98 protein-coding genes and 5 pseudogenes (2 of these 103 running past the window's edge) are annotated in these 115343 nt (G+C 60.3%); 48 read left to right on the top strand and 55 right to left on the bottom strand.

Translation table 11 applies throughout. The features are described from left to right. Both zwf and AC3IX4_RS12430 read left to right on the top strand, forming a co-directional pair. Nucleotides 1-1205 carry the 3' portion of a glucose-6-phosphate dehydrogenase gene (zwf, locus tag AC3IX4_RS12425; protein WP_489260807.1) on the top strand. It extends 304 nt beyond the left edge of the window, so 1205 of the gene's 1509 nt are visible here — the last part of the coding sequence; its start codon lies off the left edge, out of view; its stop codon occupies nt 1203-1205. Nucleotides 1206-1225: 20 nt separating this feature from the next. Further along, complete coding sequence (locus tag AC3IX4_RS12430) at nt 1226-3025, top strand: glycoside hydrolase family 15 protein (RefSeq protein ID WP_489260808.1); 1800 nt, start codon at nt 1226-1228, stop codon at nt 3023-3025. Nucleotides 3026-3094: 69 nt separating this feature from the next. Here AC3IX4_RS12430 and AC3IX4_RS12435 read toward each other — a convergent pair whose 3' ends face one another. The 14 genes and pseudogenes from AC3IX4_RS12435 to nhaB all read right to left on the bottom strand — a co-directional run bounded on the left by AC3IX4_RS12435 (nt 3095) and on the right by nhaB (nt 21935). Then, nucleotides 3095-4546 carry a mannose-1-phosphate guanylyltransferase/mannose-6-phosphate isomerase gene (locus AC3IX4_RS12435; protein ID WP_489260809.1) on the bottom strand — a complete coding sequence of 484 codons (1452 nt, stop codon included), beginning with the start codon at nt 4544-4546 and terminating at the stop codon, nt 3095-3097. A 151-nt stretch (nt 4547-4697) separates the two neighbouring features. After that, the gene (locus AC3IX4_RS12440; protein WP_489260810.1) at nt 4698-5351 is read right to left on the bottom strand and encodes an alginate O-acetyltransferase AlgF; all 654 of its coding nucleotides are present in this window, start codon (nt 5349-5351) and stop codon (nt 4698-4700) included. A gap of 14 nt (nt 5352-5365) precedes the next feature. Continuing rightward, nucleotides 5366-6541, bottom strand: a complete 1176-nt coding sequence (locus tag AC3IX4_RS12445; RefSeq protein WP_489260811.1) for an alginate O-acetyltransferase — start codon at nt 6539-6541, stop codon at nt 5366-5368. Between the two features lie 11 nt (nt 6542-6552). Further along, nucleotides 6553-7998 (bottom strand): MBOAT family O-acyltransferase, encoded by a 1446-nt coding sequence (locus AC3IX4_RS12450; protein ID WP_489260812.1) that lies wholly within the window; start codon nt 7996-7998, stop codon nt 6553-6555. An 80-nt stretch (nt 7999-8078) separates the two neighbouring features. Further along, the gene (locus AC3IX4_RS12455) at nt 8079-9185 is read right to left on the bottom strand and encodes a mannuronate-specific alginate lyase (protein WP_489260813.1); all 1107 of its coding nucleotides are present in this window, start codon (nt 9183-9185) and stop codon (nt 8079-8081) included. A gap of 7 nt (nt 9186-9192) precedes the next feature. Beyond that, nucleotides 9193-10650, bottom strand: a complete 1458-nt coding sequence (locus tag AC3IX4_RS12460) for an alginate O-acetyltransferase (RefSeq protein WP_489260814.1) — start codon at nt 10648-10650, stop codon at nt 9193-9195. A 25-nt stretch (nt 10651-10675) separates the two neighbouring features. After that, complete coding sequence (gene algG / locus AC3IX4_RS12465; RefSeq protein WP_489260815.1) at nt 10676-12229, bottom strand: mannuronan 5-epimerase AlgG; 1554 nt, start codon at nt 12227-12229, stop codon at nt 10676-10678. Nucleotides 12230-12254: 25 nt separating this feature from the next. Beyond that, complete coding sequence (locus tag AC3IX4_RS12470; RefSeq protein WP_489260816.1) at nt 12255-13712, bottom strand: alginate export family protein; 1458 nt, start codon at nt 13710-13712, stop codon at nt 12255-12257. After that, nucleotides 13709-15205, bottom strand: coding sequence for an alginate biosynthesis TPR repeat lipoprotein AlgK (algK, locus tag AC3IX4_RS12475; protein WP_489260817.1), 1497 nt, complete (start codon nt 15203-15205; stop codon nt 13709-13711). Before algK ends, AC3IX4_RS12470 begins: the two co-directional genes overlap by 4 nt. Before the next feature lie 13 nt (nt 15206-15218). Continuing rightward, entirely contained in the window at nt 15219-16394 is a 1176-nt protein-coding gene (locus AC3IX4_RS12480; RefSeq protein ID WP_489260818.1) for a PilZ domain-containing protein, read from the bottom strand. Nucleotides 16395-16431: 37 nt separating this feature from the next. Continuing rightward, the gene (locus AC3IX4_RS12485; protein ID WP_489260819.1) at nt 16432-17910 is read right to left on the bottom strand and encodes a glycosyltransferase family 2 protein; all 1479 of its coding nucleotides are present in this window, start codon (nt 17908-17910) and stop codon (nt 16432-16434) included. Nucleotides 17911-17969: 59 nt separating this feature from the next. Then, on the bottom strand, nt 17970-19286 hold the full coding sequence (locus AC3IX4_RS12490) for a nucleotide sugar dehydrogenase (RefSeq protein ID WP_489260820.1): 1317 nt from the start codon (nt 19284-19286) through the stop codon (nt 17970-17972). A 707-nt stretch (nt 19287-19993) separates the two neighbouring features. Continuing rightward, nucleotides 19994-20358, bottom strand: a pseudogene (locus tag AC3IX4_RS12495) (transposase); the annotation flags it as partial. 74 nt (nt 20359-20432) lie between these two features. Beyond that, the gene (gene nhaB / locus AC3IX4_RS12500; RefSeq protein ID WP_489260821.1) at nt 20433-21935 is read right to left on the bottom strand and encodes a sodium/proton antiporter NhaB; all 1503 of its coding nucleotides are present in this window, start codon (nt 21933-21935) and stop codon (nt 20433-20435) included. A 182-nt stretch (nt 21936-22117) separates the two neighbouring features. Here nhaB and AC3IX4_RS12505 point away from each other — a divergent pair, with 182 nt between their 5' ends. Both AC3IX4_RS12505 and nudC read left to right on the top strand, forming a co-directional pair. Continuing rightward, a complete protein-coding gene (locus tag AC3IX4_RS12505) occupies nt 22118-22930 on the top strand; it encodes a crotonase/enoyl-CoA hydratase family protein (RefSeq protein WP_489260822.1) in 813 nt (270 codons plus the stop codon). 22 nt (nt 22931-22952) lie between these two features. Next, complete coding sequence (gene nudC, locus AC3IX4_RS12510; protein WP_489260823.1) at nt 22953-23786, top strand: NAD(+) diphosphatase; 834 nt, start codon at nt 22953-22955, stop codon at nt 23784-23786. Here the strand turns inward: nudC and AC3IX4_RS12515 are convergent. From AC3IX4_RS12515 to AC3IX4_RS12535, 5 genes are all read right to left on the bottom strand, one after another. Then, nucleotides 23754-24533 (bottom strand): TSUP family transporter, encoded by a 780-nt coding sequence (locus AC3IX4_RS12515; protein WP_489260824.1) that lies wholly within the window; start codon nt 24531-24533, stop codon nt 23754-23756. The two genes, nudC and AC3IX4_RS12515, sit on opposite strands and share 33 nt — an antisense overlap. A 54-nt stretch (nt 24534-24587) precedes the next feature. Further along, nucleotides 24588-25328 carry a GntR family transcriptional regulator gene (locus AC3IX4_RS12520; RefSeq protein WP_489260825.1) on the bottom strand — a complete coding sequence of 247 codons (741 nt, stop codon included), beginning with the start codon at nt 25326-25328 and terminating at the stop codon, nt 24588-24590. A gap of 29 nt (nt 25329-25357) precedes the next feature. Then, nucleotides 25358-26056 (bottom strand): FadR/GntR family transcriptional regulator, encoded by a 699-nt coding sequence (locus AC3IX4_RS12525; RefSeq protein ID WP_489260826.1) that lies wholly within the window; start codon nt 26054-26056, stop codon nt 25358-25360. Nucleotides 26057-26113: 57 nt separating this feature from the next. Then, nucleotides 26114-27430, bottom strand: a complete 1317-nt coding sequence (locus AC3IX4_RS12530; RefSeq protein ID WP_489260827.1) for a C4-dicarboxylate transporter DctA — start codon at nt 27428-27430, stop codon at nt 26114-26116. Between the two features lie 860 nt (nt 27431-28290). After that, complete coding sequence (locus AC3IX4_RS12535; protein ID WP_489260828.1) at nt 28291-30231, bottom strand: DNA topoisomerase III; 1941 nt, start codon at nt 30229-30231, stop codon at nt 28291-28293. Between the two features lie 236 nt (nt 30232-30467). Here AC3IX4_RS12535 and ahpC point away from each other — a divergent pair, with 236 nt between their 5' ends. Then, nucleotides 30468-31031: an alkyl hydroperoxide reductase subunit C gene (gene ahpC / locus AC3IX4_RS12540; RefSeq protein WP_489260829.1), complete on the top strand. Its 564-nt coding sequence runs from the start codon at nt 30468-30470 to the stop codon at nt 31029-31031. Between the two features lie 115 nt (nt 31032-31146). Next, nucleotides 31147-32709: an alkyl hydroperoxide reductase subunit F gene (gene ahpF, locus AC3IX4_RS12545; RefSeq protein WP_489260830.1), complete on the top strand. Its 1563-nt coding sequence runs from the start codon at nt 31147-31149 to the stop codon at nt 32707-32709. A gap of 120 nt (nt 32710-32829) precedes the next feature. Here ahpF and ppnN read toward each other — a convergent pair whose 3' ends face one another. The 7 genes from ppnN to AC3IX4_RS12580 all read right to left on the bottom strand — a co-directional run bounded on the left by ppnN (nt 32830) and on the right by AC3IX4_RS12580 (nt 41147). After that, the gene (ppnN, locus tag AC3IX4_RS12550) at nt 32830-34203 is read right to left on the bottom strand and encodes a nucleotide 5'-monophosphate nucleosidase PpnN (RefSeq protein ID WP_489260831.1); all 1374 of its coding nucleotides are present in this window, start codon (nt 34201-34203) and stop codon (nt 32830-32832) included. Between the two features lie 206 nt (nt 34204-34409). Then, nucleotides 34410-34934, bottom strand: coding sequence for a lactoylglutathione lyase (gene gloA, locus AC3IX4_RS12555; protein ID WP_489260832.1), 525 nt, complete (start codon nt 34932-34934; stop codon nt 34410-34412). A 242-nt stretch (nt 34935-35176) separates the two neighbouring features. Next, nucleotides 35177-35533, bottom strand: a complete 357-nt coding sequence (locus tag AC3IX4_RS12560; RefSeq protein WP_489260833.1) for a histone-like nucleoid-structuring protein, MvaT/MvaU family — start codon at nt 35531-35533, stop codon at nt 35177-35179. A gap of 285 nt (nt 35534-35818) precedes the next feature. Next, on the bottom strand, nt 35819-37108 hold the full coding sequence (locus tag AC3IX4_RS12565; RefSeq protein WP_489260834.1) for a glycosyltransferase: 1290 nt from the start codon (nt 37106-37108) through the stop codon (nt 35819-35821). A 68-nt stretch (nt 37109-37176) separates the two neighbouring features. After that, nucleotides 37177-38190, bottom strand: a complete 1014-nt coding sequence (locus tag AC3IX4_RS12570; protein WP_489260835.1) for an aldo/keto reductase — start codon at nt 38188-38190, stop codon at nt 37177-37179. Between the two features lie 53 nt (nt 38191-38243). Continuing rightward, entirely contained in the window at nt 38244-39797 is a 1554-nt protein-coding gene (locus tag AC3IX4_RS12575; RefSeq protein WP_489260836.1) for an FAD-dependent oxidoreductase, read from the bottom strand. Between the two features lie 99 nt (nt 39798-39896). Then, complete coding sequence (locus tag AC3IX4_RS12580) at nt 39897-41147, bottom strand: 2-aminoadipate transaminase (protein WP_489260837.1); 1251 nt, start codon at nt 41145-41147, stop codon at nt 39897-39899. A gap of 515 nt (nt 41148-41662) precedes the next feature. On the opposite strand from AC3IX4_RS12580, the gene AC3IX4_RS12585 reads away from it, so the two are divergent. After that, complete coding sequence (locus AC3IX4_RS12585) at nt 41663-43063, top strand: amino acid permease (RefSeq protein WP_489260838.1); 1401 nt, start codon at nt 41663-41665, stop codon at nt 43061-43063. Between the two features lie 9 nt (nt 43064-43072). On the opposite strand, the gene AC3IX4_RS12590 is transcribed toward AC3IX4_RS12585, so the two are convergent. Further along, nucleotides 43073-43651, bottom strand: a complete 579-nt coding sequence (locus AC3IX4_RS12590) for an eCIS core domain-containing protein (RefSeq protein ID WP_489260839.1) — start codon at nt 43649-43651, stop codon at nt 43073-43075. Nucleotides 43652-44101: 450 nt separating this feature from the next. Here AC3IX4_RS12590 and AC3IX4_RS12595 point away from each other — a divergent pair, with 450 nt between their 5' ends. After that, entirely contained in the window at nt 44102-44380 is a 279-nt protein-coding gene (locus AC3IX4_RS12595) for a DUF3303 domain-containing protein (protein WP_489260840.1), read from the top strand. Between the two features lie 615 nt (nt 44381-44995). On the opposite strand, the gene AC3IX4_RS12600 is transcribed toward AC3IX4_RS12595, so the two are convergent. The 5 genes from AC3IX4_RS12600 to ribBA form a co-directional block, all read right to left on the bottom strand. After that, nucleotides 44996-46147 carry an ABC transporter ATP-binding protein gene (locus AC3IX4_RS12600; RefSeq protein ID WP_489260841.1) on the bottom strand — a complete coding sequence of 384 codons (1152 nt, stop codon included), beginning with the start codon at nt 46145-46147 and terminating at the stop codon, nt 44996-44998. A gap of 17 nt (nt 46148-46164) precedes the next feature. Next, the gene (locus tag AC3IX4_RS12605) at nt 46165-46974 is read right to left on the bottom strand and encodes an ABC transporter permease (RefSeq protein WP_489260842.1); all 810 of its coding nucleotides are present in this window, start codon (nt 46972-46974) and stop codon (nt 46165-46167) included. 6 nt (nt 46975-46980) lie between these two features. Further along, nucleotides 46981-47919 (bottom strand): ABC transporter permease, encoded by a 939-nt coding sequence (locus tag AC3IX4_RS12610; RefSeq protein ID WP_489260843.1) that lies wholly within the window; start codon nt 47917-47919, stop codon nt 46981-46983. Next, on the bottom strand, nt 47904-48929 hold the full coding sequence (locus AC3IX4_RS12615; RefSeq protein WP_489260844.1) for an ABC transporter substrate-binding protein: 1026 nt from the start codon (nt 48927-48929) through the stop codon (nt 47904-47906). Before AC3IX4_RS12615 ends, AC3IX4_RS12610 begins: the two co-directional genes overlap by 16 nt. A 139-nt stretch (nt 48930-49068) precedes the next feature. Continuing rightward, entirely contained in the window at nt 49069-50178 is a 1110-nt protein-coding gene (ribBA, locus tag AC3IX4_RS12620) for a bifunctional 3,4-dihydroxy-2-butanone-4-phosphate synthase/GTP cyclohydrolase II (RefSeq protein WP_489260845.1), read from the bottom strand. A gap of 88 nt (nt 50179-50266) precedes the next feature. On the opposite strand from ribBA, the gene AC3IX4_RS12625 reads away from it, so the two are divergent. Next, nucleotides 50267-50557: a DUF1330 domain-containing protein gene (locus AC3IX4_RS12625; protein ID WP_489260846.1), complete on the top strand. Its 291-nt coding sequence runs from the start codon at nt 50267-50269 to the stop codon at nt 50555-50557. A 112-nt stretch (nt 50558-50669) separates the two neighbouring features. On the opposite strand, the gene AC3IX4_RS12630 is transcribed toward AC3IX4_RS12625, so the two are convergent. The 12 genes and pseudogenes from AC3IX4_RS12630 to AC3IX4_RS12685 all read right to left on the bottom strand — a co-directional run bounded on the left by AC3IX4_RS12630 (nt 50670) and on the right by AC3IX4_RS12685 (nt 60211). Then, the gene (locus tag AC3IX4_RS12630) at nt 50670-51233 is read right to left on the bottom strand and encodes an NUDIX hydrolase (RefSeq protein WP_489260847.1); all 564 of its coding nucleotides are present in this window, start codon (nt 51231-51233) and stop codon (nt 50670-50672) included. Between the two features lie 2 nt (nt 51234-51235). Further along, nucleotides 51236-51988, bottom strand: coding sequence for a GntR family transcriptional regulator (locus tag AC3IX4_RS12635; RefSeq protein WP_489260848.1), 753 nt, complete (start codon nt 51986-51988; stop codon nt 51236-51238). An 89-nt stretch (nt 51989-52077) separates the two neighbouring features. Then, on the bottom strand, nt 52078-52467 hold the full coding sequence (locus AC3IX4_RS12640; RefSeq protein ID WP_489260849.1) for a carboxymuconolactone decarboxylase family protein: 390 nt from the start codon (nt 52465-52467) through the stop codon (nt 52078-52080). A gap of 17 nt (nt 52468-52484) precedes the next feature. Beyond that, nucleotides 52485-53936 carry an NAD-dependent succinate-semialdehyde dehydrogenase gene (locus tag AC3IX4_RS12645; protein ID WP_489260850.1) on the bottom strand — a complete coding sequence of 484 codons (1452 nt, stop codon included), beginning with the start codon at nt 53934-53936 and terminating at the stop codon, nt 52485-52487. Between the two features lie 75 nt (nt 53937-54011). Further along, on the bottom strand, nt 54012-54497 hold the full coding sequence (locus tag AC3IX4_RS12650; protein WP_489260851.1) for a flavin reductase family protein: 486 nt from the start codon (nt 54495-54497) through the stop codon (nt 54012-54014). 12 nt (nt 54498-54509) lie between these two features. Then, on the bottom strand, nt 54510-55991 hold the full coding sequence (locus AC3IX4_RS12655) for an aldehyde dehydrogenase (RefSeq protein ID WP_489260852.1): 1482 nt from the start codon (nt 55989-55991) through the stop codon (nt 54510-54512). After that, nucleotides 55988-56821 carry an alpha/beta fold hydrolase gene (locus tag AC3IX4_RS12660; protein WP_489260853.1) on the bottom strand — a complete coding sequence of 278 codons (834 nt, stop codon included), beginning with the start codon at nt 56819-56821 and terminating at the stop codon, nt 55988-55990. The genes AC3IX4_RS12655 and AC3IX4_RS12660 overlap by 4 nt, the downstream gene beginning before the upstream one ends. Before the next feature lie 42 nt (nt 56822-56863). Further along, complete coding sequence (locus AC3IX4_RS12665; RefSeq protein ID WP_489260854.1) at nt 56864-57454, bottom strand: amino acid synthesis family protein; 591 nt, start codon at nt 57452-57454, stop codon at nt 56864-56866. A gap of 235 nt (nt 57455-57689) precedes the next feature. Then, entirely contained in the window at nt 57690-59276 is a 1587-nt protein-coding gene (locus AC3IX4_RS12670; RefSeq protein WP_489260855.1) for an ABC-F family ATPase, read from the bottom strand. A gap of 20 nt (nt 59277-59296) precedes the next feature. Then, a pseudogene (locus AC3IX4_RS12675) lies at nt 59297-59529 on the bottom strand (site-specific integrase); the annotation flags it as partial. Nucleotides 59530-59555: 26 nt separating this feature from the next. Next, nucleotides 59556-59858, bottom strand: coding sequence for a Fis family transcriptional regulator (locus AC3IX4_RS12680; protein WP_489260856.1), 303 nt, complete (start codon nt 59856-59858; stop codon nt 59556-59558). After that, complete coding sequence (locus AC3IX4_RS12685; protein ID WP_489260857.1) at nt 59855-60211, bottom strand: type II toxin-antitoxin system RelE/ParE family toxin; 357 nt, start codon at nt 60209-60211, stop codon at nt 59855-59857. Before AC3IX4_RS12685 ends, AC3IX4_RS12680 begins: the two co-directional genes overlap by 4 nt. Before the next feature lie 200 nt (nt 60212-60411). On the opposite strand from AC3IX4_RS12685, the gene AC3IX4_RS12690 reads away from it, so the two are divergent. Both AC3IX4_RS12690 and AC3IX4_RS12695 read left to right on the top strand, forming a co-directional pair. Further along, a complete protein-coding gene (locus AC3IX4_RS12690; RefSeq protein WP_489260858.1) occupies nt 60412-60849 on the top strand; it encodes a hypothetical protein in 438 nt (145 codons plus the stop codon). 183 nt (nt 60850-61032) lie between these two features. Continuing rightward, nucleotides 61033-61530 carry a peptidase associated/transthyretin-like domain-containing protein gene (locus AC3IX4_RS12695; RefSeq protein WP_489260859.1) on the top strand — a complete coding sequence of 166 codons (498 nt, stop codon included), beginning with the start codon at nt 61033-61035 and terminating at the stop codon, nt 61528-61530. A 69-nt stretch (nt 61531-61599) separates the two neighbouring features. On the opposite strand, the gene AC3IX4_RS12700 is transcribed toward AC3IX4_RS12695, so the two are convergent. The 4 genes from AC3IX4_RS12700 to AC3IX4_RS12715 form a co-directional block, all read right to left on the bottom strand. After that, a complete protein-coding gene (locus AC3IX4_RS12700) occupies nt 61600-62094 on the bottom strand; it encodes a hypothetical protein (RefSeq protein ID WP_489260860.1) in 495 nt (164 codons plus the stop codon). Then, nucleotides 62094-62393, bottom strand: a complete 300-nt coding sequence (locus AC3IX4_RS12705; protein WP_489260861.1) for a hypothetical protein — start codon at nt 62391-62393, stop codon at nt 62094-62096. Before AC3IX4_RS12705 ends, AC3IX4_RS12700 begins: the two co-directional genes overlap by 1 nt. Nucleotides 62394-62562: 169 nt before the next feature. Beyond that, entirely contained in the window at nt 62563-62907 is a 345-nt protein-coding gene (locus AC3IX4_RS12710; protein ID WP_489260862.1) for a hypothetical protein, read from the bottom strand. Between the two features lie 14 nt (nt 62908-62921). Next, a complete protein-coding gene (locus AC3IX4_RS12715) occupies nt 62922-63128 on the bottom strand; it encodes a hypothetical protein (RefSeq protein ID WP_489260863.1) in 207 nt (68 codons plus the stop codon). Nucleotides 63129-63780: 652 nt separating this feature from the next. Between AC3IX4_RS12715 and AC3IX4_RS12720 the strand changes: the two genes are divergently transcribed. The 3 genes and pseudogenes from AC3IX4_RS12720 to AC3IX4_RS12730 form a co-directional block, all read left to right on the top strand. Next, nucleotides 63781-63930, top strand: coding sequence for a hypothetical protein (locus tag AC3IX4_RS12720; RefSeq protein ID WP_489260864.1), 150 nt, complete (start codon nt 63781-63783; stop codon nt 63928-63930). Between the two features lie 294 nt (nt 63931-64224). Further along, nucleotides 64225-64326, top strand: a pseudogene (locus AC3IX4_RS12725) (hypothetical protein); the annotation flags it as partial. A 16-nt stretch (nt 64327-64342) separates the two neighbouring features. After that, nucleotides 64343-64444: pseudogene (locus tag AC3IX4_RS12730) on the top strand (formate dehydrogenase accessory protein FdhE); the annotation flags it as partial. A gap of 91 nt (nt 64445-64535) precedes the next feature. Here the strand turns inward: AC3IX4_RS12730 and preA are convergent. Genes preA through hydA form a run of 3 tightly spaced genes read right to left on the bottom strand, consistent with a single transcriptional unit; the run spans nt 64536 to nt 68655 of the window. Continuing rightward, the gene (preA, locus tag AC3IX4_RS12735; protein ID WP_489260865.1) at nt 64536-65810 is read right to left on the bottom strand and encodes an NAD-dependent dihydropyrimidine dehydrogenase subunit PreA; all 1275 of its coding nucleotides are present in this window, start codon (nt 65808-65810) and stop codon (nt 64536-64538) included. Next, a complete protein-coding gene (locus AC3IX4_RS12740) occupies nt 65811-67178 on the bottom strand; it encodes an NAD(P)-dependent oxidoreductase (RefSeq protein WP_489260866.1) in 1368 nt (455 codons plus the stop codon). A gap of 22 nt (nt 67179-67200) precedes the next feature. Then, nucleotides 67201-68655, bottom strand: a complete 1455-nt coding sequence (hydA, locus tag AC3IX4_RS12745; protein ID WP_489260867.1) for a dihydropyrimidinase — start codon at nt 68653-68655, stop codon at nt 67201-67203. Between the two features lie 284 nt (nt 68656-68939). On the opposite strand from hydA, the gene AC3IX4_RS12750 reads away from it, so the two are divergent. From AC3IX4_RS12750 to AC3IX4_RS12770, 5 genes are all read left to right on the top strand, one after another. Beyond that, complete coding sequence (locus AC3IX4_RS12750; RefSeq protein ID WP_489260868.1) at nt 68940-70430, top strand: NCS1 family nucleobase:cation symporter-1; 1491 nt, start codon at nt 68940-68942, stop codon at nt 70428-70430. A 47-nt stretch (nt 70431-70477) separates the two neighbouring features. After that, the gene (locus AC3IX4_RS12755; RefSeq protein ID WP_489260869.1) at nt 70478-71758 is read left to right on the top strand and encodes a Zn-dependent hydrolase; all 1281 of its coding nucleotides are present in this window, start codon (nt 70478-70480) and stop codon (nt 71756-71758) included. Nucleotides 71759-72165: 407 nt separating this feature from the next. After that, nucleotides 72166-72435, top strand: a complete 270-nt coding sequence (locus tag AC3IX4_RS12760) for a hypothetical protein (RefSeq protein WP_489260870.1) — start codon at nt 72166-72168, stop codon at nt 72433-72435. Between the two features lie 275 nt (nt 72436-72710). Next, on the top strand, nt 72711-73517 hold the full coding sequence (locus tag AC3IX4_RS12765) for an RHS repeat-associated core domain-containing protein (RefSeq protein ID WP_489260871.1): 807 nt from the start codon (nt 72711-72713) through the stop codon (nt 73515-73517). A gap of 274 nt (nt 73518-73791) precedes the next feature. After that, nucleotides 73792-74319: an RHS repeat-associated core domain-containing protein gene (locus AC3IX4_RS12770; protein WP_489261279.1), complete on the top strand. Its 528-nt coding sequence runs from the start codon at nt 73792-73794 to the stop codon at nt 74317-74319. A 676-nt stretch (nt 74320-74995) separates the two neighbouring features. Here the strand turns inward: AC3IX4_RS12770 and AC3IX4_RS12775 are convergent. Both AC3IX4_RS12775 and gspG read right to left on the bottom strand, forming a co-directional pair. Then, entirely contained in the window at nt 74996-76183 is a 1188-nt protein-coding gene (locus tag AC3IX4_RS12775) for a type II secretion system F family protein (protein ID WP_489260872.1), read from the bottom strand. A 13-nt stretch (nt 76184-76196) separates the two neighbouring features. Then, nucleotides 76197-76631, bottom strand: a complete 435-nt coding sequence (gene gspG, locus AC3IX4_RS12780; RefSeq protein WP_489260873.1) for a type II secretion system major pseudopilin GspG — start codon at nt 76629-76631, stop codon at nt 76197-76199. 200 nt (nt 76632-76831) lie between these two features. Between gspG and AC3IX4_RS12785 the strand changes: the two genes are divergently transcribed. The 20 genes from AC3IX4_RS12785 (at nt 76832) to AC3IX4_RS12880 (ending at nt 98772) form a co-directional block, all read left to right on the top strand. Beyond that, nucleotides 76832-77449 (top strand): transglycosylase SLT domain-containing protein, encoded by a 618-nt coding sequence (locus AC3IX4_RS12785; RefSeq protein ID WP_489260874.1) that lies wholly within the window; start codon nt 76832-76834, stop codon nt 77447-77449. Between the two features lie 193 nt (nt 77450-77642). Next, nucleotides 77643-83432, top strand: coding sequence for a manganese-oxidizing multicopper oxidase MnxG (gene mnxG, locus AC3IX4_RS12790; protein WP_489260875.1), 5790 nt, complete (start codon nt 77643-77645; stop codon nt 83430-83432). 25 nt (nt 83433-83457) lie between these two features. Next, complete coding sequence (locus AC3IX4_RS12795; RefSeq protein ID WP_489260876.1) at nt 83458-85401, top strand: cytochrome D1 domain-containing protein; 1944 nt, start codon at nt 83458-83460, stop codon at nt 85399-85401. Between the two features lie 22 nt (nt 85402-85423). Further along, nucleotides 85424-86086 carry an SCO family protein gene (locus AC3IX4_RS12800; RefSeq protein WP_489260877.1) on the top strand — a complete coding sequence of 221 codons (663 nt, stop codon included), beginning with the start codon at nt 85424-85426 and terminating at the stop codon, nt 86084-86086. Further along, nucleotides 86083-86718: an SCO family protein gene (locus AC3IX4_RS12805; RefSeq protein ID WP_489260878.1), complete on the top strand. Its 636-nt coding sequence runs from the start codon at nt 86083-86085 to the stop codon at nt 86716-86718. Before AC3IX4_RS12800 ends, AC3IX4_RS12805 begins: the two co-directional genes overlap by 4 nt. Before the next feature lie 8 nt (nt 86719-86726). Then, nucleotides 86727-88271 carry an ABC transporter substrate-binding protein gene (locus AC3IX4_RS12810; protein WP_489260879.1) on the top strand — a complete coding sequence of 515 codons (1545 nt, stop codon included), beginning with the start codon at nt 86727-86729 and terminating at the stop codon, nt 88269-88271. A gap of 16 nt (nt 88272-88287) precedes the next feature. Further along, nucleotides 88288-88953, top strand: a complete 666-nt coding sequence (locus AC3IX4_RS12815; protein WP_489260880.1) for a SurA N-terminal domain-containing protein — start codon at nt 88288-88290, stop codon at nt 88951-88953. A 232-nt stretch (nt 88954-89185) separates the two neighbouring features. Beyond that, on the top strand, nt 89186-89713 hold the full coding sequence (locus AC3IX4_RS12820) for a response regulator (RefSeq protein ID WP_489260881.1): 528 nt from the start codon (nt 89186-89188) through the stop codon (nt 89711-89713). Nucleotides 89714-89796: 83 nt separating this feature from the next. Continuing rightward, nucleotides 89797-91503 (top strand): GspE/PulE family protein, encoded by a 1707-nt coding sequence (locus AC3IX4_RS12825; RefSeq protein WP_489260882.1) that lies wholly within the window; start codon nt 89797-89799, stop codon nt 91501-91503. Next, on the top strand, nt 91484-92284 hold the full coding sequence (locus AC3IX4_RS12830; RefSeq protein ID WP_489260883.1) for a hypothetical protein: 801 nt from the start codon (nt 91484-91486) through the stop codon (nt 92282-92284). The genes AC3IX4_RS12825 and AC3IX4_RS12830 overlap by 20 nt, the downstream gene beginning before the upstream one ends. Before the next feature lies 1 nt (nt 92285). Next, the gene (locus AC3IX4_RS12835; protein WP_489260884.1) at nt 92286-92831 is read left to right on the top strand and encodes a pilus assembly protein; all 546 of its coding nucleotides are present in this window, start codon (nt 92286-92288) and stop codon (nt 92829-92831) included. After that, nucleotides 92818-93366, top strand: coding sequence for a GspMb/PilO family protein (locus AC3IX4_RS12840; RefSeq protein WP_489260885.1), 549 nt, complete (start codon nt 92818-92820; stop codon nt 93364-93366). Before AC3IX4_RS12835 ends, AC3IX4_RS12840 begins: the two co-directional genes overlap by 14 nt. Next, a complete protein-coding gene (locus AC3IX4_RS12845; protein ID WP_489260886.1) occupies nt 93366-93869 on the top strand; it encodes a hypothetical protein in 504 nt (167 codons plus the stop codon). The genes AC3IX4_RS12840 and AC3IX4_RS12845 overlap by 1 nt, the downstream gene beginning before the upstream one ends. Continuing rightward, nucleotides 93866-95737 carry a secretin N-terminal domain-containing protein gene (locus tag AC3IX4_RS12850; RefSeq protein WP_489260887.1) on the top strand — a complete coding sequence of 624 codons (1872 nt, stop codon included), beginning with the start codon at nt 93866-93868 and terminating at the stop codon, nt 95735-95737. The genes AC3IX4_RS12845 and AC3IX4_RS12850 overlap by 4 nt, the downstream gene beginning before the upstream one ends. 3 nt (nt 95738-95740) lie before the next feature. Then, nucleotides 95741-96214 carry a type II secretion system protein gene (locus tag AC3IX4_RS12855; RefSeq protein ID WP_489260888.1) on the top strand — a complete coding sequence of 158 codons (474 nt, stop codon included), beginning with the start codon at nt 95741-95743 and terminating at the stop codon, nt 96212-96214. A 3-nt stretch (nt 96215-96217) separates the two neighbouring features. Then, the gene (locus AC3IX4_RS12860) at nt 96218-96592 is read left to right on the top strand and encodes a type II secretion system protein (protein WP_489260889.1); all 375 of its coding nucleotides are present in this window, start codon (nt 96218-96220) and stop codon (nt 96590-96592) included. After that, nucleotides 96567-97100 (top strand): type II secretion system protein, encoded by a 534-nt coding sequence (locus tag AC3IX4_RS12865; protein WP_489260890.1) that lies wholly within the window; start codon nt 96567-96569, stop codon nt 97098-97100. The genes AC3IX4_RS12860 and AC3IX4_RS12865 overlap by 26 nt, the downstream gene beginning before the upstream one ends. Then, the gene (gene csgE, locus AC3IX4_RS12870) at nt 97097-97492 is read left to right on the top strand and encodes a curli production assembly/transport protein CsgE (protein ID WP_489260891.1); all 396 of its coding nucleotides are present in this window, start codon (nt 97097-97099) and stop codon (nt 97490-97492) included. Before AC3IX4_RS12865 ends, csgE begins: the two co-directional genes overlap by 4 nt. Further along, nucleotides 97489-97908: a curli assembly protein CsgF gene (locus AC3IX4_RS12875; protein WP_489260892.1), complete on the top strand. Its 420-nt coding sequence runs from the start codon at nt 97489-97491 to the stop codon at nt 97906-97908. Before csgE ends, AC3IX4_RS12875 begins: the two co-directional genes overlap by 4 nt. 27 nt (nt 97909-97935) lie before the next feature. Next, nucleotides 97936-98772 carry a CsgG/HfaB family protein gene (locus AC3IX4_RS12880; RefSeq protein ID WP_489260893.1) on the top strand — a complete coding sequence of 279 codons (837 nt, stop codon included), beginning with the start codon at nt 97936-97938 and terminating at the stop codon, nt 98770-98772. A 143-nt stretch (nt 98773-98915) separates the two neighbouring features. Here AC3IX4_RS12880 and AC3IX4_RS12885 read toward each other — a convergent pair whose 3' ends face one another. Continuing rightward, nucleotides 98916-99476, bottom strand: a complete 561-nt coding sequence (locus AC3IX4_RS12885; protein WP_489260894.1) for a TVP38/TMEM64 family protein — start codon at nt 99474-99476, stop codon at nt 98916-98918. Nucleotides 99477-99705: 229 nt separating this feature from the next. Here AC3IX4_RS12885 and AC3IX4_RS12890 point away from each other — a divergent pair, with 229 nt between their 5' ends. Beyond that, nucleotides 99706-100773, top strand: coding sequence for an IS630 family transposase (locus tag AC3IX4_RS12890; RefSeq protein WP_489260895.1), 1068 nt, complete (start codon nt 99706-99708; stop codon nt 100771-100773). A 106-nt stretch (nt 100774-100879) separates the two neighbouring features. On the opposite strand, the pseudogene AC3IX4_RS12895 reads toward AC3IX4_RS12890, so the two are convergent. Further along, nucleotides 100880-101062 (bottom strand): annotated as a pseudogene (locus AC3IX4_RS12895) (IS5/IS1182 family transposase); the annotation flags it as partial. Nucleotides 101063-101669: 607 nt separating this feature from the next. Between AC3IX4_RS12895 and AC3IX4_RS12900 the strand changes: the two are divergent. The 8 genes from AC3IX4_RS12900 to AC3IX4_RS12935 all read left to right on the top strand — a co-directional run. Continuing rightward, a complete protein-coding gene (locus tag AC3IX4_RS12900) occupies nt 101670-103295 on the top strand; it encodes a fatty acyl-AMP ligase (protein ID WP_489260896.1) in 1626 nt (541 codons plus the stop codon). Nucleotides 103296-103344: 49 nt separating this feature from the next. Beyond that, complete coding sequence (locus AC3IX4_RS12905; RefSeq protein ID WP_489260897.1) at nt 103345-103599, top strand: acyl carrier protein; 255 nt, start codon at nt 103345-103347, stop codon at nt 103597-103599. Nucleotides 103600-103614: 15 nt separating this feature from the next. Then, complete coding sequence (locus tag AC3IX4_RS12910) at nt 103615-109791, top strand: amino acid adenylation domain-containing protein (RefSeq protein WP_489260898.1); 6177 nt, start codon at nt 103615-103617, stop codon at nt 109789-109791. A gap of 47 nt (nt 109792-109838) precedes the next feature. Continuing rightward, a complete protein-coding gene (locus tag AC3IX4_RS12915) occupies nt 109839-111515 on the top strand; it encodes a class I adenylate-forming enzyme family protein (RefSeq protein ID WP_489260899.1) in 1677 nt (558 codons plus the stop codon). 32 nt (nt 111516-111547) lie between these two features. Beyond that, nucleotides 111548-112252 carry a cupin domain-containing protein gene (locus tag AC3IX4_RS12920; protein WP_489260900.1) on the top strand — a complete coding sequence of 235 codons (705 nt, stop codon included), beginning with the start codon at nt 111548-111550 and terminating at the stop codon, nt 112250-112252. 72 nt (nt 112253-112324) lie between these two features. After that, entirely contained in the window at nt 112325-113260 is a 936-nt protein-coding gene (locus AC3IX4_RS12925) for a TauD/TfdA family dioxygenase (RefSeq protein ID WP_489260901.1), read from the top strand. 12 nt (nt 113261-113272) lie between these two features. Beyond that, a complete protein-coding gene (locus tag AC3IX4_RS12930) occupies nt 113273-113773 on the top strand; it encodes a GNAT family N-acetyltransferase (protein ID WP_489260902.1) in 501 nt (166 codons plus the stop codon). 76 nt (nt 113774-113849) lie between these two features. After that, on the top strand, nt 113850-115343 hold the 5' portion of the coding sequence (locus AC3IX4_RS12935; protein WP_489260903.1) for an amino acid adenylation domain-containing protein. 6807 nt of this gene lie beyond the right edge of the window; only the first 1494 of its 8301 coding nucleotides appear in the window; the start codon lies at nt 113850-113852; its stop codon lies beyond the right edge, outside the window.

A 115343-nucleotide genomic window follows, 5' to 3' on the forward strand; every position in this document is an offset into this window, starting at 1 on the left:
ACTTCCTCGACGAGGCCACCTACCAGAACATCAAGCGCACGATCGAAGCCCACCGCACCGGCAATGCCGTGTTTTACCTGGCGACCTCGCCGCGCTTTTTTGCCGATGTCGTGCGTCGCCTGGGGGCGGCGGGGTTGCTGTCGGAGGCTGACGGCTTTCGTCGCGTGGTGATCGAGAAACCCTTCGGCTCGGACCTGGCCACGGCCGAGGCACTCAACGCCTGCCTGCTCAAGGAAATGAGCGAGAAGCAGATCTATCGGATCGACCACTACCTGGGCAAGGAAACGGTCCAGAACATTCTGGTCAGTCGCTTCTCCAACGGGCTGTTCGAATCGTTCTGGAACAATCACTACATCGATCATGTGCAGATCACCGCCGCCGAAACCGTAGGCGTTGAAACGCGCGGCAGTTTCTATGACACCACCGGTGCCTTGCGCGACATGGTGCCCAATCACCTGTTCCAGTTGCTGGCCATGGTCGCGATGGAGCCACCGGCCGCCTTTGGCGCCGATGCGGTGCGCAGTGAAAAGGCCAAGGTGATTGGTGCCATCCGGCCCTGGTCGAAAAACATGGCGCTGAAAAACTCGGTGCGCGGCCAGTACGTCGAAGGCAAGCTCGGGCGCAAGAAGCTGGCCGGTTATCGCCAGGAGGACCGGGTCGATCCGCAAAGCCACACTGAAACCTACGTGGCACTGAAAGTCATGATCGACAACTGGCGATGGGTGGGTGTGCCGTTCTACCTGCGCACCGGCAAACGCATGAGCGTGCGCGATACCGAAATCGCCATCTGCTTCAAGCCCGCCCCCTACGCCCAATTTCGCGACACCGAAGTCGAGAAGCTCAAGCCCAACTACCTGAAGATCCAGATCCAACCCAATGAAGGCATGTGGTTCGACCTGCAAGCCAAGCGGCCCGGGCCCAAGCTTGAAATGCAAAACGTGGAGCTGGGCTTTGCCTACAAAGACTTCTTTGAAATGCAGCCCTCCACTGGCTACGAAACCTTGATCTATGACTGCCTGACGGGTGATCAGACCCTGTTCCAGCGCGCCGACAACATCGAAAACGGCTGGCGTGCGGTACAGCCATTCCTTGATGCCTGGCGCGAAGGCGGCGAGGTTCAGGAGTATTCCGCTGGCACCGATGGGCCGGCGGCGGCCGATGATTTGCTGGCCCGGGACAAGCGGGAGTGGCACTCGATTGGCTGATTTACCCCAAGGAGTAAAACATGCCTGCTTTGATCGAAGACTACGCCCTGTTGGGCAACTGCCGCACCGCCGCGCTGGTGGACAAAAGTGGCTCGCTCGATTGGTTGTGTGTGCCGCGCTTCGATTCCGACGCCTGTTTCGCGGCCCTGTTGGGCGACGTGGAAAACGGGCGCTGGCGCATCGGCCCAACCGATGAAGTGCTTGAGGCGTCTCGCCAGTACCGGCCGGGCACCTTGATTCTCGAAACCCGCTTTCGCACGGCCAAGGGCGAGGCATTGTTGATCGACTGCATGCCCCTGGCCGAGCACAACAGCGTGCTGCGCATTGTGGTCGGCTTGCAAGGGCAGGTGGACTTCGGGATGGACCTGGCCATGCGTTTTGACTACGGCAATACCGTGCCCTGGGTGGAGCGCGTCGAGCCCTTGACTTTGAGTGCCGTTGCCGGCCCCGCTAGACTGGTGTTGCGAAGTGCCACCGCCTTGCAGGCGCGCGATCTTCATACCGCCAGCCAGTTCAGTGTCAGTGCGGGGCATCGTCGGGTGTTTACCCTGTCTCACCAATCGTCCTCTTGCCCTGTCGAACCTGGCTTCGATCCCGAGCAAGCCTTGCAGGACACCGAGCGTCAGTGGCGAGCCTTTTCGGACCGTTGCCCGGATGTCGGCGACTGGACCGAGCAAGTCAAACGCTCGTTGATCACCCTCAAGGCCATGACCTATGCCCCCACGGGCGGGATTGTCGCCGCCGTGACCACCTCGTTGCCCGAGTTTCTGGGCGGCGAGCGCAATTGGGATTATCGCTTCTGCTGGCTGCGCGATGCGACCATGACCTTGCTGGCGTTCATGAGCCTGGGTTTTTATGACGAGGCCGATGCCTGGCGCCAATGGCTGCTACGGGCGGTCGCGGGCAACCCCGAGCAGATGCAGATCATGTATGGCCTGCAGGGTGAGCGCCGTATGCCCGAATACAGTTTGCCCTGGCTTGCGGGCTACGAAGGCTCCCGGCCCGTGCGGATCGGCAATGCCGCGGCGGTGCAACAGCAACTGGACATTTATGGTGAGTTGGCCGATGCCTTGAGCCAGGCCGTCAAGGGTGGCCTGCCGCGTCTGCCACGCAGTTCTGCGATTGCGCGAGTGATCATGCCGTACCTTGAAAAAACCTGGGAACAGACCGATGCCGGGCTCTGGGAGGTGCGGGGCGAGCCGCAGCATTTTGTGCATTCAAAAGTCATGGCCTGGGTGGCGTTCGATCGCGCAGCAGGGCTCAGTGACACCACTGAACAGGGGCGCGAGCAAGCGCGGCATTATCGCCAGGTCGCCGATCGCATTCATGCGCAAGTCTGCGAAAAGGGCTTGGATGCGCAGCTGGGGTGTTTCGTGCAAGCCTACGGTTCGCCACAGATGGACGCCAGCCTGCTACAGATCGCCCTGACCGGATTCCTTCCCGCCGATGATCCTCGCTTTGTGGCCACGGTGGCGCACATCGAACAGCGCCTGATGCATAACGGCTTGCTGCACCGTTATGACACCGTCAGCGGTTGCGACGGCCTGGAGCCGGGGGAGGGGACGTTTCTGGTGTGTTCGTTCTGGCTGGCGGATGTCTATGTGCTGATGGGGCGGCGGGACGATGCCGAATCGTTGTACCAGCGCTTGACGGGGTTGTGTAATGACGTGGGCCTGTTGGCCGAACAATATGACCCGAGCGGCAAACGCATGCTGGGCAACTTTCCCCAGGCCTTCAGCCATATCGGCATCATCAACACGGCCCTGAACCTGCATCGCGCCCAGTGCCCGGCTACCGACCGGGCGCAATGCAGTGCCTAGTGTGTTGGTGTCCAAAAACATTAGGCCACTTCAGCTTGCCAGCGATAAGGCCCAAAGGGCCTTCAGCGCTCACTGCGCAATAGTCTTGATCGACACCTGCGGCGCAATCGGCGCAGTCCGCCCATAGATATCCTCGAACCGCTCGATATCGTCCTCACCCAGGTAGCTGCCCGACTGCACTTCGATGATTTCCAGCGGGATCTTGCCCGGGTTGCGAAGGCGGTGCACCGAGGCGATCGGGATGTAGGTCGACTGGTTCTCGGTCAGCAGGAACACGTTTTCGTCGCAGGTGACTTCAGCGGTGCCCGAGACGACGATCCAGTGCTCGGCGCGGTGATGGTGCATCTGCAAGGACAGGCAGGCGCCAGATTTGACCGAGATGTGCTTGACCTGGAAGCGCCCGCCCATGTCCACCGAATTGTAGGAGCCCCACGGGCGGTAGACCTCGCAGTGGTTCTGGGTTTCGCTGCGGCCCTGCTCGTTCAAGGTGTTGACCAGCTGCTTGACACTCTGAACCTTGTCCTTGTGGGCAATCATCATGGCGTCCTTGGTTTCGACCACCACGATGTTATCCAGGCCGATCACCGACACCAGCTTGCCGCTGCTGTAGATCATGCAATTGCGGCTGTCCTGCACCACCACGTCGCCCTTGGCCACGTTGCCGTTGTGGTCCTTTTCGTGGACGTCCCACAATGACGACCAGCAGCCGACATCACTCCAGCCAGCGCTCAGTGGTACCACGCAGGCGGCCTGGGTCTTTTCCATCACGGCGTAGTCGATGGAAGTGTCCGGGCAGCAGGCGAAGGTGGCTTCGTCGATCTCGATGTTGTCACCGTCGTGCTTGCTGCGCTCGAACGTCAGCATGCAGGTGTCGTAGATAGCAGCGTCGTGCTTTTTCAGCTCATCGAGGAAGCGGCTGGCGCGGAACAGGAACATGCCGCTGTTCCAGAAGTAGCCCCCGGCCTGGACGAATTCAGTGGCGCGCTTCTCGTTCGGTTTCTCGACGAACTGGGCCACCCGGCTGACGCCTTCGGGCAGCAGGGCATCGTTGCTTGACTTGATGTAGCCATAGCCGGTCTCCGGTTTGGTCGCCGGCACGCCGAACAGCACCATCTCGCCACGCTCGGCCGCCACGGTGGCCAGGGCCAGGGCGCGTTGCAGGGCTTTCTGGTCGTCGATCACGTGGTCGGCCGGCAGCACCAGCATCAGTTCGTCACGCCCTTCGTTGAGCAGTTTCATGGCGGTGATGGCCACGGCCGGCGCAGTGTTGCGGCCGAAGGGCTCCATCAGGATCGCCTGGGTTTCAAGCTTCAGGGCGCTGAGCTGTTCGTTGACGATAAAGCGGTGGTCTTTGTTGCAGACCACGATGGGGGCGTCCATGCCATCGAACACCAGGCGCTCGATCGTCTGCTGGAACAAGGTGTGCTCGCCGGTCAGGGCGAGGAACTGCTTGGGAAACTGCTTGCGCGACAAAGGCCACAGACGCGAACCGCTACCACCAGAAAGAATGACCGGGATCATGGGTGTATCTCCGTAAAAAATTCAAAAAATACTGTCATGAGAAGCAGGGTGCTTTTTTGTAGGAGCAGACCTTGGTCGCGAAGGCATCACCGCGGTGCATCAGGTGTACCGAGGCGCGTTCATCGCGGGCAAGCCCAGCTCCAGAAAGTGATTAACGGGTTGAGACTGGGCGGGTGACCCAGACTGGGTTCAGGCTGCTGCCGGAGCCTGTGACGTACAGCACGGCGGCTTCACCGCGCTCAAGGGCCACCGGCTTGAGGTCGATGACTTTTTTGTCGCCGGCATACAGGGCCAGGCTGACCTTCACCGGGTTGATTTCACGCTCGCCACGGCCCTTGGCGGCCACGTCCTTGACTACGTCGGTCTTGCCGTCAGCGGTCTTGAGCGTCAGCGGCTTGTCGCTGAGGTTCTGCACGCGAACCAGCGATTTTTGCTTGTTCTTGAACGGTGGCTCTTCGACCAGTTGCGGTTGGCCACCGGCATTGTTGACCAGGGTGTAGTAGCGATCAGAAGCCAGCTTGACCGGCAGGATCTGGCGGCCGACCTTGGCGCTGTAGTCGCCCTGGGGCATGAAGCTGAAATCGCTGCTGTATTTCGGCGCAATGTCGTTGAGGGTGGCGGTGCCGACGCTGGCGCTTACGGTTTGATTGCCGGCGTTGTAGAGGCGCACGAAGGTCGAGCCTTTCGGCGCGGTCGGGCCGTACAGCGCGGCATCGGCACCGGCCCAGGTTTGCAGCGACAGCAGGCTGAGGCCGGCGGCCAGAGCGAAATATCTGGCAAGACGAGGAGTCGGGGTGAACGTCATGGTGTGCCTCTCTTTCAGTTTTGTGCCCGGTCGGGCGTTGCGGACTCGGTGCTGATTGTTACGTTCTGTTGGCGCGCGCCGGCTTGTTTGAGCGCTGCGACCCATTGCGGGTCGGCGTCGCCGATTTCGTTGTACACAGGCAGATATCGTTCAGGAAACTCCCAGATCAGCACCTGTGGCGGACTGTTCTTGAAGTCATCGCTGTTCAGGTAGCTGAGCATCGGCCGAATCGGGCCGTGACCGTCTTCGGCGTAATTGATCACGTCCCTGTGCAGTGCTTGTTTGAGTGCACCGACGAAGTTCCAGGTGGGGTTGGCGCTGTAGCTGGTGCCGACCAGCGCTACCGGCGTTTCGCTGTTGGCGAACAGCGCGTTGTCATCGGCAGGCCGCTCGGCCGCGACCACGGTGTTGCGCTTTTGTAGCGGCTCCTGGGCCGGCATCAGGTTTTCGAACAGCGGATCGAGCGGCAGGAACAAACGCAGGTCGCCCTTGTGCGTGACCTTTTCCGCCAGGGTGGTAACGAAGCGCTGCGGCTCGCCGCGGAGCGGGAACTTGTCGGCGATGGCCCTGGCTAGGGTGTTGGCGGCGACCTCGGCGCCTTCCGGAGTCCAGTGGCTGTCGGAGCGCAGGAACACTTGCAGACCGTTTTGCTTGGCCTGTCGCAGCGGGCCGAGCAGGCGAGGGGCGAGGATCTTGTCGGCTGCGACCCGGGCGTGAAAATCCTGGTAGAGGTGGGCATGGATGCTTGCGGGTTTGACTTCACCCAGGTGTTCCGGATACAGGCGAACCTTGGCCGGCACGATCGCCAACACTAGTTTCACGCCTTGCTGGTTCAGGGTCTGGCGCACGCCTTCGACCAATGCGTAGTTGCCTTGCAGGTTCAGCTCTTGGTTGACGATGGGTTTGAATTCTTCATCGCTGAACAGCCACTGGTCGCGACCGAGCACCACGCCCGGACGGCCTTCATTGAACAGTTTGAAATCCAGCGCAGCCCAGAGGTTGGTACCCAGGCGCTTGATCGGGAACGCATCGTCGTAATGGGTTTCGACGGCCTTGGCCCAGCGGCCGTTGAGCAGCGTGGCGTCGTTGTTGGTGTTGAAACCCATGAAACTGCGCAGGGACCAGGCCCCCAGGCACAGCAGCATGGCCAGGAACAGCGCGATATAGAGGATGCGTAAAGAACGGGTCATGGTCTGCGCCCTCAGAACTGGAAGTAAAGGAACGGCGAGAAACTCTGCGCCGACAGTTTGAGAATCGAGGCAACGAACAGCAGCAGCACCAGCGCACGGCTGGCGTACAGCGACCAGTCGATGGCAATGGCATTGCCTTGAGCAACGGCGACCGGGTGAGGCTGCGCATTGCGATAGAAATCACGCAGGCCGAAGTACGCCAGGGTGACGTAGGCCACCACCAGGGTGGCGACTTGCAGGCCGGTCAGGCTGGCGCGGTTGAGTTCCGACAATTGCCAGTCACTGAAACTGAACATCGCGCCATACATGCGCCCGGCCACGTGCAGGTTTTCGGCCCGGAAGATCACCCAGCCCATCACCACCACCAGGAAGGTCACCGCCCAGCGAACGGGATTGAAACTGTTCGGCGTGGTGTTGATGCCCACGGCTTTCTCGATGGCCAGCCACATGCCGTGCCAGGCACCCCAGACGATGTAGGTGATGTTCGCGCCGTGCCACAGCCCACCCAACAACATGGTCAGGAACAGGTTGCGGTAGGTGGCAAAGGTGCCGCCACGGTTGCCGCCCAGGGTGATGTACAGGTAGTCGCGCAACCAGGTTGACAGGCTGATGTGCCAGCGCCGCCAGAACTCGGTGATCGACTGGCTGATGTATGGCTGCTTGAAGTTCTCCATGAACCGAAAGCCCATCATCAAGCCCAGGCCGATGGCCATGTCGCTGTAGCCGGAAAAGTCGAAGTACAGCTGCGCCGTGTAAGCCAGGGCGCCCAGCCAGGCATCGCCGGTGGTCGGGTTTTGCAGCGCGAAGCAATGGTCGGCGACCACCGCGAGGGTGTCGGCGATAAAGACTTTTTTGATGAAACCCTGCATGAAGCGCGTGGCACCTTCGCTGAACTTGTCCAGGGTATGGGTGCGGTTGTTGAACTGGTCGGCCAGGTCGCGAAAACGCAGCACGGGGCCGGCAATCAGGTGCGGGAAGATCGCCACGAACGCCGCGAAGTCGATCAGGTTGCGGGTGGCCGGGGTGTCGCCACGGTAAACGTCGATGATGTAGCTGATCGATTCGAAGATGTAGAAGGAGATCCCGATCGGCAGCAACACGTGGGTCAGGATGAACGGCTCCAGACCGAACGAGGTCATGATCGCATTGAGGCTGTCGACGCCGAAGTTGGCGTACTTGAAGTAACCGAGGATGCCCAGGTCGACTCCCACGCCCAGCAGCAGCCAGCGCTGGGCAGGTTTGGTGCGTACGCCGGCGGCACCGACTTTCAGGCCGATCCAGTAATTCCACAGGGTGACGGCGGCGAACAGCGCCAGGAAGTCCACCCGCCACCAGGCATAGAACACGTAACTGGCAACCAGCAACAGCAGGTTGCGATAGCGTTGCCCGCTCAAGTAGTACAAGCCGAGAAAGACCGGCAAGAACAGGAACAGGAACACGTTGGATGAAAACACCATTCCGATTTCTCCTTGTTAACCAACAGTCGAGGGCAAAGCCCCCCAAACCCCCCATCAGATCCGGGGGGTATTACAAGCCTTTACCCTTCAGGGTCGTAGACACGGCTTATGTCGCCGCCTAGGCGAAAGCTCTTGAACGGCTGCATCTTGCGTTTGCGTTCGAGCACATCCGGGCTGCAGGTGTAGAGGCTGCACCAGGGCTCGAGCCAGGCGTATTTGCTGTCGATCTTCAGGTCAGTCATGTCCTGTTTCTCGCCGTTCTTGCGCTTGAATGCACTCGGGTCCCTGGCCCCGGTCAGCACCCGGCTGCCCAATCGCTTGAGCGCGCCATTGTTCTCCGGGCGCAAGTCAACACCATTGGCCTGGGCGAAACTGGCGATCATCGCCAACGGCGGCAGGGCGTAGTTGTGGTAGGCCAGGGCGCGTTGCTTGCGTTTGAGTTCGTTGGGCAAAAAGCCCTGGGTGTCCACCTGGCCTGCGCCGATGCGGTACTCCTTCACGGCCCAGTCGAACAGGTCCTGGCGATCGGTCACCACGGCCGTGGACATCACCGACCAGGCGGCCCAGTACGAATGGTTGTTGACCTGGTCCAGCGGCAGGTTGCTCCAGTCGCTGACCACCTGATCGCCGAGTCTGGAGAACCAGTGTTCGATCAGTTCGGCTTCCTGCTGATGGGCGGCCAGCGGGTGCGAGTTGGAGAACTTCAGGTGCAACCAGGCCGAAGACAGGCTGCCCAGTGCCCATTTGCGCATGGACTTGCCGGTGTGGTTGAACTCGGTGCTGATCAATGCATCGGCGCGGGCCCAGCTGCTCAGCCAGTCCAGCGTGCAGTCCAGTTGCTCGGGCCGGCCGTCACGCATGTACTGCATGACCTGCTTGCTCACCCCGCGCTCGAGGGCGGTGATGCCGGCGGTCGATTCACGGAAGGCTTTCTCAGCCTTAGTGTTCAGGGTCGCCCGTGCCTTGTCGGAGCCTTCGTACTTGCTGCGAAACACCAGCTTGCCGGTGTAGGGCGTGGGCACAGCGTCGCACTTGAAGTCGCTTTTGCCGGTCTTCAACTTTTCGATGCCGGCGTAGAAGCCCTGCGGTGGCAGCAGTGTCGCGGCCTGCGCCGCCGGGCCGAAGAGCGCCAGGCTGAGCAGAGTCGGTGCGGCCAGTTTTCGAGCGGCATTTTTCAACGTCTGCATGAGAATCTCACAGCCCGGCTTGCGCGTTGTGTCGCGCGACGCCAGGGAACACATTGCGTTTGCACACTTTCGCTTCGACTTTCTGCGGCGCGGTCCCGGCTTCGGGGCCCTGGACTTCCACGGCCAGCAGGTTCTGCCCGGCCCAATCTCCATCGTCGCGCAGCTCAAAGGTGAAGCGCCCGTCGGTGTCCGCTGTATGCGGCTTGTCGATCTTTACGCTCTCGTGGCGGCCGTTCATGTACCAGAGAGTCGCCTGGAGGGTTTTCACCGACTTGTCTTCGAACTTGATGTCGATCTGGTGGCTGCCGTTGTCGAGCTTCTTGATGCCGCCGGCTTTGCCATTGACCATCAACTCATTGCTGCCGGGCTTGAGCGAAGTGCTGGCGCTCAGCTGCGCCGGCTTGCCTTCGCAGCCGTTGTCGAGCAGGGCCATCATCTGCCGGTAGATGGTTTCCTGGTCCAGGCGGTACAGTGGCGAGAATTCCCATATCAGGATCTTCGGTGGCTTTTTCTGGAAGTCTTCGCTGCCCAGGTACTGCAGCATCGAGCCTTCCAGGCCGCCGCCCGGAAAGGCGACGTTGAGCACGTCGGCGCCGATGTATTGCTCCAGGAAGCCGGCAAAGTTGTAGTTCTTGCCGCTGTGGCTGGTGCCGACCAGGGTGATCTGCGGGTTACCGGAGTCGCCGAACAGGTCGTCGCCACCACTTTCGCCCTTGGGCTCGGTGACGAACTGGTCCATGTACTGGATGGCATAGCTGGTGCCGCACAGTTGCCCGGCAACGGTGTGCAGGGTGCCGTTCTTGCCCATGCGCCCAGACTTGTGGGTCTCGAATTCACGCTGGGGGATGTCGGCAAAGCCCGGCACCTGCTTGACCTTCTCGGCCACGATTTTCGCCGTACGCTCGGCGCCATACGGCGTCCAGTGCTGGTCGCCGCGGAAGTAGAAATCGTGTCCTTGCTCGGCCAGCGGCAGTTGCTCGTTGGTCAGCGGCGACAGGTCCGGTACCCGGTAACCCATCTTGCTGAAGCGGGCGAGCATGGTCTGGTAGTTCTTCAACGCCTTGTCATAGTCGAAGGCGGCCTTGTCGGCGGGCGCCAGCTTGTTGCGATTGACCAGCCCGCGGGTCGGTTGATAGACCACCACCAGCTCCACGCCCCTGGCCTTGAAGGCATCGTGCAGTTGCTGCAGGCGGTGGTAACCGGCCGGGGTGGTGTCGAATTCCGTGCGCAGGTCTTCACGGGTGCGGAACAACCAGTCGCCCTCGGCCTGCACCAGGGTGGTGAAGTTCTTCTGATAACGGGTCGTGTAGCGGCTGGCGTCGTGGGCCTCGGGGCACAGGTTGCAGCACGGCTCGGCGCTGAACACCGGGGCTTGCACTTCATCGGCACGGGCGGCGTTGCTGGCAGCAAGGATTGCGGCGGCCAGGCCCGAGAGGCTAAGCAATTTGACAAGACGTGGGTGCATAAAAATACCTTCCTCAGTCGCGCATTCAGGGCTGGCGTTCGTCGGGGTTGATCAGCACGGCTTTGCGCTGGCGCACCATCAGGTCGAGGATTTCGCCCTCATGCTCGCCCAGCACGCCAGAGAAACTGATGCCGTTGGAGTTGCTCGGCGCATGCACGGAGACCCGATACAGCGCCACGCTCAGCGGCGAGTGGATTGACAGCGGCCCGCTGCCGTTGGCGGCCAGTTCACCGCCGACCAGGGTCAGCGATACCTTGGTGTCGAAGGGGTCCTGGGCAAAGTCGCGGTCGGTGTGGCTGAGATCCTTGATGTGCCCGTAGACACCCACCAGGCCGTTGGCCATGGCGATGTTTTCGTACAGGCGGATATTCACACTGTTACGCACGCGGATGCCGTGGCGACGGTTGTTGATCACGCGGTTGCCCCAGATCAGGTTGTCGCCGCTCTCGTAGAGGGTGATGCCGTCGGTGTGGTTCCGATAGATCTCGTTGTAGGCGATCAGGTTGTTGACGCTGTTACGGTCGATCACCAGGCCCGAGAGCTGGTTGTCATAGATGCGGTTGTTAATGATCCAGCTGTCGTTGACCTCGCGGGAAATGATGATGCCGTGCTTCTTCTTCGTTCCCTGGACGGTGTTCTCGGCAATGATCAGGCGGTGCGAGCGGTCGTGCGGGTCGATGCCGTAGACGATGTTGTCGCGGTAGGTATTGCCCTTGAGCACGAAGTCCCGGGTTTCGTAGCAGTAGAAGCCGTACCACATGTCCGAGAACTCGGAGCCTAAGATCCAGCCGGTCGGTTCGCTGCGGTTCATGGCCTTGACCATGTCCGGCGTGTACTGGGAAATACTGACGCCGTAGGACTTGCTCTTGGCATAGCCGAAGCTGGCCATCTTGCTGTTGACCACGTAGGTCTCGGTGCCGCCCCAGGACAATAGGAACGGGCGGAACTCCTTGGGTGAGCGGAAGGTCGCCGGGCCGTTGTCCTTCTCGCGCCAGGCGGTGACCCTGGTGTCGGTGACGAACAGCTTACCGTCGTTGACCAGGAACGAACCGCCTTCCTGGGACAGGCGCAGTTCACGGGTCTGCTTGTCGATCTCGAGGATGCCCTTGCGTGCGACCACGATCGGCAGGCGGGCGAGGAACACACCCGGTGCGGTCTCGCTGAAGTACTGCCGGGGCAGGGCCTTGCTCATGTCCTTGAGATTGACGTGGCCATCTTCGATGAAGATCGCCTGCGGGATGCCGTGCTGACGCGCCACCCATTCGGCCATTTTGTTGTCGCCGCCGATAAACTCCTTCAGGGCGTCTTCCTGCAGCATGCGACGCACCTGGACCTTGCCCGCCTGGCGGCGATCGATCTTGGCCTGCACGGCTTCGGCTGTGTAGCCGGAGAGATCCGGCAACACGGGCTTGTCCAGCTTCAGCGATTCGATCGGCGCGCTGGTGACGGTGTAGGTCTTGGCCTGTTGCAAATCCTTGGCCTTCGAGGCTGGTGCCTCCGTATTGGCCAGCGCCACGCTGGTGGCTAGCAGCAGGGCTGCGGTCAGCAGGCTTCGGCTGCTGTGCTGTCGAATGTTCATCTTATCGCTCCCTTGGTGGCTTGCATCAGAAGCGCCAGATCACGTCGACGAAGGCGCGGTGCATGTACGAATCCACTTCCTTGCCGTAGGCGTCACCGGGCTTGAATACACCACCGCGCAGGCGCACCAGCGCCGACGGTTCGTCGATCGACTGGCGCAGGACGGCGGGCAGTAGGCCCTGCTTGAAGTACTTGGTGACCACTACGTCCACTTCCTGGCCTAGGTCGTTTTCGCCCTGGATCAGTTGACGGTTGATGCCGTTGTCGTCGACCACGGCATTGATGCCGCTGCCTTCAATGTTCTGGTCGCCATCGACGCGCCAGAACTTGTGGTAGATCAGGCTGGCGTCGTAGTTGCCGTGCAGTTGCCAGGAGGTGAACAGCGTGGCGGCCTGCAGGTTGCCAAGTTCGCCCCGGAAGGCCTCACCGAAACGGCGGATAAACGAGCGAGTGCCGGTGAAGCTGGAACGGTTGCTTTGAAGGCCGGTCTGCTCGTAGTTGTCCGAACCACGGGCATAGGCGGCGCCGACTTGCCAGTTCGGGTCCAGGCGCAGGCGGATACCCAAGTCCGTGGCCCAGGCGTTGACATCGCCACTTTGCTTGCCGGTGACGATCTGTTCGCCATTGACCGTGGTGGTGTCGAGGGCGTCACGATCGCCGGTCAGCCAGGTCACGCTGGCCCAGAAATTAAGGGTGTTCTGGTTGCGAAAATTGTAGGCATCGCTGTCAGCTTCCAGGCCCAGCCAGGTCAGGTCGCCGGTTTGCGTCTTGTCCTGCTCGTCGACGACTTCGCCGGGGTTGGCCAAATGGCCGCTGTCATGGCTATGGTGGGCGCGCAGGCCGACCCAAAGGCCCGGTTGCCACTGCGTCGTGACATCGCCGTAGACGTGCAGGCGATCCTTGTCATCGGGCGCCAGTTCGGTCAGGTCGGTGCGGTATTCGCTGAAGCGCTCGGCCACGCCCAGGTTGGCGCGCAGCAGGGTGGTGTCGAAGGCCCAGTTGAGGGCTTCGATGTTGGTGTCGCGCCACATGCCGTCATTGTTGCGCAGGCGCTGTCGGCCCAGGCGCAGTTGCTCGCCAGGGTAGGGCGTCAGGCCGCTGTAGCCGATCCAGAACTCGCGCATGGCCAGGTAGCTCTTGTCCGGTTCGCGGCCGTCGTTATTGCTGATTTGTGTGTTGGCATCGTTGGAAGACTGGTTCAACGTATCGGTCTCGACGATGTCGGTGGCAGCGACCGCCTGGCCCATGGCAAAGGCGCTCCAGTTGCCGCGTTCGCCGTAGACCCAGGGGCGCAAATCAAGGGCGACACCGTTGACATCGCCGCCCGGGCGGGTGCCCAGGTCACGGTCGTCCTCGGATTGGCCGGTGATTTTCACGTCAAGGCCGAAGTTCTTTTGCGCCGTTTCTGTCGCCAGGGTCGGGTACGACCCGATCAGGGCGAAGCCCAGGCCAATGCCGGCGTTCATCCAGGGGTTGAGTTTCATAGGGAATTCTCACCGTCTTGTTCAGGCTGCGCGTGGAGTTGCGGGATGCTCTGGCCCTGGATCAGAGCGCTGCGCATTTGCCACTCCTGTTGCAACAGCCGCTGGGCCTGGGCACGTTGTGCAGGCGGCAGTTGTTCATTGAGTTGCCGGGCAAGTTTGGTGGCTTGCGGTGTGTTTTGCGTCTGTGCCAGTTGGCTGAAGACATAGGCGTTAACCGAGTCAGGCTTGGTCCCGCGCCCCAGGGAGAACAACTGCGCCAGCGCGTAGTCGGCGTTGTTCTGACCACCACGGGCGGCGATCAGCAGATGCTTGAGCGCCTTCTGTGGGTCGACCTGGCCCAGGTAGCCCCGGCGGTACAGTTGGCCCAGGTAGTAATGGGCATTGTTCTCGGTGGCGGCGGCTTTTTGCAGATGGCTTTCGGCCTGCTTGGCATCGGCCGGGAGCAGCTTGCCTTCGTAGTAGATACGGCCCAGCAGCAGCTCGGCGCGCGGCTGATCGGCAGCATGGCCTTTGTCGATGTATTCCATCAGCTTGTCGACGTCGCCCCGTTCCGGGAAGTCGTAGAGCAACTGCGCCAGGCTGACCCAGGAGGCTGGATGGGTTGGGGCGACTTGCTCGAGCAGCGCCTGTGCGGTTTTTTCATCGGTGTGGCCGAGGGTGGCATTGCCCAATACACGCGCCACGCTGTCAACCCGCGAAGCCGGGACTGCACCGCGTTGCCAGGCTGCTTGCAATTGCTTTATCAGTTCGGCCTGCTGGTCGGCCTGGCCGCGCTTCTGATAGACGGTAGCCAGTTCCACATAGCAAATGTCGGTGGTGGCCAGCGCTGCCTTGCAGATGCGTTCGACTTCATTCAGATGCTGGTCGTAGGTGCCCTGGGTGCGGTACAGCAGCGCCTGGGCGAGCCCTGCTTCGGCATAACCAGTTGCACGCCACTGGTCGATCTTCTGCTGGGCGTTGACCTCGGGGAAGCTCTGCGGGTATCGCAGGTAAAGCATCGCCAGCGGGATCAAGGTGTTGCCCTCGCCATTGGCGAAGGCTTTGCTCAGCAGCGTTTCGGCTTCATGGCGCTCGGCGTCGCTGGCGTTCGGTTTGGCCACCAGCAAGCGGCCCAGACGGGCCTGGGCCCGGGGCGAGGTATCGACGGCGGCGCGATAGGTCGCTTCTGCGGCCTTGATCTGCGCCGGGTCGCGGGTGCTGACCTGGATATCGGCCAGGCTGACCTGGGCATCGCTGTAGCCCAGATCCGCCAGCTGACGGTAATTGCGCTCGGCCAGGGCCGTGTCGCCACGCTTGAGCGCTTCATTGGCCAGGCGCTGGTCGGGCAGGCCGGAGCAACCACTGAGGCTAATGGCTATCGCTAATGTGGTGATTTTAAGGGCATCGCTGGCAAGCCAGCTCCTACAGGGGGTGGCGGCGTGCGAAAGACCAGTGTAGGAGCGGGCTTGCCCGCGATCGAGTGCAAAGCACTCGCCAGCGTCGCGTAATTTCACCGGCATACCTCCTTTAGAGTCCACGAGCCACAGCTTTACCGAACAACCAGCTCAGCCAGGAACCCCGATCGCTGATCACTTCCACCGGGCGTCCCTCCAACGCATTGTTCAGCGGTGCGTCAGGCTTGATCGTCACCCAAATATCCGAAGGCGAATCCTCTCGGCTCAGGCGCTGGCTGCTGACAATCGAGCTGTTGACAATCTCCCCCGAACGAAAATCGTCTTCGCCGGCGACTTGGAAGTTGACCTGGGTACCTGGCTGGATGGCATCGAAATGGCGATAGTCGAAGTGCGCTTCGACAATGGCCTGGCTGTTGCGCGGTAGCAGTTGGAAGATCACCGCGCCCTTGCTGGCGGACTGGCCGTCAGCGACCAGTTGCTGTGAGACGATGCAATCGCATGGGCTGGTCAGGGTGCCGGTCAATTGTTTGCCAAACAGCTCCTCGACCTTGCTCGATTGCAGCTGCTGGTCGTCCAGATGGTCCTTGAACACGTCGAGCATGTTGGTGCTGAACGAGGCCAATGGCGCACCTTTGGCAACTTCGTCGTGCACCTGCACCAGGCTCCGCACGGTGCCGTCGCGCGGCATGGTGACGTTGACGTTCGGCATGCTGACCACGCCGGCTTCGGCATGGCTGACGAAGTACATGCCGTACAACGATTTGGCGATGAGGCCGAAGGCCGCAAGCCCGACCAGGAAGATCCCCAGGCTGAAGACCACGGCGCGCAGGCGACCGAAGGTATTCATGCCGCTGACGCCATCCTTTTGCGTGCGCGGTTTGGTGAAGTTGTCGCGTTGCAGGGTGCTCAGCACATCGCCCATGGTCACCAACTCACCGGACAGGTGCAAGGTGATCAACCGGTGCAGGATGGCAATGTCGCTTTGCTCCAGGTTCTGGAACTGGCAACCGGTACGGCCGCTGTTCGAGTCGTGCGAGCGCACCTGGAACTCCACGTCCATGGCCAGGATCACGTTGTCGATCAGAAACTGCAGGCGGCCACGATACAGATCGCCCACGCGCAGGGGCTGTTTGGCGAGGATGCAGAAACCGCCGGCCGAGAGGTCCTTGACCGCGTCGGCTTCACGGTTGGCGTCTGTGTAGTTCAGCGTGGCCGGAATCAGAACCCGGGGGTGTTGGCGTTGGGTTTGGGATTCATGCACGACATTGCCGTTCACTGCTTCATTCATGGCGGTTGCTCCTTGTTAAATCCTTTTGGGGTTCGACTCACATGACCATCAGCACAGCAACGAAAATGCTGACCGCCGAGAAGGTCATGGTCCGGGAAGACCAGGTGTTGAACCATTGTTGAAAGCTGGCCAGGTCCCGCTTGAGGACAGTGGGCTGGCGCGTCCAGGCCTGTTTGTCGAGGCGGAAGAAGACGTAGATCTTCATGATCGCCCCGGCGATCTGGTTGTAATAAAGGATCAGCGGGTAGGCCGGGCCGATGGAGTGGCCGGAACACAGCAGCAAGAAAGTGAGGATCAGTCGGGTGATGCCGACCCATAGCAGGTAAACCAGGAAGTAGACCGGGCTGAACTTGATGCTGGCGATGATGGCGAGGGTCAGGCCCAGCAGGCAGGCCCACATTGATACGCGCTGATCGAACAGCACCATATTGGTGAACAGCCCCAGGCGGCGGACACCCAGCCCCAGCGCTCGCGAGTTCTGCCGCAGGTTGTTGCCGTACCAGCGGAACATCAGTTTGCGGCTGGCCTTGATGAAGCTCTTTTCCGGCGGATGCTCGACCGTGTTGACTGCGGCATCCGGCACGTAGAAGGTGTCATAGCCTAGGCGCATCAGGCTGAACCAGCTGGATTTGTCGTCACCGGTGAGAAACTTGAAGTGGCCCAGGCGCCAGTGCTGCAGCGAATCGCTTTCCACGTCGGCGATGAATTCGGGGTTGGTCACCACCGAGGCACGGAACATCGACATGCGTCCGGTCATGGTCAGCACGCGCTTGGACAGGGCCATCGAGCACATGTTGAGGTGACGCTGGGCGAAGCGCAGCTTGTGCCATTCGCTCATGATGTAGCCGCCGCGCACTTCACAGAATTCGTTGGTGGTCAGGCCGCCGACATTGCCGAAATACCTGAACCAGGGCACGGTCTTGCGCACCAGACCCTCTTCGAGCATGGTGTCGCCGTCGATGACCGCGACCACCGCGTTCTCATCCGGCATTTGACTGGAAATCGCGCGAAAGCCATGGGCCAGACCATCGCGCTTGCCGGTCCCGGCGATGCGCACGAAGTGCAGCTTGACCCGGTCTGGCGGGTTGAACCTGGCCCAGAGGCTTTTCACCAGCAGCTCGTCGGACATCTCCACCAGCGAACAGACCACGGTGGTGGGGAAGCCGCAGGCGATCGCTTCGCGAATCACCGAGCTGTATACCTGGGCAGTGGTCATCGCGTCGATGCGAAAGCTGGTGACCATCAAAAAGACATGGGACGGGTCAGTCGCCATACCGAGCTTGCGCACCTTGCGCCGCAGGTACGGGTAGACCACATAGAGGAACAGCATGCCACGCAGAAAGTGCGTGGCACCCATCGAGTAACGCCAGATACCCACGACGCCAATCAGGAGGATGAAGTACTTCGACTCGGGATTGAAAATGGTTCTGGGCAGCATCAGGGCGATCGCCATGAGCAAGCTCAAATAGAACAGCCAACCGGCGGCCAGGAGGAGGCCGTGTTTTAGCCTGTGCATGATCTGCATCCGTGTAGTTGTCGGGCGTGTGTTGCGCAGGGCCCAAAGGCCCGCAGCGATTACCAGCAGATGCCTTCGGTACGGTTGGCCGCAGAAGTGGCCCTGGCCATGAAACCGACCAGATCGATGACCTGCTTGCCTTCGGGCGCGGTGTCGGCGATCGGACGGAACTTCTCGTCACGGTTACCGAGCACGATCACGTCAGCGTTGTTGATGACTTGATCGAAGTCCGAGTTGAGCAGGGACGAGACGTGGGGGATCTTCGACTCGATGTAGTCCTTGTTCGCCCCGTGCACGCGGGCATATTCGACGTTGCTGTCGTAGATGCTCAGGTCATAGCCCTTGCCGATCAGCATTTCCGCCAGTTCCACCAGCGGGCTTTCACGCAGGTCATCGGTGCCGGCCTTGAAGCTCAGGCCGAGCAGGGCAACTTTGCGCTTGTCGTGGCTTTCGATGATGTCGAAGGCGTTCTGCACCTGGGATTCGTTGCTGCGCATCAACGAGTTGAGCAGCGGCGCTTCCACGTCCAGGGTGCTGGCGCGGTAGGTCAGGGCGCGCACGTCCTTGGGCAGGCATGAGCCGCCGAAGGCAAAGCCTGGGCGCATGTAGTACTGCGACAGGTTCAGGGATTTGTCCTGGCAGACCACGTCCATCACTTCACGGCCATCGACGCCAACGGCCTTGGCGATGTTGCCGATCTCGTTGGCGAAGGTCACCTTGGCGGCGTGCCAGACGTTGCAGGTGTACTTGATCATCTCGGCCACTTCGATGCCCTTGCGGATGATCGGTGCGTTGAGTTCTTCGTACAGCGATTGCAGAACGTCGCCGCTGGCTTTGTCGAATTCGCCGATGACGGTCATCGGAGGGAAGTCGTAGTCCTTGATCGCAGTGCTTTCACGCAGGAACTCAGGGTTGACCGCGACGCCGAAGTCGACGCCGGCCTTCTTGCCCGAGCAGTCTTCCAGGATCGGGATCACCACGTTTTTCACGGTGCCTGGCAGCACGGTACTGCGCACCACGATGGTGTGGCGGGTGCTCTTGTCACGCAGAACGAAACCGATCTCGCGGCACACCGATTCGATGTAGTTAAGTTCCAGATCGCCGTTCTTCTTGCTCGGTGTACCGACGCAAATCATGGACAAGTCGGTGTCGCGGATGGCAGCGGAGAAGTGGGTGGTGCCACGCAGCCGGCCATTCTTGATGCCCTGTTGCAGGAGTACTTCCAGTCCAGGTTCAACAATAGGCGATTTGCCATTGTTGATCAGGTTAATCTTGGTGTTGGAAATATCCACACCCACGACATCATGACCCCGTGCGGACAAGCAACCGGCGCAGACTGCGCCGACATAACCCAAACCAAAAATGCTGATGCGCATAGCATTCGCCTCATGTGTTTATCGCGCCGATTCAAATAATAAGAATCGAACTGGATTAATTAGCCAGCCGTGTTCGGACGCACGGAAGTGCGACGATTTAATGTCGAGGTTCCGGGTGCGGGCAGAAAAGGTTTCGAGTGCCCAAGCAGTGTGCACTCAAGTTTGCGCAACGTGTCCTTGTTATAGCGGTCTGACCTGAGATACAGCTGGTCTTGAGGGCAGAGCGCTTATCTGTTCATGCGGAGCTCGTCTTGAATATTATTAAAATCCAATAAAAACAATTATTTGGTTGAATGGTTTTGTGCTCGGAAGACACTGGCTCGGCCTTGTGGAGAGTCCTTTCCGGGTGCTATTTACTCGTTCAACTTTCATGGGTATTGCTGGCTTCTGTACGAGAACTCTTAAAGCACCAACATGGGTCAAATCACCGCCATCAATGGCACTCCGGTTGAACGCCTTTAAACTAACCCTGCTTCGCTTTTGAAACAACCTAGTAAAAATAACAGGTGTTGTGCGGATGATCGCCGCCGCGGGGTCAAGTTCTGGATTAATTAACCCGTCGCCGTCAGGTACGCGGAAATGTGATGGTTTAGGGAGGGTCTGAAGTCGTCACGTTTTCGCAACTCACTTTGGCCTGAGTCTTTCAAAAAAGACGTGACCGCTCAAAATTTCGCCGAATTCGCCGAGCCTCTCCCGCTTTTGGCGCGCACGCCGAGAATTCCGGTCGCCAACTCATGTTTTTCCAGCAGGCGCCGGAAGTTGAGAATGGTGGTTTCGTCGGGGATTCGTTCCAGGCTCAGGCCGGAAAACTGGCGCAGGATGGTCGTATCATAAAGCGACTCTTCCATCGTAGGATCGCTGTAACCGAACCCGTTCTGCACCAGGTGGACACGCAGCATCGCCATCAGTGGATAGGCTGGACGACCGCCTTCGCCCTTTGGGTAATGAGGCTCGATCAGGGCGATCAAACCCTTTCAAGGCACCCACTGAGCATCTCGATCAAGAACAACTCCTTGCAATTCTGCTTGCGCTTACCGGCGTACTCGGCGTCAGCAAAGGTCATCTGTTTCATGATCGAAAGGCTCGGTGGCTGATGTCGGGGGATTTTGCCAAATCAGGAAGTCTTTTTCAGAATTTCCCTAGGGGTTACAACCAGTAGCTGACGGCATACCAGCCCAGCCCGCCCATGACCACGGTGTAGGGCAGTGCCATCCAGACCATGCGCCCGTATGACAGGCGCACCAGCGGTGCGATCGCCGAGGTCAGCAGGAACAGGAAAGCCGCCTGGCCGTTGGGCGTGGCGACGCTGGGCAAATTGGTGCCGGTATTGATCGCGATCGCCAGGGTCTCGAAGTGCTCGCGGCTCATCTGCCCGGCCAGGAACGCTTGCTTCACCTCGGTGATGTAGATGGTGGCGACGAACACGTTGTCGCTGATCGCCGACAGCAGGCCATTGGCAATGAACAGCATGCCCGGCTGGTGCTCGGTCGGCATGGCCAGCACGGCTTCGATCAGCGGGCTGAACAACTGTTGCTGATGAATCACGGCCACGACGGCAAAAAACACCACCAGCAAGGAGGTGAAGGGCATGGCGTCCTGGAAGGCACGGCCCAGTCGATGTTCATCGGTGATACCGGTGAAGGAGGTGATCAACACGATCACCAACAGGCCGATCAAACCGACTTCAGCAATATGCAGCCCCAGACAGACGATCAGGATCAGCGCCGCCAGGCCTTGCACCCACAGGGCGGCGCGTTGCTGGGCGGTACGTGCGGCATTGTCTTCTTCGGCGTAGTTGGCCAGCACCTTGCGCACGTTGTCAGGCAGCAGGGTGCCATAGCCAAACCAGCGCAGTTTCTCGAGCAACACGCACGTCACCAGGCCCGCCACCAGCACCGGCATCGACACAGGGGCGACTTTCAGGAAGAACTCCTTGAAGTGCCAGCCCATTTCGTGGCCGATCAACAGGTTTTGCGGCTCGCCCACCAGCGTACTGACGCCGCCCAAAGCTGTGCCCACCGCGCCATGCATCAACAGGCTGCGCAAAAAAGCACGGAACTGGTTGAGGTCCTTGTGATGCAGTTGGGCAAGGTTGTGGTCGTTGTCGATGGCCGACTCTTCGCGGGGATTGTTGCCTGAAACGACGCGGTGGTACACCGAGTAGAAGCCCACGGCAGAGCTGATGATGACCGCCGTGACGGTCAACGCATCCAGGAAGGCCGACAGAAACGCCGACAAAAAGCAGAACAACAGTGACAGCATGGTTTTCGAACGCACACCCAGCAGCAGGCGCGAGAACAGAAACAACAGCAGGTCCTTCATGAAATAAATGCCCGCGACCATGAACATCAGCAGCAGGATCACCGGGAAATTGTGTTGCAGCTCCTCATACAGCGCCTGGGGCGTGGTCATCTTCAGCAACAACGCTTCGACCATCAGCAGGCCACCGGGCATCAGTGGGTAGCACTTGAGGGCCATGCCCAGGGTAAAGATGAATTCTGCGACCAGCAGCCAGCCGGCCACGACCGGTCCTGCGCTCCACAACACCAGAGGGTTGAGCAGCAGGAACAGGCAAAGGGTGACCTTGTACCAGCGGGGCGATTGGCCTAGAAAATTGCGGGCGAAAGCGGTGCCCAAAGAGCCAGACATTGGAAATGTATCCTTATGATTCGACAGCCGCGAAAGGTGCCATAAATCCTCGCTCACTGCACGCTTGAGCGCTGACTTTCCCGGGTGATAGTAGTCCTGGATTTGGCACAACCACGGCCCGGTCTATTCTCAAGCCCTTGATATAGTCCTGCCATCCCCATTCACTCGCAAAGGATGACCCCGTGACCGACTACCAGGCTTTCAAGGTTGAACTGGGCGACAACATCGCCCACGTCCAGATCAATCGCCCAGAAAAGATAAACGCCATGAACGCGGCGTTCTGGACCGAGATCATTGATATCTTCCAGTGGATCGACGAAGCAGATGCGGTGCGAGTGGTGGTGCTCAGCGGCGCGGGCAAGCACTTTTCGTCCGGTATTGACTTGATGCTGCTGGCCGGCGTGGCCAACGAACTGGGCAAGGACGTGGGCCGCAATGCGCGCCTGCTGCGCCGCAAGATCCAGCAGCTGCAAGCCTCGTTCAATGCCGTCGATAAGTGTCGCAAGCCGGTACTGGCGGCCATTCAGGGTTATTGCCTGGGTGGCGCCATCGATCTGGTTTCGGCTTGCGACATGCGCTATGCCGCCGACGACGTTGTGTTTTCAATCAAGGAGATCGACATGGGCATGGCCGCCGATGTCGGCACCTTGCAACGCTTGCCGCGCATCATTGGTGACGGCATGCTGCGCGAATTGGCCTACACCGGGCGCACTGTCGACGCGGCCGAGGCCCAGCGGATTGGCCTGGTCAACCGAACCTGGCCCGATCAGGCCAGCCTGCTCGACGGAGTCTTTGCCATTGCCCGTGAAATTGCAGGAAAATCCCCTATTGCCGTGGCCGGTACCAAAGAGATGATCAGCTACATGCGCGATCATCGCATTGACGACGGCCTGGACTACATTGCTACTTGGAACGCTGCGATGTTGCAGTCAACCGATTTGCGGGTGGCCATGGCGGCCAGCATGAGCAAACAGAAACCGGAGTTCGCCGACTGACGGGCTCCCCTAAGGAACCGATATGTCTGAACGTTGGAAAACGGCAGTTCTGGAGACCACCGAGGTGGGCGGCTGGGCGGTCGTGCGGGGTAAGCAGGGTTTTTTGCAGGACGATAACGGCGTGCTGTTCCCGCGCGACTGGCTCAAGCGCCAAGACCTGCCGCTGCTGTGCGAGCATGGCATCGGCCACTACGACGGTGAGCCGGTCTACCTGTTGGAGCTTGAAGGCGATGCCCAGGTGAGCGGTTGCAGCTGGCAGGGCCTGCGCCAGTTCATGCTGCAGCACGACAATTTCGATACCTTCAAGCTGCTGGCCTATGCCGCGCAGATCGGGACTTGGGCTCGCGAGCACCGGTTTTGCGGCAGTTGTGGCACGGCCATGACGCAAATCCCTCGTGAGCGGGGCATGCATTGCCAGGCGTGCGACTTGCGCAGCTACCCGCGTATCTCACCGAGCATGATCGTACTGATTACCCGCGGCGACGAAGTGCTGCTGGCACGTTCGCCGCGTTTTGTCGCTGGGGTCTACAGCACCCTGGCAGGCTTTGTCGAACCTGGGGAGTCGGCCGAGGACTGCGTGATTCGCGAGGTGCGCGAGGAGGTGCAGGTCGAGGTGAAGAATATCCAGTATGTCGGTAGCCAGTGCTGGCCATTCCCACACTCGATGATGCTGGGCTTTCATGCCGAATATGCCGGCGGCGAGATTGTCCCGCAGCCGGATGAAATCGAGGATGCCCAGTGGTTCCGGGTCGACGCGCTTCCGCCGTTGCCGGCCTCGCGCTCGATTGCCCGTTACCTGATCGACCTCTATGTGGCCCGCCGCTTAGGCCTGGCCGAACCAGTGCTGCCAGGCTAGGCGCACGGTCAGGCCCAATACCACAGTGATAAACACCGGGCGAATGAACTTGGCGCCACCGCTGATCGCGGTGCGCGCCCCGAAGAAAGCCCCCACCATCAAGGCTGCGCCCATGCTCAGCCCAATCAGCCAGTCCACCTGGCCGGAAAAGATAAACACCGACAAGGCCGCTGCGTTGCTGACGAAGTTCATGCTGCGAGCCACACCGCTGGCGCGCACCAGGTCGAGGGGGTAGAGCAGCAAGCTACTCACCGTCCAGAACGCACCCGTGCCAGGGCCGGCCACACCATCGTAGAAACCGAGGGTGAAGCCTTGGGGAAACTGCCACTTCTTTTTGATCGGTGCGTCGGCGTCCAGCGGTGCTTTGGGCGTACCGCCGAACAGCAGATAGATCCCGCAGGCAAAGATGATCACCGGCAGCATCTTGTTCAGCCAGTCGGCTGGCAGATAGTGCGCGGTGATGGCACCGATCAGCGCACCCACCAGTGTCCCTATCAGGGCATGGCGCCATTGTGCTGGGTGGAACAGCTTGCGTTTGTAGAAGGTATAACTGGCGGTGGCGGAGCCGAAGGTGGCGCACAATTTATTGGTGCCGAGCACAATGTGTGGCGGCAGGCCCGCGGTCAGCAGGGCCGGGGTGGTCAGCAGGCCACCGCCTCCGGCGACGGCATCAATGAAACCGGCGACAAAGGCAACGGCGGCGAGAATGGCGAGGGTGGTCAGGTCGACACTGAGTTCAAAAGGCATGGCAATCGGCTTATTTCGGCTGGCGCAGAAGGGCTGCGCCGAAGGCTCGGCATTTTAACCGGATGCAGGCTTTTTGTGTGGGTTACGGGCATCGGCTGAAACCGATATCAGCTGCGAAGCAATCTGCTGCATCAAACAGTCAACCTGCTGCTCAGCTGTCTCGGTGCCGCCCGACGCCAATGCATCGATCAACGCCAGGCGGGTCCGCCACATTTGCATTGAATGCGTCTGTTCGGGTTGGTGGGCGATCGCCAGTGAGTTGAGCGCCACCAGCTTGGCATGAAAGCGAATCAAGGGCTTGTTGCCGGTCAACTGCGCCAGTTTTTCATGAAACTCGCAGGCCAGTCGAATTGTAATCGAGGCCTGTTGCCGCTCGGCGTACTGGCGCTCGCGCAGTGCCAGTGTGCGAAGGGCGCTGATGTCCTTGTGAGTTAGATGACCCGCCAGCGCGGTGACGATGCACACCTCGGCATGGCGCCGGGCTTCGAGCGTCTGGGCGACTTGCGCCTTATCGAGGGCGGTAACGCTCGCTGCCTGGCTTGGGCGCTTTTCAATCAGCCCGGCGAGGCTCAGGCGCTCCAGGACTTTGGCCGCAGTACCTCGGCTGGCTCGGTAGGCCTGGCCGATCCAGGTGGCGGCCAAAGGCTGGCCTGCGCTCAGGCGCTGGTCGAAGATGGCATCAAGCAGGTCGGCATACACCTCATCGAAGTTCATCCTGCGGGTTTGCGCACGTTGGCGCCGGGCGTCGGAAAACGACAGCACGTTGGAGGGGATCGAGGCAGTGCAACCCATCATTCAGGCGTGCTCCTTGGCGGTGTATCGGTTTATTCGCTGTCCGGGAGGGTGAGCTGGACGTCCAGCCGCAGGCCTTCCTGAACGATGTGTTGGCGCATGCATTCACTGGCCAGGGCGCTGTCCTTATTGCGGATTGCGCGTACCAGCGCTTCGGTTTCTTCCAAACGCGCCGCCAGGTGTTCGGGGGAGTTACGAAGGTTAGCGGTGCATTGCTGCAGCGCCACCCGGGTTTGCTGGACCATGCTGTGGAAGATCGGGTTTGAGGTCAGCGCAAACAGCTCTTCATGGAAGGCAATGTACGCCTGCATACCCGCCTGATGATCGCCATCCTCCAGCGCCTCGCGCATGTCCATCAACAGCAGCCGCAATTGGCCGACTTCGCGCTGGCTGATCGATTGCGCCACCAACCCGACGATAAAGGGCTCCAGGGTGTAGCGCAGCTGCAAGACATCGGCCAGGGTGGCGTCAGCGACCGCGTTGATCGTCGATTGAGAGGCTGCCTGCGCAGGCTCTTCCAGCACCATGACGCCTTTGCCGGGCAGGCTGCGCACCAGGCCCTGGGTTTCCAGCACAATCACCGCTTCGCGCAGGCTCGGCCGGCTGATGCCCAGTTGTTCGGCCAGTTCCCGTTGCCCTGGCAGCATGTCACCCGAGCGCCATTGGCCCTGGGCCAGGGCTTGCCTGAGTTTTGCGACGACGGAGTCGACGACGGTCGAAGAACTAATCACCGGTAACTTCCTGTGCTAAAGCCGATACAGGGAGGGTTGCTCCCTGCGCGGTCGGAATCAGAAATTCTGTTGATGTGGCTGCGTGGGGGTGGGCTTGCGGGGCTGGAAGTTGAAGCCATCCTTGCCCTGGAGCACGTTGTTGGCCCGCTGCACATCGATGTCTTTTTCCCAGCGGGCAATGGCAACCGTGGCGACGCAGTTGCCGATCAGGTTGGTCAGTGCCCGGCCAATGCCCATGAACCAGTCCACGGCCAGCACCAGTACCAGGCCGACCACTGGAATGGCCGGCACTGCGGTCAGGGTGGCGGCCAGGATGACCAGTGCCGACCCAGGAATACCGTGCGCGCCCTTGGAGGTGATCAGCGATACCAGCAGGATGGTCAACAGATCGGTCAAGGCCAGCGGTGTGCCGGTGGCATTGGCGATAAACACGATGGCCAGGGTCAGGTAGATCGAGAAGCCGTCGAGGTTGAACGAGTAACCGGTGGGGATGACCAGGCCGACCGTGGAGCTGCCGATCCCTAAGTGTTCAAGCTTGCGCATCACTTGTGGCAGCACGGCATCGGAAGAAGCGGTGCCCATGACAATGGTCAGCTCTTCGCGCAGGTACTTCAAAAAAGGCAACAGGCGCAGGCCGGACAAGCGCATCACACCGCCCAGTATCAAGGCGACAAAGGCCACGCAGGTGACATAGAACAGACCTACCAGGCTGCCCAGGTGTTGCAGCGACTGCACCCCATATTTGCTGGTGGTAAAGGCAATTGCACCGAATACGCCAATGGGCGCCAGGCGCACGATCATGCCCATGATGCGAAAGATCACATGGCTGAGCTCGTTGATCAGCCGGGAAATCCCCGAGGCGCTTTCTCCCACCAGATTCAGGGCGCTGCCGAACAGCACGGCAAACAGCAGGACTTGCAGGATGTTGTTGTCTGCAAAGGCACCGATCACGGAAGTGGGGATCAGGTCCATGATGAAGGTCGAAGCGCCGTGGATCTGCTTGGTCCGCTCGGCAAGGTCGCCCATGTCGGCGGGGTTGAGCTGTTCCAGGTGAATATTGGCGCCACTGCCGATACCCGTGGCATAGGCGCAAATCAGGCCGATGACCAGGGCGATAGTGGTCAGTACTTCGAAATAGAGCACGGATTTAAGGCCGATGCGGCCGACCTTTTTCAAGTCGCCGGCACCGGAAATACCGCTGACCACCACGCAAAATACGATCAAGCCAATCAGCATCTTGATCAGCTTGATAAAGCCATCACCGAGGGGTTTGAGTTGCGACGAGAATTCAGGAAAGCTGAGCCCGCAAATGATGCCAAGCATCAATCCGAGGACAACCTGGAGGAAAATCGAGCGTGAGCACCATTTGAGCATGGGGAGGATCTCCAGTCGGTGTCTGCCGGGCGCGTGGCCGTGGCGAAGACTTAATTATTGTGGTCTTACCGGTATGTCCAGAGCTGGCAGATTCTAGGCGCGTTCCCCCGAGGAAAACAAGCGTATTTTCAAGTTCTGTCTTACCGGTATGACCGGTCATGCTCAAAGCAATAACCAAGCCAAGGGTAGGAGCCGACCTTGGTCGCGATGGTCTCGCCGTGTAGGAGCGAGGCTTGCCTGCGATGAAATCACCACGGTTATCCAGACAGACCGCGGTGCGTTCATCGCAGCATAGGTATCTACACAATTCTGGGGCAGCGCGGCTCTTGTAGCCGCTGCCGAGGTACGAGGCTGCGATCGGCGGCGAAGCCGTCGTAAATTCAGGCCCTTCGGTGTGCCTGATGGATTACGGTCTCAGGTTTTACGGCCGCTTCGCTGCCGATCGCAGCCTCGTACCTCGTCAGCGGCTACATTCGTAGCAGTAGACGAGTTCAGCGAGGCCAGGTCCGGGGACGTAGTCCTCGCAAAGCCTGTACTCGCGGTGTATCTGAATACTGAAGTGCCAGGTTTTACGACTGCTGCGCAGCCGGACGTGGCCTCGTTCTACTCGTCCACTGCTACGAAATGCAGTACACCAAAAGATGTGTAGATACCTATGTTCATCGCAGCCAAGCAGGCTGTGTGAAAACTCAAAATTTGGTTGATTTAGGGGGTACTTGACCCCCTCCCGACTAGTCGATCGTCGCGTGTACGCGATTACAGGAGGTCGTTTTTTGAGTGGGTCGACTTTTGTCGGAGTTTTCACACAGCCTGCAAGGCTGGCTCCTACCCATTAGGGGGCGCGGGTGCACCAAATTTGGTCAGGCCTTGCTGCGTGGTTTGGCCGTGCGTTTGCGGGGGGTGGTGGCGCTGCTCTTGCGCTTTTTCTTCCACGGCGCGTCACTGCGTGAAGTTGGGCTTGCCTGGGCACTGATGACCATCGTCATGCCGGTGCAGCGGGCGACTTGCTTGCTCATCCAGGCCGACTGTTTGGAGACGAATTCTTCCAGGCTCATCTCGCCACTCTGGACCATGTCCAGCGCCTGCTCCCAGATGGCCGTGGTACCGGGGTCGGCGATAGCGCGCGGCACCGCATCGATCAGGCTGAAGGCCGCAGGCGTTGCGCACAGTGCCTTGCCTTGCTTGTTCAGGTACCCGCGGTCGAGCAAGCCCTGGATGATGCCGGCGCGGGTGGCTTCGGTGCCGATGCCAGTGGTGTCCTTGAGTTTCTGTTTGAGCACGGGATCGTCCACCAGCTTGGCAACGTTTTTCATGGCCTTGATCAGGTCGCCTTCGGTGTAGGGCTTGGGCGGTTGGGTCCAGAGGTCCTTGAGGTTGACCGCCTGCACGGCGCAATCCTGGCCTTCGCGCAGCGCGGGTAGTGGCTGTGGGGCAGGGGCCTCGCGGCCCTTGGCTGGCGTCAGTGCTTCAGGCAGGGCGCGTCGCCAGCCCGGCTCGACAATCTGTTTGCCGACAGCGCGCAGGGCCTGCCCTGCACAGTCAAAGTCTGCCTGGGTGCGGTCGTATTCGTGGTTGGGAAGAAATTGCGCCAGGTAGCGCGCACGAACCAGAGTATAGACTGCGCGGTGCTTGCCCGTCAGCCGATCCAGCCCTTGGGCGGCGGCGGTCGGGATGATGCCATGGTGTGCGCTGACCTTGGCATCGTTCCAGGCCCGGGAGCGACGTTGTGGGTCCAGGTGTCGGGCCAGCTCAGACAGGCTCGGGTCTGCACGCCCCAATGCCGCCAAGATGGCGGGCGCTTCACTGTGTTGGCTTAACGGTAAGTAGCCGCAATCGCTGCGCGGGTAGGTGATGACCTTATGGGTCTCATACAGCGCCTGGGCGATATCCAGGGTTTCCTGGGCGCCCAGGCCCAGTTTTTTCGAGCAGACTTCCTGCAGGGTGCCCAGGTCGAACGGCAGCGGCGCCGCTTCGCGGATACGCTCGGTGCGAAGCCGGACCAGGCGTGCATGGCTGGCATTGCGCATGGCCTGTGCAGCCGCTTGGGCCAAGCCCTGATTCAGGCAGCGGCCCTGATCATCACAGACATCGGCCGCGGCGCGCCATTGGGCGCTGAAGGAGGCACCTTCGCTCTGCAGGATGACGTCGATGGCCCAGTAAGGCACCGGCACGAAGTCAGCGATGCTGCGGTCGCGATCCACCACCAGCCGCAAGGTAGGGGTTTGTACTCGGCCAACAGGCAGTACCCCCTGATAGCCCGACTTGCGTCCCAGCAGCGTAAAAAGGCGGCTCATGTTCATGCCGATCAGCCAGTCCGCACGCGAACGGCCCAGCGCCGAGTGATACAGGCTGAAGGTATCGGCCCCGGGCTTGAGCGCAGCCAGGGCCTTGCGGATCGAGGCATCATCCAGCGCCGACAGCCAGAGCCGTTGGATGGGGCCGCGATAGCGGCAATGGTCGAGCAGCTCGCGGGCAATCATCTCGCCTTCGCGGTCGGCGTCGGTGGCGATCACCAACTCTCGGGCTTCGCCCAATAGGCGCTTGACTGCCTTGAACTGGCTCGCGGTCTTGGGCTTGACCTGCATCTTCCATTTTTCTGGAACGATGGGCAGGTCTTCGAGCACCCAGCGCTTGTAACGGGCGTCGTAGGCATCTGGCGGGGCGGTTTCGAGCAGGTGGCCGATGCACCAGGTCACGGTGGTATCGGTTCCGACCCAACATCCATCACCCCGCCGATGGGCGCCGAGAACCTTGGCAATATCTTTGGCCTGGGAGGGTTTTTCGCAGAGAAACAGCCGCATGGTGAAGCCATGTGTTCGATAAAGAAGTGCATAGAATGCGCAGGCCACAAGCAACAGGCAAGCATTATCTGTATATGCATACAGTTAAAAGGCTGCAGACAGGATTCTTCTATCTAATACGGAAGGGTTATAGCCAAAACCAATCATGAGCATCAGGTTTGCCAATGAGCGTTGTGGCCGACAGGTGGTTAGGATTCTCTCCATCAACTTGTCACCCCCTGAAGGAGTTCCACCCGATGCCTATCATCAACAGCCAAGTCAAACCATTCAACGCAACTGCTTACCACAACGGCGAGTTCGTTCCAGTTTCCGATGCTGACCTGAAAGGCAAATGGTCGGTCGTATTCTTCTACCCAGCCGACTTCACCTTCGTTTGCCCAACCGAGCTGGGCGACCTGGCCGATAACTACGCCGAATTCAAGAAGCTGGGCGTGGAAATCTACGGCGTGTCGACCGACACCCACTTCACCCACAAAGCCTGGCACGACACTTCGGACACCATCGGCAAGATCCAGTACCCACTGATCGGTGACCCGACCCACGTCCTGTCGCGCAACTTCGACGTGCTGATCGAAGACGCCGGTATCGCTGACCGTGGCACCTTCGTGATCAACCCTGAAGGCCAGATCAAGATCGTCGAACTGAACGACGGCGGTGTTGGCCGTGACGCTCAGGAGCTGCTGCGCAAAATCAAGGCGGCCCAGTACGTGGCTGCCCACCCGGGCGAAGTCTGCCCAGCCAAGTGGAAAGAAGGCGAGGCCACTCTGGCGCCATCGCTGGACCTGGTCGGCAAGATCTAAGGCCTTGACCCCCTGGGCGGTTATCCGCACCTAGTTCGCATCACCGCCCCCAAACGCCCGGGCGAGCAATCGCTCGGGCGTTTTTTATTACCCGAAAACCATGGAGATCGCCCGTATGTTGGACGCCAATCTTAAAGCCCAGTTGAAATCGTACCTGGAACGGGTTACGCAACCGATCGAGATCGTCGCCTCCCTTGACGACGGCGCGAAATCCCAAGAGTTGCTGGGCCTGCTGCGTGACATCGCCAGCCTGTCGACGCTGATCACCGTGCTCGACAACGGCACCGACGCCCGCAAGCCGTCGTTTTCGATCAATCGCCCTGGCGCGGATATCAGCCTGCGTTTTGCCGGTATCCCCATGGGCCACGAATTCACCTCCCTGGTGTTGGCGCTGCTGCAAGTGGGCGGTCATCCGTCCAAGGCCAGCGTCGAGACCCTGGAGCAGATCGCCTCGCTCAAGGGCGAGTTCAACTTTGAAACCTACTTCTCGCTGTCGTGCCAGAACTGCCCGGACGTGGTGCAGGCCCTGAACCTGATGGCGGTCATCAACCCCAATGTGCGCCATGTGGCCATCGACGGCGCCCTGTTCCAGGCCGAAGTCGAAGAACGCCAGGTCATGGCAGTGCCGAGCCTCTACCTCAATGGCGAGATTTTCGGCCAGGGCCGCATGGGCCTGGAAGAGATTCTGGCGAAGATCGACACCCGCGCGGGTGAGCGTCAAGCCGAAAAACTCAAGGCCAAGGACGCCTTTGATGTGCTGGTGGTTGGGGGCGGCCCTGCGGGCGCCGCAGCGGCAATCTATGCCGCGCGTAAAGGCATTCGCACCGGCGTTGCCGCCGAGCGCTTCGGTGGGCAGGTGTTGGACACCATGGCCATTGAAAACTTTATCTCGGTACAAGAGACCGAAGGCCCGAAACTGGCCATGGCGCTGGAAGAACACGTCAAGCAATACGACGTCGATATCATGAACCTGCAGCGTGCCAATGCCCTGGTACCGGGCGCTGACGGTGGCCTGCACGAAGTACGCTTTGCCAGTGGTGCCACGCTCAAGGCCAAGACCGTGATCCTCGCCACAGGTGCACGCTGGCGCGAAATGAATGTGCCGGGTGAAAAGGAATACCGTAACCGCGGCGTCGCCTACTGCCCGCACTGCGATGGCCCACTGTTCAAGGGCAAGCGCGTGGCGGTGATTGGCGGTGGTAACTCGGGCGTGGAGGCTGCTATTGACCTGGCGGGTATCGTCGCCCATGTCACGCTGCTGGAGTTCGACGGCCAACTGCGCGCCGACGCCGTGTTGCAGCGTAAGCTGCACAGCTTGCCTAACGTCACGGTCATCACCAGCGCCCTGACCACTGAAGTGCTGGGCGATGGGCAGAAGGTCAACGGCCTGCGCTACAAGGATCGCAACAGCGATGACCTGCGGGATATTGCACTGGAAGGCATATTCGTCCAGATCGGCTTGTTGCCTAACACCGACTGGCTCAAGGGCACGATCGAGCTGTCGCCACGCGGTGAAATCGTGGTGGACTCACGCGGGGAAACCAGCGTGCCGGGCATCTTCGCGGCGGGCGATGTGACCACCGTACCGTACAAGCAGATCGTGATCGCGGTAGGCGAGGGCGCCAAGGCATCCCTGGCGGCCTTCGACCACCTGATCCGCACTTCTGCGCCGGCCTGACGTATATCCAATACATCCGGCACAACCCTTGTAGGAGCCGACCTTGGTCGCGATGGCGTCACCGCGTATGTCAGATAGACCGCGGTGACGCCATCGCGACCAAGGTCAGCTCCTACAGGGTCAGGTCACCACGCGATAGCAGGGCTCGTACTCGGCGCCACCGGGGAGCTTCATGCGGTGCTGGGCGACGAAGGCCTTGAGCAGTTGGTCCAGTGGCTGCATCACGGCGGCATCACCGTGAATCTCGTATGGGCCATGCTCCTCAATCAGGCGGATGCCCTTGTCCTTGACGTTACCCGCGACGATGCCGGAAAACGCCCGGCGCAGATTGGCCGCCAATTCGTGGGGCGGCAACTCGCGACTCAGTTGTAGGCTGGCCATGTTGGCGTGGGTGGGGTCGAAGGGGCGCTGGAAGCTTTCTTCGATCTTCAGCAGCCAGTTGAAGTGAAAGGCGTCGTTGCGCTCGCGGCGGAACTGCTTGACCTCTTTGAGCGCTGCGGTCATGTGTCGTGCGACTTCGGCTGGGTCGTCGATGATGACCTGATAGTGACGGTAGGCCGCCTCGCCCAGGGTGGCGCCGACGAAGGCATGCAACTGTTGCAAATAAGGTTCGGCGCTCTTGGGGCCGGTCAGCACAACCGGGAACGGCAGGTTGTAGTTGTCCGGGTGCATGAGGATGCCGAGCAAGTACAGGAACTCTTCGGCGGTGCCGGCGCCACCGGGGAAGATGATGATGCCGTGGCCGACCCGAACGAAGGCTTCCAGACGTTTTTCGATATCCGGCAGGATCACCAATTCGTTGACGATGGGGTTTGGCGCTTCGGCGGCGATGATACCGGGCTCGGTCAGGCCCAGGTATCGGCCACCATTGATGCGTTGCTTGGCATGGGCGATGGTGGCGCCTTTCATGGGGCCCTTCATCACGCCTGGCCCGCAGCCGGTGCAGACATCCAACTTGCGCAGGCCCAGTTCGTGGCCAACTTTCTTGGTGTACTGGTATTCCTCGGAGCTGATCGAGTGGCCGCCCCAGCAAACGACTATCTTGGGCTCGACGCCGGCGCGGAGGGTGCGGGCGTTGCGCAACAGGTGGAAGACGTAGTCGGTGATGCCCTGGGAGGATTCCAGGTCGATCCGCTGGCTCTCCAACTCGCTTTCGGTATAGACGATGTCGCGCAGGGCGCTGAACAGCATTTCTCGGGTGCTGGCGATCATCTCGCCGTCCACGAAGGCATCTGCTGGCGCATTGAGCAGCTCCAGGCGCACACCGCGGTCTTGCTGGTGGATCCGAACTTCGAAGCTCTTATAGGCCTCAAGGATGGTCTTGGCGTTGTCTACATGGGCGCCTGTATTGAGAATAGCCAGGGCGCACTGGCGAAAGAGGGAATAGATGCTTCCTGACCCGGCAGCGCTCAATTGCTGCACTTCGCGTTGGGACAGTGTCTCCAGGCTGCCTTTGGGGCTTACTGATGCATTGATTACATGTCGTGGGGTCATGCCAGGTTCCTTCTAAACGATGCCAGCGAACTCAGTACAACTCGCTGCATCAGGACGGCGAACGCCAGCGGCGCACGCGCTTGACCCTATATAACCCGACGGCTGGGCAGGAATGCAAATGCAATTGTGCAAGTGTCATCTCTTTCGACATCAAGCCGGTGAGCCGAAACAATCGACTCGCCGGCTTTTGTTGTTGGCGAGGGGTGTTACACCAACGGGCTAGGTTGAATGATTTCAACCCAGTAACCATCCGGGTCCTTGATAAACGCCAGGCTTTTCATACGCCCATCGTTGAGGCGTTTCTGGAAGGGGACGTTCAAACTTTCAAACCGCTCGCACGCGGCGCGAATATCCGGCACGGCAATGCAGATATGGCCAAAGCCGCGGGGGTCGGTATTACCATTATGGTAGGCAAAGTCCGCGTCGCTTTCTGTGCCGTGGTTATGAGTCAATTCAAGAATGCCGGGGATCGACTTCATCCACTCGGTGCGCGCGGCATCGTCGGCGGGGATCTGTGCTTTATCAACCAGTGCCAGGAAGTACAAGCTGAATTCGGCTTCCGGAAAGTCGCGCTTTTCAACCAGGCTAAAGCCCAGTACGCGGGTGTAGAAGTCCAGCGAGCGGGTGATGTCTTTGACGCGCAGCATGGTGTGGTTGAACACGAACCGCTGGGTGGCGGCGTCGGGTTGGGCGGTCACGCCCGGAAAGGTTTCGAGTGATTGCAGGCTCATTGCGAACTCCAGATTAAGAAAGCAGGCGAAGCGTCGGATGCGCAATCGTGCTTGTTTGGAGGTCGATGATACGGAACTGAAGCGTTTACGCAAACCCTCAGCGCCTGGGCGGCGCTGAGGGTTGAAAATAAGAAGCCCGCCGAAGCGGGCGTTTGGGGCGCTAGTCCTTTAGCGAATTTCATCCTGAGAGAGCTGCTGTGAAAAAAGTGTGAAAAACCTCGTGACGTTCGTCGACACGTTCGTCAGCTGCGCACCCAGCTGTCGACGGTCGAGGCACCGTACTGTTGTTTCCACGCCTTGAGGCCTCGGTGGTTGCCGCCCTTGGTTTCAATCAGCTCGCCGGTGTGCGGGTTTTCATACACTTTGACGACCCGTGCCCGGCGTGTTTTCGGGGCGCCGGCTTTAGGTGGGACTTTGCCGGGTGACAGGATGGCCATGATGTCGCTCAGGCGCTTGTCATAGGTTTTCATCAGCCCAACCAATTTTTGCTCAAACTCGATTTCCCGTTTAAGGCCGGCGTCGTTTTTCAACGTCTCGAGTTGGGCGAGCTGTTCTTTCAAGGCTTTTTCGGCGGCGCGAAATTCGGCAAGTTTGGACAAAGTCTGTACTCCTTTCGTTCGATTCAGGCCATCGGGGCGCATTAACCGGTTAACGCAGTTCATGGCCAGGACAGTGAAAGACGGTATTGAAGCGGACCGTTAAATTCAGTGTAGTGGTTGCTCGGCAGAGGGTAAATGATCAAGAAGTGTCGAACAGATAAATGGAAGTTCCAAGCGGCTCTTAACAAGGCTATCAACAGCGGCCGTTCACAACTAGACCGCACCCGCTAAGTTGATGGGGAACTTTTCAGGTGCGTTGGATTACATCACTAAAGTATTAGCGTCTCACCGCGCCCGGTTTTTGGCTTCAATCCACTGGGCCATGTATTGGGTGCTCTTGTGATGATGATGGCGAAGCATGGCGCCGGTGAAGTTGGCGAGCCGATGTTCGGCCAGGTTTGCAACGCAGGCACTGATGCGCTCTATCAAGGCAGCGGCATGCCGTGGGTAGGCATAGCGCGATTCCAGCAGCGCCAAGCCGTCAGCCTGGGCTTGCTCCCAACGAATCTGATCCTGGTACAGCGCCACCGCTTCGTCAGCGATTGTCTGGGCGCTTTGGGCGATGGCTCCAGGCCAGGGCGAATCACCGTGCATCGCTTCGGCGCCTATGGGCGTCGTGACGTTGGGCGTGCCACACAGCATGGCATCGGCCAACTTGCCCTTGATACCGGCGCCAAAGCGCAGCGGCGCCAGGCAGATACGCGCGTCGCTCATGACCTGCAAGGCATCTTCGGCCCAGTTCATGATATGAAAGCCTTGGGCGGCGTTGTGCAGCGCTGTGGCCTTGGGGGGGGTATAGGCGCCGTACACCAGCAATCGGGCGCGAGGCAGTTGTTCCCGTATGCGTGGCCAAATGGCCTGTTTGAGCCAGAGCACGGCGTCCCAGTTAGGCGCATGACGAAAGTTGCCGATGCTCAGAAAATCTGCACGCTCAGCAAAGGGTTTGCAGGCACGAGGGGCGCTGTCGAGCATCAGCGGGCACCAATGGAGCAGGGCCGCGGGGACTTGGAACTGTTGGGTGAGCAGATCGATTTCGCGATCGGAAATCATCAGGTTCAAATCGCTGCGGTAGATCGCTGCCAGTTCCCGCTGAGTGAGGTCGGCCGTGGCCATGTGCCTGAAGAGGGTACGATCGTCCGGGGCAAACAGCGCAGTGAAATCATCGCGATCCGGGTTTTGTCTCAGGCTGTCCTTGAGCAGGTGATGACGGGCGTCGCGCAGGCTTTGCAAGTCCGACGTCTCCAGCACGCGCAGGGCGTCGGGGCAGTGCTTCTCGACGCGCCAGCCGAATTGCTCCTCCATCATGAAACGGTCGAACAGCACCACATCGGGCGCGAGGGTGGCGACAAAGGTGTCGAAACTGCTGTTGTTGAGTTCGATGCTGCATTCGGCGATGCCCAGCGTGGCCAGATCCGCCTTGTGCTCGCCCTCGGTGGCTGGGCTGGCAAAGGTCACCCCCCAGCCCGCCCCGATGAAGGCTTCGAGCAATTGCATCATGTGTCCACCCGCGGCTGATGAGCGTGGCTCCGGCCAGACATAACCGATAACCAGCACCTTGAGGGGGGAGGACTGCATGTTCGAACATCCGCGGGTGAAAAAGGGCGGCTATTTAAGCACAGGTTGCCGCCCCGGGTTGCAGCGATCTAGCGCTGGCGCGGCACCCGCCCGGTCACAAAATGGGCGATGTCGTTATAGCCATGGGTGGAAGCGTGGCCCGGTGTGACCAGTGAGTTGATGAAGGCCTCGTCTTCAGCGCTGATGACGACGTCCAGCGCTTTGCTGTAAGTGTCCCATTGCGCCTGTGTGCGAGGGCCGACGATGGCTGAGCTGATCGCCGAGTTATTCAGCACCCAGGCAATCGCGAACTCGACAATGCCAACACCTTTGGCGGCGCTGTAGGCCTGGATTTTTTGAGCGATGGCAAACGACTCGGCCCGCCATTCGGTTTCCAGGATGCGCTTGTCCTGTCGCCCGGCGCGGCTGCTGCTGTCGGGCGCCGCCTCAGCGCTGTATTTACCACTGAGCACACCTCGGGCCAGGGGGCTGAAGGGCACGATGCCCAGGCCGTAATGGGCGGCAGCCGTGAACTGCTCAGGCTCGGCCTGGCGGTTGACGATGTTGTAGAGCGGTTGGCTGACCACCGGTCGTGCTACGCCCAAGCGGTCTGCCAGGTTGACGATTTCAGCGATACGCCAGCCGCGAAAATTCGAGACCCCCCAATGGCGAATCTTGCCCTGGCGCAGCAGGTCACCCATGGCGGCGACGGTGATCTCCAGTGGTGTGCCGTGGTCTTCCCGGTGCAGGTAGTAGATGTCCAGGTAGTCAGTGCCCAGGCGCGTCAGGCTGGCCTCGATGGCGTTGAAAATATGTTTGCGGCCTAGGCCGCTACGGTTGGGCACGCCATCGACCGGGCCGTAGCCAACCTTGGACGCCAGCACCCAGTCATGGCGGTGGCGGGCGATGCCTTCACCGACGACTTCTTCACTGCGACCGCCATTGTAGACGTCGGCCGTGTCGATGAAGTTGACCCCCTGGTCCCAGGCCTTGTCGATGATGTGCAGTGAATCTTCGGTACTGGTCTGTTCACCGAACATCATGCTGCCCAGGGTCAACGCGGAAACCTGAAGGCCGCTGCGGCCAAGAGGACGATAGATCATGCTCGGAATCCTTCGAAAAAGGCGCTGACGAGGCGCAGGGTCGTCAGCTCTTTTTACACAGTTCCGTCGGCAGATGCATCTGTGTCTTGAAGGTCGAGCGAGTGTTCTTTGAAGTAGCGCTCCAAGGCCAGGGCATCGGCGTCCATGGACGCCAGGGCTATATAGGTGTCGGGTCGCAGGAGGAACATGGCGTCTTGCTTGATGCCCGCTTCATGATGGGCAGCCGTCCATTCGAACACCTCCAGGGGTAGCCCGTTGCGGGAGCACCAGGTCGCCAGCTCGGCGCTGGCCTGGCCATAGACCTGCACCTGCCAGCACAGCCTGTCCAGATGCTGATAGTTGTCGTGCGCGCCTACAACGACCCAGGGTAGTCGGTCGCCGCCGTGTACATGACCGGCGCTGCCAGCACTGAGCGGCATGCCGCGATAATTGACAGTGATCTGGGAGATGGTGCGAAACAGGTACTCGCGTGTCGCTGCAAAGCTGAATACCTTGGGGATAACCAGCGGCGCGACGCGGGTGCGAATCAGATTGGCCACCGGGCCGTCCGAGGAAACAAAGGAGAAGACTCGGTCGGTGGTCGCCACCAATTGCCGGGCAAACTCGATGCGTTCGGCTTCATAGCTGTCCAGCAGGCGCTCTTGTGCCTGGCCCTTGATGACCGCCGCCAGCTTCCAGGCCATATTGATGGCATCGCCAATACCCGTGTTCATGCCTTGGCCACCCGCCGGACTGTGCACGTGGGCAGCGTCACCCAGCAGGAACGCGCGGCCTTGGCGAAAGCGAGCGCTCACCCGGTGGTGGACGCGGTAGGTGGAAAACCAATTAACGTTAATGACCTGCACGTGCATGTTTTCCATGGCGCGGCCGCTGACATCCTCGAACGCCAGGGTTTCTGCGTGATCGGCCCGCTCATCGCGCACGGTGCCGATCAGCCGGGCTCGACCTTTGCCTGCCAGCGGGAAGACGGCGAGAAAGTCTGCCTCGTCCAGATCGACGTGCAGCTCGCCGTCCAGCGCGGGGCCGCTGGCGTCAACGTCGGCTACATAAAACACTTGCCGGTAGGTGCCTCCGAAAAATTCGCTGCCCAGCGCTTTGCGCACGGTCGAGCTCGCGCCATCGCAGCCCGCGAGGTAAGCAGCCTGGCAGAACTCTTGTTGTGGGTCGGGGCCTTGGAGCGTGGCGCTGACCAGATGACCGTGATCGGTGAAATCGACCAGTTCGGTTTGTCGTTCGACCTGCACGCCGAAGGTGGCCAGCCGTTCGATCAACAACTGCTCGTGCTGGTCTTGAGGGAAAATGTGCAGGAACGGGTAGGGCGTGAGTTCATGACCGATGGCATCCAGGGGCAGTCGTGCCATATGTTGGCCCTTGACCCAAAGGTTGGCCGCGGGCAACTGATGGCCCAGTGCTCTGACCGCATCGCTAAGATCCAATTGGCGATACAGCTCCAGGGTCCTGGCCTGCACCGCCAAGGCCCGGGACGTGGTGCCGGGTGCAGCCGTCTTGTCGATGATGCGCACCTTGATGCCGAGTTTGCTCAGCCACAAGGCCAGTACCAGCCCTGTAGGGCCGGCACCGATAATCAGAACGTCGCAGTGCTTCATGGGGCTGCGCCTTCATGTGCGGGGCTGCGTGCGGGCAGTCGATCCGGTAAGCCTAGATCAGATGCCGCCAGCTTGCCGGGCGCACAGCCCGAAGGGCGATCAGCTCAGGCGTGCCAGGCAGCGCTCGAGAATATCCAGGCCTTCATTGAGCACCGAGGCTTCGATGGTCAGGGGTGGCAATAGCCGAATGATGTTGCGGGACTTGCCGCTGGGCATCAGCAGCAACCCAGCTTCGCGTGCACTTTGCAGCAGTTGGGCCAGTTGTTGAGTGGCGGGCGTGCCGTCCGGGTTGACCAGGCTGATGCCGCGCATGGCGCCCACGCCGGTCAGGGGGCCGAGCACAGGTGACAGATTTTTCTCCTGCCATTGCTGATAGCGTTGTAGCAGCGAGCTTTCGAGCAATTCACCCCAGGCCGAGAGGTTGGCGTCGCTCATCTCATCCAGGGTGGCCAAGGCGGCCGCGCAGGCAATCGGGTTGCCCGAGTAAGTGCCGCCCAAACCGCCTTTGGGCAGGGTGTCCAGCAGGGATTTGCGACCCACGACTGCGCCCAAAGGCAAGCCACCGCCGATGCTTTTGCCCAGCAGCAGCAGGTCGGGTTCGATGCCCAGGCGCGAAAACGCAAAGCGCTGGCCAGTACGGCCAAAACCGGACTGGATTTCATCGATGATCAGCAAAATACCGTGCTTGTCGCAGAACTGACGCAGCGTTTGCGCGAATTCAGGCTCCAACGCCAGGAAGCCCCCTTCACCTTGCACCGGCTCCAGGATGAAACAGGCCACGTCATTGACGTCGATTTCGACGCTGAACAGCCGGTCCATGGCCTTGAGGGCTTCACTGACGGTGACGCCGGTGTCCTTGCTTGGGTAAGGCAGGTGATAGACAGGGCCGGGCAGTATGCCGACGCCTTGCTTGTAGGCGGCAACCTTGCCATTGAGGTTCAGCGTAGCAAGTGTACGGCCATGGAAGCCGCCGTCGAAGGCTATGACCGCGGTGCGACGGGTAGCCCCACGGGCAATTTTCAGGGCATTTTCGCAAGCTTCCGCGCCACTGTTGGTCAACATGCCGCTCAACGGGTAGCTGACCGGTACAAAGTTGGCCAGGCGTTGCATGAACTGCACGTAGGTCTGATGCGGGGCTGCGTTGTAGGCGTAATGGGTGAGCTTGCTCGCCTGCTGGCCGATGGCGGCCACGATGCGCGGGTTGCAATGGCCCAGGTTGAGCACGCCGATACCGCCGATAAAGTCGATATAGCGCTTGCCGGAAGTGTCCCAGACTTCAGCGTTTTTTCCATGCTCCAACAAAATGGGGTGAACGATGGAAATGGATTGGCTGATTGAATCGACGCTCATGCTCGCGATGGCTCCCGTTTTAGGTGGGTCACTTGCGTGAGAATAAAGTCGCCCTGTAGATTAACTCACACGCTGGGCAACATTCTCACTCAAGGTTAATAAGTGCCCGTATATAAGCGAGTTGGCAGGCCTTTTCGCAAGCGAATAAAACTCGTTGAGTCATTCCAAAATTGATGGATGTGCCGTGTCGCTGTGCGGTACGCGTTGCATGATCCAGTCAATGAAGGCCTTGACCCTCGGCACCTCGGCGGCGTATCGCGTTTCACCTGTCTGAGATGGCGGAAAGTCATTCCAAACGGGAATGATGTGTTGCGTAAAGGTCGTTTGTTGAATGCCCCGCGCCAGATTAATACTGGTCCCGGTCAATGATTTCAACCCGTCTCTGCGGTTATCGACGAAGGGGCACAATCAGTACCTGCTGTAACAGCCTCACACAATAAGACTTTAATAAATTAGCAATCGTCAACGGCCTCGGTGCTTGCCTGGGTTTGAGCCGATCTGCTTTAGAGGTGACAATGACTTCATCCCGCAACGCTCCACCGCGTGCGCTCAAACATGGTTTGAGCTCACGCCAGGTTTCGATGATCTCCATTGCTGGCATCATTGGCGCCGGCTTGTTCATTGGCTCATCCAATGCCATCGCCACCGCAGGCCCGGCTATTCTCATTTCCTATATCCTTACCGGCACCCTGGTACTGCTGGTGATGCGCATGCTCGGGGAAATGGCGATTGCCAACCCCGACAGCGGTTCGTTTTCCACCTATGCAAGTCGCGCGATTGGCCCCTGGGCCGGTTTCACCATTGGTTGGCTGTACTGGTGGTTCTGGGTGCTGATCATTCCGGTTGAAGCGATTGCTGGCGCCGACATCCTGCATGCCTGGTTCCCGGCGGTACCGTCCTGGTTGTTCGCTTTCGTGATCATGATCACCCTGGCCGGCACCAACCTCGCCAGCGTGAAGAACTTCGGCGAGTTCGAGTATTGGTTTGCGCTGGTCAAGATCATCGGGATCCTGGCCTTTATCGCGGTCTGTACCCTGGCAGTGCTGGGCGTGTTCCCGCTGGCCCCCGAGGTATCCGGCGTGCAGCACTTGATGCAGCATGGCGGCTTCATGCCCAACGGATTGGGTGCGGTACTGGGCGGTGTGCTGGTGACGATCTTCTCGTTCTTCGGTGCTGAAATCGTCACCATCGCGGCAGACGAAACGGAAAACCCGAAAGAGAAAATCCGCAAGGCCACTAACCTTGTGGTATATCGCATTGCGATTTTCTACGTGTTCTCGATCTTCTTTATCGTGTCGCTGGTGGCCTGGAATGACCCGCGCCTGACCGAAGTGGGTTCGTTCCAGCGCGTCCTGGAAGTACTCAATGTGCCGGCTGCCAAGTTGATGGTTGACCTGGTGGTATTCGTGGCTGTGACCAGCTGCATGAACTCAGGCCTCTACACGGCCTCGCGCATGCTCTACTCGCTGGCCAGCCGTGGCGAAGCACCGGCCAAGGTTCGCTACTTGTCGCGTAACGGCGTACCACGTGTGGCGGTCATTCTGTCGACCCTGGCAGGCTTTGCCGGATGCCTGGTCAACTATGTGGCGCCGGGCAAAGTGTTTGGCTTCTTGCTGTCGACCACCGGCGCCATTGCGCTGTTGGTGTATCTGGTTATCGCCGTGTCGCAGCTGCGGATGCGCAAGCAGCAGGACCGCGAAGGCCATTCGCTGGAGTTCAAGATGTGGTTGTTCCCCTGGCTGACCTGGTTTGTGATCGCCGTCATCGGCCTGGTGCTGGGGTACATGCTATTCAGCCCGGCCTATCGGTATGAAACACTGATGACAGCGGCGGTGACCGGTACCATCCTGGCCATTGCGCTGCTGCGCAAGCGGGGCGAGGGGCGGGCGCCGTTGGGCGTCAAGGCGACTTCCTGATCGCTTGCATCATTTGCGCAATTGCTTTGCAACGAGGCGCTGGACTTCATAAGCCGGCGCCTCCACTGCTTCGTAGTCGCGGGTGTACCGCGCTGCGAACTCCGCCACCCCCCACTCTTGATACTGCTGCACATGCTTGAGCTCGTGGGCCCACAGCGCCACGTTCTGCAAGGCATCCTGCGGATCGCGGAACACAATCAGGTCGATCAGCGTCACCGCATTAGTGTCCGGGTTCTGCATCACGGCACTGGCTGCGCTGAGCTGGTCAAGGGTACCCAGGGAATACTGCGCCGCATCCAGTACGCTGGCGGGATAATAGTCCAGCAAACGCTCACGGATCGGCTCGGGTATGGCGGCGGCCCCTTGGCTGACGGCATGGTTTCGCGAAGCAACAATCCAGTTTTCCAACGCTGACGCCGCCATGCGAGTGATGTCCTGCTGGGCGCGCACCGGGTCGGGTAGGCAAAAACAGTCGGTAAAGCAGATCCCATACTGGCCTTCAGGGCAGCCAGCCGCTGCGCCAGGCAGGCTGTGCGTCAGCAGCAGAGCCGCTAATGGCAGTGAACAGAGCAGTCGCAAGGGAGGCATCAGGCAGGTCTCGGCGTGCTATTAAGGTTTGGCAGTGGCTGACAAGTAGGTGGCGCTCACAGCCAAGACCTTCCGTACCGGTGGGCCTATCCTGTGCACATTGGCCCTTGCAGCGGGCCGATACTTCTCGTTATGTACTGAAGAGATGCTTGTTGCCGCCGGGTTGGTCTCCGACGGCTTTTTTTGCGTATTCAAACGTAGATGAAGGCCAGCACCCGTAAAGTCACAAAGGCCCATTTTCCGCGTAGTAGCGAGTGCGGTTGGACTCAGCATAAACGATAGTGACCTATCAATAACACTGGTCGAAAGTGGCAGATGTGGATCCGGTTTGCCAACGTTCAGGCCGCGAGCTGAGGGCGCTGGCGGAGCAAGAGATCAGCGGTCACGCACATCGCCGGGCACCTGCTAAGCCTTGTGATGGGGGTCACTGTGCGAGTCTGGAGGTGACGTATGTTATTTATCATCAAATGGCGGTCGAGCCCGGCACTTAGAGATGCCGCCATCGAACGCTTTCTGCGAACCGGCGGTTTGCCGCCTGAAGGTGTGAAGATGGTGGGCCGCTGGCATGCGGTGGGCAGCCACCTTGGATTCGGTGTGGCAGAGGCAGATGATTTCGTGCAGATCCAGCGGTGGGTGTTGCAGTGGAATGACCTGCTCGATATGGAAGTGTATCCGGCGCTGACTGATGAGCAAGTAGGGCCGTTGATGGCGGCGGCAGTCGTTCGCTGAGGATTTTGTAGAGGTTTGATCGCGATCACGGCTCCACGCATTACCTGACAATGCGCGGCGCCTGCATCGCAGCCAAGGCTGGCACCTACCCCAACCGCGCCGCCGTCGGGTAGGAGCCAGCCTTGCCGGAGTGCCGGACCACTGCGATGGCCATAGGTATCTACACATCTTTTGGTGTACTGCATTTCGTAGCAGTGGACGAGTAGAACGAGGCCACGTCCGGCTGCGCAGCAGTCGTAAAACCTGGCACTTCAGTATTCAGATACACCGCGAGTACAGGCTTTGCGAGGACTACGTCCCCGGATCTGGCCTCGCTGAACTCGTCTACTGCTACGAATGTAGCCGCTGACGAGGTACGAGGCTGCGATCGGCAGCGAAGCGGCCGTAAAACCTGAGACCGTAATCCATCAGGCACACCGAAGGGCCTGAATTTACGACGGCTTCGCCGCCGATCGCAGCCTCGTACCTCGGCAGCGGCTACAAGAGCCGCGCTGCCCCAGAATTGTGTAGATACCTATGCTGCGATGGCCACACCGCGGTGCATCAGGAAGTCCGCGTGGTCTTCATCGCGGTGGTCCGGCATTCCGGTAAACCCGGCTCCTACCCAAGCGTAGATCAGTGCGCGCCAGCCGCCTTGTTCAGATCGCCTTCGGTCCATTCGGTGTACACGCAGGCATCGGCCGTCGCCCAGCGCACTTTCACAGGGTCTCCTTGCTTGAGTGGCATGCCTGCCGCCGACAAGGCCTTGACCGTCATGGCGGTGCCACCTGCGGTGATTACGCTGCAGGTCTGGCTTTCGCCCAGGAACAATACTTCGGTCACCTTGGCGGTCACTTCGTTCCAGCCTGCGGCAAGCGGGTCCTGGGTGGCTTGCTGAACGCTGAGCGCCAGGGCTTTTTCAGGGCGCACCATCAGCAGCACATCCTGGTCGACCTTCAGCCCCGTGGTCAGGCGAATCGACAGCGGTTGGCCTTCGAAGGTCGCCGCGGCGTTGCTCTGGGCCTTGAGCCGCAGGAAGTTGGAGTTACCCAAAAACGAAGCGACAAAGGCATTCGGCGGATTCTGGTAAAGGTCGTAGCCACTGCCCAGGCCGACGATCTTGCCGTGGCTGAAAATCGCGATGCGCTGGGACAGGCGCATGGCTTCTTCCTGATCGTGGGTCACGTAGACAATGGTGATACCCAGGCGACGGTGCAGTTGACGCAACTCGTCTTGCAGGTCTTCACGCAGTTTTTTATCCAGCGCACCGAGGGGCTCGTCCATCAGCAGGATGCGAGGTTCGTACACCAGCGCCCGAGCAATCGCGACCCGCTGCTGCTGGCCACCGGACAGCTGCGAAGGGCGGCGATGGGCAAACTTGTCCAGCTGCACCAGCTTGAGCATCGCATCCACACGCTTGTTGCGTTCGGCCGCCGACAGTTTGCGGATCGCCAGCGGGAAGGCGATGTTGTCGCGAACCGACAGGTGCGGGAACAGCGAGTAGCGCTGGAACACCATGCCAATGTCACGTTTGTGCGGTGGCACGTTCACCAGCGACTTGCCATCGACCAGGATCTCACCGCTGGTGGGGGTTTCGAACCCGGCCAGCATCGACAGGGTGGTACTTTTGCCCGAGCCGCTGGAGCCCAGGAAGGTCAGGAACTCGCCTTCCTGGATATCCAGGGCGATGTTGTCCACCGCGGCGAAATCACCGTAAAACTTGTTCAGGTTGCGCAGGCTCACCAGCGGCTGCTTGTTGTGCGCGGACTCATTGATAACAGCACTCATCGTCTTCTCCTGTGCGCTCAGGCGCTGATTTCATTGCGCCGACGCAGGGCGGCGGCGATCACCATGACCAGTACCGACAGGCCGATCAGCAACGTCGAGGCGACGGCGATCACGGGGGTCAGGTCCTGACGCAGGGTGGTCCACATTTTCACTGGAAGGGTTTGCAGGTTCGGGCTTGCCATCATCACGCTCAGCACCACCTCATCCCACGAGACCAGGAAGGCAAACAGGGCGCCGGCAACCATGCCCGGGCGAATCGCCGGGAAGGTCACCTTGAACACCGCTTGCAGGCGCGAAGCCCCGCAGATCACCGCGGCATCTTCGATGGACTGGTCGAACAGCTTGAGCGAGTTGATGATCGAAATAATGGTGAAGGGCAGGGCGACGATCACGTGGCTGACCACGAAAGAAAACATCGTCCCGGTGTACCCCAGCTTGAGAAACAGCGCATACACCGCCACGGCGATGATCACCAGGGGCACGATCATCGGCAGGGTGAACAAGCCGTAGAGCATTTCGCGGCCACGAAAGCGTCCGCGAACCAGGGCGAAAGCCGTCGGCAAGCCCAGCGCTACGGAAAAGATCGTGGTCAGGATCGCCACCTTGAGGCTGGCGAACGCTGCGTCCATCCAGTCAGGGTTGGAAAAGAACTGGCCGTACCATTTCAGCGTCCAGCCCGGTGGCGGGAATACCAGCCATTGCGAGGAGCCGAACGACAGCAGCACGATAAACACGACCGGCAGCACCAGAAACAGGGCGATCAGCGCGGTAGTGGCGTAGAGCCCGAAGCGTAGGCGTCGGCTCATGGCATTGGGAGTCAGCAGCATGATCGCTTACCTCGCGTTGCTGGAGCCAACCGGCGATTCCGGTTGCAGCTTCAGGTAGAAGTAGAACAACACCAGGGTAATCAGGATCAGCAATGCTGCCGCAGCGCTGGCCAGGCCCCAGTTGAGGAACGATTGCACCTGCTGCACGATGAACTCAGGCAGCATCATGTTCTGCGCACCACCAAGCAGGGCCGGGGTGACGTAGTAACCGAGCGACATCACGAACACCATCAAGGCACCCGAGAACAGACCTGAGCGGCACAGCGGCAGGAACACTTTGAAAAAGTTGGTCCAGGGGCTGGCACCGCAAATCGCACCGGCTTGCAGCACCATCGGGTCGATGGCGTGCATGGTCGCCTGCAGCGGCAGGACGATAAACGGGATCATGATGTAGCTCATGCCGATCACCACACCGGTCAGGTTATGGACCATTTCCAGTGGCGCATCGATGATGCCCATCGCCATGAGGGCCTTGTTGATCACGCCTGAAGCCTGCAGCAGCACCAGCCAGGAATAGGTCCGCGCCAACAGGCTGGTCCACATCGACAGCAGCACGATATTCAGCAACCAGCGACCCCAGCCGCGTGGCACCAGGGTAATCGCCCAGGCCAGTGGAAAGCCCAGCAGTACACTGATCAGGGTTACCAGGCCGGCGACCGAGAAGGTGTTGAACAGCACGCGGGCATAGGCTGAGTTGGCAAACAGTTGTTCGTAGTTGCCAAGCCCCGGAACCGGCTCCATGACCCCACGCAGTAGCAGGCCAATCAACGGTGCGAAGAAAAACAAACCAAGGAAGATCAACGCCGGCAGCAGGTTGCTGGCGCCACGCCAGCGGTGGCTGAGCGATTTGTCGTTCTTGGCCGCCTTGCCGCCGGCGCTAGGCGCGCCGACGGTTGGGGACGATTGAGTGGAGGTAGCCACGGGCATCTTCATTTGACCAGCCATTCGTTCCACCGTGTCGCGATAGCAGGACCGTTTTTGGCCCAGTAGGCGAAGTCGAGAGTGATCTGATCCTGGGCGTAGGCGGTCGGCAGGTTCGGTGCCAGCTCAGGCTTGAGCAGGCTGACGCTGTCGGTGTTGACCGGCGCGTAGGCGGTGAGGTTGGCGAACTCGGCCTGGCCTTTGGCGCTGCTGGAGTTGGCCAGGAATTTCATGGCGGCATCCTTGTTCTTGGAGCCCTTGGGTATGACCAGGAAATCGGCCATGACCAGGTTTTGTTTCCAGCTTACACCCACCGGCGCGCCATCTTGTTGCAGGGCATAGACGCGACCGTTCCAGAACTGGCCGAGGCTGGCTTCACCCGACGCCAGCAACTGCTGCGACTGCGCACCACCGCCCCACCAGACGATGTCTTTCTTGATGGTGTCGAGCTTCTTGAAAGCGCGGTCCAGGTCCAGCGGGTAGAGCTTGTCGGCCGGCACGCCATCGGCCAGCAGCGCCAGTTCCAGTACGCCAGGGCTTGGCCATTTGTACAGGGCGCGTTTGCCAGGATAAGTCTTGGTGTCGAACAGGGCGGTCCAGTCGACCGGCTTGTTGGCACCGAGCTTGCCTTCGTTGTAGCCCAGCACGAAGGAGAAGAAGAACGAACCGACGCCATGGTCGGAAACGAAACGCGAATCCAACTTGCTGCGGTCGATGGTATTGAAGTCCAGCGGCTCAAGGAGGCCTTCAGCCGCGGCGCGCAGGGCGAAGTCAGCTTCTACGTCGACGATGTCCCACTGAACGTTGCCGCTTTCAACCATGGCCTTGAGCTTGCCATAGTCAGTGGGGCCGTCCTGGACCACCTTGATCCCGCTTTCCTTGCTGAAGGGTTCAGCCCAGGCCGCTTTTTGCGCGTCCTGGGTGGTACCACCCCAACTGACGAAATTCAGACTGTCGGCGGCCAGCGCAGCAGTGCCGGACAGCGCCAGGATGGCGGCGGTCAGCAGTGCGGTTGAACCTTTAGTGAATACCATGTGTACGCCCTCGATATTGTTGTGATTGGGTCGGCAGCAGCAGGTTGTTCGGCGGTCAAATAGCATTAGGTCTACGGGATATCATATTATGGTATTCCAAACTTTTGGCAAGGCCTTTGGCCTTACCAGTCATCCGCTCCTAGCCGGTAAATGGAATACTTTCCACGACCTCCAGGTCGTAGCCGGTCAAGCCTGCATATTTCAGCGGTGGGCCCAGGTGGCGAAGCTTGCCGACGCCCAAGTCCTGGAGGATCTGCGCACCGGTACCTACTTCAGAATAGATGCGAGATTGTGAGCGGCTGTATTGGCGCGGCGGTTGGGTCAGTTGGGGTACGCGTTCGAGCAGGGCCTGGGACGATTCATGGTTGGCCAGGACCACGACGACACCGGTGCCTACCTCGGCGACTTTTTGCAGGGCTGCCCACAGCGTCCAGTTGCTGGGGCCTGTGTATTCGGCGCCGACCAGGTCGCGCAATGGGTCGATGACGTGGACCCGTACCAGGGTCGGTTCGTCGCGACGAATCTGGCCCATGACCATGGCCATGTGCACGCCGCCTTCGATGCGGTCTTCATAGGTGATCAGGCGGAAGGTGCCGTGGACGGTCGGCAGTTCTCGTTCGCCGTTACGGACGATGGTGTGCTCGGTGCTCAGGCGGTAGTGGATCAGGTCGGCAATGGTGCCGATCTTGATTCCGTGGCGGGCGGCGAACACTTCCAGGTCCGGGCGGCGGGCCATGGTGCCGTCATCGTTCATCACTTCGACGATGACCGACGCTGGAGTAAAGCCTGCCAGGCGAGCCAGGTCGCAACCGGCTTCGGTGTGGCCAGCGCGGGTCAGCACGCCACCTTCGCGGGCGCGCAGCGGGAAAATATGGCCCGGCTGAACGATATCGTCAGCGCTGGCGCCAGACCCCACAGCGGCCTGGACGGTACGGGCGCGGTCGGCGGCGGAAATACCGGTGGTCACGCCCGTGGCCGCTTCGATGGAAACGGTGAAGGCTGTACTGAACACGCTGCCATTGCTGGGCACCATCTGCTCCAGGCCCAGGCGCTGGCAATGCTCGTCGGTGAGGGTCAGGCAGATCAGGCCGCGTGCTTCGCGGGCCATGAAGCTGATGGCTTCTGGGGTGCAACGGTCGGCGGCGAGCAGCAAGTCACCTTCGTTTTCCCGGTCTTCGTCGTCCACCAGCAAGACCATCTTGCCTTGACGGTAGTCTTCGATGATTTCTTCGATGCTGTTGAAAGCCATGGTGTGTCTACTCGGTTCGGGTGAAATGATTGCCTCGATGAATTATGGTATACCATAAGACAAATTCAATCGAAACCATGAGGACAACATGAAGGCATATTGGATCGCCCACGTCGATGTCACCGACCCCGAGCAATACAGCCAGTACACCCAACGGGCACCGGCGGCTTTTGCGGCGTTTGGAGGCAAATTGCTGGCCCGCGGCGGGCGCAGCGAGGCGATGGAAGGCAGGGCGACGCCGCAGCGCAGCGTGGTGATCGAATTTGAATCCTACGAACAGGCAGTGGCCTGCTACCGCTCGGCGCAGTACCAAGAGGCCTGCGTGCAGCGCCAAGGCGTGGCGAAGGCCGAAGTCATCATCGTAGAGGGCGTGTTGTAGGAGCCGGGTTTACCCGCGATGAAGGCGACACCGTTATCGAGCCAGACCGCGTCGTGTTCATCGCGGTGGTCCGGCATTCCGGCAAGCCCAGCTCCTACCGAAGTGCGTTGGTTCAGCGGATGAAATGCACTTTGCCGCTGTCATCATTGCCCATGTAGATGCCATAAACCCCGGCCGTGCGCTCTTCGATATAGCGCTCCAGGATCTGGCGAATGGCTGGGTAATAGATGCTGTCCCAGGGGATATCTTCAGGCGCGAAGAAGCGGCAGTCCATCGTCTCGGGCCCGTATTGGCCGGTGATCTCGGTGGCGATGGCGCGGAACACGATGTACACCTCGCTGATCTTCGGCACGCTGAAGATCGAATAGGGCGAGACGATGTCGGCGCGCACACCGGTTTCTTCCCAGACTTCGCGCAGGGCAGCTTCTTCGGTGGTCTCGCCGCTTTCCATGAAGCCTGCGGGCAGGGTCCAGGTGCCAGGTTTGGGCGGGATCGCCCGTTGGCAGAGCAGGTACTTGCCCTCGCGCTCGATGATGCAGCCGGCGATGATCTTCGGATTGATGTAGTGGATGTAGCCGCAGCCCCCGCACATCAGCCGCTCATGGGTGTCGCCAGGCGGTTGTTGCAACCTGAGGTCGGCGTTACCGCATTGCGGGCAAAAGCGCGGGGCAGGCATGGTCAGCGGCCTATTCTGGGTTCTTTGATGGCGATGGGCGTGGCCATGTCGCGCAACTTGCCCGTCTCGTTCTGTTTCAGGCGCAGGTATTCAAGGGCGACCTTGGCCGCCGAGCGTACGTGATCAACCGAGGCCTGGTGGGCCGCCAGTGGGTCGCCGCTCTTGATGGCTTCGACCATGCGTTCCATTTCCTGGTTACTGGCGCCGCGACGGTTTTCCTGGGAGACCGAGGTGGCTCGCAGGTAGCTGATACGTGCCTGCAACTGGCGCAGTTGGGTGGCGGCCACATGGTTGCCCGAACCTTCGAGCAGCACATCGTAGAAGCCTTGCACCGATTCCAGTACCTGTTGCAATTCGCCGCTTTCGAGTGCCTCGCGGTTCTCTTCCAGCGCGCGCTCCAGGGCGCGGATGTCCTTGGCCTTGGCATTGAGGGTGAACAGCTGGACGATCAGCCCTTCCAGTACGCAGCGCAACTCGTAGATGTCGCGGGCGTCTTCCAGGGTGATGATGGCCACGCGTGGGCCCTTGGCGTCGGCGAACTCCACCAGGCCTTCGGACTCCAGGTGGCGCAGCGCTTCGCGCACCGAGGTACGGCTGACCCCGAGGCGATCGCACAGGTCGCGCTCGACCAGGCGATCGCCCGGCAGCAGGTGGAAGTTCATGATGGCGGTGCGCAGTTTATCCAGCACGATTTCGCGCAGGGTGACGGGGTTGCGGTTAACCTTGAAGCTGTCGTCGAGTGGCTGGCGTTTCATGGGGTTGCTCTATAGTGGCTGTCCTGTGGACCGCCACGGAGAAACTCGTTCCCGAGTGCTCCGTGCGGTGGATATCGAACAGCCAGTCGTTAACTGGCTGCCTCAGCATCGGCTTCGGCGAAGGCCTCTTTGGCCAGGCGGAAGCTGTCTACGGCAGCGGGAACACCGCAGTAAATACCGACCTGAAGCAGGATTTCGCGTATTTGTTCACGACTCAAGCCGTTACGCAAGGCGCCGCGAATATGCAACTTGAGTTCATGAGGTCGATTGAGCGCCGAAATCATGGCCAAGTTTATCATGCTGCGTTCTTTGAGCGATAAGCCCTCGCGGCCCCAGACGTGGCCCCAGCAGTATTCGGTGACCATTTCCTGCAGCGGACGGTTGAAATCGTCGGCGTTCTGAATGGACTTGTTCACATAAGCCTCGCCCAACACTTGCGTGCGGATCGCCAGGCCTTTTTCGTATTTTTCGTTGCTCATTGTCTGTCTCCCTAAGCTTACAAACCGCCCATGAGGGTGTATTTGATTTCCAGATAATCTTCGATGCCGTACTTGGAGCCTTCACGGCCCAGGCCCGAGGCCTTGACGCCGCCAAAGGGCGCGACTTCCGTCGAAATAAGGCCTTCGTTGATGCCGACCATACCGTACTCCAACGCCTCGCTCATGCGCCAGGCGCGCCCCAGGTCACGGGTGTAGCAATAGGCGGCCAGGCCAAACTCGGTGTCGTTGGCCATGCGCACGGCATCGGCTTCGCTGTCGAAGCGGAACACGGCAGCGAGCGGGCCGAAGGTTTCGTCGCTGGCGACTTTCATCTCGGTGGTCACGCCGCTGATGACGGTGGGCTGGAAGAACCCATGGCCCAGGGCATGGCGTTCACCCCCGCACAGCAACTGCGCGCCCTTGGCCAGGGCGTCCTGGACATGCTCTTCAACCTTGGCGACCGCGCGCTCATTGATCAGGGGGCCTTGGGTGACATCGGCTTCGAAGCCGCCGCCGACCTTGAAGGCACTGACCCGCTCGGCGAGTTTTGCCACAAAGGCATCATGAATGCCGTCCTGGACCAGGAAGCGGTTGACGCAGACGCAGGTTTGCCCGGCATTGCGGAACTTGGCGATCAGCGCGCCTTCGATGGCACGCTCAAGGTCTGCATCGTCAAACACAATAAAAGGTGCATTACCGCCCAGTTCCAGCGACACCTTTTTCAATGTTGGGGCGCATTGGGCCATCAGCAGTTTGCCAATGCCGGTGGAACCGGTGAACGACAACTTGCGCACATCCGGGCTTGCCGTCAGTTCGCCACCGATGGCGATGGCATCGCCTGTGATGACGTTGAAAATACCGGCTGGAATGCCCGCCTGCTCAGCCAGCGCAGCCATGGCCAACGCCGAAAACGGTGTTTCCGCCGCAGGCTTGACGATGCAAGGGCAGCCTGCGGCCAGGGCCGGGCCGGCCTTGCGGGTGATCATCGCCGCCGGGAAGTTCCACGGCGTGATGGCGGCCACAACGCCAATCGGCTCCTTGCTCACGACTATCCGGGCATCGCCCTTGTGGCTTGGGATGGTGTCGCCATAAATGCGTTTGGCTTCTTCGGCGAACCATTCGATAAAGCTTGCGGCGTAGAGAATTTCTCCGCGCGCTTCGGCCAATGGCTTGCCCTGTTCCAGAGTCAGGATTTCAGCCAGGGCATCCGCATTTTCCAGCATCAGCGCGTGCCAGCGCTTGAGGATCGTGCTGCGGTCCTTGGCGGTACGTGCGCGCCACGCAGGCCAGGCGGCGTTGGCGGCAGCGATCACCTCGCGAGCCTGCTCGGCACCCAAATAGGGCACCTGGCCAATCAGTTCACCGGTAGCCGGATTGAAAATGTCCTGCGTCGCGCCATCGGGCGCATCGCACCATTGGCCATTCAGGTAGGCCTGCTGGCGGAACAGTTGCAAGGCGTTGGGGGTCATGCCGGCTCCCGGGATCGAGAATAAAAAAAAGGGCCGCACCCGAGGGTGGGATTACGCGGCCCCGAAGAAAAGCGATCAGGCGAAGGGGGGCAGGGCGCCCAGCTTGCCTTTGTGATAGACCATCGGTGTGACCGGGTCCTGGGGCAGGATCAGGTTTTTGACGGCGCCGACGATGATGGCGTGGTCGCCACCGTCGTATTCGCGCCACAACTCACATTCGATGATCGCCGTGGCCTTGGGCAGCAAAGGGTTGCCCAGCTCGCTCAGGTGCCAGTCGATCCCGGCGGCCTTGTCCTTGCCTTTGCCCGCAAAAGCGTAGGCTTCAGCGGTCTGATCGGCAGACAGCAAGTGAATCGCAAACTGCTTGCTGTCGCGCAGTATCGGGTAAGTGTCCGAGGCGTAGTTGGGGCAAAACAGCACCAGTGCCGGATCGATCGACAGCGCGCTGAACGCGCTGGCGGTAATGCCGACGATGCCACCCTCGGCGTCAAGGGTAGTGACCACCGTGACGCCGGATGGGAAGGAGCCCATCACTTCTTTGTAGATACCGGGTTCGATCATTTCAGGCCACCTTCAACGCATCACGAAAGGGTCGGGCATTGGCGCCTGCGAGAGGTTGATCCATACCGTTTTCAGCTCGGTATAGGCCAGCACCGAATCGATGCCGCTCTCGCGGCCGTAGCCGCTGTTCTTGAAACCGCCGATCGGGGCCATGGCCGAGACAGCGCGGTAGGTGTTGACCCAGATGATTCCCGAGCGCACGTCACGGGCCAGGCGATGGGCACGGCCCAGGTCGCGAGTCCAGATGCCGGCAGCCAGGCCAAACTGGGAGTCGTTGGCGATGGCCAGCGCTTCGGCTTCATCTTTGAAGCGGATGACCGAAGCCACCGGGCCAAAGACTTCTTCCTGCATGATCTTCATCGAGTTGCTGTCGCATTCGAACAGCGTTGGCTCGTAGAACCAGCCATCACTGTCGATGTCCGGGCGCTTGCCACCCAGGCGCAGGCGCGCACCTTCAGCCAGGGCATCAGCGACCAGGCCTTCGACCACGGCCAGTTGCTGAGCGGTGGCCATGGGGCCCATCTCGGTGGTTTCATCCTGCGGGTTGCCGATGCGAATGCGCTGGGCGCGTTCGACCAGGCGGCTGACGAACTCATCGTAGATTTCGTCCTGCACCAGCAGTCGCGAACCCGAGACGCAGCTTTGCCCGGAGGCTGCATAGATACCGGCAATCGCGCCGTTGATGGCACTGTCGAGGTCGGCGTCGGCGAAAATGATATTCGGCGATTTGCCGCCCAGCTCCAGCGACAGCTTGGCAAAGTTTTCAGCACTGCTGCGCACGACGTGGCGAGCGGTAGCGGCACCGCCGGTGAAGGCGATCTTGCGTACCAGCGGGTGACGGGTCAGTGCCGCGCCAGTGGTCGGGCCGTAACCGGTGACCACGTTGACGACACCGGCCGGGAAGCCGGCTTCCAGCGCCAGGCGAGCCAGCTCCAGAATGGTCGCCGAGGCGTGTTCGGACGGCTTGAGCACGATGGTGTTACCGGCGGCCAGGGCCGGCGCCAGTTTGATCGCGGTCAGGTACAGTGGGCTGTTCCAGGGAATGATCCCGGCAACCACGCCGATCGGCTCGTGCACGGTGTAGGCGAACAGGTCGGGCTTGTCCAACGGCAGCGTGCCGCCTTCGAGCTTGTCGGCCAGGCCTGCGGTGTAATGGAAGAACTCGGGCAGGTAGTTGACCTGGCCACGGGTCTCGCGGATCAGCTTGCCGTTGTCACGGCTTTCCAGCTGAGCCAGTTCTTCTTTGTTCTCGGCGATCAGATCGCCCAGGCGGCGCAGCAGCTTGCCACGGGCGCTGGCAGTAATGCCGCGCCACGCCGGGCTTTCAAAGGCCTTTTGTGCAGCCTGGACAGCGCGTTCGACGTCAGCTTCGTCTGCGTCGGGCAGTTGCGCCCAGGCAGTGGCGTTGGCCGGGTTCAGGCTGTCGAAGGTTTTGCCGGACAGCGCATCGACCCATTGACCGTCGATGCACATCTGAAAGCGTGCGAGTGTCATGCAACTATCCCCTTGGCGGAGTCTTCAAGGCTTTGCGCGTTGGTAAGAAAGTCCAGCAACATCTGGTTGACCAGGCGCGGCGACTCTACCGGCATCATGTGCCGCTGCTCATGCAGCACGGCAACCTGTGCACCGGGAATTCGCTCAGCCAGTTGCTGGGCCATTTCTGGCGTCGAGCCTGGGTCCAGCTCACCGGTGGCGATCAACGTCGGCACCTGGATCTGGCCGAGGTCTTCGGCGCGATACATGTCCTGTGTAGCAAACAGCTCATAAGTGGTCAGGTAACCTTGCGGATCGTTGCCGGCCAGGGTCTGGCGGATGGCTTCGATCTGCGCCGGGTTGGCGGCCTGGTATTCGCGGCTGAACCAGCGCGTCAGCGCAGCTCCAGCGTTGGCATCAGGGCCATGTTCGGCGGCCTGGGCCGCGCGGGCAATCACGCCAGCACGTTGTTCCGGCGTGCGATTGAACACGCTGTTGAGCACCACCAGCCCCGACAGGCGCTGTGGGTACTGCAGGGCAAAGGCACGGGCTACCAGCCCGCCCATGGAAAATCCGATGACCGTCGCTTGGCTAATCTGCAGATGGTCGAGTAGCTCGGCCAGTTGCGCAGCGTAGTCCAGCAGGTCTGTGCCTGACGCCGGCCGAGGGCTGGCGCCATGCCCGAGCATGTCGTAGGCAATGACGCGATATTGCCCGCAAAGGCCGACGATTTGGCCGCCCCACATTTCTTTGTTCAAGCCTACGCCGTGGATCAGGACCACGGGTTGGCCTTGGCCGGTCGCCAGGTAACTGGTGCCGGCGGGGGTGCGTTCAGCGGTAAGCCGAATCATGGGTCGCTCCTTGTTGACACGCCCGGTTGTCGTGTTGGGTTCTTATTGGTTTTGTTCTGCAGCCAGCTCTTCCAGATCGATGTAGCGGTTGCCGATGCGCGGGTGCAGGCGGCCGCCGTCGGCGCAACCCAGGACCACAACGATTTCGTCGGCACGTGGCGCGTCTTCGATCTGCATTTCCAGAGTGATGTAGTGCGAGCGCAGGCCTTCATCGTCCTTGTGCATCATCGGGATCTGGATGGAAGTGCCTGGGCCGCCACGCTTGTTGGTGAAGCTCAGGTAGCTCTTGGCCTTGACCGCTTCACGGTAGTGGTTGCCGAAGCGCAGGGTGTGGATCACGGCGGAGGCGTGTTCGATCTCGCCGTCAGCACCGACTACAGCGGCTTTGCCGTAGGCTTCGATCTTGTCGGCGCCACCGATGATGTTGACCAGGCGCTCAACCATCAGTGCACCGAGGTCGGAGCAGTTAGCTCTGATTTCAGGCTTGAGGTCTTCGACAAAACCACGGCCCAACCATGGGTTCTTGATCACAACGGCCAGGCCGACCATGGTCACTGGAGTGTCGGTAGCCTTGCCGCCTTCGATAAAGGTTTCTTCGACGTAGCTGACGATCTTGCGAATTTCGAAACTCATGGGACTGCTCCACATCAGGGGGTGATTAGCTTGTGTGTCTGATGGTATACCATAATATTGTGTATGCAAGCCCCTTGTGCAAATTCGTGTGGGGGGCAGGCGACAGAAGGTCTTGGGAGAGGGCGTCGGGGGGATTTTGCGGGGGCTGAAATGCATCGCGGGCAAGCCCTGCTCCTACCCGGGAAGGTAGGAGCAGGGCTTGCCCGCGATGGGTGTTGCGAGGTTTAGAGGCGGATCAGACCACGACGCCCTGGCTGCGCAGGTAGTCGTCGTAGGTGCCGCTGAAGTCGATCACACCATCGGCGCTCAGCTCGATGATGCGAGTCGCCAAGGACGATACGAACTCACGGTCATGGCTGACGAAAACCAGCGTGCCGGGGTAGTTCTCCAGCGCCAGGTTCAGTGCCTCGATCGATTCCATGTCCAAGTGGTTGGTCGGTTCGTCCATGATCAGCACGTTCGGCTTTTGCAGGATCAACTTGCCGAACAGCATCCGGCCCTGTTCACCACCGGAGATCACCTTGACGGACTTGAGGATCTCGTCGTTGGAGAACAGCATCCGGCCCAGGGTGCCGCGAATCACTTGCTCGCCTTGAGTCCACTGGCCCATCCAGTCGAACAGGGTGACATCGTCTTCGAAATCGTGGGCGTGGTCCTGGGCGTAGTAACCCAATTCCGCGCTCTCGGTCCACTTCACCGAACCTGCGTCCGGGGTCAGCTCGCCGACCAGGGTCCGCAGCAGGGTGGTCTTGCCGATACCGTTAGGGCCGATGATCGCGACGCGTTCGCCGGCTTCGACGGTAAAGCTGAAGTTTTCGAACAGGATCTTGCTGTCAAAGCCCTTGGACATCCTCTCGATGGTCACGGCTTGGCGATGCAGCTTTTTGGTCTGCTCGAAACGGATGAACGGGCTGACCCGGCTCGATGGCTTGACTTCGGCCAGCTGGATCTTGTCGATCTGCTTGGCACGGGAAGTAGCCTGCTTGGCCTTGGAGGCGTTGGCCGAGAAGCGGCTGACGAAGGTCTGCAGCTCTGCGATCTGGGCTTTCTTCTTGGCGTTGTCCGACAGCAACTGCTCGCGGGACTGGGTCGCCGCGGTCATGTACTCGTCATAGTTGCCCGGGAACAGGCGCAGCTCGCCGTAATCCAGGTCGGCCATGTGAGTGCAGACACTGTTAAGGAAGTGACGGTCGTGGGAAATGATAATCATGGTGCTGTTACGCGCCGTCAGAATCGTTTCCAGCCAACGGATGGTGTTGATGTCCAGGTGGTTGGTCGGTTCGTCGAGCAGCAACACTTCCGGGTCCGAGAACAGCGCCTGGGCCAGCAAGACGCGCAGCTTCCAGCCTGGCGCCACTTCGCTCATCGGGCCAAAGTGCTGAGCCAATGGAATACCCAGGCCCAGCAGCAATTCACCTGCGCGGGATTCGGCGGTGTAGCCGTCCATTTCGGCGAATTCGGTTTCAAGCTCGGCCACGGCCATGCCGTCGTCTTCGGTCATTTCCGGCAGCGAGTAGATGCGATCGCGCTCAGCCTTGACCCGCCACAGCTCCTCGTGGCCCATGATCACCGTGTCGATCACGCTGAACTCTTCATAGGCGAACTGATCCTGGCGCAGCTTACCCAAGCGCACGTTCGGCTCGAGCATCACCTGGCCTGCCGACGGCTCCAGGTCGTCACCGAGGATTTTCATGAAGGTCGACTTGCCGCAACCGTTGGCGCCGATCAGGCCGTAGCGGTTGCCGTTGTTGAATTTGACCGAGACATTCTCGAACAGCGGCTTGGCGCCGAATTGCATGGTGATGTTAGCGGTGGAGATCAAAGGGCTTACCTATCAATAGCTTACGTCGCTGGTATTGCGGCTGATACCGATTTGATACCAATTTGCAGCTTTCCAGCTCGCTCCAGTCGGAGCTTGAGTTAATCCAACGCGCATACGTCGACAGCAGCATTTGCACGCTGTGGCCGAGCTGTTGGGAGATAAATGCGGGGTTGAGGCCAGACATTGAGCGCATTGTCGCATAGGTGTGGCGACAGTTGTATGGCAGCCGATCACGAATGCCCGGTTCGCGGAGTTCCTTGGGTTGTGCCAGGGACGGGACTATACGTGAGTGGCGTCTCGCTCCGGGACCAGGCGAACCTCTACTCTCTGGCCAAGTGCGCGGGCGGCGCTGGCCAAGGTCGCAAGCGTCATCCCAGGATCATTTTGGTCCAAGGCGCGGTCTACTGCGGTTCGGCTTGTGTGCATGCGCTCGGCCAAGGCCTTCTTTGTCACCTTTTGGAGCTTCATGGCTTCAGCGAGCTGCCAAGAGATGACGCGCTTGAGGGCAGCAGCAGACACTTCCTCTGCGAGACCTTGTTCTGCAAGGAAATCGTCGAAATCAGAGCCGATGTGCTGGTTCATTGCTTGTTCCTCTCTAGTGCTGCTTTACGCTGTCTGGCGGTTTCCAGGTCAGACGCTGGTGTTTTCTGGCTCTTCTTGATGAAGCCGTGGAGCAAAACCATCGTGCTCCCATCCACAGTGAAAAGCACACGGGCGATGGTATCCACAAGGTTGACCCTGACTTCCCATAGCCCTTTCTCAAGCTTTCTGACAACCGGCATTCCGATTGGCCATCCGATCTGAACTGTTTTGATTTCGGTTCCGATCATCCGCTTGTGATTGCGGGGGACTTCGGTCAGCCATTCGCGCACCGGTTCGTTGCCCGCATCCGTGCGAAAAAAGCTGACGTTCAACGTTGGTGGCTTTTCACTCATGCGGCGAGTGTACTAAAAATGGTGCATTAATCAACTGGTCGTTGAATACGGAGAAGCATTCGGAGAAGCATTCGGCGGCTCGTCAATGCCGTTCCTGCCACAGGCCGGACCGGTCATCGCAATAAAATCATGGTTGTGCATGCGGGCTAATATCTACGGGGGGGATTACTGCAACGCACCCTTAAATCAGGAGCATAACGATGAACATCGTATCCTCACTGGCGTTGGTAGTAACGGTTGGGTGGATCTCAGGCTGCACGACGACAGCTGAGCGTCATGTCGTCAACATCCCCCTTGCTGCTACTCAATACAACGCTGGGCACATTGCACAAGCCACCATGGTACCGATGGGAAATGACACCAGTGTTTCGATTATCGTCGCTGGCGTTCCAGGCTGGACCTCGCTGCCTGCCCGTATTCATACCTACATCTATTCTGGAACATGCCAGAACCTGGGACCGAAGCCGGCCTATGAAATGAACCGGATCGTGACCGCCGACTATATGACGCCGCTGTTTCAACTCTCGAAAGTAGCGCCCGTGACGCTTAATGAACTTCGTTCCGGCGACTATGCGCTGGTTCTAAGAGCCAGCCCGGCGGACGGTAATATGGATCTTTTCTGCGGCGATATCACCTGACGGTGTTTTTCGCGGTTGAGTTGAAGATTGAGCTTTCTATGCCAAGAGTAGAGTGCCCACAGGGTGTGGGCACTCTCTGGTGTACGGCTCCAAATGGAAATGATGGCTATGTGGCATCATTTTGTTACAATCGCTGGCGGCCGATGCTCGGCCTGGCCAATGACGGCGATAGGGAGCTTTACAATGGTGATTCAGAAAATGGTTGGAGCAGCTGCAGTGGCTGCTGTGTTAGCGGTTCAGGGCTGCGCGAGTATAGTGGGTGAATCGCGCTATCCTGTCGCGATATCTAGCGCTCCGGCCGGTGCCTCTTTCGAAATCACAGATAAGACAGGCGCTGTCGTACATACAGGCAATACGCCAAGTACTGTCACCTTGAAGTCAGGGAAGGGGTATTTCTCTGGACAGACCTACACGCTGCGCTTCAAAAAGGAAGGCTACCCGGATAAGACAATCGAGTTGGACTCCAGTCTCAGCGGCTGGTATTGGGGCAACCTCTTGATCGGCGGCGTTATCGGCTTGTTGATCGTCGACCCTCTGACTGGAGCCATGTACAAATTACCCGAAAGTGCTTCGGCAGATATGGGGCGACCACTGGCAGCTACTGCTCCGGTTAATCTGAGCGTCGCACTGATCGACAACCTTACAAAGGCGCAACGCGAGCAGTTGATACCTATCAACTGAGCCATGCGTGCAAAGGGGTGGCGCTTGATTGTCCTACGCCACTCCCCAAGAAGCCCAAGCTCTCGCGTGTCACCGACTAGCGCTGGTTTCGGCCTTGGTTTCCAGGATGACCTGACGAGTCGAAAGCTCAGAAACCTTCTGGAGTACTTCGTTCTTTGCCTTGGCGACTTCGGCTGACACTTTGACCATCTCAGCCTCGAGCCGGACCGTTGCATGGGATTGTGATTCCAGTTTTCCCGAGACCTCCTTGATGTCAGAGGCCAGGGTGCTACGTTGGGCGTGAATGGTGTCGTCCAATCGGGTATACATCGACCACACTGCCAGCATGACGGTTACCACGGAGGCCAGGATGGGGGCTGTCACCGTGAAAAACATGTCCCTTCTCGTCATGGTTTGTCCTTTTGCACGAGTGAGCTCCAGAACAACGGGCGTCCTGCCGTCGTTGTTTTGAACCGTGGAGAAAGCGATCAGATTGCTGCAAAAATGAAGTTTTGTCTTGAGTCCCTGGAAAGGCTGGGCCTGCGGTAGCGGATCAAATCCACCGAGGTCGAGTGCCGCAGCCACTAGGTGAGTTCCAGTATCTGTTGGCTGACAATATGTGCATTGAACAGTGTGGAATGGCCGCATTCCGGGCACATGACAATGTACAGCCAGGCACCCATACCACTGACATGGGGCACAGGCGCTGTGACGACAGCAGCGGATTTACCGGTAGGGTCATTGGGAACGGCGTATTCGGATTTCTTGCAATAAAGGCACATGACGCCGGGTGCTTTGTTGTTGAGGTAATCCACCATTTGTTGCGCAGAGACTGAAAGAACCTCTTGCTCCCGTTTTTCACGTAGGGTGTGTACGCCTTCCATTTCATCGCTCCAAGGGGCTGGCATCCATGCCGACTGTTGGGCCTGGTGGCCCGGAGGTGGCGCAGACACTACCACCCCAGTGCTGGGCGGAAAATCGAGTATTTGTATCAGGAAATATTGAGGGTGGAGCGCGTCCGCCGTGACTTCGCAGCCCCTCAAATACTCACTTTCAGCCCTGCATACCACGTCCTTCCTGGCCCCGGTTCATAGTAACGACCGGCACATAGAGCCCGTAACTGCCGGCTTTTTCTCGTTGACGCAGCGTGAGGTCGCCGGTATGGCCGCCGAACAGACTGTCGTGACGCTCACGATCGTCGCGTTGCTGTTCAAGGTCGACACCGACGGTCAACGCCTGGCCCAGGCCGAACCCGTTGGCCAGATGCGAGTATTGCACGCCGGCACCGGCGAATAGCCGGGCATAAGTGGTCTGGCCGCCGTTCCTGATCGGCAGGCGGTTGCCGAAGTCGCGTTGGCCCACCCAGCCGCGCAGTTGATAGCTGTCGGTGTCGCTCAATTGAGCCGTCCAGTTCAACGCCACAGGCTGTCGAGGGTCAGCATTTGCTCGCCCGGTGAATCGGCGGTGCTGATCGAGCTGACGGCGGTCGGGGCTTGCAGCCAGTCGGAGGTGGCACGGGTCGCGGTGACTTCCAGCGGCATCAGGTCGATGCCTTCGGCCTGGGCAGTGCCCGCACCAACCAGCAGGTAGGGCAGGAGGGAGGGCCGCTTGAGAAACATGTGAATCCTTAAAATAGACGAGCGCACCAGCTCGATGAACGGGCACGGTGAAAAAAGCCGGCAATTATCTATTTTTCGGCAACACAAGGGTGAAAATTTGGCAAATCAAACGAGCGATTAGCGACGTAGGCGTATTTTTTGCTGGGTGGTGTCGTTAATGAAAGACCCAGAATCACCGCGAAGAGCCAATAGGGTCGCGCGATAAAAAGCAGTGGCACGAGAGCAGTGCAAGTCGCGAAGCTTGCGATAGGCCCATTGCCAGCCGCGAGACGAATGCGTAGTTGTAGGGGACATTCCGGCGTCCTTTCAATAAGTCATGGTTCACTAAGGTTGTTAATTAATCATGGGTGTTGAGCAGTGAGCAAGTTTAATATCGTGTCGTTTCAGAAATAGTTCATTGTGCGCTGTGTTTAATGAACAAAACGTCAACGCAATGGCGGCAGAAAGCCATCACTGCTTTAGTTGTAGTTAATACTAAAGTGATATTGTGTTTACTAACTTATTTGCACAAGTGATTGAATTGACGGCTATTTAACAATAACCCGTACAGGTCATTGAACAATCAGCTCCCTCGATCCGACTGATGGTCAACCGTTGACGCGCTCCTGCGCTACGCCTATATAGGTGGCCACTTTTGCAGAGGCATACATTGATGAGCGCCGAAAATGATCTCCACGAGCCTGAACACGATCACTTGCTCGACCCTGAATTCTATGAGGATGAGCAGGAGGGTGAGCAAGAGGTTCAACCCTTGTTGGACGACGATGAGGACGAAGACTGGTATGACGATGAGATCGATTGAAGCCTGTTGAATCTGCAACAGCGGCTTCTGTTTGGAGACGCTCAAATGAAAGCTACCGCGCGAATGATCCTGATGGTAACGGCCGTCGTGTTACTGGGTGGCTGCTGGCCTTATTGGCAAGACGGCCATCGCCATGGCCACGGAGGCGGGCACGATCATGGACGGTATTACGACGGGGGCCATCACCAGCGCTATTGAAGCGGTCGGTCTGTATTGGGGCCCAAGGCTTGCCGACGGTCCGTTTTCAGAACGATCTAAAGTATCAAGTGTTCTCCAACTGATGAGGAGTGCACGATGGACCTGAACCGTCGGCAGTTCTTCAAGGTCGCAGTGATCGGCCTTGGGGGTTCTAGCCTCGCGGCGCTTGGCATGGCCCCTGCGCCAGCGTTCGCCGACCTGCGACTACCTCGGCTTGTGCCCGGCCTGCGGCTCACCGGCCATGGCAGGCGTCATACGTCATCGTGGCAAATACAACGGGCTGCGTTACCTGGTCTGCTCCCTGTGCGCCTGCGACTGACACGGCTCGATTTGTGACTTTCATAATGAAATGTGGGAGCGACCCTGGTCGCGATGGGGCGCGTAGCGCCCCCCCGGCCAGCGGTTTTTCAAGACGCTTCGCAGTAGGGATTCCTTGGGTCATGGGTCCAGTCCAGAAAAGGCTTGCCGGTGTCCTGTACTTGCATATCAATGCAGCCCTCGACCGGGCAGGTGATTTGGCACAGGTTGCAGCCCACACATTCCGCATCGATCACCTCATAACGATGGGTGCCATCGGGCTTGGCAATGCTGGCGATGGCCTGGTGTGCGGTGTCTTCACAAGCAATGTGGCACCGCCCGCAGCCAATGCAGGCCTGTTGGTCGATATGGGCGATCACCTGGTAGTTGATGTCCAGGTTTTTCCAGTCCGTGGTGTGGCCCACCGCAAGCCCTGAGAAGTCGCTGATGCGTGTGTAGCCTTGGCTGTCCATCCAGCGTGACAGGCCATCTTTCATGTCTTCGACAATGCGAAAACCATGCAGCATCGCTGCCGTACACACCTGCACCGCGCCACTGCCCATGGCCATGAACTCGGCGGCATCGCGCCAGCTGCCAATGCCGCCAATCCCGCAAATCGGCAGGCCGCGGGTCTGCGGGTCGCGGGCGATTTCAGCGACCATGTTCAAGGCGATGGGCTTGACCGCCGAGCCGCAATACCCGCCATGGGTACTTTGATCACCGACGATGGGCAGGGCCACCATGCGGTCCAGGTCAACGCTGGTAATCGAGTTGATGGTATTGATCAGCGACACCGCATCGGCACCACCGCGCAACGCCGCCCGCGCCGACTGGCGAATGTCAGTGATGTTCGGCGTCAACTTGACGATCACCGGCAGAGAGCCATGTTGCTTGCACCAGCGCGTCACCTGCTCGACATACTCCGGCACCTGGCCGACCGCCGACCCCATGCCGCGCTCCGACATGCCGTGAGGGCAGCCAAAATTGAGTTCGATGCCATCCGCACCGGTGGCTTCAACCAACGGCAGAATCGCCTTCCATGACGCCTCGACGCAGGGCACCATCAACGACACGATCAGTGCTCGATCCGGCCAGTCTTTCTTGACTTGGGTGATCTCGCGCAGGTTGATCTCCAGCGAGCGGTCAGTGATCAACTCGATATTGTTGAAGCCCAATACCTCTCGATTGGGCCCGTAGTGGGCGGAATAGCGCGACGACACGTTCACCGCCGCCGGGTCTTCACCCAAGGTTTTCCAGACCACGCCGCCCCAACCCGCTTCATAGGCTCGGACGACGTTGTAGGCTTTGTCGGTCGGCGGTGCCGACGCCAGCCAGAACGGGTTGGGAGCCTTGATGCCAGCAAATTCAATCGACAGATCGGCCATTTATGCAGCCTCCACATTGAGCATCAATTGGGCATGGATAGCTTCGGCGGCCAGCTTGCCGTGCTGCACGGCTTGCACCGTGAGGTCTTGGCCCTGGGCGTTGCAATCGCCACCGGCATACACGCCGGGGACGTTGGTACGCAGCTGTTCATCGACCCGGATGCGGTCGCCATCGCGCGCCAGGGTGCGAGCCAACGGGTCGCTCAGGGCGCCTTCGTCGAACGTCTGGCCGATGGCCTTGAAGATGGCGTTGGCGACCAGCTCGAACGTTTCGCCCGTGTCCTGCAGGTGACCGTCGACCAGGTGGGTGCAGGCAAAGCGCATACCGCGCACTCGGCCGGCATCATCGAGCAACACCTCCTCGGGCCGGGCCCAGGTCAGCAGGCGTACCTGGTTGTCCTTGGCAATGGCTTGTTCATGCTCGGTGGCGCCCATGTCGGCGGGGCCGCGGCGGTACACCAGGTTGACATCGCGGGCACCCAGGCGGGCCATTTGCACGGCCATGTCGATGGCCGTGTTGCCCGCGCCGATGACAACGCAGTGATCAGCCAGCGGCAGTTGGCTGAGGTCGTCGCTCTGGCGCAGTTCGCGGATGTAGTCGGTGGCGGCGAGCACACCGGCAGCCTCTTCATTGTCCAGGCCCAGCGCACGGCTGGCGCCCAGGCCCATGGCCAGGAACACGGCGTCGTATTGCTGGTGCAGTTCAGTCAGGCTGATGTCGGCCCCCAGGCGCTGCCCGTGACGAATCTCGATGCCGCCGATCTGCAACACAAAATCCAACTCGCGCTGGGCGAAATCATCCACCAGCTTGTACTTGGCGATGCCGTATTCGTTCAGGCCGCCGGCTTTCTCGCGCGCCTCGAAGATCACCACCTCATGGCCATGCAGCGCCAATCGGTGCGCGCAGGAGAGCCCGGCTGGGCCTGCACCCACCACAGCAATGCGCTTGCCTGTGGCGGCGGCGCTCTGGAACGGATATTCACTGAAGTGGGCATTGTCCAGCGCATAGCGCTGCAACTGGCCAATCAGGACGGGGGCGCATTCATGGGCGTTGTTGCGCACGCAGGCTTGCTGGCACAGCACTTCGGTGGGGCATACCCGCGCACAACTGCCGCCCAGGATATTGGCCGAGAGGATCTTCTGCGCCGCGCCCTGGACGTTCTCCTGCTGGATATTGCGAATGAATGACGGGATGTCGATTTCGCTCGGGCAAGCGTTCACGCAAGGGGCGTCGTAACAGTACAGGCAGCGCGCGCTTTCCAGGGCGGCCTGGCGGTCGTTGAGGGGAGGGGCCAGATCGCTGAAGCGCTCGGCCAGGGTCGCGGCGTCGGCGTTGGGCCGAAGCAAATGGTTCAGAGACTCGATCACGGTGATGACCTCATGGTTCTGATTATTCAGATGCCGGGCGGCGTTCTACGGCGCTGGGTTTGTTGTGCTCGGCGCGCTTGCTCAGCAGGTCGAACACCGCAGGGTAGGCCGGGCGTTCGATGTAACGACCTGCGCCACGCTCGGCGCGCAGGTCGCCGTTGGCCCACACCAGTCGACCCTGGCTGATGGTGTGGCTGGGGATGCCACGTACGGTCTTGCCTTCGAAGATGTTGAAGTCCACCTGCTGGTGATGGGTGGCGGCAGAAATGGTGCGGGTGCCGTGCGGGTCCCAAAGCACCAGGTCGGCGTCGGCGCCGACGCGGATCACCCCCTTGCGCGGGAACAGGTTGAAGATCTTGGCCGTGTTGGTCGAGGTCAGTGCAACGAAGTCCTGCATCGACAACCGGCCAGTGTTCACGCCTTCATCCCACAACACCGCCATGCGGTCCTCGATGCCGGCCGTGCCGTTGGGGATCTTGCTGAAATCGTCTCGGCCAGCGGCTTTTTGCTCGGCACAGAAACAGCAGTGGTCGGTGGCGGTAGTGTGCAGGTGGCCCGATTGCAGGCCTTGCCACAGGGCTTCCTGATGGCCGCGAGGGCGGAAGGGGGGGCTCATCACATAGCCGGCTGCGGTTTGCCAGTCTGGGTGGCGATAGACGCTGTCGTCGAGCAACAGATGCCCGGCCAAGACCTCACCGTAGACCGGTTGGCCCTTGGCGCGGGCGTAGCGGATTTCATCCAGCGCTTCGCGGGTCGAGACATGCACCAGATACAAGGGCGTGCCGAGGGTTTCGGCAATACGAATGGCTCGGCTGGCGGCTTCGCCTTCTACTTGTGAGGGGCGCGACAGCGGGTGCGCTTCCGGGCCGGTCATGCCCTGGGCCATCAGCTTGCGCTGCAGGTGATACACCAAGTCGCCATTTTCGGCATGTACGGTGGGCACCGCACCCAATTCCAGGCAGCGTTCGAAGCTGGCGACCAGGGTGTCGTCGGCGGCCATGATTGCGTTCTTGTAGGCCATGAAGTGCTTGAAGCTGTTGACGCCATGGTGGGCCACCAGCTCTCCCATCTCTTCGCGCACCTGTTCACTCCACCAGGTGATCGCCACATGAAAGCCATAGTCGGATGCAGATTTTTCCGCCCAGCCGCGCCATTGATGGAAGGCTTCGAGCAGCGATTGCTGCGGGTTGGGGATGACGAAATCGATGATCGAAGTGGTGCCGCCTGCCAGGCCCGCCGCGGTGCCGCTGAAGAAGTCCTCGCTGGCCACCGTGCCCATGAAGGGCAGTTGCATATGAGTATGAGGGTCGATGCCACCGGGCATCAGGTACTGGCCACTGCCGTCGAGCACTTCGCAATCCACAGGGGCTTCCAGGTTTTCACCGATTGCCTGGATCAGGCCGCCGACACACAACACATCCGCACGATAAACTTCTTCGTGGGTGACCACGGTGGCCCCCCGGATCAACAGCGTCATACCGAGTTCCTCGCAGGCTGGACCGGCTTTTGCCGGTTCTTGGTGTCGTACAGCGCGATGTTCCCGTCGCGGCTGTCAAGATTGGAATCTAGTTGCCCGTTGAGGAATCGGCAAGGCCGTCTGGAATAAACTTATAACCATTCAAAATCCCCCTTTTTCAAGGCTTTGAGTGAGTATCAATACAGGCGCAAGTGACCGACGGCTGGCTGACTGCCTTGACAGGTTGCAGAAATAGTCAAGATTTCCTTATGGGTATTCCTGCGTAGCTTCCCTGGAGCGGCCACATGCAAACGACTCATTCGCGCGTCATTGAGCAAAACGGCCTGATGGAACTGGAAACGGGGAGCGACGTACTCGACAGCCCTCGCTACAACCACGACATCGCCCCGACCAAGGTCCGCGAGCGGACCTGGAACAAGTGGCACATCACAGCCTTGTGGGTGGGCATGTCGATCTGTGTCCCGACCTACACACTGGGCGGGGTGCTCACAGCCTATTTCGGGCTGAGCGTCGGTGAGGCGCTGGTGGCCATTTTGTTGGCCAATATCGTGGTGCTGATTCCCCTGACCTTGAATGCCTTTCCCGGCACCAAATACGGCATTCCGTTCCCGGTGCTGTTGCGCTCCTCCTTCGGCATCAAAGGTTCCAACGTGCCTTGCCTGATTCGGGCGCTGGTCGCCTGCGGCTGGTTCGGTGTCCAGACGATGTTCGGCGGGCTGGCGATTCACCTGTTCCTGGGGTCGCTGTCGGCGGATTGGAAAAGCCTGGGCGGCACCGGTGAAGTCATTGGCTTTATGATTTTTTGGGTGTTGAACCTGTGGGTGGTGCTGCGTGGCGCCGAATCGATCAAGTGGCTGGAAACGCTGTCTGCACCCTTGTTGGTTTTAGTGGGCGCAGGGCTGCTGGTGTGGGCCTTGCCTAACGTGTCGATCAGCGAACTGATGGCCCAGCCACCCAAGCGCCCCGAGGGCGCGAGTGTGACCGGCTACTTTTTTGCCGGCCTCACCGCCATGGTGGGCTTCTGGGCGACCCTGTCGTTGAATATCCCTGACTTCAGCCGCTACGCCAAAAGCCAGAAAGACCAGATCCTGGGGCAGATCATCGGCCTGCCGCTGACCATGTTCCTGTTTGCCGCCCTGGGGGTGGTGATGACCGCGGCTTCGGCCTCGCTGGTAGGGCAAACCGTGTCTGATCCGGTCACCCTGATTGGGCATATCCAGAGCCCGGTCTGGGTGGCCTTGGCCATGGCACTGATCATCATCGCCACGCTGTCGACCAACACCGCCGCCAATATCGTTTCGCCCACCAACGACTTCCAGAACATCGCCCCCAAGCTGATCGGCCGCACCAAGGCGGTACTGCTGACCGGCGTGGTGGGCCTTGCCCTGATGGCCCACGAGCTGCTCAAGAAACTTGGCTGGCTGGAGTCCGATGTCAGCCTGGAGAGCGTGTATTCCAACTGGCTGCTGGGTTACTCGAGCCTGCTGGGGCCCATCGCCGGGATCATGGTGGTGGACTACTTCCTGATCAAGAAGCAGCGCCTGGACCTGGCCGGATTGTACCGAGACGACGTTTATCCCGCCTGGAACAGCGCAGGCTTTATCGCTTTCGGCGTGCCAGTGGTGCTGACGGTACTGTCGCTGGGCAGTTCGGCCTTCAGTTGGTTCTACGACTTTGGCTGGTTTACCGGCTCTGCGCTGGGTGGCCTGTTGTATCTGGGGTTGTGCAGTCTGCGTCGTGAGCAGGCACCTGGCCGGATCAAGACTTCCATTTGAAACACCAAGAGGGCTCAAGCCCCCCGATGATGCCCAAGGAGAGGTTCATGGACTCAGTCAACCAGGTGCTGCAATCGAGTCAACGACACATCAACGGCGAACGCCTCTGGGCATCGCTGATGGAACTGGCCAAGCTGGGTGCGACGGTCAAGGGCGGGGTTTGTCGGTTGGCACTGACCGATCTGGATCGCCAAGCGCGGGATCTGTTTGTGCAATGGTGCCAAGCGGCCGGTTGCACTGTCAGCATCGATGCCGTGGGCAATATCTTCGCCCGCCGGCCCGGACGTAATTCAGACCTGCCACCGGTCATGACCGGCAGCCATATCGACACCCAGCCTACCGGTGGCAAGTTCGATGGTTGTTTTGGTGTGCTGGCCGGACTTGAAGTCATCCGCACCCTCAATGATCTGGGTGTGGAAACCGAAGCACCCCTGGAGGTTGTGGTCTGGACCAACGAAGAGGGCTCGCGCTTTGCGCCGTGCATGATGGGCTCGGGGGTGTTCGCCGAAAAATTCACCCTTGAAGAAACCCTGGCCAAGGTCGATGCCCAGGGCATCACCATGGGCGATGCGCTCAATGCCATCGGCTATGCCGGCCCGCGGCAACCTACGGGGCATGCCGTCGGTGCGTATTTCGAAGCGCATATCGAACAGGGGCCGATTCTGGAAGACCAGAAAAAGACCATCGGTGTCGTGCTGGGTGCATTGGGGCAGAAATGGTTCGACCTGACCTTGCGCGGTGTCGAGGCCCACGCAGGCCCCACCCCGATGCACCTGCGCAAGGATGCTTTGGTGGGCGCGAGCGTGGTGGTCGGCGCGGTCAACCGTGTGGCGCTGGAGCATCAACCCCATGCCTGCGGCACCGTCGGTTGCCTGCAAGCCTATCCCGGCTCGCGCAATGTCATTCCCGGCGAAGTGCGCATGACCCTGGATTTCCGTCACTTGGAGCCGGCAAGGCTGGACTCGATGATCGCCCAGGTGCGCGATGTGATCGACAGCACCTGCCAGCAACATGGGCTGAGTTTTGAACTGGTGCCGACCGCCGACTTCCCGCCGCTGTACTTCGAGCAGGGCTGCGTCGAGGCCGTTCGCAGCGCCGCGCAAGGGTTGGGCTTGTCGCACATGGATATCGTCAGCGGGGCAGGACATGACGCGATCTTCCTGGCAGAACTGGGGCCGGCGGGGATGATCTTTGTGCCGTGCGAAGGCGGCATCAGCCATAACGAAATCGAGAATGCCGACCCTGAGGACCTGGCGGCGGGGTGCGCGGTGTTGCTGCGGGCGATGTTGGCGGCGTCTGCCGCTGTGGCGGATAAATTGGCAGCGTAGCGCACTCACGGGCCTCATTCGCCGGCTTTGCCGGCTCCCACAATAATCAGGTGCATGGCTGTTTTTGTGTGCACCTCTCAAAAATGCAATGCAAATCTCTGTGGGAGCCGGCAAAGCCTGCGAATGAGGCCACCACGGTTGCGTTGCCATCCTTGCGACGCTAATCTGCGCCCCGTCGCTGCACATCAGCGGCCGGGTTTAGCAGCCCTGTTTAGTTAGGACCACAGACCGTCATCGTTCCGTGAGCGCTCGCGTTCCCGAGCAAAACGTTATGGCGGCTGTGCGTGGGGCACCTTCGGGTGCGCCGGGTCCTAACTACCGGTCTGCTAACCCGCGTACAGTCGCCACCCTAAACTCGTTTAGCAGCGATTTCAGGTGGCTCTTAATCAAGTTAGGAGCACTATTCGATGTCTCATTTCATCCCGCTCTACTGTCCGCTGACCGAACCCGCTGTCCTGCACCTCGACACCCAAGCCGACCTTCTCGACCTTGTGATCTGCGCCAACCAACGCGTTAGTCTTGGCCGCGACTTACTTAAAAACGTCCCCCCGACTGCCGAAGACAAAGACCTCTGGGCTGCGTTCGACGCTGCGGCATTGCTGGTCACCGAAGGCGCCAAAATGCTGGAACTGATCGAGGCACGGGTTGTGGATGAGAGAAGCCAAGCCGGTCGTTAAATCTTCGCAAGTCTATGTGCCCGCGAGGCGTCATGCCTGACACACCGCGGTGGCTCTATCGCCGGCAAGCCGTGCTCCTACCGATGCGAGCACCATCCATCGAGGTAGGAGCACGGCTTGCCGGCGATGAGGCCTTACAGGTCAATGAATATCTGAAGCCAACTCAAAGATCGGAATGTAATAGGATCACGCTGTGCGTACCTAACAGTTCTGATAGCTATCCCACCCCTGGCGTTCTGAGTAATATTTTGAAATTGCTCTGCTTGGAGCTTCACATGTCTAATTCAGTTTCAATGCTGGCGACCGATAACCAGCGATCTGTCATTCGTCATTCAACTTTCCAGGCTTTTCGGTGGTGGTCCTATGCGCCAGGTGGGTATTTGAAAGTTAATTTCGTTAATTGCCCGCAGTTAGCCTATGAGGGGCAGTTGTGTGAGTCGATGATCGGGGCGTATTTATTGGGCAATGGTTACAGAGCCTATAATCCAATACTGATGCGTTTGCACAGTGCCGATAGACTCAGCCCATTTGGTAAGGGCGGACTGAATGCGTATGCGTATTGTGCCGGTGATCCTGTTAACTTTGGAGATCCAACGGGGCACGTCAAGGTCAGAATCGCCAACAAAGAAAATGCGCGGCCTCGAGGTGCTCCAAGGCCTACAGGCGTACGTCGAGGATTTACTGAACCCCGCAGACCTGAACTATCGGAGATCCAAAATGCTGAAAATAGATCGATTCAGCTCAACCTTGAAGACCGACAGTTAGATCGTGGTCTGATGAGGCAACGGATCAGGCACGAACAATTACAGGCGGAACGGCGCTTCAATCATCTACGGCTGCGGCAGCTAGACGGTGCAATAGCACTGATAGAACAGACTACCGCAGACCCCAATCGGTGGCGCTCCTTTGCAGACAGCTTGAATAGTGATCAGAGATGGAGTGATTTTCGGTCAATGGTAACCAATGTTCCTTTGTTGGGTGGTCACATTCGTGAAGCCGCAGGAACATGGCCTGCGGCGCTTCAAATACTAAACGGGTTGTCCGATCGGAATGCGATTATTCGCAGCACTACTAGCCGCTGAACAAGGTCATGCCATTCACGATGGCCTTACACGGCGTCTCGGTAGGCAGTGCAACCATCGTCGCTCCCGCACCCTTCATTTCATATTTGAAAGCCTAGCACTTCCATTAGTTATAAATTTTCGTCATTCAAATAGAGTGTGACTTTCGGTGTTTATTGTTTTTCAAGGAATTGTCAGTATGGACAGCCACTGCACTCACTGGCTCGCCACTGATCAACAAGGTTCGGTACTTCGAATCTCTGGGGTCTCTGAAACTCAAATCCAGACTTATGCCATGTATGGACATAGTGGCCAATCATTGAGCATGCTGGGGTTCAATGGGGAAGTCCGGGAAATAGTCGTCGGGTTTTATATGTTGGGTAATGGTTGTCGTGCGTACAATACTGTTCTCGGGAAATTCAACAGTCCGGACAGTCTAAGCCCCTTTGGCAAGGGCGGTATAAATAGTTTCGCTTATTGCAAGGGGGATTCCATTAATCACAGGGATCCCGCAGGCCATTTTTATGAGCGAATCGTTGCACTGCTAAGACCGAGGAAGCCCTCCGTCACAAATGATTCACAAAGACTGGACCGATCTACCAGGCTTCGGGACCGCAGGGAAAGGATGGTTAAGGCAAACGCTGAACTCAGCACCTCTCGAGATACTGTGCCTTCTGGCAAATCCAAGGCTAAGTTTGCCGATCAATATGAGACGCGTATCTTTACCAAACCGGCCGAGGGGGAGTGGTTAAAACCTAAGCGACGTAGTCATACAATCGATAGGGTAAGTCAGGTGAGTGAGGTTACTTTTTTGGAATATTAGTTAGATAGTAAAGCATCGCTGTTTTCAACGGTGCATGAATTACAGGACAGTCAGGGGGTCATTAGAAGTCAAACGCCCGTCAGTTTGGAGTTGCTATCTTTGGCAATGCGGTAAGCGTACCGCTCGCTCAATTTTTGCGGTGGCGGATCGGTTGGCGGCGTAGCGCACTCACGGGCCTCATTCGCCGGCTTTGCCGGCTCCCACAGAGATTTGCATTGCATTTTTGAGAGGCGCACACAAAAACAGCCATGCACCTGATTATTGTGGGAGCCGGCAAAGCCTGCGAATGAGGCCACTACCGGTCTGCTAACCTGCGTACAGTTGCCACCCTCTCGACCTTGTGATCTGCGCCAACCACCGCGTCAGCCTCGACCGCGACCTGCTTAAAAACGTCCCACGACCGCCGAAGACAAAGACCTCTGGGCTGCGTTCGACGCTGCGGCGTTACTGGTCACCGAAGGCGCCAAAATGCTGGAACTGATCGAGGCCCGAGTTGTGGATGAGCGAATCCAAGCCGGTCGTTAAATCTGCGGCAGGTTATCTGGCCTCATTCGCAGGCTTTGCCGACTCCCACAATAATCAGGTGCCTGGCTGTTTTTGTGTGGCGCCCTGAAAAATGCATTGCGATGTAAATCTCTGTGGGAGCCGGCAAAGCCGGCGAATGAGGCCCGACCGGTCAATGAATACTTGAAGCCAATTCAAAAATCGGCATGTACATCAAGATCACAATCACCCCAATCAACAACCCGATAAACGTCATCAGCAACGGCTCGAACAACCGCACGAACCATTCGATCCAGCGGCTGATTTCTTCGTCGTAAAAATCGGCGCTGCGTTCCATCATCTGCCCTAGGTTCCCCGATTGCTCTCCCGCTCGAAGCAAGCGCAGCGACACCGGCGTCACCAGCCCATTTTTTTCCAATGAATCGGAAAGCGCCATGCCTTCGCGTACCCGTTCCGCTGCGCCGTCCAGGCGGTGGCGCGAGCCTGCGCTGAGCAGGCCGCGGGCCATGCCCATGGCGGTGAGAATCGGGATACCGCCTTGCAACAGGATGCCCAGCGAGCGGTAGAAGCGGGCCAGCTCGTACATGAAGATGCGCTTGTGGAGGGTCGGTACGCGCTCGATCAGGCGATTTACCAGGCGGCGAAATTTTGGTTGTCGTTGCAGTATCACCAACCCCGCAATGCTGCCGGCCGCTACCAAAGCCAATTCGACCTGGTGCGCATGCAGGAACAGGCCGCCATTCATCAGCATTTGCGACAGCCACGGCAGGTTGGACCCCAGGCCTTCAAACACCAGGCTGAAGCGCGGCACCACGTAGCCCATCAGAAACAGCACCACGCCACCGCCGACAATCAGCAGCAGCAGCGGGTAGATCGAGGCGCTGATGATTTTTTCCTTCACTTCGTCCATGCGCTTGCGGTACGACACGTAGCGGGCCAAGGCGTCGGCCACCGCACCGGTTTTTTCGCTCGATTGCACCAACGCCACATACAGCGCCGGAAACACCGCAGGGATCTGGTGCAGGGCTTGGGAGAAAGACTTGCCTTCGTACAGCAGCTGGACCAACCCGGTCAGCGTTTTACGGGCCTGGGGGGCTGTTTCCTTTTCCGCCAGGCTTTCCAGTGCATCAATCAGCGGTAAGCCGGCGTTGAGCAAGGTGGTGAGCTCCTGGCTGAACAGCACCAGGTTGAAGTGCTCCTTGCGCCGCCACCCCAGCCGTTGCCAGCGTTGGCTGCCGCGCACGCTGACCACCCGCAAGCCCTGCTCTTCGACCTGGCGGGTGGCATGGGCGGCGTCGGGGGCGTCGATTTGCAGTGACACCACGCCGGCCTTGCCGACCGCTTTTAATTGAAAGCGCATGCTCAGGCTCCTGTCATTGCCAACTGTTCACTTCAGCGTTTTCGCCTTCGCCGCCGGGCTGGCCATCCTTGCCCATCGACACCAGGTCGTATTCGCCGTTTTCACCGGGGTAGCGGTAGATGTAGTTACGGCCCCAGGGGTCTTGCGGGACTTTCTTTTGCAGGTATGGGCCTGTCCAGCGGGTTTCGTCGCTGGGCGCCACCACCAGGGCCTGCAGGCCTTGTTCGGAAGAGGGATAGTGGCCGGTCTCCAGGCGATAAAGGTCCAGCGCCTTGCCCAGGCCTTCAATCTGCGCCTTGGCCACTTTGGCCTCGGAGCGCCCCAACTGGCTGAAGTACTTGGGTGCGACGATGCCGGCCAACAGCCCCAGTACCACCAGCACCACCAGCAGTTCGAGCAGGGTGAAGCCCTGCTGGCGACGCCGGGTGAACGCGGTTTGATTGTCCATGATTGTCTCCAGTAGACCCTCGCACAGGGCTTTCCAATTGCCTCGCATGCAATTGCCATGCACGCCAGCGTGCACAAGGCGTGCAAGCCACGCAGTCAAAGGCTTCCGGCATCCGGCACGGTGCTTGCTCATACCCTTCAAAGCCCTGGCAGTTGGGGCATAACCCCCACTTTCAGGGGGCAGTTAAGGGAGGGCGCGGTATGCGCACCATGACCATCGGAATGCTGCTTTGGGCAGCCCTAGCGACTCCGGCCCAGGCCGATATCTATGTCTCGGTCACGGCCGGTGGCAGCTATGTACTGTCCAACGTCCACCGTGCTGGCAGGCATTACGAGCGAGTGGTGAGTGAACCCCCGCAGGTGGGGGTTGCCATTGGCGCGACGATCTCCAAGCCCGAGATGATTGCTGACTTGCCATACGCCGACATGGTCGCCGCGGCGGCCAGCGCCAATGACTTGCCCCAGGCCTTGCTACATGCCGTGATCAAGGCCGAATCCAATTATCGACCCCGCGTTCGCTCGCCCAAGGGCGCTGGTGGCTTGATGCAGTTGATGCCCGACACCGCTCGGGAAATGGGGGTGGTCGATGTGCTGGACCCAGCCGCCAACATTCAAGGCGGCGCTCGCTATCTCAAGCAACTGATGAAGCTGTTCGACAACGACATCAAGCTGGCCGTGGCCGCTTATAACGCCGGCCCCGATGCCGTTATCAGCCGGGGCCGGATCGTCCCACCCTTTGCTGAAACCCGGCGCTACGTGCCTACCGTCCTGCGTCAGTACCGCCGCCTGCAAGGGCTGGCGGACGATGCCCCGTTGTAGCCCGATATTTCCCCAACTGTGGGGAATGGGTGACCTGAGTAAAAAGTGGGGAATTGGGGAAAGGAATTCCCCACTTGCCTGAAGTTGATCAAATAAGCATTTGAAAGATAAAGGAAAAATAATTGGCACGAGGCTTGCTGTTGCCTCTTTTAACGATAACCGTTTCCAATTCCGCCATCCGAGGCACGTACCGATGATCATGATCAAAGGCTTCGACCACCCTCAGCGGTTCTTCACCTTGGTCTTGGTGACCTTGTCGTGCCTGGGCTTTGAGCCCTTCGCTGAGGCCGCTGTACGCTGCGAGCGTAACCTGGTCGCCAACATCGTCGCATTTGACCAACCGCTGATGTTCAACCGCCTGGGCGCGCAGAACGCCAATGGCATGATGTTCGCGCTACGCCGCGATGTGGTGGATGAGCATGACATCCCGTTGGACAAGGGCGGTGCGGCCATCCCCGGCAAGGTTTCCCTGCGCCCGGACAAGCGCCCACGGCCGATTGTGCTGCGGGTGGCAGCTGGAGACTGCCTCACCGTCAATCTGCAGAACCTGCTGGCCTACCAGGCTAACCCCAACAAGCACCTGACGGACGAAGCCGACGATCCGATCGTCGATGATCAGGTCACTGACCGCACCGTGGGCTTCCAGGTCAACGGCCTGCAGGCGGTGAACGGGATTCAGGACATCTCCGCCAACACCGGGCGCAACGCCAACTTCCTGGTTGCCGTGGGCGGCACTCGCTCTTATACCTTGTTCGCCGAGCGCGAAGGGGCGTTTGCTGCCATCAGCCAGGGGGCAACCTTTGGCGGCGAAGGCGCTGCCGGTAACGTCGCCAATGGCCTGTTTGGCCAAGTCGTGGTGGTGCCCAAGGGCGGGCGGACGTTCCGCAATACGCTGTCCGAAGAAGAAATGCGCCTGGCCACCACCGGCCGCGCACCCACCGGCCAGCCGATCATCGACTACCAGGCGCGCTACCCACAGCGCGAGCCCTGGATTCGTGAAGGCAAGGCCGGCATGCCGATCGTGGCCATGACCGACGGCAACGAAATCATCTCCAGCGAAACCGACGCTATCGTCATGGGCCCCAAAGACGATGGCAGCTTCCCACCCTCGACTTACCCGCTGGAAAGCATCGGCAAGCGCAACCCGGCGCTGCCCAACCGGCTGGAACCCTTCCGCGATTTTGCCGCGGTGTTCAATGACGAAACTGCCGTGACCCAGGCCTTCCCCGGTTACTGGGCAGACCCTGCCATGGGCCATGTGCTGGAACCGGTCCGCGACTCGTTCATGATCAACTACGGCTCCGGCGGCATGGGCGCAGAAGTGGTCGCCAACCGCTTGGGCGTAGGGCCGATGCACGACTGCCTGTCGTGCGCCTATGAAGAGTTCTTCTTAAGTGCTCACACGGTCGGCGATGTGGCGATGCTGGTCGATATTCCGGCCAACATCGGCCTGGAAGGCATCCGCCCCGGTGAAATACCCGAGGCCAAGGACATTGGCGTCAAGGCCACCATGGCCCTTTACCCGTCCGAGCCGTCCAACGTCAACCACAGCTACATCGGTGACTTCGTCAAGATCCGCAACACCCACAGCGGGCACGAGCAACATATTTTCCACCTGCATGGGCACCAGTGGCTGTTCAACCCCAACGACGACAATTCCGACTACATGGATGCCCAGGGCATTGGCCCGGGCACCGGTTACACCTATGAAATCGCCAACGGTGGTTCGGGTAACCGCAACCGGGTCGCGGGCGACGCTATTTACCACTGCCACTTCTACCCGCATTTCGCCCAGGGCATGTGGACGATGTGGCGGATTCACGATGTGTTTGAAGAGGGCACTCGGCTTGACGTGTCTGCCCAAGGCCAGGACAACTTTCACACCACCCCATTCGGCCTGCGCAGCGGTAAGCCTGCCGCTGGCGCGCGGGCGCTGCCCGACGGCGAGATCATTGCCGGTACGCCGATCCCGGCCATTGTCCCGCTGCCTGGCAAGGCCATGGCGCCCATGCCGGGGAAAGTCGCGGTGGTGCCAAAAATGGGTGAAGTGGTTGCCCAGCATGACGAAGAAGACGACCACTCGGGTACGCCGCAACTACAAGCCATTGGCTCCCTGGCGTTGGTGGACCGCAGCGAAGCCAACCGCAACGCTGACGGCAGCCTGAAAAACCCGGGCTTCCCGTTCTGGATCGGCGGTATTGAAAGTACTGTTGGCCAGCGCCCGCCAACCCCGCCGCTGGACATGCTTGATGCTGCCAAGGCCACTGCCTTGAAGGCCAGTGGCAAGGCCTTGTGGGCCAACCTCGATCCGGCCCAGTCGGCCGGCTGGGATGGCGGCTTGCCGCGTCATGCACTGGACGGCGTCGCCGCAGGTGGCGAGGCCCGCACCACCACGACCAACCTGGACTTCTCCAAGGAGATGACCCGCGCCAAGGCGGTGTTCATGCCGGAGGAGGGCACTGACGTCGAGCAAGCGGCCATGGCTTTCCACGCCAAGCTTGAGCACCCAAGCTTCGCCTTGTTGCCGGGCAACCAGATTGTCGCCCGTAATTTCCGCACCAACGGCGCTGCACCGGTAGCCGGTGCACCGTTCTATGAACCCTGCATGGATGACCGCGCCAAGCGCCTGACCACCGCAGCCGGCAACGGTGTGTTCAACAGTGGTGAGCGTACCGATGGCATGTCGTTCACAGGCTCTTCCCCGTTCAGCGCCGACCGGCCACGGATCTACAAGGGCGCCAATATTCAGTTCGATGCCGTCTACAACAAGGTTGGCTACCACTTCCCGCAAGCGCGGATCATTGCCCTGTGGGAAGACGCTTGGCCGGTGATCACCAAACAGCGTCCACCCGAGCCGCTGGTGATGCGCACCAACACCTTTGACTGCGTGATGTACCAGCACACCAACCTGATCCCCTCGTTCTACGAGATGGACGACTATCAGATTCGCACGCCAACCGACGTGATCGGCCAGCACATCCACCTGCCCAAGTGGGACCTGACGGCTGCCGATGGTTCCTCCAACGGTTGGAACTACGAAGATGGCATTCTTTCGCCCGGCACCGTGGTTGAGCGTATCCAGGCAATCCGCCGCTTCAACGGATGCCTGGACACCGACCCGCGCGACGGCACGTCGACCTGCCCGAAAGCCAAGAACCATCCGTTTTTCGGCCGCTTTGGCCGGGCCGATTGGCTGGGCGCGCGGACTCAAATGCAGCGCTGGTTCATTGACCCGGTGATCAATACCCAAGGCATCGACCGTGGCTTGGGGACCATCTTCACCCACGACCACCTCAGCCCATCGACCCACCAGCAGGTGGGCTTGTACGCCACGGTGCTGGCGGAGCCAGCAGGCTCCACCTGGTATCACGCCGAAACCGGCGAGCCGCTGTACAACACGGCGTTGCGCCAGGACGGCGGGCCCACCTCGTGGCAGGCCGTGGTGGCCACCGGTGACCTGGACAACGATGGCAAGAACGACAGCTACCGCGAGTTCTTCCTGGAATTCGGCGACTTCCAGCACGCCTACGAAGCTGGCGTGTACGTCGGTGCAGGTCCGGATGGGATTCCAAACGGTTCGGCGTTCCCGGCCACCGCCGACAGCTTCCGCTTTGCCATCAACCCACCGGTACGCAAAGAAGCGGCAACGCTGCTTGAAGCGGTGATTGAAGCCCGTGGCGGCCTCCAGCCCAACTGCTCCAGCCGGCCGTGCCCACAAGCCATCTCGGTGGATGACCCTGGCATGTTTGTCGTCAACTATCGCAACGAGCCGGTCTCGCTGCGGGTGTTCGACCCCAACAAGGTCGCACCCGACGGCAAGCGCGGCATGCAAGCCGATGGCCTGGCGGGCGATCTGGCCTACGCGCTGCAAAGCCGTACCGACCGCGCGATCCCAGCGATGAACCTGTCGCCGGCCGCCATCACCTCGGCCGTCGGACCGACCGGCGGGACCACGCTGTTTCCGCCGCACATCAACAAGGCCGGCGCTGAACCTGGCGACCCCTTCACGCCGATGCTGCGTACCTATTCGGGTGACAACGTGCGGCTGCGCATGAACGCCGGTGGCTACGAGGAAGAGCACAACGTCACTATGCACGGGGTCAAGTGGTTGCAGAACGGCTCGGGCTTTGGCAGCAGCTCCAATTCGGGGTGGAAGGCGTCACAGATGGTTGGCCTCTCCGAGCAGTTGGGCTTCAATGCCCCGGTCAACATGCTCTCCAGCTCGGCCGCCACCACCGGCGACTACCTGTACTCGCTGGATGCTTCATTGGAGGGCTACTGGAACGGTATCTGGGGGGTGATGCGCAACTACACCGCCAAGCGCGCCGACCTGTTCGCGCTGCCGAACAATCCTCAACCGCTGGCGGCGCGCAATACCGTGGCGTTCGACGGCATCTGCCCGCGTTACAGCGCCAACCCCACGGGCATCGGTACTCGGCCAACGCCTAAACGCAGCTATGAGATCGTCGCGGCGCTGGCCAACGATATCCTCACCAACCCACTGAACCTGAGCATCACCGACCCGGCAGGCGTCAATGAGCATGTCGGCGGCCCACTCAAGGCGGGTGGCGGCACCCTGGTGTACAACTCGCGGGCGGTGAGCATTCCACGGGTGACGGTGTTCGACCCCGAAGATGGGGCAACTTTCACCATCGGTGGGCAGAGCGGGCCGCTGCATGACCCGACTGCAGTGATGTATGTACGCAAGTCCGACCTGGACCCAATCACCGGCAAGCTCAAGGCCGGCGTACCGATCGAGCCTCTGGTCCTGCGCGCGGCGGCAGGCGATTGCATCAGTGTGACCCTGGAGAACCGCTTGCCGCTGGTGATGCCGGACCTGGCCAGCACCGCGGTGATGCAAGGGATCGTCAAGCGCGACCGCAACCATGTCGAGGGCTCCAGCACCTTCAACAACAACATGATGCGGCCGTCCAGCCATGTAGGCCTGCACACTCAACTGCTGGCCTATGACATCACCAAGTCGGACGGTGCCAACGTCGGTGCCAACCCAGTCCAGACCGTGCCACCACGGGTCGGCAACACCGGGGCCTACCCCAGCAAGGTGTACCAGTACTACGCCGGGCACCTGGCGCGTGAAGGCAAGCCCGTCACGCAACTGGGCCGCAGCGTCGACAACATCAACACCACCGCCATCGAGTTCGGCGGCCTGAACCTGACCCCGGCCGATGTCATCAAGCAGGGCCAGAAAGGCCTGGGCGGGGCCATGAGCATCCTGCCGGTCGGTGCCACCTGGACCGAAGATGTGCGCAGCCGCGCCTCGGCCACCGTGACCGCGCCGAACCAGCCGGTGTACCGCGACTTTGCGACGGTCTGGCAAAAGGCGCTAAACATGCGTTGGGCCAATGGTCGTCCGGTCGAAGGGATCGCCACCGAAGGCAACGGCGTGCCGTCCGATCCGAAAGACAACTCCAGCATGGCCATCAACTACCGGAGCGAGCCGCTGTGGTACCGCTTCGCCAAGGCACCCAACGCCCCGTTCGGCCACGCCGACGGCAACGGCTGGGCCGATGTGCCGAATAACCACATGGCCTACAGCAATGCGCTGATCGGTGGCGACCCACAAACGCCGGTGCTGACGGCCAAGCCTGGCCAGCCATTCCGTACCCATATCCTGTTGCCGACCGGGGGCAGCCGTGGCTCGACCTTCCAATTGGATGGCCATGTCTGGCCGCTGCACGCCCTGCAACCCGAGAAAGTAGATGCAGATGGCTACCCCATGGGGGCGCCGGGGGTGGGGTCGGTGCGCTTTGGCTACAACCCGATGTCGATGTACATCGGTGCCCAGGAGAGCGTACTGCCCGCTGCTCACTTCAGCTTCATGCTCCCCAGCGCAGGGGGTAGCAACGCCATTGCGGGTGACTACCTGTTCCGCGACTTCGCCGCCTGGGGGAACTCGGCGGGGCTGTGGGGCCTGCTGCGGGTGAGCAACGAAGTGGAACCGGCCGTAGCGCCTGCCAAATAACACACGACAGGGTCAGGGAGTTGTCATGAACAAGAAGAACAGACCTGTTGTTTTCAGCCTGCTGGCGGGGCTTACCCTGGTGGGGCTGGGGATCGGCTACGAAGAAATGTGGTGCGAGCAGGTCGAGGCAGCCCTGCCGCGCCAGGAGGACAGTCGGCTGGTACGCGATGGCGTCGCCATTGACTTTGAACTGCGGCCGTTGGTGGCGGGGGAGGCGCTGACCGAAGGCAGCTTTGCCAACGTCAGCTTCAAGATCACCGATCAAACGTCGGGCCAGCCACTGTCGGGGGTTTCCCCCGGCGCCTGGCTGGACCCGGCCCTGGAAAACGAGCCGTCGCTTGATCGGGACAAAAGCTGCAAGTCGCGCGTGGCGCTGTTTCTCAAGAGCAGTATTGGCGCCCGCCCGTTGATGGACCTCAACAGCTACTTTTTGCTGGTACTGAACAAGGACGCCAGTTTGAGCGTGATCGACCCCACCGTGTCAGTGGGTGGCACCACCAGCACCCTGGCGCGCATCGATCTGCCGCGCCCGCCGATGGACTGGGTGGCCAGCGAAGGGGACAAGCGCGTCTTTGTGTCGATGCCCGAGGCGGGTGAAGTCGCGAACATCGACACCGACAAATTCCAGCTGGCGAGCACGATTGCCGCCGGCAAGCAGCCAGTGCGCGTGGCGCTGCAGCCTGATGGACGCTTGCTCTGGGTGGGCAACAATGACCAGGACCAGGCCCACAGTGGCGTCAGTGTGATCGACACCAACAGCCTGAAACCGGTGGGCTTTATCGCGACAGGCCTTGGCCACCATGAAATTGCTTTCAGCCAGGACTCGCAGCGGGTGTTTGTCACGAACCGCGACAGCGGCACCTTGAGTGTGATCGATACCGCCAGCCGTATGTTGCGCAAGAACCTGAAAACCGGTTCGAGCCCGCTGTCGGTTGCCTCGTCCAGCTTGTCCCAGGCGATCTATGTGGCCGATGGCAAGGACGGCACCATCACCGTGGTCGATGCCAAAAGCCTTGAAGTGCGTAGCGTGATCCAGGCGAGACAAGGCCTCGGGCCGATGCGCTTTAGCCCTGATGGGCGTTTTGGCGTGGCCCTCAATACCTTGACCAATCAGGCCTTGGTCATTGATGCGGCGACGGACAGGGTCGTGCACCAGCTGGACGTGTCGGCCGAGCCCTATCAGGTGACCTTCACCCAGGCCTACGCCTATGTGCGCGGGCTCGCTTCGCCGAAAGTCACCATGGTCAACCTGTCGAGCCTGGGGGAGGGCCGCGAGCCGATTATCCAAGGCTTCGACGCAGGCCCTGCTGCCCCTCGCCAGGCGGGGGACTTGCCGCTGGCACAGGGGTTGGTGCCGGCGCGCGATGACAACGCCGTGTTTGTGGTCAACCCGGTCGACAACACCACCTACTTCTACACCGAAGGCATGAACTCACCGATGTCCGGCTACCTCAACCGTGGCCATGTGGCGCGCGCCGCCCTGGTGGTCGACCGCAGCCTGCGCGAAGTGAAACCAGGGGTCTACAGCTCCACGGTCAAGCTGCCGGCAGCGGGGCGCTTCGATGTAGCGTTCTTGCTCAACCAACCCCAAATCATCCACTGCTTCAGCACCCAGATCGAACAGCGCCCCGGCAGCGTACCGCTTAGCGCGCCGCGCCTGGAGTTTCTCAAGGATCGCACGCCATTGACGGCTGGCCAGCCCTACACCTTGCGCTTCAAGGTGCTGCAAGGGCACGGCGAGCCAAGGGTGGGGCTCACAGACCTGACCTTGCGTTACTACTTGGCGCCATCTTCCCGCGCCCGGGAAGTGCCGGTGCGTGAAATCAGTGACGGCCTCTATGAAGCGCCGCTGGAGCTGGCCCAGAGCGGCGCCTGGTATGTCCATGTGCGTTCCCCCACTTTGGGGAATGCGCTGGGGGACAAGGCCTTTGCCAGCTTGCGGGTGATATCCGCCGAACAGGCTCGTTGAACCTATCGACAAGGAGATGACGATGATGAACCTCAACAGACGGCTGTGCGGGGTTTGCCCGCTAAGCTTTTTGACCGCCATCCTGCTCGCCAGCGGCTTGGCCCACGCTCACTCGGCCGCCGAGCACGAAGGCCACGCGCCTGCCGCGCCGCATCAGGAAAGGGTCAGTGTGCACTTTGCCGACGTGTCCTTGCTGGACCAGAACGGCATGCCGGTGCGGCTGGAAAAGGATCTGGTCGGCGACAAGCTCGTGATGATGGGCTTCATCTACACCAGTTGCAGCACGGTGTGCCCGGTGGTGTCCTCGATCATGGGCAAAGTCCAGAAGCAACTGGGCGGTCGAGTGGGCGATGAGGTGCAGTTGGTGTCGATCAGCGTTGACCCACTGCGCGATGACCCCAAGCGGCTGAAGGGCTACGCACAGAAATTCCAGGATGGCCCGGGTTGGAGCTGGCTGACCGGTACCCAGTACGCGGTCACTGAGACCCTCAAGGGCTTGGGCAGCTTCAGCCCGGATTTGAAGAACCACCCGCCGCTGATCCTCGTCGGCGATGGCCGCAGTGGCCACTGGACCCGCTATTACGGCTTCACCGATCCGGCCGTGCTGGTCAGTGAGATCGAACGGCTGGGCGCGCGTCGCGTTCACGCCAAACACACCGCCGTCGCCCTGGAGCATCAGCCATGAGCCTTTCGACAGTGCGCGGTATCAGCCTCCTGGCCTGCCTGTTGGTCTTCGCCCAGGCCATGGCCCATGAAGGCCACTCAGCGACCAAGGCAACGGAGCCGGCCATGGCCGCACCACCGGCCTTGACTGGCACTCGCGATGCCCAGGCGTATTTCACCGACACACAGGTGGTGGACCAGCATGGCAACACACTGAAGTTCTACAGCGATGTGCTGAAGAACCGCGTGGTGTTGCTCAATGTGATCTTTACCCACTGCACCGATGCCTGCCCGCTGATCACGCGCAAGCTCAAGGAGGTTCGCGATGCCTTGGGTGAGCCGCTGGCCAGCCAAGTGGTGTTTATCTCCCTGAGCAGCGACCCGCAGCGCGATACGCCGGACACCCTCAAGGCGTTTGCCGCCAAGCAGGGTGCCGACGACCCCAACTGGCTGTTCCTGACCGGTGACAAGGCCAATATGGACGTGGTGCTGGGCCGTCTGGGCCACTTGATTCCCAGCCCCGAACAGCACTCCACCCAACTGATTGTCGGCGATGTGGCCAACAAGCGCTGGAGCAAGATTCGCCCGGATGCGCCGGCAAAGGCCATTGCCGAACGCCTGCAACTGCTGTCCCAGCCACTGGCCGGCCGATGAGCACGGTCATGGCGACCTCCTTGATCGCCACCCTCGGGCTGCTGGCCTGTCTGAGCGGTTCGGCGTTTGCCTTGCAACTGACCCCTCAGGAGTTGGCTGGCAAGCGGCTGTACCGCGAAGGTGTGTCAGCCAGTGCGGCGCAAGTATCTGCACGCGTGGGCGCCTCTGACATGCTGCTGCCAGGCTCGGCCTTGCCCTGCGCCAACTGCCACGGCGCCGATGGTCGCGGCCGCCCAGAAGGTGGGGTGCGTCCACCGGATATCACCTGGCAGCGCCTGAGCCAGGCCAGTGGGCATATCAATGGTCGGCGCTACCCAGGCTACAGTGAGGGCAAGTTGGCGCGAGCGATACAGGAGGGCATCGATCCTGGCGGCAACCCCCTGGACACCGCCATGCCGCGTTTTGTGCTGTCCAGTGGTGACCAGCAGAACCTCACCGCCTACCTCAAGCGCCTCGGCGAAGACCGCGACCCTGGCGTGCAAACCGAGCAATTGCGCCTGGGCACGCTGCTACCGCGCCATGGGCCTCTGGCGCCAGCCGCCGCGACCGTGGCGGCGATCCTGGAAGGCAGCCTGGCACGGATCAATGAAGCCGGTGGCATTCATGGTCGCCAGTTGCAATTGGTCAATCTCGACCCTGGCCCCGACCAGCAAAGCGCCGAACGTGCCTTGCAGCAACTGCTGGGGCCGGAGCAGGTGTTTGCCCTGATTGCGCCGTTGGCGCCGGCTCTGGATAGCCAGTTGGCCGATCGCCTGGAGCAGAGCGGGGTGCCGATGGTGGGCGCGTTGTCGATGCTCGGCGACAGCCTGGCCAGCCCGCAGATCTTCGAGCCGCTGCCAGGCTTGCGTGAACAGTTAGGGGCCTTGGCCCTCTATGCCAGCGAACGCCTTGAAGCCCGTGCCTTGCCGGCCCTTGTGGCTTATCAGGCAGGGGCAGGGCAGCAACAGGCCGCACAGAACCTGCAAAGTGATCTGCAATCCCATGGCTGGCAACAGGTGCGCCTGCAAGCGTTCGACGACCCCGCAGACCTGTCGGCGGCGCCGATCAACAGTGTGTTCTGGCTGGGCGATGGTCCAGGCTTTCTGGCCCTTGCCGAGCAGCTCAAGGGGCAGGCCATTGCGCCCTATCTGTTTGCGGCCTCCAACCAGGTGGCCGGTGAGGTGCAGCAATTGCCGGTCGAGTATTCCCGGCGTGTGTTTCTTGCGTATCCATTTATTCCCAGCGACTGGACCCAGGCTGGCAAGGCTGCATTGACCGCGTTGCGCAAGCGCCAGGGCCTGGATAGCCAACACGCGTTGCTGCAGGTGGGCACCTATTGCTCGGTCCTGCTGCTCAGTGAAGGGCTCAAGCGCGCAGGTCGCGATGCCAGCCGGGAAAAGCTGGTCGCTGCACTCGAAGGCCTGCACGACTTTGCCACCGGGCTGACGCCGCCTGTGAGCTTTGGCCCTGGTAAGCATCAAGGCTTGAGTGGGGCCCATGTGGTCACTGTCGAGTTGCCCGGTCCGTTGTTTTATCCCGTGGCGCCGTTTCTACAAAGTGTTGCGGCGCACTGATCGCTGGAGGTACAGGATGAAAGCCTGGATTGCCGTATCGATCCTCTGCTGCTGGTGGCCGCAGGCACAGGCGAGTTTGCCGGTGGGCGGCCCAGTGGCAGCCCGTGTCAATGGCGTGGAGATCAGCCAGATGCGCCTTGAACGCTACTTCAGCGACTACCTGCAGGCTGAAGGCCGTGCCGTCACCAGTATCCGCAACCCCAGCGTGTATGGCCGGCTGCGCACGGCGGCACTGGATGAAATGATCGATAAGGAGCTGCTTTGGCAGGAGGCATTGCGCCAAGGCGTGGTGATCGAGGACAACGTGGTCGCAGCCGAAGTCGAGCGCTTGCGCCAGGCCTTCAAGTCGCCCCAGGCCTTCGCCCGTCGCCTGGCCGAGGCCGGGTTCGATGAGCAAAGCTTTGCCGACTACACTCGTCACGAAATGGCGGCTCGGCAGATTTATGCCCGGTTGACCCACATCGAGGAGCCCGGTGTTGAGCAGCTCAAGGCGTTTTACCAGAACGACGGAAAAGACGTCCTTATCCAGTCGAACCAATCATTTGAGGCCATGGTCTCAAGTGGGCAAGGACTCGCATGGCTCAAAACCCACTATTTCGATCGACAGCACGCCCAGGTTGTCCGGGCGTTGCTGGAGCGATTGCGCTCCCAGGGCCGAATTGAGCGCATTGACGCCGGGTGATGCAACCCCCAATGTTGGGGTAACCGCTGACGGGACATTCCAAAGCTCCCCCGAATTTGGGGGCGGTACGGTGATGTCTGGCTAGGTTGAAAATATTTATCTAGTTAAATCAATGGGTTACACAGCTTCTAACTGAAGCGTTACGCCTGGCACGAAGCGTGCTCAAGCCTTATCAAGGGCGACGCTTCGCCAGGACGGGAAACCGGACCTGACCCGTTTCAAGGAGTCGACCTTGGTAAACAAAGTGCTGGTAGTTGAAGACGAATTGATCCTTGCGCAAAACCTCGAAGCGTATCTCGAGGCGCAAGGTCTGAAGGTTCGTGTGGCCCACGACGGTTCCACAGCCATCAAGGCGGCTGAGGAGTTTTCACCCGACGTCGTAGTGCTCGATTTTCGTTTACCCGACATGACGGGTTTTCAGATTCTCGAGGCTGTTCGCCAACACAGGGACTGTCATTTCGTGCTGATCACCGCTCACCCGACCACTGAGGTCAAGGAGGGCGCGATGCAACGAAAGGTCAGTCATATCCTGTTCAAACCCTTTCCGTTGGCGGAATTGGCCCGTGCAGTCTGTGACCTGATGGGGGTTAAGCGGGAACCGAAGCCTGGGGCTAACCGCGCTGAAGGGTTCGTCGAACGACGCCAGGGCAGGAATGAAAATTTCCCCCTGCAGTTGTATGACGGCAGCTGGGTGTTGGCAGATCGACGCAAATCGGCCTCTGTCGCACCAGACGACTCACAACTGCTCACCGGGGAGTAGGGGCGCGATCTGACGTTTCGGCAGTGCCGTAATGGCTGGCCGCGCCAACTGGGCTACCGCCCCGAGGCGTTGGAGTACATGCCATGGAACGTCTGTTCGTCGCCGTCGAGCCCCCGCGGGGTGTAACCGCACCACCTGCCTTTACCTGCGAACTACTGGCCCAGGCCCACGCCACTGCCGCCGCCTGCGGCGAGCGCGTCCTGCAAACCCTCGAAGCCCTGAGTGCACTGGAGCCTACCGCGTTCGTCGAGCGCCTGGGTGCCACGCTGCATTACCCCGTGCTGGACACCCAGGCGCTGTTTGCCGCCGCGCCACTGTTTGACCGGGTGACCCTGGCCCAGAGCATCAAGCGTGAATTTGTCCTGCTGCGCCATGGCGATGAAGTGATCGGCGTGTTTGCCGACCCCTTCGACAGCAGCCGCCTGGCCTGGATTGACGAATGCCTGCATGGCGCGCCGCTGTATCTGGTGCATGCCGCTGACCTTGCAGCTTATTTGGCCCGCCACGAAGAAAGCTTTCATGCAGTGGCGTCGCTCAATGCCAACGCCGACACCCCTGTCGAGATCGATAACCTGCAAACCCTGTCGCTGACCAGCATCAGCGAAGACGCAAGCGTGGTCGTCAAGCTGGTCAACTCCACCCTCTACGACGCCCTGAAGATGCACGCCAGTGACATCCACCTGGGCACCACCGGGTCGGGGCTGGTGATCAAATACCGGATCGATGGGGTGTTGAACAACATCGGCAGGGCCAGCGGCACCGAGTTCGCCGAACAGGTGATCTCGCGGGTCAAGGTCATGGCTGAACTGGACATCGGCGAAAAACGTGTGCCTCAGGACGGCCGCTTCAAGATCGGAATCAATGGCCGCCAGATCGACTTCCGGGTTTCGATCATGCCGAGCATCTTCGGTGAAGACGCGGTGCTGCGGGTGCTCGACAAACAGGACTTGAGCGACAAGGTCAGTGGCGTGCAACTGCAAGCCCTGGGCTTTGCCGACGAAACCCTGCGCAGCCTGCGCCGCCTGGCCGCCGAACCCTACGGCATGGTGCTGGTGACCGGCCCCACCGGCAGCGGCAAGACCACCACCCTGTACGCCATGATCACTGAGATCAACCGTGGCGTTGACAAGATCATCACCATCGAAGACCCGGTGGAGTACCAGTTGCCGGGTGTGCTGCAGATCCCCGTCAACGAGAAGAAAGGCCTGACCTTTGCCCGCGGCCTGCGCTCGATCCTGCGCCACGACCCCGACAAGATCATGGTCGGTGAGATCCGTGACCCGGACACCGCGCAGATCGCCGTGCAATCGGCACTGACGGGTCACTTGGTGTTCACCACCATCCACGCCAACAACGTGTTCGACGTGATCGGCCGCTTCGTCCAGATGGAAGTAGACCCCTACAGCTTTGTCTCGGCGCTCAATGCCGTGCTGGCGCAGCGCCTGATTCGCCTGGTCTGCCCCTCCTGCGCCGAGGCTCATGTGCCCAGCGCAGACGAGCTGGCGGCCTCCGGCCTGCAGGCGGAGGCCGTGGGCGATTACCACTTTGTCCACGGTCGCGGCTGCGGCCAGTGCCGTGGCACCGGATATCGCGGTCGCACGGCCATTGCCGAACTGCTGCACCTGGACGACGAAATCCGCCAGCTGATCGTGGAACGCCAACCGATTTCAAAAATCAAGGCCCTGGCCTGCAGCCGCGGCTTGCGCCTGCTGCGTACTTCGGCTCTGGAACTGGTGCGAGAAGGGCGTACGACCCTTGAGGAGATCAATCGTGTCACTTTTGTCGCCTGATCGTTTTATTGCCGTGATCGGCAGCGGTGGCGTGGGGCTGTGCCGAGGGCGTGGCCAGCTCCAATGGCTGGGCAGCGTTGGCTTTATCAGCGACCCTGCGTCGGCCTGGTCGGTTGCCCTGGATACCCTCGATTGTGTTCTTGCCCAACACGTGCCGCGCCGCGCCTCACTCGGTGTGGTGCTGTCGGGCCAATACAGCCGCTACGGGCTGGTGCCCTGGAGTGACCAGATCAACACCCCGGCCGAACTGCTGGCCTACGCCCGAGTGTGTTTCGAAGAACGCTACGGTGCCGCAGGCCAGGACTGGCGGCTGACCCTTTCGCCCGAGGCGGCAGGGCATGATCGTATCGCCGTGGCCTTGCCCGAGGCCTTGTTGCAGCGCCTGGGTGCCATTGCCCAAGAGCGCGAGGTCAAGCTGATCTCGGTGCAGCCCTACCTGATGGCCGCCTACAACCGCTTCGGGCGCCAATTGGACCAAAACGACTTTCTGTTCGTGGTCGCCGAGCCGTCTCGCAGCGTACTGCTGATGGCCGGTGACGGGCGCTGGGTGTCGGTGCACTCGGTCGGTGGCAATGACAGCGACGCGGCCCTCGGCGCCATGATCGCTCGCGAAGTGGTGTTGCTGGCCTCCCAGCACGACCGCCCCCTGTCGGTTTACCTGCACGCGCCGGGCCGCCTGGACAGCCCGCCGCACATCGCCGGGGTGCAGCTGTGCAACCTGGAAACTGAATCGGACTCGGTACGTGACGTGTTGTACGTCATGTCCCGAGTGGTGGCCTGACATGCGCCCCTTGATGCTCGACTTCAAGCCCGTACGCCGCATCGGCCCGCTGAGCTGGAGCCTGCTGGCGGCAGGTGTGGCCCTTGCCGCTGGGGTGTTCTTCCTGCAGCACCAGCAAGACCAACAGTTGGACGAAAGCCAACGACGCCTGCAGGCCATCGAGACACGCCTGAACGGCGGCCACGCTGGCAAACAGAACCTGTCAGCGGCGCAAAGCCGCGAGCAGACCGAGCACCTGGCGCAGATGCGTGAGGTGTCCCAGCAACTGCGCAGGCCCTGGGAGCACCTGTTTGCGATGCTCGAAGCGCTGCCCCGTGAGGATGTGGCCCTGTTGTCGCTGACCCCGGATGCCCGCAAGGGCCAGCTTCGCATCAGCGCCGAAGCCCGCAACCTGGAAGCGATGCTGGCGTTTCACAAGAGTCTTGAAGCCAGCGGTGAACTGCACGACGTGTCGTTGCTCAGCCACGAGATCGTCGCTCAGGTTCCCGAACACCCGGTGCAGTTCAACCTGTCGGCTACTTGGGAGATCGGCGATGCACATCCCTAGATTGATCCTCCACGAGCGTGTGCGCCAACTCGGTTGGCCAGGACTGGTCGGCGGCGGGCTATTGCTGTTGGCGCTGGGCCAGACGGCTGCCGTGCTGGTGCCAGGCGCTCGCTTTATGAACGACGTCGAGCAGCAGCTGGGCGAGGCCGAGGCCTATCAGGACCGCATCGATCAAGGCCATGAAGCGGCGCCTCTGGTGCCTCAACGCCAGCTGGAGGATTTTCGCAGCAGTCTGCCCGCACAGCCCCAGGCCACCGAAGCGATCGATCGCCTCTACGCCATGGCGGCGGCTGAAAACATCACCCTGTCGCGCGGCGAGTACTCCCTGGGCAGCGACCCGAAAACCAAGCTGGCACGCTACTCGATCCTGTTGCCGGTACGCGGCAACTACCCGCAACTGCGCCGCTTTTTGCACGCCCTGCTGACGCAATTGCCGGCGCTGGTGCTGGAAGACATCGACCTGCAACGCAAACGGATCAGCGATACCGAACTGACCGGGCGCATTCGAATGACCCTGTACCTGTCGAGGTCATGATGATCACTCAACGCACGCTCGGCTGGGTGGGGTTCTTTGCGGTGGCGGCTGCACTGACCTGGGTGCCCGAACACTTCTTCAAGGACGACGTCGTCACGCAAGACGCAGCGACGCAGGCCAGCAGTGGTCAGGCCAAGTCTGCACCGTTGGCCAAAATGCAGGCCATCAAGGACAAGCCGGTGATCAAAGGCGACCTGTTCGCGGCCAAGAGTTGGAAACCGGCTGTGCAAATGGCCACCGTCACCGAACAGCCGGTGGCCGTGGCCCCGGAGGATCTGGCACCCATTGCGCCACCGTTGCCTTTTCAGTTCATCGGCCGGCTGGACAACCAGCAAGACCAACAGGTTTTTCTGCAGAACGGCGAAAAGCTCTACGTCGTGCGCCACGGCGACGTCATCGACAACACCTACCGCATTGACCATATCTCCGCCACCGAGCTGAGCCTGGTCTACCTGCCTTTGCATTTGACCCAGACTTTGTCAGTAGGGAGTAGTGCACCATGAACATGGCTCGTTTGAATAAACCGTTCCCCTGCATGATGCTCGCGCTCTGTGTAGCGCTGGTCGGTTGCAGCAGCAACGGTGTGCGCAAGGACGGCCTGGCGCTGATCGAGGAGGGCCAGTACGAGGCAGGTTTGGCGCGGATCCAGGAGGGCTTGGCCAAATCGCCTCGCGATACCGAACTGAACCTGGCGTTGATCAGTGGCCGGGCACGGGCGGTGGAAGCCTTGATCGTCCAGGGTGACAGCGACCGTTCTCGTCACGACTTCGCCGGCGCGCGCCAGGCCTATGGGCGGGTACTCACCATCGAGCCTACCAACGGTCGGGCCCGGGAAGCGATCCGCCAGATGGAACAGATGGCCAGCCTTGACGAGCGGCTAAGTATCGGCCAGGCCGCCTTGCGTCGTGGCGATATGTTCGGTGCTGAAAAAATTGTGCGCGAAGTGCTCATGCTTGATCCACAGAACCAAGGTGGCCTGGCCCTGCGCAAGGATGTGGAGTTGGTACAAAGCCGCAACGTCACCCAGTACCCGCAACTGCGCTCTCGCCTCGACAAACCGGTCACCCTGGAGTTTCGCGAGGCAAACCTCAAGACCATCTTCGAGGTGCTCAGCCAAGTGGCGGGCCTGAATTTCATTTTCGACAAAGACCTGCGCCCGGACATGAAAGCCACCATTTTCGTGCGTGAAGTGCGCATCGAAGATGCCATCGCACTGCTGCTGGACCAGAACCAGTTGCACCAGAAGGTGGTGAACGACAACACCCTTCTGATCTACCCGGATTCGCCGCAGAAAACCAAGGATTATCAGGAGCTGGTGATGCGCACCTTCTACCTGACCAGCATCGATTCCAACACCGCGCTGAACATGGTCAAGACCATGCTCAAGACCCGCGACGTGTTCGTTGATGAACGCCTCAACACCTTGACCATGCGCGACACCCCCGACGCGGTGCGTATGGCCGAGAAGCTATTGCAGGCCCAGGATCAGTCCAGCCCGGAAGTGATCCTGGAAGTGGAAGTGATGGAAGTCGCCAGCCAGCGCATCCTTGACCTGGGCATGCAATGGCCGAATACCTTCGGCGTGATCAACGCCGATGGCACTGGGGTCGGCGTGCTCGACCAACTGCGCGGGATCACCTCCAGCCGCATCTCCATCGCGCCGTCGCCTCAGCTGAAAATCAATGCCCAGGACAACGACATCAACACCCTGGCAAGCCCGGTGATTCGTGTCAGTAACCGGGAGCAGGCGCGCATTCACATCGGCCAGCGGGTACCGATCATCAGCGCCACCTCGGTGCCCTCGACCCAGGGCCCGGTGATTACCGAAAGTGTGACCTACCTGGATGTGGGTCTGAAACTGGAAGTCACGCCGGTGGTGCACCTGAACAACGAAGTGGCGATCAAGATTGCCCTGGAAGTGAGTAACGCCACACCGCTTGAACCCACTCGCCAAGGCACCATCCCGGTCCAGGTCGACACCCGCAATGCCCAGACCAGCCTGCGCCTGCACGACGGCGAAACCCAGGTGCTGGCTGGCCTGGTCCGCAGCGACCACGGCGCCACCGGTAACAAGATCCCGGGCCTGGGCGACATCCCGGGTCTGGGCCGGTTGTTCGGCAGCAACAAGGACACCATGGGCAAGTCCGAACTGGTGCTGTCGATCACCCCGCGCATCGTGCGCAACCTGCCGTACCAGAGCCCGTCGGACATGGAATTCCCGACCGGCACTGAAACCAGCATGCACATTCAGTCGATGGACCGTTCCAACGACCCCGACGCACGCAAGACCGACGAAGAAACTCGCCCAAGCGCGCCGATGACCGCCGCTTCGACCCCGGCACCCACGACCACTCTCGTGACGAGGCCCTGAGTCATGAAACGCACAGAGCGAGGCTTCACCCTGATTGAAGTGGTGGTGACCCTGGCGCTGATCGGCCTGTTGGCGGCGATCGCCGCGCCACTGACCGAAACCGTGGTACGTCGCAACAAGGAGCAGGCCCTGAAGGCGTCGCTGTACCAGATTCGCGACGCCATCGACGCCTACAAGCGGGCCTTCGATGCCGGCTGGATCGAGAAGTCGCTGAATTCCAGCGGCTACCCGCCCAACCTTGCCGTGCTGGTGGACGGTGTGCGCGATGTGCGCAGTGCCAAGGGCGCCAAGTTCTATTTCTTGCGCCGCATCCCCCACGACCCGCTGCTGGCCAACAAACGCAATGACGAGGGTGGCTGGGGCCTGCGTTCCTACGACAGCTCAGCCGACACCCCACGCAATGGCGAAGACGTCTTTGATGTGTACTCCCAGGCCCCCGGCCGGGGCCTGAACGGCATCGCCTACAAGGAGTGGTGATTCATGGAAAGGCAAAAGGGCTTTACCTTGATCGAACTGCTGGTGGTACTGGCGATCATCGCAACGCTGATGACCATCGCGGTACCGCGCTACTTCACAAGCCTTGAGACCTCGCGCGAAACCACGCTGCAGCAGAGCCTGGCGGTGATGCGCGAAGCCCTCGATCACTATTACGGTGACACCGGCCACTACCCCGATTCCATCGAACAGCTGGTTGAAGAGCGCTACCTGCGCAACGCGCCACTGGACCCGATCAATGGCAAACGCGACACCTGGCAACCGATCGCGCCACCGGACGGCGTGGTTGGTGGCGTTGCCGATGTAAAAAGCGGTGCAACCGGGAGGGCGCGTGATGGCAGCCTTTACTCCGAGTGGTAAGCCCTCCGCCATGGGCGGTTTCACCTACCTGGGCGTGCTGCTGCTGATTGCCTTGAGCAGCATGGCCCTGGCCTCGGCCGGCCAGGTCTGGTCGACGGTGGGCCAGCGCGAACGGGAACGCGAGCTGATCTGGGTCGGCACCCAGTACGCCCAGGCGCTGCGCAGTTTCTACCGGGCATCCCCCGGCCTTGCACAGTACCCGGCGACACTCGACGAACTGATCAACGACCCACGCTTTCCGTCGGCCCGGCACCACCTGCGCAGGCTCTACCCGGACCCAATTAGCCACTCGGACGAATGGGGCCTGGTGCGCTCGATCGACGGACGCATCACCGGCGTCTACAGCCGCTCCCAGGCAACCCCGATGAAACAGGCCGGGTTCCCTGCCGAGTGGTCCGACTTCGAAGGCGTGAGCCACTACGCCGACTGGCAGTTCGTGGCCGAGAAAGCCTTTATGGAATCCGCGGCCGGTGGGCGCAAATCGTTGAACCAGGGAGGTGCTGAATGAATCGCTTGGCCGCTGTGCTCGGACTGGTCGTGGCGCTGCTGTGCAGCCCACTGCGGGCGGGTGAAGAAGACGAAATGATGGGCTTTATCGTCGACAACACCATCTCCCACATCGGTCACGACTTCTATTACAGCTTCACCGAACGGCTGCGTGCCACCAGCCGTCTGGATTTCAACCTGGTGGTACGTGAGAGGCCGTCGGCCCGATGGGGCAGCCTGGTGACGGTGGAGTATCAACAACGGTTGGTGTACCGGCGGTTTTTGCCGCCCAACACCACTGATCTGCAGGACGTGGCCTATGAAGCCGCGGACCTGGTCAAGGCGCAGATTATCCAGCGCAAGCTGGAGGCATTGCTGCAAGACACTACTGATCTGGAGAAGGACGAATTATGAACAACAAGAGCCTCTCGCTGCGTACTGCCCTGTTGTTGGTCACCGCTGGCCTGTGCGGCCAGGCCCTGGCCACTGAACTGGTGTACACCCCGGTCAATCCTTCGTTCGGCGGCAACCCGCTCAATGGCACCTGGTTGCTCAACAACGCTCAGTCGCAGAACGATCACGACGACCCGGACCTGAAGTCACGTACCAGTGCCACCGGTACTTCCGCGCTGGAACGCTTCACGGCCCAGCTGCAATCGCGGCTGCTCACGCAACTGCTGGACAACGTCTCCAGTGGCCAGGGTGGAACCCTGTCCACGGATGCATTCATTGTCAACGTGGTCGACGATTCGGGCGCCCTGAGTATTCAGGTGACGGACCGCGTGACCGGTGAAATCTCAGAAATTCAGGTCAATGGCCTGGCCCAATAGGGCTTCAGGTTAAAGGGGAGAAAAAACATGAAAAGAATTCTGCTGACCCTGATTGCGGTTGTCCTCCTGCAAGGCTGCAGCCTGCGCGAGCCGATGTCGGCCGACCACGACCCAAAAACGCCCACCCTCACGCCACGGGCCTCCACCTATTACGACCTGCTGAACATGCCACGGCCAAAAGGCCGGTTGATGGCGGTGGTGTACGGCTTCCGTGACCAGACCGGGCAATACAAGCCCACCCCGGCCAGCTCGTTCTCCACCAGCGTCACCCAGGGCGCGGCGAGCATGCTGATGGACGCCTTGGCGGCCAGCGGCTGGTTCATGGTGCTTGAGCGTGAAGGGCTGCAGAATTTGCTGACCGAACGGAAAATCATCCGCGCCTCGCAGAAAAAACCCGATACCCCCCTCAATATCAAGAGTGAGCTGCCACCGCTGCAGGCGGCCAACCTGATGCTCGAAGGCGGCATCATCGCCTACGACACCAACGTGCGCAGTGGCGGGGAAGGGGCCCGATACCTGGGGATCGACATCGCCCGCGAATACCGGGTCGACCAGGTAACCGTCAACCTGCGTGCCGTGGATGTACGCACCGGGCAAGTGCTGTCCAACGTCATGACCAGCAAGACCATCTACTCGGTAGCCCGTAGCGCTGGCGTGTTCAAGTTCATCGAATTCAAGAAACTGCTTGAAGTCGAAGCCGGCTACACCACCAACGAGCCTGCGCAACTCTGCGTGCTCTCGGCCATTGAAGCGGCGGTGGGGCACATGCTGGCCCAAGGGATCGAGCGCAAGATGTGGGCAGTGGCGGAGGGTTCGGATTCGGCGACCGTGGACAAGTACCTGACTCAGTACCAGCAACCGTAACAAACCGGGCGCCACTGCCTGACGCACCGCGGGGACTCTATCGCCGGCAAGCCGTGCTCCTACCGACGCTACACCACCGATCGTGGTAGGAGCCGGGTTTACCCGCGAGAGGCCATCCCTGACACACCGTGGTGGCCTACTGATCAGTTGTGCAGCAAAGTCTTGCCCAAGTAGTCGAACAACAGGCAATAGAGCGCAATGGGAATCGGCAGCCCGAGCAGAGTGCCGATCAGGTAGTGACGAAAACGCACACCGCTGAGGCTCAAGGCATAGCTCAAGGGGGGCGCGGTCTGGAACAACAGGCGCAGCAGTGTCACGGATGACACTGGGTGACGGTCCAGATAGCTGAATATGCGCCGGGCCAGGCGATTGTCGAACTCGCGCAGGGCATCACCGCCTAATAGGCGAATGATGTAAAAGATGCAACTGCAGGAGAAGACGGCCGCCACATAAGTGGCCAACCCACCCCAGACACGGCCCAGCGTCAAGACTGCCGCGCCAAGAAACAGCCAACCGGGGATCTGCAACAGATTGCCCATCGTGAACAGCAACGCAAACAACAGCACCCCACCGAGCTTGTTCTCCAGCAGCACGTCACGCAGGTATTGCACCGTGAAGTGTTCGCGCAAGCCACTGAGCTGGAAAGCCACTAGCAGTACCAGCAGAAACAGCACCACCAGCAGCAGGCGTTTGTATTTATGCATCGTCAGTGGCTCGTGATGGCAAGGATTGAAGTGATTGAAGCTGATATCAAGTAGATGCGCTGATTCGGTTCTGGGTAAACGCCCATTAGGCATCTCTGCGTTCCTGAGCGCGATGTCGGACCAGATGAAAGGATGCCTCGAATCCAAGCGCTAGTGTGCTGTCTGCGAAATAGCTTTTCTAATTTTTCACCTACACTTCAGGTGTCATTTCCCCCTTGGAGAGCTTCAGGTGAGCGCACTGGACATTACGCTTAGCTCCGAAGAAAAGGCCGAACTGAACCGGCGCGTTCGCTCCGCCACCATTCCCCAGCGTGAAGGTCGTAGAGCACGCATTGTGCTGCTTGCAGCACAGGGCGAAACGCGGGAAGAGATTGCACGACTGACTGGGTTTTCTCTCCCGACAGTCACCAACTGGTGCCAACGCTTTCAGTTGCTCCGGCTCGACGGATTGATTGATAAACCAGGTCGTGGACGCAAGTCGTCGCTGCCTGCCGATACTGTCCGCCGCGTCTTGGAGCAGGTCACGAAACCTCGCATTGGCGAGTCGCGATGGAGCTGCAGGAGTATGGCGAGAGCGGTCGGGATTTCTTCGAGTACGGTCCATAAGTTATGGGCTGCCAATGACTTGAAGCCTCATCTGACTCGCATCTTCAAGCTCTCAAACGATCCGCAGTTCGAACAGAAATGCTGGGATGTTATCGGCCTTTACCTGGCCCCGCCGGACAAGGCATTGGTGCTGTGTTGCGACGAAAAAAGCCAGGTGCAGGCCTTGGAACGCACGCAGCCTGGATTGCCTCTGGGCATCGGCCACATCCAGACGAAATCACATGATTACACCCGCCACGGCACGGTTACATTATTCGCTGCGCTGGATTATCTGCAGGGAAAATTGATCAGCAGCATCGAACGTCAACACCGTCATCAAGAGTGGTTGTCCTTCCTCAAGAAGATCAACAAGCAGACCCCCAAGAATCTCCAGCTTCACCTGATCGTCGATAACTATGCGACGCACAAGCACGCCGCCGTGAAAACCTGGCTGGCGAAGCACCCGCGTTTCCATATGCACTTCACACCGACGTCCAGCTCTTGGATGAACATGGTCGAACGATTTTTCCGAGACATCACGGTGTATCTACCAGACGGTAGCTTTGCCTCGGTGCGCGAGTTGGAATCCTCGATAACAACGTTCATGGCACTAAGAAATGCTCAGCCGACCCGGTACGTTTGGAACGCGAAAGGCGAGGAGATTTTGAGCAAAATCCAACGAGCTCGCGAGGCACTTGAGGTCGTACCATAGGGATAAATTATTTCGAAGACAGCACACTAGCGCGTCTAGTAAGCCGCTGGGCGCAGCGTTACCCCATGGCAAGTAAGGTACGAGGCGCGTTGTTGGTAGCTCCGAGCAACAATCGTTCCGGCGCAATCGGAGCCAATTCCAGCGTGGAGTGCAGTGCGTCGAAACCGCGGCCCATCAAGGCCAGAACAGCATCGATCATCTTACACAGTCGGCGCAGCATGTGATCCTTGGGGGGCTCCAGCGTTGTGAAGCTGAACAGATCATTTTGCTTGAGAGTGGGTCTACACATTGGCTCAGTCTTGCGCTGACATTAAAGAACATGCTGGGTAGTTTGCCAGAACCCAATCCGGTTCAGCCGTTTTCAACCGCTTGTTAAAGCGTCTTGGATTTTCCCTCCCCCTTCATTCTCACCTCGGTTGACTATCTAGTCTGGATGTCAGGCGGCTTTTTTTAGATAAATCAAAGTGTTTGATGGGGCCCTGACTCTGTGCCAGGCGTTAGCTTAATACGACTGTCGCACTCTGGCTTCCTATATCAAGAGTTACCTACCCTTGTAGGAAACTTCTTGATTTCATTCTGGTGGTTGGATCTTTGCTTGTAACTGGAGATACTCGCGCTCGTGATCACTCGCTTGATCGCATCCGCGAATGGCTACAGCCCATAACATGAAATGGGAACGGAGCAGTTCTTGGAGTTAATAGAAGGCTTATCAAAAAAGCTGGAACCGTTAATCTCAACGCTGTGTGAAAATCTGTTTTCAAAGTAGCTGGTTTTTGTATGGAATTGTTTGGAATTAAATTTTTACATTGCTGATCTCTATTAGCTAGCCGTTGATGAATTGGACCTCCTTGGTTTCAAGGAGGGTGTGCGGAAATGGAATTTCTGGGAGGCACAAAGTGCAGCATTTTTACCAATCGCTTTATCGGCACGCCTGCGAAAAATCCGATGCGATCGCCTATCGGTTTTTCGAGGGTGGAGGACGGGCTCCGGTGGAGCTCACGTTTCGCCAGGTCTTCGCCCAGGCATCGGCGCTCGCCGCCTGGTTGCAGCACTTGGAGCTGCAGGGTGAGCGGGTTTTGCTGACTTGCAAGTCGCAGCAGAGTTTCACCCTCGGTTTCTTCGCCTGCCTGCTCGCTGGCAGCGTGGCCGTTCCCGCCCCAGTTGCCCGCCGAAAGGGCCATTCCGGTCGTCTGGAGACCCTGCTTGCCAGTGCGCAAGTACGTGGGGTGATGTGCGATACCGACGAACTCGAATTGGGAGATGACCTCCAGTACATCGACATGCGCGCCTGGCACGTCGCTCAGGGTTTGGCCTCGCCCGACTGGGTCGAGCCAACCATTGATGCGCAGAGCGTGGCGTTCCTGCAGTTTACCTCCGGCTCGACCTCCGAGCCCAAGGGTGTGGTGGTCACCCACGGTAACCTGATGCACAACTGTGCGGTGATCGTCGAGGCGATGGGATTCACTCCCGCGTCCTCAATCCTGACGGCATTACCTCTTTTTCACGATATGGGCCTGATCGGCGGCGTGCTGGTATCGATGTACGTTGGCTGCATCGGCAACTGCATGCAGCCGGCGGAGTTCGTACAGTTTCCCGAGCGCTGGCTGCGGGTCATATCCGACTACGGGATCACCATTAGCGGCGGCCCCAATTTCATGTACGAACTGGCCGCTCGCAATATCACCCACGAGCAACTGGAGCATTGCGACCTGTCGCGCTGGCACGTCGCGTTCTGCGGTGCCGAGCCCATTCGGCCAGGCACCATTGAGCATTTCACGGCGCGTTTCGCAGCGATTGGTTTCCGGCCCCAGGCCTTCTATCCCTGCTATGGCATCGCTGAATCCACGTTGTTCGTCACTGGCAAGCGTCTCGATGCATTACCGAAGAGCTGCAGCCATCAGGGCCGGCCGGTGGTCAATTGCGGCGTTGCACGGTGCGGCACCCAGGTGCGAATCGTTGATCCGCAGACCCATGCGCGCCTGCCCGAGTTGCAGGTGGGTGAGATCTGGGTTGCCGGGCAGAGCGTGGCAGCCGGTTACTGGCGCCACGCTGAATTAAGTGCGCAAGTATTCGGCGCGCGCCTCGACGGGGAGCCGCAAACGTACCTGCGCACAGGTGACCTGGGCTACTTGAAGAACGACGAATTGCACCTGGTCGGACGCCTGAAGGATCAACTGGTTGTCTACGGCAAGAAATACGCGCCGAATGACCTCGAGGCTGAAGCCCAAGCCAGCCACGAAGCTCTGCGCGAGGACGGCGGTGCGGCATTCGTGCTGAATGACGAAGACGGCGACAAAGTCCTCCTGGTGTTCGAGCTCAAGCGTGAGTGGTTGCGGCGTCCTGCCGAGTGGCAGCAAGTGGACAGCGCTGTACGCCAGGCGGTCAGCGCCACCTTTGGCGTCGCGCTCGAGGAGCTGGTGCTGATCAGGCCCGGCAGCCTACCACGCACGTCCAGTGGCAAGGTGCGGCGGCACCAGTGTCGTCTAGATTACCAGTCGGGCTCGCTCCAGCGGGTCATCTGAACACGGCCGTGCGTGCGGTCAGTGAATCTATCTGTCAACAGGGAATGTCATGACTGAACTTGAGCAGCGCCTGCGCGATGCGTTGGCATCGTTGCTGGCTATTGAGCCAGCCCACATCTGCATCACCGCACCATTCGACGAGCTTGGAGTCGACTCTCTGATCGCCCTGCGTTTGGCCCGCCAGGTGTTCGACCTGACGGGCATCGATATTGATATCGAATGCATCCTGGACAACCCGTCGATCGATCGGCTGGCGGGTCATTTAAATGCGTGTCGCGACGCTGTCGCGACTGACGCAGTCTGATCAGAGGCGTATGTCGTGAACGTGTCGCTTGCCCCCGGAGATTGGTTCCCCCTTTCGTTCGTCCAGCGCAGTCGCTGGTTCATCTACCGTATTGATCCTGCCTTGCGAGGGCGGCAGAACAACGGTTTCGCCGCGCGCGTGCTGGGCCATCTCGCGCTCGACGCTTTACGTGAAGCCATCGAGTACTTGGTGGCGCGCCATCCCGCGCTCAGAACCTGTTACCGGGAGCGTGATGGCGAACCCGAGCAATGTGTGGCGACGAGCTTGCCAGTGAGTGTGAGCGAGCAGTGGGTCGAGTCAGGGGACGCCACCGCGCTCGAACACCAGATTGCCGCAGAGTTCGCCAGGCCGTTCGATCTGACCGGCGAAGCGTTGCTGCGCGCCAAGCTCTATCGCATCGATGCAAGCGAAGCGGTGCTGGTCTTGACTTTCGACCATCTCGCGGTGGATGTCTGGTCCTATTGGCTGCTCATCGATGAGCTGGGGCGCCATCTGCAAGAAGGTGCGCCGACGCAGCCGCTCACTGCGCGCACGACCTATCGCGACTTTGTGCAATACCAGCACGACTGGCTGGAGAGTGCTCGGGCCCACACTCAACTGCGCTATTGGCAGGAGCAACTAACAGCACCGTTGCCGGTCCTGGCGTTCGCACCCGAGCAGTGTGAATCCGAGGTCAAGGACACGCCCCAGCAACGGCTTGCCATCGAGCTTCCCGCCACGCTCAGTGAGTCGCTTCGTGCATTGTCGGCAGCCCATGCGTGCACATTGCATGTGACCTTGCTGACGGCTTACGCGCTACTCCTGCAACGCTACTTCGGCGAGGACGACCTGATCATTGGCGTCCCCCTGCCGGGGAGAACCGAGCAAGCCTGGGATCAGGTGGTGGGCGACTTCGTCAATCTGCTGCCGCTGCGCATTCGGCTCGCGCCCCAGGCCACTGTCGGCGAGCTGTTGCGCCAGATCAGGCGCACGGCGATGGGCGCGCTGGCGAATCAGGACTATCCGTTTTCGCGGTTGGTCGAGCGGCTGTGCACTGAGCGTTCCGCGACGTCCCATCCACTCTTCCAAACGAGCTTCACTTTCCATAAAGCGCGTCACGGCCAAGCAGCAGGGCTGATGGCCTTCACTGCGAGCGACGCCGTCGTGCAGTGGGGCGGTGTCGCGCTAAGCACGTTCCCGCTCCAGCAGTCCGGCATGGGGGCGTCACTGCCGCTGGCTCTTGAGACCCTCGATGTGCCGAGCGGCATCCGTTGTGATTTCAAATATGCACCGGGGCATTTCGATGCCGGCACGATGACCCATATGGCCGAGCACTTTGTGTGCCTTCTGCAGTCGATGGTCAGCGCTGGCGATCGATGCGTCGGCGAACTCGACATGCTGCCGCCTGCGCAGCGTCAGCAGTTGCTGCAGACCTGGAACGACACGGCGTCACCGCAGGCCAGCTATTCTATCGCCCAATCGTTCGAGCTGCAGGTCAGGCACACCCCCGACCGACTGGCGCTGTGCCACGAGGGCGTTGGGATGACCTATGCGCAGCTCGACGCACGGGCCAATCGACTAGCGCACTATTTGATCGAGCAGGGTGTTGGCGCCCCGGACTTGGTGGGGCTGTGCGCCGACCGTGGCTTTGAGTTGCTGGTCGGGGTGCTCGGGGTTCTCAAGGCCGGCGCGGCCTACCTGCCTTTGGCCCCGTCCTATCCCACCGATCGTCTGGCCTACATGATCGAGGATGGTCGGCCACGGCTGTTGCTGACGCTGGAGCATCTACGGTCGACCGTGGCGGCGATTGCCGGCTGCCCGACGATCTTCTGTCTCGATGCCCAGGTGGTCGTGCTGCAGCACTTCGCAGCGTTCGCCCCACAGCGAGTGGAAGATCCGGCCAACCTGGCCTATGTGATCTACACCTCGGGCTCCACCGGCAAGCCCAAGGGTGTGGCGATCACCCAGAGCGGAGCGGTCAATCTGCTCGCCGCGTTGCAGGAGCGTGTGTACGACACGCTTGGCCATGGGGCTAACTTGCGTGTTGGCATGAACGCTTCGATTTCGTTCGATGCCTCGGTGCAGCAGTGGCTCATGCTGCTCAAGGGCGCCACCTTGTATTTTGTGCCTGAAGGCATTCGGCATGACCCGCACCAGTTGGCAGCGGTAGTTGGTCCCTGGCAGCTCGATGTCCTGGACTGCACGCCAGCGCAATTACCATTGCTGCTGGCCGCCAACGACCGCGTGCCACTGGCCCGCTGCCTACTGATCGGCGGTGACGCGATCAATCAAAAGACCTGGCGTAACCTGCGCAATCGAGAAGAGCTGCGCAGCTTCAACCTTTACGGGCCTACCGAGGCCACTGTCGACACTTTGATCTGCGATATCCGTGCAGCGGGAAATACACCATCACTGGGAAGGCCAATTCGCAACGTCTGTGTGTACCTGCTGGATCAGACCTTGAACCCGGTCCCGGTAGGCATCGTCGGTGAACTGTATATAGGCGGCGCGGGCTTGGCACGGGGCTATCTGCGTCGTCCGGGGCTTAGCGCTGAACGCTTCGTGGCCGACCCGTTCAGCGCGGCGTCTGGCGCACGGATGTACCGTACAGGCGACCTTGGCCGCTATCGGACCGACGGCCACCTCGAATACTTGGGACGTATCGACCATCAAGTGAAGGTACGCGGCTATCGCATCGAGTTGGGCGAGATCGAGGCGGCGCTGGCGGAATTGCCTGAGGTAAGTCAGGTCGAGGTGATGGTCAAGGAGGACCGCTTCGGTGACAGACAACTGGTGGCGTATCTGGTGCCTGCTGCGGGTCAGTGCTTGCCGCAGCACGACGCGCTGCGCGCGTTGCTGCTGCGCAGCCTGCCCGAGTTCATGGTGCCGGGGCGATTCGTCGTGCTGCCGGCCCTGCCTCTGACCGCCAACGGCAAAGTAGACAGAAAGTCACTGCCGGCGCCCGACCCACGCGAGCAGGCGGCGGGCTATGAGGCGCCGGTGAGCGAAACAGAAAGGCAACTGGCGGCTATCTGGGGCGAGGTGCTCAAACGCGAGCAGGTCGGGCGCGATGATGACTTTTTCGACCTGGGAGGGCACTCGCTGCTGACCACCCAAGTAGCGGCGCGAGTACGCGAAGTGTTCAAGGTCGAGCCGGCACTGCGTGTGCTGTTCGAACACACCCGGCTTAGTGCACAGGCCGCCCTGCTGGACGGTCAGGGCACGGAGCACCAGTTGGCGCCGTTACCGGAACTGGTGGCAGGACCGCGCCCAGCAAGACTGCCGCTTTCGTATGCGCAAGAGCGCCTGTGGCTGCTTGAACAGATCGAGACCATGGGCTCGGCTTACAGCATCAGTGGTGCGATATGTATCACCGGCACGCTGGACGATAGAGCGTTCGAGAAAGCCATAAATGAAATCGTCCGACGCCACGAATCGCTGCGCACACGCATCGTGGCTGATGAGGAGTTGATCGAGCAGATCATCGCGCCGCCGCACTTGTTCTCGCTGGAGCGTCAGGACCTGACGAGCACTCCGCAAGATTTGCGTCGCGAAGAGGCTGCCCGGCGCGTGCGGGACGTGGCGCAGCTAGGTTTCGACCTAGCGAACGTCCTGCCGTTTCGCGTCGCGCTGATACGCTTGTCGGACGAGGAACACATAGCCGTCGTCAGCATGCACCACATCGTCTCCGATGGCTGGTCGCTGGGCGTGCTGGTTCGCGAGCTGGGCGCCTTGTACGTGGCGTACCATGAAGGGCGGCCTTCGCCCCTGGCTGACCTGCCTGTGCAGTACGCCGATTTCGCCCTCTGGCAACGTACCTGGATGCGCGACACGCTGCTCGTCCAGCAGGCCGACTACTGGAAGACCGTGCTACGCGGCATGCCGACGGGGCTGAACCTGCCCCTGGATCGCCCCCGGCCGCCGGTGCAGAGCTATCAGGGTGCCAAACAGCACTTCGTGCTACCCGCCGAGCTCACCCAGCGCATGACGACGCTGGCGGGTTCGCACAAGGCCACGCTGTTTATGCTGCTGCTGGCAGGCTTTCAGCATGTCCTGGCGCGTTGGAGCGGCCAGGACGATATCGTGCTCGGCACCCCTGTGGCCGGCCGTACCCATCGTGTGGTCGAGGGGCTGATCGGGTTCTTCGTCAATGTCCTGGTGCTGCGCACGGATCTGTCGGGGGCGCCCAGCCTGCGGCAGTTGGTCGAGCGGGCCAAGGAAACTGCGCTACAGGCTTACAGTCATCAGGACCTTCCCTTCGAGCGTCTGGTCGAGGAACTCAATCCGCCACGCGACCTGTCGCGACCGCCGATCATTCAGGTGATGATTAACTCTATTCCTGCCGCTAACCGCCCAGAAACCCTGGAACTGCCTGGCTTGTGCGTCGAAACTTTGCAGGCCGGCGAGGTCAGCGCCCGCTACGAACTGATGCTGCGCGTGCAGGAGGAGGGCGACCGCGTAGTGTGTTCGCTCGAATACGCGACTGACCTGTTTGACGCAGCGACTATTGCCTGGCTGGTCAAGCACTACTGCTCGATCCTCGAGCAGGGCGTGGCCGAGCCAGATCAGCCGCTGGTTGAGTTCGTCCTGCCCGGTAGCGACCTGCAGCTTTCATCAAGAGCGGTGAGGCAGGGCAGGGCGGTGCAGAGCGTCGATCAATTGTTCGCCATACAGGTCAGGCGCGATCCGGCGGCGATCGCGTGCGAGTACAGCGGTGGTGGGATCCGATACGACAACCTGGACGCGTGGGCCAAACGGGTGGCGCGCTATCTGCGTGCCAGCGGAGTGGCGCCGGGTGCGACGGTGGGCCTGATGCTGCTGGCCGACCCACTCATCGCGGCGGCGTTACTGGGCATATTCAGCGCCGGTGCGGTCTGCCTGCCTCTGGACCCGGCCTACGCCGATGAGCATCTGCGCCAGCTTGCGCAGGAAGGCAAAGCCGTGTTGACGCTGGGCGTTCAAGGGCGCGCGGCGGCCCTGGCGCGCCCAGGCTGCCCGGGTATTGAGGTGATGCAAGCAATCTCGGACCTAGGCCGTGGGCCTGTCAATGCGAGCGATCCGCCACCGAGCGCGGACGCTGTCTGTTGCCTGTTCCCAACCTGGAGTGAGCAGAGCCATCGCCGGCTGCTGACGATGACCCATCGAGGCCTGGCGCAGCAGTTGGCGGCGATGGTCGAATGTCGCGCCCGTGGTGAACTGCCGCGCAGCGTCGATGGCGCCGCGCCGCTGTGCGACATGCTGCTGCCGCTGGTGTCGGGTGCCTGCCTGTATCTAGATGAGTGCAAAAGCCGGATACCACCGGTGCAGGTTTTGTCCTATGGCCTCATGCGCCAGTTCGATCATTCGCCCATGAACGTCGAGGCACCTGCCCAGGGACAGGCGATTCCTGGCGTGAAGGCCTACGTGCTCGATCCCAACCTGGCGTCCCTTCCGCCGTGCCTGGTGGGGGAGGTGTATGTCGATGCCGCGTCGTGGACCCAGGGCTACCGGGGACCTACCGAGCACGATGAATTACTGACGAGCCCAGCGTTACCAGGAACGCGGCTGCTGCGCACCGGCATGCGCGGGCGCTGGCGAGCGGACGGCCATTTGGAATACGTCGGTAGGCCCAACCACACCTGGGTCGACGGACAGCACGTCGACCTCGTAGAAATCGAGGTGGCGCTGCGCGCCCACCCACGGATCGATGACGCCCTGGTGATACGCCGTGAGGATGCGGCCGCGCCTCGTCTGGTGGGCTACGTGACTCTGGAGGATGGCGCGACGCTTGCGCCGACGGAGCTGGCGTGGCGCGAGGCGCTGGAACAGCGCCTCGCTGTGCACCTGATCCCATCGGTGGTGGTGCTGGAACGCCTACCGCGCACTGCCGATGGAGCTATCGACTGGCACGCGTTGCCAGCGCCAGGCCGGTTGGAGGAGGCGCGTACGGCACTCCAGACACCGGTCGAGCGCGAATTGGCCAGGCTGTGGGCCGAAGTGCTGGGCGTCGAACAGGTTGGAATGGAGGACAACTTTTTCGACCTGGGTGGGCATTCCTTGCTGGCGACCGTCATTTCGTCGCGGATTCGCCAGGCATTCGGAGTTGAGCTGCCGCTGCGCACCTTGTTCGAATCCGTGACCCTGCGCGCGCTGGCCTTGCTCATCACACAGGCCCAGCAGGCCCTGGCCGACGTGGTGGCGGATGGCTCCGACGAAGAGGAGGGCAACTTGTGAGTGCCACTCTAGCGCGATACACCTGATTTCATATGGAGAAATGACCAATGTACACACCCCGATCGACTGCACCCTCGGTGCAATTGCATACCGAATCGCGCAGATATCTCGCCGTAGATCCGAGCCAAAGGCTGATCGCTCGCACCACCTTGGCACAGGTTCTGGCCAGCCTGACGGCGAGCGAACTGAGTAGGCCGGCGTTGACCAGCTACGAAGGTGAGGCCTTGGCCCAGCACTATTCGTATGCCGAGTTGCTCGTGCAGATCCGCGGGCTGGCGTGCTGGTTCGCTCAAGCGCAAGGGGTGAGGCGTGGCGAGCGGGTGGTGGTGCTGTCGAGCAATGGGCCGCAGGCCTATGTCGCCCACCTGGCGCTGATGTCGATTGGCGCGATAACCGTTCCGGTGAGCAATACCGAATCGTTGCAGGTGCTCAAGGTCATCATCGAAAAGGTCCAACCGCATCTGCTGGTCACAGGGCGCGATGTTGCCTCGGAGCTCACGCAGGTCGAAGGGCAGGTGACCCGTGCGTTGCCGTCGTTGCCGCTTTCGCCGACGACCGAGGACGCAGGGTTCATCTGGCCGCAGGCGGATGTCCAGCCCGACGACCTCGCCGTGATTCTGTTCACCTCCGGCACCACCTCGGTACCAAAAGGGGTGTGCCTGAGTCATTACAACTTGATGCTGAACGCCGAGGGATTGAGTCGCGTGCACAACCTCGCCGAGCACCCGGTGCATATGTGCGTGCTGCCGCTGTTTCATGCCAATGCGTTCGGCTTCTCGATGATCACCTCGCTGTATGCCTCTAATCATGTGCTGCTGTGTGCGGGGCTGCCGGGCACGGGGGTGTGGTCAATCCTACGTGAGCATCGTGTCAACATCATCTCGCTGGTGCCTGAGATCATCCGCGTGCTTGCGAGCTGTCCGACGCCTCGAGCCTCGCTGCCCGATCTGCGCTACGTGGTGTCGGCGGCGGCACCGTTGCCCAAGGTCGTGGCCCAGGCGTTCATGAGCAGCACCGGCATCGACATTCATCAAGGCTATGGCTTGAGCGAGTGCGTGAACTTCGCGGCGGCCGTGCCTTGGAACGTGGGCGAAGCCGATTTCGCGCGCGCGTGCACGCACTGGCAGGTCCCCAGCATCGGGCCGGCGGTGTTCGGTTGCGAAATCGACATCGTGCGCGCCGATGGCACGTCGGCGAGCGGAGAAGAAGAGGGCGATATCGTCATCAGTGGCCATACCCTGATGCTCGGCTACTGGGATGAGCCGGCCGCCACCGAGGCAGCCTTGGGCGACGGCTACCTACGTACCGGCGACTTGGGCTTCTTCGCCTGGATCGATGGGCGGCGCTACATCTTCGTCACCGGACGCAAGAAGGAAATCATCATTCGTTACGGCGAAAACCTGTCACCGCTGGTCATCGAAGCGCAACTCAATGCGCTGCGTCAGTTTGGCCGCTTTGCGGTGAGCGGATTCGCCAACGAAATGGCCGGTGAAGAAATCGGCCTGTACCTGCACTGCGAGCGTACACCAGAGACCGAGCTCAGGGTGCTGGAGCGCGTGCGCTCCTGCACCACCCGCTATCGGCCAAGGGTCATTCTGTTTGGTCGTGAACCGATACCCGCGACATCGACGGGAAAGGTCAAGCGAGCCTTGCTGGCAGCCCGGTTCGTTGCCTATGAAAAACGCATCTGCGGCAACGATCCGATTGTCGGCGTTATTGCATGAACGCAATGAGTTTATCCACCAAGGAAGACAAAATGGAAAACAACCCAAGCTTCATCCCCTACCCGCTGGCCCATGGACTGCTGTCGAGCATGGGGGGCGATGCATATCCCACTCAATTGTGGGGATGCTCCCATGACCACTTGCTGTTGCCGGCCACCGGAACCCACTTTGGTTATGTCTACGAAGGGACGCTGGTTCTCGAGCATGCCTCCGGTACATTCAACATTCATGCTGGCATGTACTTCTCCGCACCAGGCCGTGTGGTGCTGCACGGTGACGGGTCCGGCATAGCCATCACCCGCATTGGCTACGACGGCTTCTTTAATATCGGTGGCCCGATCGAAGCCCGTGGCCGCCTAAAGTACATCGACGGCTGCACCGACTCACTGCTGATCCCGCCGGTCATGATGGGCGACAGCTGCCTCAACCTGCTGTACTTCCCCATCGGTATAGATCAGACCCTGCATACCCACCCTTCGATGCGGGTCGGCATGATCATTCGTGGCCGGGGTGAATGCATCACTCCCGGTGGCGTAATCGCCCTGGAGCCAGGGCGGGTATTCGTCATTCCGGCCGAAGGCAAACATGGCTTCCGCACGGGGGGCAGCGATATGTCAGTGATTGCATATCACCCCGACAGTGACTTTGGCCCCACCCATGAATTCCATCCGATGATCAACAGAACCATCGTCGATGGGGTCTCGGCCAATTCCATCGATGAGATCAAGACCAAGTAAGACAGATGGCCACTTCAGGGCGTGCTTGCCTCGCCGGGCAGGCATGCTTGTCGTTATCAAGAGGGATGAACAATGAAAACAAGCCCGTTGCGCAATGACTATGGCGTCATGGTCGAACCGCAGTCTCTCGTCATACGATTGGTCGATCTGGATCACTTGCAACTCAAGCACTTGCTCAAAACACAGGGCGTCGTGCTGCTGCGAGGGTTCGATATCAGCATCACTGAATATGAAGCGTTCACCCTGAGGTTCGCGCACAAGATGATCCCCAACCGCGAGACTTTCGTCATTCCCAACAGCGGCTATCGGGATCGCGAGGACGTCAGCGGCGATAGCCTCACCGCGACGGTGAACCTGCACAAGGGACCGATAGGCTGGCACAGCGAAGACTGCCACTTGCCTACCAGCCCCCACCTGCTATTCCTCTATTGCGAACGCCCGCCCTTGCGCGGCGGTGCCACGCTGCTGACCGATGGCATCGAAGTCTTCTCCCAATGCGACGAGGTCATTCGCGAGTTCCTCGCCTGCCATTCACACCTGCACACCTGGACGCGGCCGCCAGAGTTGGTTGCCAAGATGCTCGGGGTTGCCCCACAGGACGTCAAAGGGGCGATCAGCCGCCTAATCGACGGCATGACCAATGGGCAGAAGCTGGAAGTTGAGTTCACCCCGGAGCAGATAGTGGCGAAATTTACCGAACCGTTAGCGCGCACCCCAAGGTGGTCGATGCACAAGGCCTTCTGCAACCGCATCCTGCTCTATCGCGTGTTACGCCAGGCCAATCTGCGCGAAGGGGCTGCATCGAGCGTGGTCGAGCCCATCCCTGGCGAGGATTTCGAGAACATGCTGCGTGTCATCGACAACCTGGCTTACCTGAGTGCCTACCATGTGCATTGGCAGCGGGGTGATCTGGTGATGTTCGACAACACCCGCATCATGCATGCCCGGGGGCCCATCCTGGATCAGCAGCGCAGGATTCTGACGCGCAGTTGCATCGCGAACTTCTAAGGAGTGGCCGGCATGATCATTCGTGAAACCGATATCCAGGACTGGGAACGTTTGAAATCGATCCGACTGCAGGCGCTTTCCTGTTCGCCCACCGCGTTCGGCGTCAGTCATGCGGACGCCGTCAAATACAGCGATGAGCGCTGGAAGAGTCTCGCCTCGGCACAACAGACACCGTATTTCTGGTTGGCCATCGACCACGATCTGCCGGTCGGGATGATCGGCGGTGGCATCGATCGAAGGCGGCACTTCAACTTGATCGGCATGTGGGTCAAGCATGAGCTGCGGGGCGGCGGCGTTGCCCAGTGCCTGGTTGAGGTACTCAAGTCGCGCGCCTTGGAGCTTGGCTTCGAGCGCATCGTTCTGGGCGTATCTCCCGACAACGCACGCGCCGCGAACTTTTACAAACGGCAAGGTTTTGCATTTATCGACGAGTTCGAATGGCTGACCAGCCATCCAGACATCAAAGTGCAAACCATGGAGTGGATCGACCCTGCGCGCAGCGAAGCGCCGTAAAGCGGGGCGAAACACGGCTCGAGCAGGCGAGAAACGCCTTTTTTATCGAACGTCACAGCTTGGATGCAGATAACCGATGATCAACACAATCATGTCGCTACTGGCCGACAGGGGCATTCGCCTGTCGTTGAACAATAATGGCCTCACCTACAAAGCACCGAAGGGCGCTCTAACCGAGGAACTCAAGGGGCTGATTGTCGAGCATAGAGCGGCCATCATCGAGTTCCTCAAACTGCAACGCAACGTGGGGCTGCAGGATCAGCTGCGGGTGGTAACACGCGACGCTGCCAGCGCTCATCCGCTGTCCTTCGCCCAGCAGCGGCTGTGGTTGCTCGATCGCATCAACGAAGGCAGTGCGCACTACAACATGCCCTGCGCCCTGCGTTTGACCGGCAGTCTCGACATCGATGCGCTCGACCGCGCCTTCGTCACCATCCTTGAGCGCCACGAAAGCCTGCGTACCTGCTTCAGCATCGATGCCGACGATGTGCCTCACCAGATCATCAGCCTAGTCCCGACGTTCCGTGTGCAGCGCCGCGATCTGCGCGGTCTTGCCCGCGAGGAGTCAGCGGCGAAAGTCGATGCGTTGACTCGTGAAGAGGCCAATCGACCCTTCGACTTGAGCGCGGACTTGATGCTGCGCGTGGTGCTGCTGACGCTGGACAGAGACGAGCACGTGCTGTTGGTGACTTTGCACCATGTTGCCTCCGATGGCTGGTCGACGACGCTGCTGGTCAAGGAGTTTTGCAGAATCTACAGCGCCTACGTGCAAGGGTTGGAAAATCCACTCGAACCACTGCCAATCCAGTACGCCGACTACGCTCATTGGCAACGTGAGTGGCTGCAGGGTCCTGTGCTCGATGAGCAGCTCGGTTACTGGCAGCGGCAGTTGGCGGACTTGCCACGAGTGCACAATCTACCGCTCGATCGCCCGAGACCGGTCAGCCAGACGTTCACCGGGGGTGTCTGTTTGAGCCGACTGGACGTGAATATGCTGGCACGCCTGCACAGTTGCTGCCGGTCGTTCGGTGCAACCCTGTTCATGGGCCTGCATGCGGCTTTCGCTGCCTTCCTGTCGCGCTACAGCAACGAACAAGACATCGTGGTCGGCAGCCCCATCGCCAACCGTGAGCAGGCCGAGGTGGCGCAATTGATCGGTTTTTTCGTCAACACCCTGGTGCTGCGCAGCGACCTGTCCGGCGAGGTCTCGTTCGCGGTGCTGATCGAACAGTGCAAGCAAACCTTGCTTGATGCTTATGGGCATCAGCAAGTGCCGTTTGAACTGATTGTCGAGCGGCTGCAGCCAGAACGTAGCCTGAGTCACGCGACGCTGTTCCAGATCATGCTGGTCCTGCACAACGGCGAACAGGCAACGCTGTCGCTGCCAGGGCTGCAATTGAACGTTATGCCGCAGCCTGCCGTCACCACCAAGTACGACCTCACGCTCAAGGCAAGCGAGGATGAGCGGGGGCTGTCGCTGGCCTGGGAGTACAACGCCGATCTATTCGATCATGACACCGTCGAGCGCATGGCCCGGCATTTCGAACGACTCTTGGCCAGCATGCTGCGG

The sequence above is a fragment of the Pseudomonas sp. KH_021 genome (genome assembly GCF_057838865.1).

Bases quoted from the DNA above. Each gene is read 5' to 3' on its own strand.
- AC3IX4_RS12605 (WP_489260842.1), bottom strand. From the start codon at position 46,974: ATGCTGCTGACTCCCAATGCCATGAGCCGACGCCTACGCTTCGGGCTC.
- AC3IX4_RS12470 (WP_489260816.1), bottom strand. From the start codon at position 13,712: ATGAAACTCAACCCCTGGATGAACGCCGGCATTGGCCTGGGCTTCGCC.
- AC3IX4_RS12490 (WP_489260820.1), bottom strand. From the start codon at position 19,286: ATGCGCATCAGCATTTTTGGTTTGGGTTATGTCGGCGCAGTCTGCGCC.
- AC3IX4_RS12435 (WP_489260809.1), bottom strand. From the start codon at position 4,546: ATGATCCCGGTCATTCTTTCTGGTGGTAGCGGTTCGCGTCTGTGGCCT.
- AC3IX4_RS12640 (WP_489260849.1), bottom strand. From the start codon at position 52,467: ATGAGCAACGAAAAATACGAAAAAGGCCTGGCGATCCGCACGCAAGTG.
- AC3IX4_RS12855 (WP_489260888.1), top strand. From the start codon at position 95,741: ATGAAACGCACAGAGCGAGGCTTCACCCTGATTGAAGTGGTGGTGACC.
- AC3IX4_RS12650 (WP_489260851.1), bottom strand. From the start codon at position 54,497: ATGATCGAACCCGGTATCTACAAAGAAGTGATGGGCTCCTTCCCATCC.
- AC3IX4_RS12460 (WP_489260814.1), bottom strand. From the start codon at position 10,650: ATGCACCCACGTCTTGTCAAATTGCTTAGCCTCTCGGGCCTGGCCGCC.
- AC3IX4_RS12755 (WP_489260869.1), top strand. From the start codon at position 70,478: ATGGACTCAGTCAACCAGGTGCTGCAATCGAGTCAACGACACATCAAC.
- mnxG (WP_489260875.1), top strand. From the start codon at position 77,643: ATGATCATGATCAAAGGCTTCGACCACCCTCAGCGGTTCTTCACCTTG.
- AC3IX4_RS12575 (WP_489260836.1), bottom strand. From the start codon at position 39,797: ATGAAGCACTGCGACGTTCTGATTATCGGTGCCGGCCCTACAGGGCTG.
- ahpC (WP_489260829.1), top strand. From the start codon at position 30,468: ATGCCTATCATCAACAGCCAAGTCAAACCATTCAACGCAACTGCTTAC.
- AC3IX4_RS12535 (WP_489260828.1), bottom strand. From the start codon at position 30,231: ATGCGGCTGTTTCTCTGCGAAAAACCCTCCCAGGCCAAAGATATTGCC.
- AC3IX4_RS12430 (WP_489260808.1), top strand. From the start codon at position 1,226: ATGCCTGCTTTGATCGAAGACTACGCCCTGTTGGGCAACTGCCGCACC.
- AC3IX4_RS12845 (WP_489260886.1), top strand. From the start codon at position 93,366: ATGATCACTCAACGCACGCTCGGCTGGGTGGGGTTCTTTGCGGTGGCG.
- AC3IX4_RS12810 (WP_489260879.1), top strand. From the start codon at position 86,727: ATGGCGACCTCCTTGATCGCCACCCTCGGGCTGCTGGCCTGTCTGAGC.
- AC3IX4_RS12580 (WP_489260837.1), bottom strand. From the start codon at position 41,147: ATGAGCGTCGATTCAATCAGCCAATCCATTTCCATCGTTCACCCCATT.
- AC3IX4_RS12915 (WP_489260899.1), top strand. From the start codon at position 109,839: ATGTACACACCCCGATCGACTGCACCCTCGGTGCAATTGCATACCGAA.
- AC3IX4_RS12520 (WP_489260825.1), bottom strand. From the start codon at position 25,328: ATGATGGGTTGCACTGCCTCGATCCCCTCCAACGTGCTGTCGTTTTCC.
- AC3IX4_RS12630 (WP_489260847.1), bottom strand. From the start codon at position 51,233: ATGCCTGCCCCGCGCTTTTGCCCGCAATGCGGTAACGCCGACCTCAGG.
- AC3IX4_RS12800 (WP_489260877.1), top strand. From the start codon at position 85,424: ATGATGAACCTCAACAGACGGCTGTGCGGGGTTTGCCCGCTAAGCTTT.
- AC3IX4_RS12690 (WP_489260858.1), top strand. From the start codon at position 60,412: ATGAACATCGTATCCTCACTGGCGTTGGTAGTAACGGTTGGGTGGATC.
- AC3IX4_RS12565 (WP_489260834.1), bottom strand. From the start codon at position 37,108: ATGCAGTCCTCCCCCCTCAAGGTGCTGGTTATCGGTTATGTCTGGCCG.
- AC3IX4_RS12825 (WP_489260882.1), top strand. From the start codon at position 89,797: ATGGAACGTCTGTTCGTCGCCGTCGAGCCCCCGCGGGGTGTAACCGCA.
- AC3IX4_RS12440 (WP_489260810.1), bottom strand. From the start codon at position 5,351: ATGACGTTCACCCCGACTCCTCGTCTTGCCAGATATTTCGCTCTGGCC.
- AC3IX4_RS12610 (WP_489260843.1), bottom strand. From the start codon at position 47,919: ATGGCTGGTCAAATGAAGATGCCCGTGGCTACCTCCACTCAATCGTCC.
- ppnN (WP_489260831.1), bottom strand. From the start codon at position 34,203: ATGACCCCACGACATGTAATCAATGCATCAGTAAGCCCCAAAGGCAGC.
- AC3IX4_RS12750 (WP_489260868.1), top strand. From the start codon at position 68,940: ATGCAAACGACTCATTCGCGCGTCATTGAGCAAAACGGCCTGATGGAA.
- csgE (WP_489260891.1), top strand. From the start codon at position 97,097: ATGAATCGCTTGGCCGCTGTGCTCGGACTGGTCGTGGCGCTGCTGTGC.
- AC3IX4_RS12570 (WP_489260835.1), bottom strand. From the start codon at position 38,190: ATGATCTATCGTCCTCTTGGCCGCAGCGGCCTTCAGGTTTCCGCGTTG.
- AC3IX4_RS12880 (WP_489260893.1), top strand. From the start codon at position 97,936: ATGAAAAGAATTCTGCTGACCCTGATTGCGGTTGTCCTCCTGCAAGGC.
- AC3IX4_RS12660 (WP_489260853.1), bottom strand. From the start codon at position 56,821: ATGATTCGGCTTACCGCTGAACGCACCCCCGCCGGCACCAGTTACCTG.
- AC3IX4_RS12445 (WP_489260811.1), bottom strand. From the start codon at position 6,541: ATGACCCGTTCTTTACGCATCCTCTATATCGCGCTGTTCCTGGCCATG.
- AC3IX4_RS12485 (WP_489260819.1), bottom strand. From the start codon at position 17,910: ATGCACAGGCTAAAACACGGCCTCCTCCTGGCCGCCGGTTGGCTGTTC.
- AC3IX4_RS12770 (WP_489261279.1), top strand. From the start codon at position 73,792: ATGTATGGACATAGTGGCCAATCATTGAGCATGCTGGGGTTCAATGGG.
- gloA (WP_489260832.1), bottom strand. From the start codon at position 34,934: ATGAGCCTGCAATCACTCGAAACCTTTCCGGGCGTGACCGCCCAACCC.
- AC3IX4_RS12530 (WP_489260827.1), bottom strand. From the start codon at position 27,430: ATGCTCAAATGGTGCTCACGCTCGATTTTCCTCCAGGTTGTCCTCGGA.
- hydA (WP_489260867.1), bottom strand. From the start codon at position 68,655: ATGACGCTGTTGATCCGGGGGGCCACCGTGGTCACCCACGAAGAAGTT.
- AC3IX4_RS12615 (WP_489260844.1), bottom strand. From the start codon at position 48,929: ATGGTATTCACTAAAGGTTCAACCGCACTGCTGACCGCCGCCATCCTG.
- AC3IX4_RS12835 (WP_489260884.1), top strand. From the start codon at position 92,286: ATGCGCCCCTTGATGCTCGACTTCAAGCCCGTACGCCGCATCGGCCCG.
- AC3IX4_RS12795 (WP_489260876.1), top strand. From the start codon at position 83,458: ATGAACAAGAAGAACAGACCTGTTGTTTTCAGCCTGCTGGCGGGGCTT.
- AC3IX4_RS12480 (WP_489260818.1), bottom strand. From the start codon at position 16,394: ATGAATGAAGCAGTGAACGGCAATGTCGTGCATGAATCCCAAACCCAA.
- gspG (WP_489260873.1), bottom strand. From the start codon at position 76,631: ATGGACAATCAAACCGCGTTCACCCGGCGTCGCCAGCAGGGCTTCACC.
- AC3IX4_RS12600 (WP_489260841.1), bottom strand. From the start codon at position 46,147: ATGAGTGCTGTTATCAATGAGTCCGCGCACAACAAGCAGCCGCTGGTG.
- AC3IX4_RS12705 (WP_489260861.1), bottom strand. From the start codon at position 62,393: ATGGAAGGCGTACACACCCTACGTGAAAAACGGGAGCAAGAGGTTCTT.
- AC3IX4_RS12625 (WP_489260846.1), top strand. From the start codon at position 50,267: ATGAAGGCATATTGGATCGCCCACGTCGATGTCACCGACCCCGAGCAA.
- nhaB (WP_489260821.1), bottom strand. From the start codon at position 21,935: ATGTCTGGCTCTTTGGGCACCGCTTTCGCCCGCAATTTTCTAGGCCAA.
- AC3IX4_RS12595 (WP_489260840.1), top strand. From the start codon at position 44,102: ATGTTATTTATCATCAAATGGCGGTCGAGCCCGGCACTTAGAGATGCC.
- AC3IX4_RS12905 (WP_489260897.1), top strand. From the start codon at position 103,345: ATGACTGAACTTGAGCAGCGCCTGCGCGATGCGTTGGCATCGTTGCTG.
- AC3IX4_RS12805 (WP_489260878.1), top strand. From the start codon at position 86,083: ATGAGCCTTTCGACAGTGCGCGGTATCAGCCTCCTGGCCTGCCTGTTG.
- AC3IX4_RS12720 (WP_489260864.1), top strand. From the start codon at position 63,781: ATGAGCGCCGAAAATGATCTCCACGAGCCTGAACACGATCACTTGCTC.
- AC3IX4_RS12760 (WP_489260870.1), top strand. From the start codon at position 72,166: ATGTCTCATTTCATCCCGCTCTACTGTCCGCTGACCGAACCCGCTGTC.
- AC3IX4_RS12590 (WP_489260839.1), bottom strand. From the start codon at position 43,651: ATGCCTCCCTTGCGACTGCTCTGTTCACTGCCATTAGCGGCTCTGCTG.
- AC3IX4_RS12860 (WP_489260889.1), top strand. From the start codon at position 96,218: ATGGAAAGGCAAAAGGGCTTTACCTTGATCGAACTGCTGGTGGTACTG.
- AC3IX4_RS12695 (WP_489260859.1), top strand. From the start codon at position 61,033: ATGGTGATTCAGAAAATGGTTGGAGCAGCTGCAGTGGCTGCTGTGTTA.
- AC3IX4_RS12645 (WP_489260850.1), bottom strand. From the start codon at position 53,936: ATGACCCCCAACGCCTTGCAACTGTTCCGCCAGCAGGCCTACCTGAAT.
- AC3IX4_RS12655 (WP_489260852.1), bottom strand. From the start codon at position 55,991: ATGACACTCGCACGCTTTCAGATGTGCATCGACGGTCAATGGGTCGAT.
- AC3IX4_RS12685 (WP_489260857.1), bottom strand. From the start codon at position 60,211: ATGAGTGAAAAGCCACCAACGTTGAACGTCAGCTTTTTTCGCACGGAT.
- AC3IX4_RS12680 (WP_489260856.1), bottom strand. From the start codon at position 59,858: ATGAACCAGCACATCGGCTCTGATTTCGACGATTTCCTTGCAGAACAA.
- AC3IX4_RS12840 (WP_489260885.1), top strand. From the start codon at position 92,818: ATGCACATCCCTAGATTGATCCTCCACGAGCGTGTGCGCCAACTCGGT.
- AC3IX4_RS12765 (WP_489260871.1), top strand. From the start codon at position 72,711: ATGTCTAATTCAGTTTCAATGCTGGCGACCGATAACCAGCGATCTGTC.
- preA (WP_489260865.1), bottom strand. From the start codon at position 65,810: ATGGCCGATCTGTCGATTGAATTTGCTGGCATCAAGGCTCCCAACCCG.
- AC3IX4_RS12850 (WP_489260887.1), top strand. From the start codon at position 93,866: ATGAACATGGCTCGTTTGAATAAACCGTTCCCCTGCATGATGCTCGCG.
- algG (WP_489260815.1), bottom strand. From the start codon at position 12,229: ATGAACATTCGACAGCACAGCAGCCGAAGCCTGCTGACCGCAGCCCTG.
- AC3IX4_RS12885 (WP_489260894.1), bottom strand. From the start codon at position 99,476: ATGCATAAATACAAACGCCTGCTGCTGGTGGTGCTGTTTCTGCTGGTA.
- AC3IX4_RS12450 (WP_489260812.1), bottom strand. From the start codon at position 7,998: ATGGTGTTTTCATCCAACGTGTTCCTGTTCCTGTTCTTGCCGGTCTTT.
- AC3IX4_RS12585 (WP_489260838.1), top strand. From the start codon at position 41,663: ATGACTTCATCCCGCAACGCTCCACCGCGTGCGCTCAAACATGGTTTG.
- AC3IX4_RS12925 (WP_489260901.1), top strand. From the start codon at position 112,325: ATGAAAACAAGCCCGTTGCGCAATGACTATGGCGTCATGGTCGAACCG.
- AC3IX4_RS12815 (WP_489260880.1), top strand. From the start codon at position 88,288: ATGAAAGCCTGGATTGCCGTATCGATCCTCTGCTGCTGGTGGCCGCAG.
- ribBA (WP_489260845.1), bottom strand. From the start codon at position 50,178: ATGGCTTTCAACAGCATCGAAGAAATCATCGAAGACTACCGTCAAGGC.
- AC3IX4_RS12865 (WP_489260890.1), top strand. From the start codon at position 96,567: ATGGCAGCCTTTACTCCGAGTGGTAAGCCCTCCGCCATGGGCGGTTTC.
- AC3IX4_RS12930 (WP_489260902.1), top strand. From the start codon at position 113,273: ATGATCATTCGTGAAACCGATATCCAGGACTGGGAACGTTTGAAATCG.
- AC3IX4_RS12775 (WP_489260872.1), bottom strand. From the start codon at position 76,183: ATGCGCTTTCAATTAAAAGCGGTCGGCAAGGCCGGCGTGGTGTCACTG.
- AC3IX4_RS12635 (WP_489260848.1), bottom strand. From the start codon at position 51,988: ATGAAACGCCAGCCACTCGACGACAGCTTCAAGGTTAACCGCAACCCC.
- AC3IX4_RS12920 (WP_489260900.1), top strand. From the start codon at position 111,548: ATGGAAAACAACCCAAGCTTCATCCCCTACCCGCTGGCCCATGGACTG.
- AC3IX4_RS12785 (WP_489260874.1), top strand. From the start codon at position 76,832: ATGCGCACCATGACCATCGGAATGCTGCTTTGGGCAGCCCTAGCGACT.
- AC3IX4_RS12715 (WP_489260863.1), bottom strand. From the start codon at position 63,128: ATGTTTCTCAAGCGGCCCTCCCTCCTGCCCTACCTGCTGGTTGGTGCG.
- ahpF (WP_489260830.1), top strand. From the start codon at position 31,147: ATGTTGGACGCCAATCTTAAAGCCCAGTTGAAATCGTACCTGGAACGG.
- AC3IX4_RS12665 (WP_489260854.1), bottom strand. From the start codon at position 57,454: ATGAGTTTCGAAATTCGCAAGATCGTCAGCTACGTCGAAGAAACCTTT.
- AC3IX4_RS12455 (WP_489260813.1), bottom strand. From the start codon at position 9,185: ATGCAGACGTTGAAAAATGCCGCTCGAAAACTGGCCGCACCGACTCTG.
- AC3IX4_RS12515 (WP_489260824.1), bottom strand. From the start codon at position 24,533: ATGCCTTTTGAACTCAGTGTCGACCTGACCACCCTCGCCATTCTCGCC.
- nudC (WP_489260823.1), top strand. From the start codon at position 22,953: ATGTCTGAACGTTGGAAAACGGCAGTTCTGGAGACCACCGAGGTGGGC.
- AC3IX4_RS12875 (WP_489260892.1), top strand. From the start codon at position 97,489: ATGAACAACAAGAGCCTCTCGCTGCGTACTGCCCTGTTGTTGGTCACC.